The sequence below is a fragment of the Conexibacter sp. CPCC 205762 genome, assembly GCF_030646155.1.
Lineage (GTDB): Bacteria > Actinomycetota > Thermoleophilia > Solirubrobacterales > Solirubrobacteraceae > Conexibacter.
In genome coordinates, this window is record NZ_JAUTDN010000002.1 from 280,299 (window position 1) to 361,588 (window position 81,290).

Annotated in this window: 63 protein-coding genes, 2 tRNA genes and 1 other RNA gene (1 of these 66 only partly in view); 41 read left to right on the forward strand and 25 right to left on the reverse strand. The window is 71.3% G+C overall.

The window, feature by feature from the left end; all coding sequences use genetic code 11:
- The 8 genes from Q7L73_RS03465 to Q7L73_RS03500 form a co-directional block, all read left to right on the forward strand.
- On the forward strand, nt 1–217 hold the final stretch of the coding sequence (locus Q7L73_RS03465; protein WP_304686344.1) for a transketolase family protein. The gene continues 710 nt to the left of window position 1, outside the view; only the last 217 of its 927 coding nucleotides appear in the window; the start codon falls outside the window, past its left edge; its stop codon occupies nt 215–217.
- Between the two features lie 17 nt (nt 218–234).
- Entirely contained in the window at nt 235–951 is a 717-nt protein-coding gene (locus Q7L73_RS03470; protein ID WP_304686350.1) for a glycosyltransferase, read from the forward strand.
- Entirely contained in the window at nt 948–2,156 is a 1,209-nt protein-coding gene (locus Q7L73_RS03475; RefSeq protein WP_304686354.1) for a DUF4915 domain-containing protein, read from the forward strand. Before Q7L73_RS03470 ends, Q7L73_RS03475 begins: the two co-directional genes overlap by 4 nt.
- Nucleotides 2,153–3,115, forward strand: a complete 963-nt coding sequence (locus Q7L73_RS03480) for a sulfotransferase (protein ID WP_304686359.1) — start codon at nt 2,153–2,155, stop codon at nt 3,113–3,115. Before Q7L73_RS03475 ends, Q7L73_RS03480 begins: the two co-directional genes overlap by 4 nt.
- Entirely contained in the window at nt 3,091–4,026 is a 936-nt protein-coding gene (locus tag Q7L73_RS03485) for an NAD(P)-dependent oxidoreductase (RefSeq protein WP_304686364.1), read from the forward strand. Before Q7L73_RS03480 ends, Q7L73_RS03485 begins: the two co-directional genes overlap by 25 nt.
- 25 nt (nt 4,027–4,051) lie before the next feature.
- Nucleotides 4,052–5,095, forward strand: a complete 1,044-nt coding sequence (locus Q7L73_RS03490; protein ID WP_304686371.1) for a hypothetical protein — start codon at nt 4,052–4,054, stop codon at nt 5,093–5,095.
- A gap of 55 nt (nt 5,096–5,150) precedes the next feature.
- Nucleotides 5,151–7,727 carry a hypothetical protein gene (locus tag Q7L73_RS03495; RefSeq protein WP_304686378.1) on the forward strand — a complete coding sequence of 859 codons (2,577 nt, stop codon included), beginning with the start codon at nt 5,151–5,153 and terminating at the stop codon, nt 7,725–7,727.
- Nucleotides 7,728–7,978: 251 nt separating this feature from the next.
- On the forward strand, nt 7,979–8,821 hold the full coding sequence (locus Q7L73_RS03500; protein WP_304686381.1) for a hypothetical protein: 843 nt from the start codon (nt 7,979–7,981) through the stop codon (nt 8,819–8,821).
- Between the two features lie 82 nt (nt 8,822–8,903).
- Here Q7L73_RS03500 and Q7L73_RS03505 read toward each other — a convergent pair whose 3' ends face one another.
- Nucleotides 8,904–9,674 (reverse strand): hypothetical protein, encoded by a 771-nt coding sequence (locus tag Q7L73_RS03505; RefSeq protein WP_304686389.1) that lies wholly within the window; start codon nt 9,672–9,674, stop codon nt 8,904–8,906.
- 2,181 nt (nt 9,675–11,855) lie between these two features.
- Here Q7L73_RS03505 and Q7L73_RS03510 point away from each other — a divergent pair.
- The 7 genes from Q7L73_RS03510 to Q7L73_RS03540 all read left to right on the forward strand — a co-directional run bounded on the left by Q7L73_RS03510 (nt 11,856) and on the right by Q7L73_RS03540 (nt 22,536).
- Complete coding sequence (locus Q7L73_RS03510; RefSeq protein ID WP_304715480.1) at nt 11,856–14,027, forward strand: hypothetical protein; 2,172 nt, start codon at nt 11,856–11,858, stop codon at nt 14,025–14,027.
- Nucleotides 14,020–16,836 (forward strand): hypothetical protein, encoded by a 2,817-nt coding sequence (locus Q7L73_RS03515; RefSeq protein WP_304686400.1) that lies wholly within the window; start codon nt 14,020–14,022, stop codon nt 16,834–16,836. The genes Q7L73_RS03510 and Q7L73_RS03515 overlap by 8 nt, the downstream gene beginning before the upstream one ends.
- Before the next feature lie 183 nt (nt 16,837–17,019).
- Nucleotides 17,020–18,234 carry an ROK family transcriptional regulator gene (locus tag Q7L73_RS03520; protein ID WP_304686405.1) on the forward strand — a complete coding sequence of 405 codons (1,215 nt, stop codon included), beginning with the start codon at nt 17,020–17,022 and terminating at the stop codon, nt 18,232–18,234.
- A 26-nt stretch (nt 18,235–18,260) separates the two neighbouring features.
- Complete coding sequence (locus Q7L73_RS03525; RefSeq protein WP_304686408.1) at nt 18,261–19,400, forward strand: sugar ABC transporter substrate-binding protein; 1,140 nt, start codon at nt 18,261–18,263, stop codon at nt 19,398–19,400.
- A 30-nt stretch (nt 19,401–19,430) separates the two neighbouring features.
- Complete coding sequence (locus Q7L73_RS03530; RefSeq protein WP_370552345.1) at nt 19,431–20,273, forward strand: ATP-binding cassette domain-containing protein; 843 nt, start codon at nt 19,431–19,433, stop codon at nt 20,271–20,273.
- A complete protein-coding gene (locus Q7L73_RS03535; RefSeq protein ID WP_304686421.1) occupies nt 20,270–21,502 on the forward strand; it encodes a sugar ABC transporter permease in 1,233 nt (410 codons plus the stop codon). The genes Q7L73_RS03530 and Q7L73_RS03535 overlap by 4 nt, the downstream gene beginning before the upstream one ends.
- Before the next feature lie 80 nt (nt 21,503–21,582).
- A complete protein-coding gene (locus Q7L73_RS03540) occupies nt 21,583–22,536 on the forward strand; it encodes a homocysteine S-methyltransferase family protein (RefSeq protein WP_304686437.1) in 954 nt (317 codons plus the stop codon).
- Between the two features lie 17 nt (nt 22,537–22,553).
- Here the strand turns inward: Q7L73_RS03540 and Q7L73_RS03545 are convergent, their stop codons facing one another.
- Together Q7L73_RS03545 and Q7L73_RS03550 are read right to left on the reverse strand one after the other, a co-directional pair.
- Entirely contained in the window at nt 22,554–23,591 is a 1,038-nt protein-coding gene (locus tag Q7L73_RS03545; protein WP_304686445.1) for a hypothetical protein, read from the reverse strand.
- Entirely contained in the window at nt 23,591–24,607 is a 1,017-nt protein-coding gene (locus Q7L73_RS03550) for a hypothetical protein (RefSeq protein ID WP_304686452.1), read from the reverse strand. Before Q7L73_RS03550 ends, Q7L73_RS03545 begins: the two co-directional genes overlap by 1 nt.
- 118 nt (nt 24,608–24,725) lie before the next feature.
- On the opposite strand from Q7L73_RS03550, the gene Q7L73_RS03555 reads away from it, so the two are divergent.
- Together Q7L73_RS03555 and Q7L73_RS03560 are read left to right on the forward strand one after the other, a co-directional pair.
- Entirely contained in the window at nt 24,726–25,412 is a 687-nt protein-coding gene (locus Q7L73_RS03555) for a hemolysin III family protein (protein ID WP_304686456.1), read from the forward strand.
- 41 nt (nt 25,413–25,453) lie between these two features.
- Nucleotides 25,454–26,482 (forward strand): hypothetical protein, encoded by a 1,029-nt coding sequence (locus Q7L73_RS03560; RefSeq protein ID WP_304686464.1) that lies wholly within the window; start codon nt 25,454–25,456, stop codon nt 26,480–26,482.
- A gap of 49 nt (nt 26,483–26,531) precedes the next feature.
- Here the strand turns inward: Q7L73_RS03560 and Q7L73_RS03565 are convergent, their stop codons facing one another.
- Together Q7L73_RS03565 and Q7L73_RS03570 are read right to left on the reverse strand one after the other, a co-directional pair.
- Nucleotides 26,532–27,131, reverse strand: coding sequence for a hypothetical protein (locus tag Q7L73_RS03565; protein ID WP_304686471.1), 600 nt, complete (start codon nt 27,129–27,131; stop codon nt 26,532–26,534).
- A gap of 118 nt (nt 27,132–27,249) precedes the next feature.
- On the reverse strand, nt 27,250–30,192 hold the full coding sequence (locus tag Q7L73_RS03570) for an AAA family ATPase (protein ID WP_304686475.1): 2,943 nt from the start codon (nt 30,190–30,192) through the stop codon (nt 27,250–27,252).
- A gap of 133 nt (nt 30,193–30,325) precedes the next feature.
- On the opposite strand from Q7L73_RS03570, the gene Q7L73_RS03575 reads away from it, so the two are divergent.
- Both Q7L73_RS03575 and Q7L73_RS03580 read left to right on the forward strand, forming a co-directional pair.
- The gene (locus Q7L73_RS03575) at nt 30,326–31,267 is read left to right on the forward strand and encodes a glucosyl-3-phosphoglycerate synthase (RefSeq protein WP_304686481.1); all 942 of its coding nucleotides are present in this window, start codon (nt 30,326–30,328) and stop codon (nt 31,265–31,267) included.
- A 166-nt stretch (nt 31,268–31,433) separates the two neighbouring features.
- Nucleotides 31,434–32,657: a hypothetical protein gene (locus Q7L73_RS03580; RefSeq protein ID WP_304686485.1), complete on the forward strand. Its 1,224-nt coding sequence runs from the start codon at nt 31,434–31,436 to the stop codon at nt 32,655–32,657.
- An 11-nt stretch (nt 32,658–32,668) separates the two neighbouring features.
- Here the strand turns inward: Q7L73_RS03580 and Q7L73_RS03585 are convergent, their stop codons facing one another.
- Nucleotides 32,669–33,652: a glycosyltransferase gene (locus Q7L73_RS03585; protein WP_304686493.1), complete on the reverse strand. Its 984-nt coding sequence runs from the start codon at nt 33,650–33,652 to the stop codon at nt 32,669–32,671.
- 255 nt (nt 33,653–33,907) lie between these two features.
- On the opposite strand from Q7L73_RS03585, the gene Q7L73_RS03590 reads away from it, so the two are divergent.
- Nucleotides 33,908–35,719 (forward strand): EAL domain-containing protein, encoded by a 1,812-nt coding sequence (locus Q7L73_RS03590; RefSeq protein WP_304686497.1) that lies wholly within the window; start codon nt 33,908–33,910, stop codon nt 35,717–35,719.
- A 2-nt stretch (nt 35,720–35,721) separates the two neighbouring features.
- Here Q7L73_RS03590 and Q7L73_RS03595 read toward each other — a convergent pair whose 3' ends face one another.
- From Q7L73_RS03595 to Q7L73_RS03605, 3 genes are read right to left on the reverse strand one after another with little or no spacing between them, the layout of a single operon-like run.
- Nucleotides 35,722–37,794: a penicillin-binding transpeptidase domain-containing protein gene (locus Q7L73_RS03595; RefSeq protein ID WP_304686505.1), complete on the reverse strand. Its 2,073-nt coding sequence runs from the start codon at nt 37,792–37,794 to the stop codon at nt 35,722–35,724.
- Nucleotides 37,795–37,813: 19 nt separating this feature from the next.
- Entirely contained in the window at nt 37,814–38,500 is a 687-nt protein-coding gene (locus tag Q7L73_RS03600; protein ID WP_304686511.1) for a YceH family protein, read from the reverse strand.
- A 10-nt stretch (nt 38,501–38,510) separates the two neighbouring features.
- Nucleotides 38,511–38,636, reverse strand: a complete 126-nt coding sequence (locus tag Q7L73_RS03605) for a DUF480 domain-containing protein (protein ID WP_304686516.1) — start codon at nt 38,634–38,636, stop codon at nt 38,511–38,513.
- Between the two features lie 73 nt (nt 38,637–38,709).
- Between Q7L73_RS03605 and Q7L73_RS03610 the strand changes: the two genes are divergently transcribed.
- The 3 genes from Q7L73_RS03610 (at nt 38,710) to Q7L73_RS03620 (ending at nt 40,394) form a co-directional block, all read left to right on the forward strand.
- A complete protein-coding gene (locus Q7L73_RS03610) occupies nt 38,710–39,024 on the forward strand; it encodes a hypothetical protein (protein WP_304686523.1) in 315 nt (104 codons plus the stop codon).
- A gap of 9 nt (nt 39,025–39,033) precedes the next feature.
- Entirely contained in the window at nt 39,034–40,233 is a 1,200-nt protein-coding gene (locus tag Q7L73_RS03615) for an aminopeptidase (RefSeq protein WP_304686529.1), read from the forward strand.
- A 72-nt stretch (nt 40,234–40,305) separates the two neighbouring features.
- Nucleotides 40,306–40,394 (forward strand) — tRNA-Ser (locus Q7L73_RS03620).
- A gap of 323 nt (nt 40,395–40,717) precedes the next feature.
- Here the strand turns inward: Q7L73_RS03620 and Q7L73_RS03625 are convergent.
- Both Q7L73_RS03625 and Q7L73_RS03630 read right to left on the reverse strand, forming a co-directional pair.
- Nucleotides 40,718–40,945 carry a hypothetical protein gene (locus Q7L73_RS03625; protein WP_304686535.1) on the reverse strand — a complete coding sequence of 76 codons (228 nt, stop codon included), beginning with the start codon at nt 40,943–40,945 and terminating at the stop codon, nt 40,718–40,720.
- Between the two features lie 64 nt (nt 40,946–41,009).
- Complete coding sequence (locus tag Q7L73_RS03630; RefSeq protein WP_304686548.1) at nt 41,010–41,687, reverse strand: sterol desaturase family protein; 678 nt, start codon at nt 41,685–41,687, stop codon at nt 41,010–41,012.
- A gap of 206 nt (nt 41,688–41,893) precedes the next feature.
- Between Q7L73_RS03630 and Q7L73_RS03635 the strand changes: the two genes are divergently transcribed.
- Nucleotides 41,894–42,721, forward strand: coding sequence for a hypothetical protein (locus Q7L73_RS03635; protein ID WP_304686554.1), 828 nt, complete (start codon nt 41,894–41,896; stop codon nt 42,719–42,721).
- Nucleotides 42,722–43,001: 280 nt separating this feature from the next.
- Here the strand turns inward: Q7L73_RS03635 and Q7L73_RS03640 are convergent, their stop codons facing one another.
- Nucleotides 43,002–44,210, reverse strand: coding sequence for a hypothetical protein (locus Q7L73_RS03640; RefSeq protein WP_304686559.1), 1,209 nt, complete (start codon nt 44,208–44,210; stop codon nt 43,002–43,004).
- A 139-nt stretch (nt 44,211–44,349) separates the two neighbouring features.
- Nucleotides 44,350–44,421: transfer RNA gene (locus Q7L73_RS03645), tRNA-Val, on the reverse strand.
- A 110-nt stretch (nt 44,422–44,531) separates the two neighbouring features.
- Between Q7L73_RS03645 and Q7L73_RS03650 the strand changes: the two genes are divergently transcribed.
- The 11 genes from Q7L73_RS03650 (at nt 44,532) to Q7L73_RS03700 (ending at nt 56,563) form a co-directional block, all read left to right on the forward strand.
- The gene (locus tag Q7L73_RS03650; protein WP_304686562.1) at nt 44,532–45,782 is read left to right on the forward strand and encodes a nucleotide sugar dehydrogenase; all 1,251 of its coding nucleotides are present in this window, start codon (nt 44,532–44,534) and stop codon (nt 45,780–45,782) included.
- Nucleotides 45,779–46,711: an NAD-dependent epimerase/dehydratase family protein gene (locus tag Q7L73_RS03655; protein WP_304686563.1), complete on the forward strand. Its 933-nt coding sequence runs from the start codon at nt 45,779–45,781 to the stop codon at nt 46,709–46,711. Before Q7L73_RS03650 ends, Q7L73_RS03655 begins: the two co-directional genes overlap by 4 nt.
- 78 nt (nt 46,712–46,789) lie before the next feature.
- Nucleotides 46,790–47,055: signal recognition particle sRNA large type (gene ffs, locus Q7L73_RS03660), an RNA gene on the forward strand.
- Nucleotides 47,056–47,111: 56 nt separating this feature from the next.
- Nucleotides 47,112–48,206: a GNAT family N-acetyltransferase gene (locus Q7L73_RS03665; RefSeq protein WP_304686564.1), complete on the forward strand. Its 1,095-nt coding sequence runs from the start codon at nt 47,112–47,114 to the stop codon at nt 48,204–48,206.
- Nucleotides 48,207–48,221: 15 nt separating this feature from the next.
- A complete protein-coding gene (locus Q7L73_RS03670; protein WP_304686565.1) occupies nt 48,222–49,415 on the forward strand; it encodes a glycosyltransferase in 1,194 nt (397 codons plus the stop codon).
- A complete protein-coding gene (locus Q7L73_RS03675; protein ID WP_304686566.1) occupies nt 49,412–50,179 on the forward strand; it encodes a polysaccharide deacetylase family protein in 768 nt (255 codons plus the stop codon). The genes Q7L73_RS03670 and Q7L73_RS03675 overlap by 4 nt, the downstream gene beginning before the upstream one ends.
- Before the next feature lie 34 nt (nt 50,180–50,213).
- Nucleotides 50,214–51,398, forward strand: a complete 1,185-nt coding sequence (locus Q7L73_RS03680) for a glycosyltransferase family 4 protein (RefSeq protein ID WP_304686567.1) — start codon at nt 50,214–50,216, stop codon at nt 51,396–51,398.
- Nucleotides 51,399–51,436: 38 nt separating this feature from the next.
- The gene (locus Q7L73_RS03685) at nt 51,437–52,993 is read left to right on the forward strand and encodes a division plane positioning ATPase MipZ (RefSeq protein WP_304686568.1); all 1,557 of its coding nucleotides are present in this window, start codon (nt 51,437–51,439) and stop codon (nt 52,991–52,993) included.
- Nucleotides 52,994–52,995: 2 nt separating this feature from the next.
- Nucleotides 52,996–54,396: an O-antigen ligase gene (locus tag Q7L73_RS03690; RefSeq protein ID WP_304686569.1), complete on the forward strand. Its 1,401-nt coding sequence runs from the start codon at nt 52,996–52,998 to the stop codon at nt 54,394–54,396.
- Nucleotides 54,393–55,418, forward strand: a complete 1,026-nt coding sequence (locus tag Q7L73_RS03695; RefSeq protein ID WP_304686570.1) for a glycosyltransferase — start codon at nt 54,393–54,395, stop codon at nt 55,416–55,418. The genes Q7L73_RS03690 and Q7L73_RS03695 overlap by 4 nt, the downstream gene beginning before the upstream one ends.
- On the forward strand, nt 55,415–56,563 hold the full coding sequence (locus Q7L73_RS03700; protein WP_304686571.1) for a glycosyltransferase: 1,149 nt from the start codon (nt 55,415–55,417) through the stop codon (nt 56,561–56,563). Before Q7L73_RS03695 ends, Q7L73_RS03700 begins: the two co-directional genes overlap by 4 nt.
- A gap of 14 nt (nt 56,564–56,577) precedes the next feature.
- Here the strand turns inward: Q7L73_RS03700 and Q7L73_RS03705 are convergent, their stop codons facing one another.
- A complete protein-coding gene (locus tag Q7L73_RS03705) occupies nt 56,578–58,326 on the reverse strand; it encodes a hypothetical protein (RefSeq protein WP_304715482.1) in 1,749 nt (582 codons plus the stop codon).
- 241 nt (nt 58,327–58,567) lie between these two features.
- Nucleotides 58,568–59,743, reverse strand: coding sequence for a hypothetical protein (locus Q7L73_RS03710; protein ID WP_304686573.1), 1,176 nt, complete (start codon nt 59,741–59,743; stop codon nt 58,568–58,570).
- Between the two features lie 115 nt (nt 59,744–59,858).
- On the opposite strand from Q7L73_RS03710, the gene Q7L73_RS03715 reads away from it, so the two are divergent.
- The 4 genes from Q7L73_RS03715 (at nt 59,859) to Q7L73_RS03730 (ending at nt 65,981) form a co-directional block, all read left to right on the forward strand.
- On the forward strand, nt 59,859–60,764 hold the full coding sequence (locus tag Q7L73_RS03715) for an FkbM family methyltransferase (protein WP_304686574.1): 906 nt from the start codon (nt 59,859–59,861) through the stop codon (nt 60,762–60,764).
- Nucleotides 60,764–61,798 carry a polysaccharide deacetylase family protein gene (locus tag Q7L73_RS03720; RefSeq protein WP_304686575.1) on the forward strand — a complete coding sequence of 345 codons (1,035 nt, stop codon included), beginning with the start codon at nt 60,764–60,766 and terminating at the stop codon, nt 61,796–61,798. Before Q7L73_RS03715 ends, Q7L73_RS03720 begins: the two co-directional genes overlap by 1 nt.
- A gap of 72 nt (nt 61,799–61,870) precedes the next feature.
- On the forward strand, nt 61,871–63,910 hold the full coding sequence (locus tag Q7L73_RS03725) for a polysaccharide deacetylase family protein (protein ID WP_304686576.1): 2,040 nt from the start codon (nt 61,871–61,873) through the stop codon (nt 63,908–63,910).
- A 7-nt stretch (nt 63,911–63,917) separates the two neighbouring features.
- Complete coding sequence (locus Q7L73_RS03730) at nt 63,918–65,981, forward strand: Ig-like domain-containing protein (protein ID WP_304686577.1); 2,064 nt, start codon at nt 63,918–63,920, stop codon at nt 65,979–65,981.
- On the opposite strand, the gene Q7L73_RS03735 is transcribed toward Q7L73_RS03730, so the two are convergent.
- Complete coding sequence (locus Q7L73_RS03735) at nt 65,968–67,110, reverse strand: glycosyltransferase family 4 protein (RefSeq protein WP_304686578.1); 1,143 nt, start codon at nt 67,108–67,110, stop codon at nt 65,968–65,970. The genes Q7L73_RS03730 and Q7L73_RS03735 overlap by 14 nt on opposite strands.
- Before the next feature lie 85 nt (nt 67,111–67,195).
- On the opposite strand from Q7L73_RS03735, the gene Q7L73_RS03740 reads away from it, so the two are divergent.
- On the forward strand, nt 67,196–68,647 hold the full coding sequence (locus Q7L73_RS03740) for a lipopolysaccharide biosynthesis protein (RefSeq protein WP_304686579.1): 1,452 nt from the start codon (nt 67,196–67,198) through the stop codon (nt 68,645–68,647).
- A gap of 24 nt (nt 68,648–68,671) precedes the next feature.
- Here Q7L73_RS03740 and Q7L73_RS03745 read toward each other — a convergent pair whose 3' ends face one another.
- The 9 genes from Q7L73_RS03745 to Q7L73_RS03785 all read right to left on the reverse strand — a co-directional run bounded on the left by Q7L73_RS03745 (nt 68,672) and on the right by Q7L73_RS03785 (nt 79,956).
- On the reverse strand, nt 68,672–69,748 hold the full coding sequence (locus tag Q7L73_RS03745) for a hypothetical protein (RefSeq protein ID WP_304686580.1): 1,077 nt from the start codon (nt 69,746–69,748) through the stop codon (nt 68,672–68,674).
- The gene (locus Q7L73_RS03750; protein WP_304686581.1) at nt 69,748–70,836 is read right to left on the reverse strand and encodes a GNAT family N-acetyltransferase; all 1,089 of its coding nucleotides are present in this window, start codon (nt 70,834–70,836) and stop codon (nt 69,748–69,750) included. The genes Q7L73_RS03745 and Q7L73_RS03750 overlap by 1 nt, the downstream gene beginning before the upstream one ends.
- The gene (locus Q7L73_RS03755; RefSeq protein WP_304686582.1) at nt 70,833–72,410 is read right to left on the reverse strand and encodes a class I adenylate-forming enzyme family protein; all 1,578 of its coding nucleotides are present in this window, start codon (nt 72,408–72,410) and stop codon (nt 70,833–70,835) included. The genes Q7L73_RS03750 and Q7L73_RS03755 overlap by 4 nt, the downstream gene beginning before the upstream one ends.
- Nucleotides 72,407–72,673 carry an acyl carrier protein gene (locus Q7L73_RS03760; protein ID WP_304686583.1) on the reverse strand — a complete coding sequence of 89 codons (267 nt, stop codon included), beginning with the start codon at nt 72,671–72,673 and terminating at the stop codon, nt 72,407–72,409. Before Q7L73_RS03760 ends, Q7L73_RS03755 begins: the two co-directional genes overlap by 4 nt.
- 24 nt (nt 72,674–72,697) lie before the next feature.
- Nucleotides 72,698–74,656, reverse strand: coding sequence for an asparagine synthase (glutamine-hydrolyzing) (gene asnB / locus Q7L73_RS03765; RefSeq protein ID WP_304686584.1), 1,959 nt, complete (start codon nt 74,654–74,656; stop codon nt 72,698–72,700).
- Between the two features lies 1 nt (nt 74,657).
- A complete protein-coding gene (gene nadE, locus Q7L73_RS03770; RefSeq protein ID WP_304686585.1) occupies nt 74,658–75,638 on the reverse strand; it encodes an NAD(+) synthase in 981 nt (326 codons plus the stop codon).
- Entirely contained in the window at nt 75,638–77,122 is a 1,485-nt protein-coding gene (locus Q7L73_RS03775) for a sugar transferase (protein WP_304686586.1), read from the reverse strand. Before Q7L73_RS03775 ends, nadE begins: the two co-directional genes overlap by 1 nt.
- Nucleotides 77,123–77,331: 209 nt before the next feature.
- Entirely contained in the window at nt 77,332–77,655 is a 324-nt protein-coding gene (locus Q7L73_RS03780; RefSeq protein WP_304686587.1) for a hypothetical protein, read from the reverse strand.
- A gap of 171 nt (nt 77,656–77,826) precedes the next feature.
- Nucleotides 77,827–79,956 (reverse strand): tetratricopeptide repeat protein, encoded by a 2,130-nt coding sequence (locus tag Q7L73_RS03785; protein WP_304686588.1) that lies wholly within the window; start codon nt 79,954–79,956, stop codon nt 77,827–77,829.
- Nucleotides 79,957–80,020: 64 nt separating this feature from the next.
- On the opposite strand from Q7L73_RS03785, the gene dnaX reads away from it, so the two are divergent.
- Nucleotides 80,021–81,290 (forward strand): DNA polymerase III subunit gamma/tau (dnaX, locus tag Q7L73_RS03790; RefSeq protein ID WP_304715484.1); only part of this gene is annotated, 1,270 nt, incomplete at its 3' end.

Consider the following 81,290-nt stretch of genomic DNA (forward strand, 5'->3'; position numbering starts at 1 on the left):
CAGCGTCGAGGCGCACTACGTCGCCGGCGGCGTCGGCTCGTTCGCCGCGGAGACGATCGCGGAGCGGCGGCTCGCCTGCCGGCTGGTGCGCGCGGGGCTGCGGGAGACGCCGGTCGGCGAGACCGGCAGCCGCGACCATCTCTACGCCCGTCACGGCCTCATGCCCGAGCAGCTCGCAGCAGCAGCGCTGCAGCAGTTCGAGCTCGCGGGTCGCTGAGCCGGAGACGAGCTGGGATGTCCGCCGCAGTCGATCGCTCGATCGAGATCTCGGTCGTGATGCCGGTCCACAACCAGGCCGATCACATCCTCCCGGTGCTGGCCGGGCACATCGAGGCGCTGACCAACCTCGGCCGCCGCTTCGAGCTGGTGCTGGTCCCGAACGCCTGCCGTGACGAGACGCGCGAGCTCTGCCGCGCGCTCGCGGCCGACGACCAGCGCGTCCGCGTCGTCGAGCTCGACGCCGGCGGCTGGGGCCGCGCGGTGCGCGCGGGGCTTCACGCCTCGGAGGGCGAGCTGCTCTGTTACACGAACAGCGCCCGCACGACGCCGGAGATGCTCGTGCTGATGCTCGCCTACGCGATCGCCTATCCGCGCGTTGCGCTGAAGGCGAACCGCAAGATACGCGACAGCTGGTGCCGCCGGCTCGGATCGGTGCTCTACAACCTCGAGTGCCGCGCGCTGTTCCATCTGCCGACCTGGGACGTCAACGGGACGCCGAAGGTCTTCCCGCGCGCGTTCGAGCGGCTGCTGCAATTGGAGCGCGACGACGACCTGATCGACGTCGAGCTGCTGTGGCGCTGCCGCGAGCAGGGCTACCCGCTGCTGGAGGTGCCGATCGCGCAGACGTTCCGCCACGGCGGCAAATCGACGACGCGCTACGGCTCGGCGATGCGGATGTATGTCGGCGCCTACCGGATGCGCGCCGCGTCGCGGGCGGGGGCGCGACCGTGACGATCTCGCCGCCCGCGGCCGAGCTCGCCTCGCTGTGGAGCCGTCATCACGCCCGCTGGCGCGACGGGGCGCAGGTCGCGTCGCAGTGGAGCGAGGCTGCCGAGACCGATCCGAAGCTGCTGCGGTCGAGGACGAGCGGGCCGTGGTGGGAGCTGCTCGACCAGCTCGGGATCACGCTGCTGGTCACGCGCGAGTACGAGCACCTCGCGATGGCGTTGAGCGTCGACGACGGACAGCCCGCCGCGTCGTTTATGCGGCTCCCACATCCGTCGGGTCTGGTCGCCGACCGCGAGCGCGGGGTCGTCCACGTCGCCAGCACGCGCAACCCCAACCAGCTGTTCACGTTCGCGCCCGTCGAGCGGACGCTCGCGCGCGCCGACATGCCGCCGCCGGCGCTGGAGCGGCGCCCGCTGGTGCCGGTCGGGACCCGCTTTTACCCGGGCGCGCTGTACATGCACGACCTGGCGCTGATCGGCGGCGAGCTGCACGCCAACGCGGTCGGGCAGAACGCGGTCGTGCGGCTGGGCGAGCACGGCGCGACACGCGTCTGGTGGCCGCGCGCGGTCGAGGACGAGGACGGCGTGCCCGACTGCTCGCTCAACTACCTGCAGGTCAACTCGATTGCGGCCGGGGAGACGCTCGCAAGCTCCTGCTTCAGCGCCTCCTCGGCGCACGTCTCGGCGCGCCGGCCGGGGCACCGCAACTACCCCGTCGACGGCCGCGGCGTGATCTTCGACGGCGCCACCCGTGAGCCGCTCGCGAGCGGGCTGACGCGGCCGCACTCGGCGCGCTTCGATGCCGGTGAGCTGTGGGTCGACAACAGCGGCTACGGCGAGGTCGGGCCGGTCGCCGGCGGCGCCTTCGAGCCGCGCGCCCGCCTCGGCTCGTGGACCCGCGGGCTCGTCTTCTGCGGCGACGTCGCCTTCGTCGGCGTCTCGCGCGTGATCCCGCGCTACCGCCAGTACGCGCCCGGGCTGGAGGTCGAGCGCAGCGTCTGCGGCGTCGTCGCGCTGCAGCGCGACAGCGGCGCCGAGCTGGCGCGGCTGACGTGGCCGTACGGCAACCAGATCTTCGCGCTCGACTGGCTCCCACGCATGACCTCGGGCGGCTTCCCGTTCGCTGCCGGCCGTCGCGTGTCGTCCGACTCCAAGCACCTCTTTTACAGCTTCCTGCCATCAACTCACGAGGAGTTCCAGCACACATGAGTGACGAGTTCCGCCTGCTGATGCTCGGCGCGATGTACGAGAACGGCGGCAACACGACGCACCGGCTGCTCGACGGCCATCCGCAGCTGCACGTCTACCCGTTCGAGTCCCAGCTCGGCACGCGGCTCGTCGAGGACCAGCTCGGCTCGGTCTTCCCGCTGAAGTACCGCTGGCCGACGTTCGACCTCGCGGCGACGCCCGAGCAGGACTACCGGGCGATCGTCGACGAGGAGGGGAAGGTGCGCGCCCGCACGCCGCACGTCAGCAAGTTCCGCGGTTATCCCTTCGACCTCGACGACGACGATCGAATGGCGCGCTACGCCGAGATCGTGCGCGCGAGCGGGCGCTCGCGCGGCGGCAACGTGATGGCGTTCTTCGAGTCGACCTTCGCCGCCTGGAAGGACTGCAGACGCAGCGGTCGTGAATCGGTCTACGTCGGCTACAGCCCGATCCTCGTCGTCGACGCCGACAAGGTGCTCGACGATCTGCCGCAGGCGCACTTCCTGCACGTCGTGCGCAACCCCTGGTCGGCCTACGCGGACACGAAGAAGCGACCGGTGCCGCTGTCGCTCGACGGCTACATGCTCGGTTGGACGCTCAACCAGCACTACGCGCTGCTGCACGCCGAGCGCTACCCGGAGCGGATGCACGTGCTGCGCACCGAGGACATCATGGCCGACCCGGAGAGAACGCTCGGCGACCTCTGCGAGCGGATCGGGCTGGAGCGTTCGCCGACGCTGGCGCAGCCGAGCTGGAACGGCGGCGGGCTCGACCAGGTCTATCCGTGGGGGACGATCCGCACGCCGACGCCGGAGGCGAACCTGGCGACCGCGCTCGAGCTGTCGCCGGAAGAGCGCGCGGATGTGCGCGAGCACGCTTGGCAGTACCTGGAGGTGTTCGGCTACGACGCCTTCCTCGACCAGCTGGAGGAGCGGTGGCCACGCGCCGTGTCCTCGTGACGGGGGCGGCGGGCTTCGTCGGCGCGGTGCTGGCGCGCCGGCTGCTCGCCGACGGTCACCGCGTGACGCTCGCCGTCCGCCCTGGCGGCGACCACTGGCGCCTGCAGGGTCTCGATGGCGACGCCGAGCTGATCGCGCTCGACCTGCGCGACGCGGCCGCTGTCACGCAGGAGGTCGCGGCGGTACGGCCCGACTGGGTCTTCTCGCTCGCAGCCCACGGCGCCTACTCGTGGCAGTCGGACCTCGCCACGATGGCCGACGTCAACATCAAGGGGACCGCGAACCTGGTCGCCGCGGCGGTCGACGCCGGCGCCGTCGTCGTCCACGCCGGCTCGTCGTCCGAGTACGGCTACGTCGACCACGCGCCGCGCGAGCACGAGCTGCCGCATCCCAACAGCGCGTACGCGGTGACGAAGTGCGCCGCGACGCTTCACTGCGGCTGGGTTGCGCGCGAGCGCGACGCCGGCGTCACGGTGCTGCGACTCTACTCCGCCTACGGGCCGTGGGAGGAGCCGAGACGACTCATGCCGACGCTGCTGGCCGCCTGTGCGCGCGGCGAGCTGCCGCCGCTGACCGACCCGACGACCGCGCGCGACTTCGTCTACGTCGAGGACGTCGCCGACGCCTTCGTGCGCGCGGCCTCGCGCGCGCGGCCGGGAGAGGGCGCGGTCTACAACGTCGGCAGCGGCGTGCAGACCTCGCTCGGCGAGCTGGTCGGCGTCGCGCGCGAGCTGTTCGACGTCGCCGCCACCCCCGCCTGGGGCGGCTACGGCAGCCGCAGCTGGGACACCTCGACGTGGGTCTCCGATCCCTCACTCGCGCGCGAGCGGCTTGGCTGGTCGGCGTCGACGTCGCTGAGAGAGGGGTTGCGGCGGATGGCGGAGGCGGATCGCGCCGGTGCAGCCACGTGAAGGCTTCAAGACGGGGAGGAACACCATGCGCATCGCCTCGATCATCCGCCCGGAGTCGGGCAACGCCAACTACCGCGCCCGCTTCCCGCTCGTCGCGTTGCAGTCGCGCGGCCATGAGCATCAGCTGTTCGACGCCCATCGCCTGCCGCACTTGAACGAGTTCGCGCGCTTCGACGTCGTCCACTTCTGCCGACTGTGGGAGGAGCCGTTCCAGCTGCTCGCGCGAGCGCTGCGCGACGCGGGCGTCGGCGTGACCTGGGACTGCGACGACTACCTCCCGGCGATACCGAAGGAGACGTCGAGCTACAGAATCGTGGGGGGACCGCGAGCGCTGCAGGTCGCCAGAGACATGCAGGTGATGATGGATCTGGCGCACATCGTGACAACCCCGAGCCCCGGCCTGTTGGAGCGGTTCGCCGACAGCGCCGACGACGTCCGCCTGATCGAGAACTACATCGCCCCGCCGATGGTGAGAACGAGGCGGCCGCAGCGCTTCAACGACTATCTGCACGTCGGCTGGGTCGCCGGCAACGAGCATCGCGCCGATGTCGAGCCGCTGCGCTTGAGAGCGCTGGTCGAGCGGCTGCTGGAGTTCTATCCCCGCGTCGAGTTCGTCTCGCTCGGCCTCGGACTCGGGATCAGACACGCGCGCTACGTCCACCTGCCCGGGACCGACGTGCTGGAGCTGACGAGATTCACCGGTCAGCTCGACATCGCGATCGCGCCACTGGACGACACCGAGTTCAACCAGGGACGCTCGAACGTGAAGGTGAAGGAGTACGCCGCCGGCGGCGCCGCGTGGCTCGCCTCGGACGTCGCGCCCTATCGCGGGCTCGGTACGGCGGAGGGCGGGAAGGTGATCGCCAACGATCGCTGGGAGCGAGAGATCACCGCGCTGATCGGCGACACCGCCCGCCGCAGAGCGCTTGCTGCGAACGCCTTCACGTGGGGCGCCCGCCAGAACATCATGCTCCACCTGCACGAGTGGGAGGAGGCGTTCGGCGACGCCGTTGCGCGAGGGGCTGCAGGTGACGGCAACACGGCTTCCCGACTCGAACGGTCGGTCTGAGCCGACGAGAACTTCATGGCGTGCGGATAACACCGAAAAGGAGCGGCTCGAGAGCATGACCACGATTCAGGGACCTGCCACTGCGCATGCTAACCCGCCGCGGCGGACGCGTGCTCGCATCGTCGCCGACGCGCCCGTGATCCGCTACTTCGTCGCGCATCCTGACCTGTCAGCCGCTCTGCTGATCGCGCTGCTTGTCATCGTCTATCTGTGGCCGGTGCTGATCGGCGAGAAGATCTTGTCGCCGATAGGTCTGATGTACGGCTTCACCCCATGGCAATCGTATGCACCATCAGATCTCGGCAACTACTACAACCCGCTCCTGAGCGACATTCCGATGGCCGTATACCCGTGGCGGTGGTACGCCCGTCAGGCGCTCCACGATGGGACCCTGCCGCTTTGGAACACCCAGATCTTCGGTGGGATCCCATTCTTCTCCAACCCGCAGAACGGGCTGTTCACGCCGTTCAACTGGCTGCTGTGGACGCTGCCGCTCAACTACGCGCTTGGACTCTCCGCAGCACTTAAGCTGTGGGCTGGTGGGTTTGGAACGTACTTGCTCGCACGTCAGCTGAGACTCGGGTTCCTTCCGGGGTTGCTCGGCGGCGTCGCATTCGCCTTCTGCGCGTTCAACATCACCTGGCTGACCCACGAGACCTTGCCCGCCGTCGCAGTGTTGCTGCCGTGGATGCTCTGGCTCATCGAGCGGATCTATGCGAGCGGGCGGTTGAGCACGACGCTCTGGCTCGCCGTCGCGACTGCTGTTGGGCTCGGCGGAGGCCATCCTGGCATGCAGGTTCACCTCATGGCGATCGCAGGGCTCTACGCGATCGTTCGCATCTGGCTGGTGCCTGACCTCGAGCGCGGGACGCGGCTGCGTCGGCTGGTGTTCGTAGGAGGCGGGCTCTTGCTCGGAGCGATGCTGATGGCGGTGATGCTGATCCCAGAGACGCTCTCGAGCAACGGAACCATCGGCACGAAGGCACGGGCTGGAGGCAATGGGACGTTGCCCGGCACGGTGATGCCGTTCGACGCAATCAAGACGACGGTCTTCCCCGACTGGTGGGGTCGGCCCAGCAGAGTTGAACTCGGCGGGTCGGCAACCAGCGCAGGCGGTGTCGTCAACTACAACGAGCGGACCTTCTACGGTGGTGTCGTCGCGCTCCTGTTCGCACTGGTTGCGTTGGTCTCTCGCAGGAACTGGCGTGCCAAAGGGGCGTTCGTGCTGCTCGCGTTCATCGGGCTGGCAGTCCCGCTGCACCTGCCTGTCCTGTGGGACTTCGTCACCAACGTGCCGCCGTTCGACCTCGTCCAGAACCAGCGCATGCATTTTGTCTACGCGTTCGCTGTCGCGATCTTGGCCGCGTTTGGACTTCACGAGCTGACCGCTCGGCCGGCGGACGAGCGCTGGCGGCTCGCGGTTCCCGGTGTCGCGCTGCTGTTCGGCTTCATCGCGATGTTCACGATCGGAGCGAACGGCTCGGAGTTCAGAGACCTCTGGAAGCATTTCGCGACCGGCACCGACTTCGCGGTCAGAGAGGTCCTTGCACTCACGAGCGTCACGTGGTTCCTGCTGCTCTCACTCGGCGTTGGCATCGCGCTGCTGCTCGCGATCCGCCGGCCGCGCTGGCGCTATGGGATCGCGGTTGCCGTTGTGCTGCTCGCGGCGATCGACGCGCTGCACTTTGCCAACGGCTATCAGCCGATGGCGAGTGCCGACAAGGCGATCCCTCCGACTACGCCGGCAATCGACTACCTGAAGCGGCACGCGCGAGAAGGTCGGATAGTGGGACTCGGCGGGGCCTTGCCACAGGATTGGACGATGACCTACGGACTTTCCGATGTCCGCGGATACGATCCCCCAAATCCAACGCAACGTTTCTACGACCTTTGGCTGATCGCCAACCCAGGACAGATCGATTGGACTCCGTTCGGGGTCGGGAATCTGGAGCCTGAAGGGCTCCAGGTGCTGAGCATGCTCGGGACGCGCTACCTGATTGCCGATCCGGGGCTCAGATTGGACAGAAGCGTCAGAAGAGACCCGGTGCTCGGTGCCTTGAGCGTCGTCTACGCTGGCAGTGATGCAACGATCCTTTCGAACGTCGGTGCTGTCCCTCGAGCACGAGTAGCTTCAAGGGTCGACATCGCTGAGGACCAGGAGACAGTTCGCAACCTGATCGCTCGCCCTGACTTTTCACCCACAGCGACGGCGTTGATCGAGCGCGGGAAAGACGACGCAACCGCTCTCGCTGGAAAGCCACCTGTACACGGGACTGTCGCGATCACCGATGAGCGGAACAGCAGCGTGGCGCTGGATGTGCGGCTGGACCGCAGAGGGCTCGTAGTCCTCAATGACAATCTCACTGAGGGATGGACTGTGAAGGTCGACGGTGTGTCGGCGGAACCAATCCAAGTTGACAACCTGATGCGCGGTGTCGTCGTCGAGGAGGGACACCACAAGATTGTCTGGAGTTACGCGATGCCGGGACTGAAGACCAGTGCGGTCATTACGTTGATAAGTCTGTGCTTGATCACGGGAGGGTTCGCGGCAACCATGGGGCGCCAGCGGCGAGCGACGTCTTCACTCCACGATCGCTTCGCGGGTGGCGAGGCCGCGAGCAGGGAGGAGTGAGCGTGCGCCTTCCATGGCGAAGCGGGCAAGAAGCCCAGCCGGCGAACGGGCGACGTCTGAAGATCGCCTACTACGCCGATCCGACGATACCCAATGGCTGGTATCGCGCAGTCGGGCCAATGACTGCTCTGAGACGTCGCGGCCACGACGTCCGCCAGATCGCACCCTCCATGGAGCTTCGAACTCTCCGACTTGATCGGCTTCGAGGGTGCGACGCGGTTCTTGTTCACCGGCAGCACGATGATGTCGCCATGCGCGTCGTCGAGTACGTCTCGCAAACGGGCCTTCCAATGGTCTTTGACAACGACGACGACTTCGGTGCATTGCCGCCGGGAAGTGCAGGAGCGCGCAATTATGGAGGTTTGCGAGGCAAACGCCGCTTGGAGGCGATCCGCGCGATGGCGCTCGCGGCGGACGTCGTGACGGCCCCGAGCCGCGCTCTTGTGGAGAGATTTGAGGCGTACGGGGTTCACCGTGCGGCGCTGCTTGAGAATTACGTCGCCGACGAAACGGTCTTCCTTCGCCGTGGTCAGCGCCCGGGGCAGCTGGTGATTGGTTGGATCGCGGGCAAGGAGCATCATCTCGACGCCGATGCGCTGCCGATCGCCCCGACGCTCGAGCGGATCCTCAGAGTGCACGAGCATGTCGAACTGCGGACGATCGGCTTGAGATTGCCGATCAAACATGACCGGTACCTACATGTCGACGGAATTCCGTTTGCCCGACTTCCGGCTGCGCTGGCGGGATGGGACCTCGGCATGGCTCCGTTGGCGGACATACCGTTCAGCCGTGCTCGCTCCAACATCAAGCTGAAGGAATACGCGATCCTGGGGATCCCGTGGCTCGCATCGTCTGTCGGCGAGTACGTCGGCCTCGGCGCACGCGAAGGCGGACGGATGGTCGCGGATGGCGATTGGTTCGAAGCGCTGAATTGGCTGATCACCCACGATGCGCACCGACGTCGGTTGGCGCGCAGAGCGGCGAAGTGGGGCGCCGGACAGACCATCAATCAACACGCCTATCGGTGGGAGAAGCTGTTACACGAGCTTGTCGGGGCACGCACTGCAGATCCAGTCGATGTTACGCTGGCATGATCGGAGGTGCCACCAGCAAAGCTGGGTGGCACCTCCGAACCGACTGCTGAAGCTGGACGACGTCCAGCAAAATGTCGGAGACCTAGAGGCCGCCGATAGCGACGTTGTTGTCGACGACGATCTCGTTGTTACCGCTAGCAGAGGGAAGCTTCAGCTTCAGGTTCACAATCGAGTTGATCAGGCCAAGGCCGATGCCGCAGCCAGATGCACCCGGAATCGAGAACGAGTTGTCAACATTGCGCCCACCGTTGACAAGGACGTAGTTCGGGTTGGTGAAGTCGAACGTTCCTGGTCTCCCGGAGATCGGTCTGTTCGGCGCCGGCGGGCTGGTCGTGCCGACGATCAGATCGAGATTGACCGGCGACGAAGTCGAACCGATGGAGCAGCCCGGTCCGATGATGGGATTCGTCAGTGCGAGCTTGACGGGAACTCTCACCTCGAAAGTGCCAGGGTTAATTTGAATTCTCGAGGGAATCCCGGCGAGCTGCGCGGTCGCTGTGACGGCGTTGCCGGGGATCGGGAAGTCGATGCCGAGGAGTCCTCCCGGGACTTGGATCGGCTTGGCGAAGATCCCGGTGGAGCCGGTCGGCGGCACAAAGCGGAAGCCAGACGGCTGGGTTCCGTCTATTGCAAGCGTGCCGCGAATACCGAACGACGAACCGATCGGAACTCTGAAGCCCTTGATCGTCATGCTGCCGTCGAACGACGCGATATCGATACAGGCGAAGACGTTCGGGGTGGATCTGATGCAGCCGGAGAAGTCCGGGAACGCCGCCGAAGCGCTACCGCCGACAACGGTAGACGCGAGGCAGCTTCCAACTGCGAGCGCGACGAGACGACTACGCATCCTCATGGATGTTCTCTCCTCTCACTTCGGCCACCACGGCCGAAGATATGGACAAGACGAGCGCGCACCGCACATCCCCCAACAGTGCGAGTGGACCAGCAGCGGTAGAACTGATCGCAGCGGAACACGACGGCACCTGGAGTAGGTGCGACGAGCGCCGTGCGAAACACTAGAAAGAAGTAGTAGTGCTTGTCAAGTGCGAGCGGGTTTGCGTGAGGTTCTGGACGCTACCGCGGACGCCTAGCGGTACTGCCTCCAGCATCGAAATGTCTCGTAGTGGACTTCGTATTGAGAGCAGAGAGTTCTATGTCACGCTTCGCTCATCACGCATGTATCGCCATTGCGGGGTCGGTGTTGTTGCTGGTTGGCTGTTTGCAACGCTCGCATCAACACGAGGTCTACTGTCGCAGCCGCTGTAGGCGATTCATTACTCGTTATATGCGGCGGGACCGGCGGGTGTAGTGAAACCGGCGTTTGCAGGCAGGTGAATGTCAATATGAGATTGAGTTCTACCGGGACGGCTACTGTCCCGTTGGGAGTGCTGGCCGTATGGCGCGCAAGCGCGACGTGCGCGTGCTGCATCGAACTGACCGGCCAGGCAATCCTGGCGGATGTCTTGCGGTGATGACGGGTCGTCAGGGGGTCTCACGGCTCTGGCGGACTCAGAACGGCTAAGACATGAATATGCCGGCGCGGGCGCGACTGCGGTGCAATAGCATCGCTGTTGCATTCTTATAAACAGAGTGATATAATAAACAAAACCGGTGCAATGTCGGGGAAAGGGGGAATCGAGCACCGGTCTGATCGGGTATCAACATTCTCTAGGAGGAAAGCATTCCATGTCACGCATGGTGCGTAACACATGTATCGCGATTGCCGGGTTGGTGCTGTTGCTGCTTGGTTCAAGCAGCGCGTTCGCAGCAACGCTCAGTATTAACACGACGGCGACGACTGCGGCGAGCACGGGGGATACGTCGCTCTTTATAAATAGAGCGGACGGTACTCGTGGAACGACCGTTTGCAGACAATTCAATATTGCTGCAAGAATAAGCTCCAGCGGAGCGGTTACGATCCCGCTCGGAAGCGTTGCATTCAATACTTGTACGACGAACGGAATCTCGACAACGATCACTCAAACGTCGGCCTGGACGGGCGTGATTACCGCACTACTAGCGAGTGGCAGAATAACCGGTGTGCTACTCAGAATTACTGTTCCGACGAGTGGTATTACCTTTGCGGTCCCGGGTGTGTGCACGTTTACACTCGGCGGTACGGCGTCGGGTCTAACGACCGTCACCTCGACAGCCCCGCCGACACTAGTCTCGGTGAGCAGCTTGTCGTTCGACGGAGTTACGGCGGGCGGGCTAGACGTGCTAGGTCTTACAATTAACACCGCGTCGACGAGCCCAAATTGCGGAGCGATCGGCATCTCCGCTGGCTTGAGAGGCGGTTTCGTTGGGACGTTCAGATTCACGCCTGCTGTCACTGGAACACTAGTTTAGTCCGGTGCCTGACGCCGGTGCTGGGCCACTGGCCTAATACGTTAATCTAGGCCCATAGTCGTGAGCGGGGGCGCTGCTGAGTGGCCTCCGCTCGCGATTGCTCGGCGACGAGACAGGAGGATTTGGTGTGCCCCCGTCTGTCGGTCGGTGATAGGAGGCCATCGATGCCATCGTCGCGGGATGCATTTCTGAACATCTGTCAGCGTTGACTGGCGATCGAAGCTTGGATGGCCTCGCTCTGCTTCGACGTCGGAGGGACTGTCGCGACGCTGTCACATCGGCAACGCAACTCGTCGATGGTCCGTAAGAGAGTGACACCGCCTTTGTTCCCTGGCGGCGCGTTCGAGCTTGGCATCTGCCGGTCATGCTCCGACAGTCTCGACCAGCACCGCGTAAATACTAGAGAAGCAACAACTGCTGAAGAATCCGTAGTAGGACTAGCCGGGACGTGCGGCGATGGGGAAAGCAGTCAGAGGCAGGCGGCATCCGGTAGAGGGCGCGCCTCCGGAGACGGCCAGTGGTTGACATCGCAAACGCACCTGTTTATAGTGCGGATGTGGTGTAGAGAAGAGGTGGGTTGGTGGACCGGAAGTTTGGTTGCCCCCTGGGTGTAGAGGTTGAGAGGGAGAGAGAGTTGTCGCTACTGTCTAACGACCGCTGGCGCCGACGGCGTCGTGCGGTTGCGGTGTTCGTCGCCGCTGGAATGGTGTTAACGGTCGCAGCCGCGCCGGCGCTTGCCGACTCCTCGGTATGGCGATATGAGATGGTGAGTCCTCTTGCGAAGAACGGAGTGGGAGTTTTCGCGAGCCACTCGCCGAACTACGGCATTGGCGGCATTTCGAACGGCGGGTTCCAGCTCACGCCGGACGGGAATGCGCTCCTGTTCACCGCTGCTGGCGCTCTCCCCGGTGCGGAGGGGGGGCCGGCGTTTACTCGCTATGTCGGACGGCGAATGTCCAGCGACTGGGACATAACGTCAGTTGATCCACCGACGAAGACTGACACCACCTTCTTGCGGACTCAAATGACGTTCGCACTGTCGGACGATGGAGTGCGTGCGGTCGTCTTCAGCAACGAAGCCCTTGCGCCGGGGGCAGTTGACGCAGGGCAAAACGTGTACATTCGCGACCTGGTTTCTGGTTCTTATGAGCTGGTTGGGACAGGGCTGGGAAACTGGAGCGACATCGGAGCTGACATCAGCCTGGCCGCAGTGACACACGACCTGGGAAGCCTCTTCTTTAGTTCTTCGTCCGAATGGCGTGCGAGCAGTGGTTTGGGCGAGATGACTGTGCAGCCTGCCGGCGAGCCCCATCCAATCAACGCGCATCTGACGAGCACGCTCGTCCCTACTGTCACACCGGACGGGAGTGCGAAGCTGTTGACTCCGAACGACAGCTTCGGAACGTATGCATCGGGAATCTATTTGGTGAGAGACGGAGCGACACCCGTACAAGTGACTGCGTCGCAGCGAGCTGGGGACGATCCGGCGCAGCGGCAGCCGGCCTACTTCATCGGTGCGAGCGGCGATCTGTCGACGGTGTTCTTCTTCAGTCCAGTGCCGCTGACGGACGATTCCGACACTGGTGATCCCGGTGCCCCAGATGACACGCTTTACCGTTACGACGCAAGAACCGGGAGACTTACAGATCTCCTCGCGAACGTGAGACCGGGCGAACGCGTGTTGTCAGCAGTGCTCGGACGGGTCTCAGCCGACGGATCGACGCTCTTCTTCCAGGCACAAGGGGCCTTTGCTCCCGGAGCGCCTGCTGGAACCAGAAACCTCTATGTCGTGCGAGACGGCGAACTCCGCTTCGTCGCCGATCTTGGCAACGCAACGGATCTCAATCCCGGATCGAATCAGATCAGCCCCGATGGTCGGTACTTCACGCTTCAGGCATCGGCCAACCTCACGGCGTACGACAGCTCCGGCCCCGGGTGTGCCACGGCGTCGAACCCGCTCTGTTCGCAAATCTTCGTCTACGACACCGTGGAAAGAACCATGTCGTGTGCGTCATGCGACCCTGACGGCTCACCACCAAAGGGCTACGCGCTTTTCCGCCCGAGCCAGGTTCCAGGCCTGCGCCACCTGTCGAACGTGCTCACGGACGACGGCAAGGTGGCATTCGAATCGTCTGACGCACTCGTACCGGCTGATGTCAACGGCCGCCGCGACGTGTACACGTGGCAAGCCGGAAGATTGGAGCTCATCAGCACCGGTCGTGGCGACTCAGACACGCTGTTCGAGGACATGAGCGCCGACGGCTCGACGATCGCGCTCGCGACGCGCCAGCAACTGGTCGGGCGTGACACCGATCAGCTCGTTGACGCTTATGTCGCACGAATCGGAGGTGGCCTTCCCTCGCAGGGTGCGTCGGCTCCTCGGCCGCCGGTTTGTAGAGGCGCAGACTGCCAGGGATTTCCGACAGCACCACCGACCTTGGTGAGATCCGGATCGGAGGATCTGAGCGGGACCGGGCAAGCGTCGGGCGGTACACAACCGAAGCCATCGTCGATCGCTATAGGGTCGAAGACGATGAGAGGTGGCAGTGCGACGGTGAGGGTGGCGCTCTCTGGGGCCGGGGTGCTCGAGGTGAGTGGAAGGGGCGTTGCGACCGCGAGCGTACGAGCTGCAGGGCGGGGTGTCGTTGCGGTACGTCTCGCGCTCAGATCGGCGGCTCGGCGAACCCTCCGCAGTACAGGAAGATTGAGCGTCAGGCTCGACCTTCGCTTTACGCCTCGAACCGGAAAGAAATCGCATGCCACAACCCGCCTGAATTTCAGAAGCACACAAAGGAGAAGGGGCCACGGTAGGACGCAGGCGAACGCCGGCAGTCGAGGAACCGCTAGCCATGGGTGAGGAAGAGATGGATCGCAAACGTCACAACTACAGCGAGCGAGGCAGCGGCTGTCTCGGCTCGTGGCCCTTGGATCGGTTTGGGATGGTCGCCGTCGTTGTCCTGATGTTTGTCGTTGTCATGGGAGCATTGAACGCCCGCCCGCCGTCGGCGGATGCGGCGCTCAGAATCAGATCGTTCGGCGGCGCGGCCACGTCTGCCGACGGGAGACGGTTAACACAAGCGGGCGCCCACCCAGACGTTACAACGACAATCGAGTTTGAGACGAGACAGACAGAGATCTTCCCTGGTTTCGAGACGCCGCAAGCGACGGAGTCAGCTAAGAGCATCCTTATCGATCTTCCGCCAGGCCTCGTTGGTGCACCGGCGTTGTTCGACCAGTGCAGTGAGGAGCAGCTGACCGGTGGCGTTCAGGCTATCTCCACGATCTGTCCGGTTGGCTCGCAAGTTGGAGTACTCACGCCATCTGGCATCTATGGCTCGATGGGTGCGTTCCCCCTTTACAACATGGAGCCGCCGACGGGACGACCGGGTATGTTCGCGGCGAACATCATAGGAGCGGTCGTCAAGATCATTCCTGGGGTGCGTGCCGACGGCGGATATCGCATCGCCGCTGACGTTGGCGATACATCGCAAGGACTCAATCTCTCAGCCGTCACCGTCACGCTCTGGGGTGTTCCGGCGGATCCGTCGCATGACGCTGAGCGGACCGGAACGTTGCCGCCGCAGTCGGCCCGCGTGCCGCTGATGACGAACCCCACACGATGCACTGGTGCGGCCGTCGTGACGAGAATGCGGGCGGATTCTTGGGAGACACCAGGAGTTTTCGACACGGCCAGCTTCGACAGGGACTTCGACGGCGAGCCGACAATCGTCACCGGCTGCGACAAGCTTGCCTTCGACCCGCTGATGACAGCCCAGCCTTCCGCGCGCAAGAGTCGCGCGCCGACGGGTCTCGACGTCACGCTCGAGGTACCGCAGAGTCAGAACCCCGATGGATTCGCAACGGCGCATTTGAAGAGCGCGGAGCTGACACTGCCCGACGGGATGCGCGTCAATCCAGCCCAGGCGGGCGGACTGGGAGCTTGCACTTCGGACGAGATCGCACTCGGTAGCGATAACGATTCGACGTGTCCCGAGAACTCGAAGATAGGCTCGATATCGCTGCATACGCCGCTGATCGAGGACACGCTCACGGGCGATGTCTTCCTCGCGAAGCAGAGAGACAACAAGTTTGGATCGCTGATCGCGCTGTACATCGTGGCGCGAGGACCAGGCCTGCTCGTCAAGTTGCCCGGCAACGTGACGCTCGACCCCGTCACAGGGCGGGTGCACGTTTTGTTCGATGACAACCCGGAGATCCCGTTCGACACGCTCAAGGTCAGTCTCAACACCGGTCCGCGAGCGCCGCTGTCGCTGCCGAAGACATGTGGGACGGCGACGACCACAGCGGTCCTGACGCCTTGGAGCGGGACTGCGCCCGTCACATTGACGTCTTCGTTCCAGGTCTCGTATGACGGCAATGGTGCGCCTTGCCCCGCCGAGCCTTTTGCTCCGACATTCAACGCGGGAATGGCCAATCCGGTCGGCGGAGCGGATTCGGTCTTCACGCTCGGAGTCGCGCGCACTGATCAAGACGCGGAGCTGGGTGGCGTATCGGTCAACATGCCGAGAGGCCTGCTGGCGCGGATCGCCAGCGTCAGCCTCTGCAGCGACGGCCAGGCGGCTGCCGGCACGTGCGGTGACGACTCGAAGATCGGCAACGTCACGACGGCTGCGGGCGCGGGCTCCAACCCGTTCTCGCTGCCGGGCCGGGTGTACATCACCGGCCCGTACAAGGGAGCGCCGTTCGGGCTCTCGATCGTCGTGCCGGCGGTCGCCGGTCCGTTCGACCTCGGCACCGTGGTCGTGCGGGCGGCGATCTTCGTCGATCGCACCACGGCGGAGCTGAGAATCGTCTCCGATCCGCTGCCGTCGATCCTCGAGGGCATTCCGCTGCAGATCCGTCTCGTCGAGGTGAAGGTCGACCGGCCCGGCTTCACGTTCAACCCGACCAACTGCTCGGCGTCGAGAGTCGGCGGGCAGATCAGCTCCCTTCAGGGCGCGATCGCGAACGTCGCCAGCCGCTTCCAGGTCGGCAACTGCTCGGCGCTTCCCTTCACGCCGAAGATGACGCTGAAGGTCGGCGCCAAGGGCAAGCTGACGGCCGGGAGACGGACGCCGCTCGACGTCACGATCCAGATGTCGAGAGCGCAGGCGAACCAGAGATCGGTGCAGGTGACGCTGCCGCTCGCGATCAACGCCCGGCTTGACGTCGTCAACAAGAGAAGAGCCTGCACGCTCGAGCAGTTCAGAGCGGACAGATGCCCGATGTCCGTCGGCAACGCCTCGGTGGTGACGCCGCTGCTCCGCGACCCGCTCAAGGGTCCGGCGTACTTCGTCTACACGCCGGCGCGGAGACTGCCGGATCTCGTCATCCGTCTCAGAGGGCAGGTCGACTTCGACCTCGTCGGCAAGGTCACGCTCGACGGCCTGAAGCTGCGGACGACCTTCGACACGGTGCCGGACGTGCCGTTCTCGAAGTTCCGGCTGACGCTCGCCTCGGGCGACAGAAACGGTCCGGTCGGGCTGACGAGAAACGCCTGTCTGCCGGCGACGAGAAGAGCGCTGAAGGCGGACGTGGCGTTCATCGCGCAGAACGGCAAGAGACTGTCGCAGTCGAAGACGATCAGCGTCAGCGGCTGTGGCAAGGCAACCGCCAGAGGCAGAAGCAGAAGAAGCAGCAGATCGAGAAGAGCGGCGAAGAAGTAGAAGCCGCTCGGCTGTCATCGACGTAGGACCGCACGGGGCGGCATCGCGAGATGCCGTCCCGTCGTCGTTCAGGCGGGGCCTCAAACCTCGCTTGTCCGCTCTCCGGCAGAACTATGTGTGTGTTTCGTGAAGGTTCTGCCTGAGTCTTGACATACCGCCTGGGAGTCAGGTTAGATCGCTCTCATGAGGAGAGAGCCCAGCGGATCGCTGGCGTCGTTGCGCGACCGCAATCGCAGGCTGGTCGTCGACGAGCTGCGGCGTGCCGGACTGATCAGCCGTGCCGAGCTGGCGCGGCGCACCGGCCTCTCCCGCTCGACCGTCTCGACGCTGATCGCCGACATGCAGGCGCAGGGCCTCGTCGCCGAGCGCGAGGTCGACGGCGCCGGGCCGCAGGGCGGTCGGCCGCCGGTCCTGCTCAGCCTCGAGCGGGCCGCCGGGGTCGCGCTCGGGATCGACTTCGGCAAGCGCCACGTGCGTGTGATCGTCTCCGACCTCGCGCACACCGTGCTCGCCGATCTCGAGCGGCCGATGGAGACCGAGCAGTCGGCCCAAGAGGGCTTCGACGCCGCGGTCGAGCTGGCCGGTCAGGCGCTCGCCGAGGCTGGCGTCGCACAAACCGACATCATCGGCGCGGGCATGGGCGTGCCGGGGCCGATCGACGTCGCGACCGGCGAGGTCGGCTCTTCGGCGATCCTGCCCGGCTGGGTCGGGGTCCGTCCCGAGGAGGTCGTCGCGCGTCAGCTGGGGATCCCGGTCAAGGCCGAGAACGACGCCAACCTCGGCGCGCTCGCCGAGCTGACCTGGGGCGCCGGCCGCGGCAGCGACGACTTCGTCTACATCAAGGTCTCCAGCGGCATCGGCGGCGGGCTCGTGCTCGGCGGCCAGCTCTACACCGGCTCCGGCGGCATCGCCGGCGAGCTGGGCCACTCGATGGTCGACGAGCACGGCCCGGTCTGCCGCTGCGGCAACCGCGGCTGCCTGGAGACGATCGCCTCGACCCGCCAGATCGTCGACCTGCTGCGTCCCGCGCGCGGCGCCGACATCACGATCGAACAGGTCATCGCGCACGCGCGCGAGGGCGACCGCGCCTCACGCCGTGTCATAGGCGACGCCGCGCGGGCGATCGGCGTGGTCATCGCACAGGTTTGCAATGTCTTGAATCCGGCCAAGGTCGTCGTCGGCGGCGACCTCAGCGCCGCCGGCGACGTGCTCCTCGACCCCTTGCGCGACGAGGTGACCCGCCACGCGGTCCCAGCGGCCGGAGGCAACGTCGAGATCGTTCCCGGGGTGCTGGGGCGCCGCGCCGAGGTGCTCGGCGCGGCGGCCCTGGTGTTGCGGGACGTCGACGGCTTCGCGCTTCATCCCCCCAAGGACGTACAGCAGAAGCAAGTCGGGTAATCCCACCCACAGGAGGAGTCAGACGCATGGACAAGAGGTACGTTCGCATCCTCGCCGTCGCGGCCTCCGCCGCGATCAGCATGGGGACGCTCGCCGCCTGCGGCAGCGATGACGACAGCAACACGACGAGCACCGCCAGCGGTGGGGCGGCGTCGACCACCGGCGGTGGCGGCAGCACGAGCGGCAAGATCGCGCTGCTCCTGCCGGAGAACAAGACGGCTCGTTACGAGTCGCAGGATCGTCCGCTGTTCGAGGCGCAGATCAGAAGACTCTGCCCCGACTGCGAGGTCATCTACTCCAACGCGGAGCAGGACGCCTCCCAGCAGCAGCAGCAGGCCGAGGCCGCGATCACCAACGGCGCGAGAGTGCTCGTGCTCGACCCGGTCGACGGCAGAGCCGCCGCCGCGATCGCGACCCGCGCCAAGCAGTCGAACATCGGCGTGATCGCCTACGACCGCGCGATCGAGAACGCCGACGTCGACTACTACATCTCGTTCGACAACGCGAGAGTCGGCGAGCTGCAGGCGCAGGCGCTCGTCGACAAGCTCAGAAGAGACGGCAGAACCGGCGACATCGTGATGATCAACGGCGCGCCGACCGATCCCAACGCCGCCCTCTTCAAGAGAGGCGCCCACAGCGTCTTCGACACCGCCGAGGGGATCAGAATCGGCAAGGAGTACGACACGCCGGACTGGTCGCCGGACAGAGCGCAGACGGAGATGGAGCAGGCGATCACCGCGCTCGGCAGAAACAACTTCGTCGGCGTCTACGCCGCCAACGACGGCACCGCCGGCGGCGCGATCGCAGCAATGAGATCGAACGGCATCGACCCGGCGACCCGCCCGACGACCGGCCAGGACGCCGAGCTCGCCGGCATCCAGCGGATCGTCGCCGGACAGCAGTACATGACGATCTACAAGGCGATCAAGCCGGAGGCCGAGGACGCCGCCCAGCTCGCCGTCGACCTGCTCAACGGCAGAGACAGCTCGATCGTCAACCAGAGAGTCAACAACGGCATGAAGGACGTGCCGTCGGTGATCCTCGACCCGGTCCCCGTGACCGCCGAGAACATCAGAGACACCGTGGTCAGAGACGGCTTCTGGACCGTCCAGCAGATCTGCACGTCGGCCTACGCGTCGGCCTGCAGAAGACTCGGCCTGCAGTAACGACGAGGAGAGAGACGCAGCGATGAATGGATGCCTGACATGACAGCAACCGCCACATCGACACCCCTGCTCGAGCTGCGAGGCGTCAGCAAGAGCTTCGGAGCGGTGCAGGCGCTCTCCGGCGTGGACTTCGACGTCCACGCGGGTGAGGTCGTCGGCCTCGTCGGCGACAACGGCGCCGGCAAGTCGACGCTCGTGAAAGTCATGTCGGGCATCCACGTGCCCGACGGCGGCGCCTACCTGTTCGAAGGGCAGGAGCGCCACGTCTCGGGCCCGAACGATCCTGCCGGCTTCGGCGTCGCGACCGTCTACCAGGACCTCGCCCTGTGCGACAACCTCGACGTCGTCGCCAACCTCTTCATCGGCCGGGAGATCGTCTCCAGAGGCCCCGCCGGGCTCGTCCGCGAGCTCGACGAGCCGGAGATGGAGAAGCGCTCGGCCGACCTGCTGAAGACGTTCTCGATCAACATCCCGTCGGTCCGCTCCGAGGTCGGCACGATGTCCGGCGGCCAGCGGCAGTCGATCGCGATCGCCCGCGCGCTCGTCGGCGACGCGAAGGTCGTGCTGCTGGACGAGCCGACCGCCGCGCTCGGCGTCGCGCAGACGGCGCAGGTGCTGGCGCTCGTCAGACGCCTGCGCGAGAGAGGCCTCGGCGTCGTGATCATCTCCCACAACCTCGCCGACGTGTTCGAGGTCTGCGACCGCGTCTTCGTGATGCGGCTCGGCAGACGCTCCGGCGTCTACGACGTCGCCGACACGACGCCGGAGGAGATCGTCGGCGCGATCACCGGCGGCCAGGGAACCGTCAGAACGCGCGCCGCCGAGGCTGCGCGCGGGGCGGACGCCGCCGCCAGCCAGGAGGGATCCGCATGAGCGCCACCGCCACCACCGACACCGCGCCGACGCCTGCGGGCGGCGACGCTCCCGCCGGGAACGGCAGCCGCTTCGGCTTCATGCAGAGATTCACCCAGGGCGAGCTCGGCTCGGTCCAGGTGATCCTCGCGCTGATCGTGATCTGGACCGTCTTCACGATCGCCAACGACCGCTTCCTGACGTCGACCAACCTCGTCAACCTGGCGCTGCAGATCGCCGGCATCGGCCTCATCTCGGTCGGCATCGTGCTGGTCCTGCTGCTCGGCGAGATCGACCTCTCGGTCGGCATCGTCTCCGGCCTCTGCTCGGCGATCATGGCCGTGCTCAACGTCCAGCACGGCTGGAACCCGTACCTGGCGATCGCCGCCGCGCTCGTCGCCGGCTGCGCGATCGGGATCTTCCAGGGGACCGTCGTGACCGCCTTCGGGATCCCCTCGTTCGTCGTCACGCTCGCCGGCCTGATCGGCTGGCAGGGCGTCCAGCTGTGGGTCCTCGGCGACACCGGCACGGTCAACCTGACCGACCCGAAGATCGTCGGCCTCGCCGGCACCTTCTACAGAGGCGCGACCGCCTGGATCCTCGGCGCGATCGTCGTCGGCCTGTTCGCGCTCGCCTGTCTCAACGCCCGCCGGCGGCGGGTCAGAGCCGGCGTTCCGGCCGCCTCGCCGGCGCTCGTCGCCGCGCGTGTGATCGGCGTCGCGATCGTCGTCTTCGGCGTCATCTACGTGCTGACGCAGGACCGCGGCGTCCCGCTCGCGATCCTGATCCTCGTCGGCTTCTGCGTGCTGTTCGACTACATCGTCCGGCGCACGAAGTTCGGCCGCTACGTGCTCGCGCTCGGCGGCAACGAGGAGGCGGCGCGGCGCGCCGGCATCCGCATCAAGCAGATCCGCGTGCTGGTCTTCATGATCGCCGGGCTGATGGCGGCCTGCGGCGGCATCGTGCTCGCCTCGCGCCTGCTCGCGGTCAACCAGGGCTCCGGCGGCAGCGACCTGCTGCTGCTCGCGATCGCCGGCCCGGTGATCGCCGGCACCTCGCTGTTCGGCGGCCGCGGCACGGTCTGGTCCGCCCTCCTCGGCGCGCTCGTGATCGGCTCGATCTCGAACGGCATGGACCTGCTCGCGTTCCCCTCCTCGACCAAGAACATGGTCACCGGCGCGGTCCTGCTCGCGGCGGTCGTCGTCGACGCGCTCGCGCGGCAGCGACGGAGAGCGGCCGGGCGGTTGTGACACGCAATTGACAGTGAAGCGTGGCGAGATACACCACAGAACGGGTGGTGTTTCTCCCACGCTTCTGAGATCCTGGCCTGGTGTTCAGAGCGTTGCTCGAATCTGGCGCACCGATCCTCGCTGACGCGGCGATCGAGACGCGCATCATGTTCGAGACGAGCCTCAAGCTCGATCCTCATCTCCAGGTCGCCGCGCTGCTCGAGAAGCCGCGCGGGCGACAAGCGCTGCGCGACGTCTACTCGACCTATCTCGACGTCGCGTGGGCGCACGGTCTGCCGCTGGTGACCGGCACGCCGACGTTCCGCGCCAGCGCTCGCTACGTCGAGCGCGCCGGCGCCGGCGGCGCAGACACCGTCCGGCGGTTGAACGCCGAGGCGGTCGCCTTCCTCAACGAGATCCGCGACGACGGCGAGCACGAGCCGGTCTTCATCGCCGGGGTCGTCGGCCCGTATGGCGACGCCTACACGCCCGGCGACTGCCTCGGTCACCTCGACGGTGCCGACTACCACCTCGAGCAGGTGAGAGCGCTGACGGAGGCCGGCGTCGACCTGCTCCACGGGCCGACTTTCCCGTCCGTAGACGAGGCGCACGGCGTCGCGATCGCGATGGCGACGACGAAGCTGCCGTACGCGATCGGCTTCACGCTCGACCACCGTGGCCGCGTGCTCGACGGGACGCGCCTGCGCGACGCGATCTCGCGCATCGACGGCTCGGTCGCGCGCGAGCCCGCCTGGTACGCGGTCACCTGCGTCCATCCGCATGTCGCCCACATCGCGCTCGACGAGCTGGCCTCGACCGGGCCGCGCGAGCTGGCGCGGCTGAAGGAGTTCAAGGCCAACGGCTCGCGCCTCTCGGCGGTCGCGCTGGCCCAGCTCGACCACCCCGAGAGCGACTCGCCCGACGACTTCGGCGAAGCGCTCGACAGACTCGGGCGCGAGTTCGACCTGCAGATCCTCGGCGGCTGCTGCGGCACCGACTCGACCCACCTCGCCGCCCTCGCCCGCCGGTTGGAGGCGCGGCGGGTGGAGGACTGAGCGGGGCGTCGGGCGCATCACCCGACGGCGCCGGCGCGGCTCCTGCGGCGGCGCAGCGCCTCTTCACAGACGCTCTCCCACAAGCGGGCGTTGCCGTCGATCGACTGCGTCGCCGCCCACGCGCTCGCTCTCGCGCTCAGCACGGCGCGCTCCGCGGGGTCGGTGAAGAGCCGTTCGAGCGCGTCGTACCAGCCGTAGTCCGGGATCAGCTGGCCGCCTTCCGTCTCACCCATCTCCTTGTAGGGGCCGACCGGGGAGGCGAGCCACGGCAGGCCGACGGCGGCGTACTCCTTCAGCTTGACGTCGGAACGGGCGCGGTTGAAGGGGATGTCGGAGAGCGGCGCGAGCCCGATGTCCCAGCGCGCGCAGAGGTCGGGCAGTCTCGCTATCTCCACCCACTCGTAGTGGCGGTAGCGCTCGGCTGGCAGCGGCAGTGCGACACCGGCGCTCTCGACGCGCACGTTCGGGTGGGCGGCCAGCAGTCTTCTGAGCGCCTTCACGACCGGGACCTTCTTCGCGTCGACTCTGTGCTCACCGCCCGCCACCCAGCCGATCGTGACCTCGTCGCGCGTTTGTGGCACGCGGGGCGGGCGGACTGCGCCGCTAGACAGGTAGTTGGGAATCACGACCACACGTCTGACGCCCAGTCTCTGGTACTTGCGCGCCAGCTGTGTCGTGGTTGTCGTCACGACGTCCGCGAGGCGCGCGAGCTGCGCGGTTCTCTGCACCAGCTCCGCGACGCGGCTCTGGCCGATCGCCTTGAAGGTCGCGCTGTCGCGCGGGAGGTTGGCGAGGTCGTCGTCGGTGTCCCACACGAACGCCGCCCCGCGCGCGATCTCGCGTCTGATCGCGCGGACGTTGTTGAACAGCATCCGGTAGCCGAGTATCACGTCGGCGCGCGCCAGCTCCGGCGGGTCGTCGAGCTCGCGCGGCAGGCCACGGCCCGCCGCGGCGCAGACGGCCGTGCGGTGCCCGAGCTCGGCAAGGCCCTCGATCGGCACGAAGGAACGGTAGTGACGGCAGACGGAGTGTTCGCCGACGGAGACGATCTCCATCAGGCGGCGCTCCTGCTCGTGCGACGGCGGACCGCCTCCAGGCAGACGTCCTCCCAGATCTGCGCCTGGTGGTCGATCGTCTGCGTCACCGCCCAGGCGTGCGCGTTCGCGCTGAGCTGCTGGCGGGCGTCGACATCGGTCACGAGTCGATCGAGCGCTTCGAACCACTCGTAGTCGCGGACCAGCCGGCCGCCATGCTCCTCGCCCTTGTCGCGGTACGGCCCGACCGGGGAGGCGAGCCACGGCAGCGCGACGGTGCCGTACTCCTTCAGCTTCACGTCCGAGCGCGCTCTGTTGAACGGGATGTCCGCGAGCGGCGCGATACCGATGTCCCAGGTCGCGAGCAGGTTGGGCAGCTGCTTGATGTCGACCCATCTGCGGAAGCGGTAGCGGTCCGCTGGAAGCGCCAGCGGGACGCCGGCGCTCTCGACGCGGACGTGCGGGTGGACGGTGAGCAGTCTTCTGAGCGCTCTGACGATGGGCACGCGCTTCACGTCGGCCTTGTGCTCGTGCGCCGCCAGCCAGCCGATCGTGACCGACTCGGTCCCGAATCTTCGTATGACCTGATGCACAGAGCCGCTGGCGAGGAAGTTCGGCACCACGACGACGTGTTTGGCGCCGAGCCCGCGGTACTTTGCGGCCAGCTGCGGCGAGGTGGTCGTGACGATGTCTGCGAAGCGGGCGATCCGCGCCAATCTCTGTACGACGTCGGCGACACCTCTGGCTCCCATCCCCTTGAACAGAGGGCCCTCGTGGGGAAGGTTTGCCATGTCGTCGTCGGTGTCCCAGATAAACGCTGCGCCGCTGGCGACGGCCCGTCTGACGCTCGCCTCGTTGTTGAACATCATCCGGTACCCGAGGACGACGTCGGCGCCGAGGAGCTGTGCGGGGTTGTCCGCCGACCGCGGGCAGCCCGGACCGGCAGAGTCGCAGATGGTTATCTCGTGGCCGCGCAGGATCAGCGCCTGCATGGGGACCATCGAGCGGTAGTGGCGGCACACAGAGGGCTCGCCCACGGAGACGATTCGCATGACCGATTATACTTGATTGAAGAGCGTCGCGTGACCGGCCGCTCGTGCGGCCTCGGACACCTGCCGGCCGCCGATCGCGCGCTGGTGGGTACCATTGGCCAGGATGCGCGACGACCTGATCGAGACGGTCCGCGGAGAGATCGCGGAGCTGGCGGCCAAACGGCCGAAGCTGCGCGGGGTCTCGCACCAGTGGGCCGCGGTCGCGGCGGTCGTCGCCGGCGCGCTGCTGGTGTGGAGCGCGCCGGGCGGACGGGCGACGACGGTCGCGGTCGTCTACGCGGTCTCGCTCGTCGGGCTGTTCGCCGTCAGCGCGGTGTATCACCGCATCACCTGGCGGCCGAACGTTCGCCGCTGGATGCGCCGGCTGGACCACTCGATGATCTACGTCTTCATGGCCGGCAGCGCGACGCCGGTCGCGCTGCTCGTCGTCGGCGGCACTCTCGGCACCGTTCTGCTCTGCATCGCCTGGGGCGGTGCGGCGCTCGGCGTCGCGCTCAACCTCGCCTGGATCGACGCGCCGAGAATGCTGAAGGCGATGGGCTACGTCGCGCTCGGCTGGGTCGGCATCATCGCGCTGCCGAAGATCGTCTCCGTGCTCGGTCTCGTGCCGACGCTGCTGTTCCTCGTCGGCGGGCTCTTCTACACCGTCGGCGCGATCATCTACGCCAAGCGCCGGCCCGACCCGGTGCCGAGAATCTTCGGCTATCACGAGGTCTTCCACGCACTCGTGATTCTCGCCGCCGCCGCGCACTTCGTCGCGGTCGCCGGTTTCGTCGTGCCGCGCGGCTGATCTTCCCCGCGGCGCGGCTCGCGTCGGATACGGTCCTCCGCATGAGGATCGGGGGAGCCTTCGAATGGAAGACGAACGTCTTCTACCGCGCGGTCGGGCCGCTGGAAGCGCTGGGGCGCCGCGGCCACGAGATACGGATCGCGCACACCGACCAGGACGCTGACGTCGGCGCGTTCCACCCGCGGCTGCTCAGTGGCTGCGACGTCATCCACGGCTACCGCCTGCTCGACGCGGCGCAGGTGAGAGCGGTGCGACGACAGCTCGCGGGCGGGACGGCGTTCGTCTGGGACACCGACGACGACCTCGCCAATCTGCCGGTCGAGAGCCCCGACTACCGCGTCAACGGCGGCCGCAACGCCCGTCGGATCTTCGCTGCGACGGTCGAGATCGCGCGCCTCGCCGACGTCGTCACGACCTCGACCGAGGCGCTTGCGGAGCGTTACCGGGCCGAGGGGGTCGAACGGATCGAGGTGCTCGGCAATTACCTGCCGCCGGCCTCGTTCGGCACCCGCCGCGCCGACCACGACGGCGTTGTCGTCGGCTGGCTGGCCGGGCTCGAGCACGGCTCTGAGCTGCCGCGGATCCCGATCGCGGATGCGCTGCGCCGGATGCTCGAAGAACGGCCCGACGTGCGCGTCGAGAGCATCGGACTCGACCTGAGACTCGGCCACGAGCGCTACACGCGCTACCCGAAGGTCGAGTTCGTCGACCTCCAGCGGCACATGGCGCGGTGGGACGTCGGGATCGCGCCGCTCTCCGGCATCCCCTTCAACCGCACGCGCTCCGACGTCAAGCTGAAGGAGTACGCCAGCGTCGGGCTGCCGTGGCTGGCCTCGCCGGTCGGTCCGTACGTCGGGCTCGGGGAGGACGAGGGCGGCCGGCTCGTCGGCGACGACGGCTGGTACGAGGCGCTGAACGCGCTCGTCGCCAGCAGCCGCGACCGGCGCAAGCTCGGCAAGCGCGCCGCGAAGTGGGCGAAGGGCCAGTCGATCGACCGCCACGTCGGGCGATGGGAGGCGGTGCTCGCCGAGGCCGTCGAGCGGCGGGCGCGACGAGGGGCGCTCGTCTGACGCGACGGCGCCCCTCGGTAGTGCTTCAGCTAACTGCGCTGCGTGCTGCTCACGGCCCTATGACGATCGGCGGGTTGAGGTTGTACTGGCCCGGGCCCTTGGTCAGGATTAGGCCTGCCGGGCAGGTGTCGCCCGCGGCCGGCGTCGCGACGAAGGTGCTCGGTAGTAGCTGAGCGGTCGGGTTGCCGTTCTGGATTAGGATCCCGATCGAGCCGGTGAATAGGCAGAAGAAGTTGTTCGCCGGGTCGACGATTCTGAAGCGGACGTTTAGGAACGTGAATAGCGCTCCCGTCGGGTTCGGTAGGTTTAGCACGGCCGTGAGGGCTATCGTCCACGGCCCGGCCGACGACGTTAGCGGGCCGACTAGCGGCTGGATCGTCACGCCCGGCTCGTTGCAGGTGACCTGCGCACCGAAGATGCCGCCGATCGCTCTTAGCGCGGTCGTTAGCGGTATCTGCGGGACTAGGATCTGGCCCTGGAGCCGCCAGATGCAGGTGTAGGTTCTGCCGGTCGACTGCACGACCAGCGTCTGTAGGGTGATCCCGTTGGCGTTTATCGGGCCGACTGGATTTATCGTCACCGCCGAGGCGGAGACCGCGCTGAGCGCAACCGTCAGCGCAGCGAGAGCGCCGAGCAGCAGCGCTCGCATGCTGGTGGACATCGTTCATTTTCCCCTTTGCGTGCCGGCGCCCCGGTAGGCGCCGACGGTCGCTTGAACACGATGCCGTCGACGGCGGCGCGAGCCTACCAGACCATAAATAAGTGTGCTAGGCGTCGAGGCCGAGCCGGTGGGCGACCGCGGCCGCCTGCGTGCGCGAGCGCACATCGAGCTTCGCGAGGATCCGCGAGACGTGGACGCTCGCCGTCTTCTCGGCCATGAACAGCTCGCCGCCGATCTCGCGGTTGGTCGCGCCCGCGGCGACGAGCGCGAGCACCTGGCGCTCGCGCGGGGTCAGGCCGAAGGGATCGTCGCCGCTGATCTCGGCGTCGACGACCGTGGCGGCGGGAAGGGCCTCGGGGTCGAGCGTCAGCCGCGCGCGTGCGGCCAGCGTCTCGACCTCGCCGTGCAGCCACGCCGCGCCGAGCCGCCGCGTGATCTCGCAGGCCGCCCGCACCGCCGCTGTCGCGCGCTCGCGCTCGCCCGCCAGCGCCGCCGCCTCGGCCTCGCGCCAGCGCGCGTAGGCGACCGCGTACGGCCGCTCCAGCGACGCCCACTCCTCCGCGGCCAGCTCCCACAGACCGGGATCGTCCTCACCACGGGCGCGCGCCTCCTCGGCGCGCGCAGTCGTCAGCTCCGCCACCAGCGGTGCCCGCTCTATCTCGGCGCCGGCCTCGACCCGCGCCAGCAGCAGCTCGCAGCGCAGCCGCGCCTCGCGCTCGCCGTCGCGGTCGTCGCGGTCACGCGCGCGCTGGGCGGCGTCGGCCTCGATCCGGATCCCGACCGCCGAGACGCCCGACACCTGCGTGATGTCGTCGGAGCAGAACTCGATCCGGTCGAGCGCCTGGTCGACGGCGGCGCGCGCGCCCGCAAGATCGCCCTCGCGCCGCGCCAGCTCGCCGCGCAGCGCGCCGAGCGGCCCGAGCAGCTGCGGCTCGGTCGAGTCGCGCGCGAGCCGCTCGGTCGCGTCCAGCTCGTCGCGCGCGAGCTGATGCTCGCCGCGGCCGAGCGCCAACTCCGCTCGCCGCAGGTGCTTGTGCATCAGCGTCGTGCCGGAGTGGCGGCGGCCGACGCCGTCGAGATAGCCGGCGGCCTGCTCCCAGTCGCCGATCGCGAACGCGTAGGCGGCCGAGTCGAGCGACAGCCAGTCCATCTGCCGCCCGAGCCCGATCAGCTCCTTGCGGCCGCAGTCGGCGGTCTCCAGCGCCTCGCGCGAGCGGCCGGTCGCGTGCAGGATGTCGGCGAGGTTGCCGTGCGAGGTGCCGAGCTCGTCGAGCAGGCCGTGGGCGCGGGCGGTCGCGAGCGCCTCGCGCAGTCTCGCCTCGCCGTCGTCCGCGTAGCCGAGCCCGACGAGCGAGATCCCGAGCGCGTTCCCGAGCCGGCTGGCGACGGCGTGGTCGCCCATCTCCTGCGCCAGCGCCAGCGCGCCCGAGCCCAGCTCGATCGCCTCGCGGTAGCGCGACTGCAGCATCCGCACGCGCGCCTTCGCGGCCAGCAGCGCGACCCGCTCCGGCGTCCGCTCGCCCGGCTCCAGCAGCGCCAGCGCGCGGTCGATCGTCGCGACCGCCTCGTCGGGCCGGTTGAGGTGCCACTGCGGCCGCTGCAGCCGCTCCAGCAGCGAGGCCGCCAGCCGCGGCTGCTGCTGCTCGTCGATGAGCGACAGCGCCTTGCGCAGCAGCGCCTCCTGACGCTGGAAGTCGCCCTCGCAGTCGGCCGCGTGCTGGGCCGCCCGGCGCAGCAGGTCGATCTGGTCGACCCCCTCCGGCCGCTGCTGCTCGGGCACCTGCTCCCAGAACTCCAGCGCCCGCTCCAGCAGTGTCGCCGCCTCGCCGATCGCGTTGACGCGCTCGGCGGCGTCGGCGGCGCGGACGGTCGCCGCCAGCGCCGCGGCGTGGTCGCCGGTGTGGTGCCAGTGATGGGCGACCTGCGCGGCGAGGTGGGCGTCCGGCACCTGCTGGCCGGCGATCCGCTCCTCCAACGCGCGCGCGAGCGTGCGGTGCAGCTCGGTCCGCTCGCCCGGCAGCAGATCGTCGAGCAGCACCTCGCGCAGCAGCGCGTGGCGGAAGCGGTAGCGGTCGTCGGAGTCGGCGACGACGATCGCGCTCGCGACCGCCTCGCGCAGCGCGTCGCGCAGGGCGCGCGCGTCGAGCGTGCTCGTCGCCGACAGCAGCTCGTGGTCCATCGCGCTGGCGACCAGCAGCCGCAGCAGCTCCTGCGCGTCAGGCGAGAGCCGCTCGATCCGCAGCATCAGCGCGTCGCGCAGCGTCGGCGGCAGCGTGCCGCGGCCGTCGAGCCCGGCGGCGAGGATCTCCTCGGTGAAGAGCGGGTTGCCCTCGCTGCGCACGTGGACGCGGTCGACCAGGCCGTTGTCGGGCGGCGAGCCGAGGATCTCCGCCAGCTGCTCGCCCAGCTCCGCGCGCGTGAACGGCTCCAGCTGCAGGCGCCGGGTCGCGGGGTCGCGCTCCAGCTCGGCCAACAGCGGCCGCAGCGGATGGCGGCGATGCAGCTCGTCGGAGCGGTACGTCGCGACGACCGCCATCCGCTCGGTGCAGAGCGTGCGCGCGAGGAAGGTGAGGAAGCCGCGCGTCGAGCGGTCGGCCCAGTGCAGGTCCTCGATCATGAGCAGCACCGGCGTCTCCTCGCCGAGCCGGTCCAGCAGCTCCAGCAGCGCCTCGAACAGGCGCCCCTGGACGGAGACGCCGTCGTCGTCGCTGCCGGGGCCGAGCGTCGGCAGGATCGACGCCAGCTCGGCGCGGAGCGGCGCCGGGAGGGCGTCGACGGCCGGGTCGCCGTCGCGCACGAGCGGGCGCAGCGCGCCGACCAGCGGGGCGTAGGCGAGCTCGCTCTCGCCGAGGTCGACGCAGTCGCCGCTCAGCACGCGCACGCCGTCGGCGCGGGCGCGGCGCGCCAGCTCGCTGAGCAGGCGCGACTTGCCGACGCCCGACTCGCCGGCGACGAACGCCAGCGACGGGCGCGCGTCGACCGCGTCGCGTACGACCGCCTCCAGCTGCGCCAGCTCGGCCGAGCGGCCGACCAGGCGGCTGCTGGTCATCCGTGTCGTCGTCGCCGCAGCCATCACCGTTCATGGTGGCAGGCGTGCGGGCGGCCGTCAGCGGGTAGCGGCAACGCGATGACCGATGTCTGCCTGCTGACCGCCGCCGCAGCCCGCTAACGTGGCCTCGCGCGTGACCGAACCGACCCGCGAGACGACCGTGCGCGACTGGCTCGCGCGGCGCAGCTACCGTGCCGAGGACTTCCCGCTCGCGCGCCTGCGCGAGCTGCGCGCGGGCGCTGGCGGGCGCGTGAGCGTCGTGCTGCCGACGCGTGAGGTCGCGACGACGATCGGGCCGATTCTCGAGCGGCTCGTGCCGCTGCGCGAGGCAGGGGTCGTCGACGAGCTGGTCGTCGTCGACGCCGCCTCCTCCGACGGCACCGCCGAGGTCGCCGCGGCTGGCGGCGCGCGCGTCGTGCAGGAGTCGTCGCTGCTGCCCGAGCACGGCCCGGCACGCGGCAAGGGCGACGCGCTCTGGCGCTCGCTGGCGGCGACCGACGGCGAGCTCGTCGTCTTCCTCGACTCCGACACCGAGGGCTTCGACGACCGCTTCCTGCGCGGCCTGCTCGGCCCGCTGCTGGCGGAGCCGCAGGTGGCGTTCGTGAAGGGCGCCTTCAGACGGCCGTTCAAGCTCGGCGACACGACCGTGCCCGACGGCGGCGGCCGCGTCACCGAGCTGGTCGCGCGGCCGCTGCTGAACCTCCACGCGCCGCAGCTGGCCGGCTTCGTGCAGCCGCTCGCGGGCGAGTTCGCCGGCCGCCGCACGCTGCTGGAGCAGCTCTCCTTCCCGGTCGGCTACGGCGTCGAGATCGCGACGCTGATCGACGCCTGCCGCCTCGCCGGCCTCGACGCGCTCGCGCAGGTCGACCTGGGCGAGCGCCAGAATCGTCACCAGCCGCTGCGCGCTCTGAGCGCGATGGCCTACGCCGTGATGGTCGCCGCAGAGCGCCGCTTCGGCCGCCCCGAGCTCGACCCCGGCGCGCTGCTGCTGCCGCTCGACGGCGACGTCGAGCCGCGGCAGGTGCCGGTGCAGGAGCGCCCGCCGCTGGCGTCGCTGCGGCGCGAGGCGGCCTGAGCGCGGAGGCGCCAGCAGCGCCTCCAGCGCCCGAGACCATTCATCCCGAAATCTGCACCATCCGTCCAGCCGGAACCGCGACGCGCGCGTAGTCGCCAGGTCGGCGTGTCAGTTGAGGTCCGTCGCCGGACTTGGAACCGTATTTCAGGGGCATACGGTCTCCCGCATGGGCTCGATCGGATTCGCGAAAGTCGTCAAGGGCGCGATGGCCGGGGCGCTGGTCGTCGCGGCGATCGGGGCCGGCGGCGGCTCGTCCGCGACCGCGGACGACGACGGCACCGGCGCCGCGCTCAGCTGGCTGTCGGCGCAGCAGGACGCGACGACGGGGCTCGTGCGCTCGTTCGAGATCCCCGCCGACGATCCCGACAGAGGGCTGGCGCCGCTCTCCTTCACCTACGACGACGCGCTCGCGGTCGTCGCCTTCACGGCGGCGGGGGAGACGAGACGGGCCGCGCGCGTGCTCGACGGCCTCAGCGACCTGCAGACGGCCGACGGCTCGCTGCCGTTCTCCTACGACACGTCGGCCAGCGTCGTCGCCTCGGACATGCGCCGCAGCGGCACGCTCGCGTGGGCGGGCTACGCCGCCGTGCGCTACGAGCAGGTGACCGGCGACGACAGCTACCGCGACCTCGCGACCGGGATCGCCGACTACCTGAAGACGCTGCAGGTCGCGACCTGGAACGGCTATCCGGCCAACGACCAGCGCTACGGCAGCGTGCTCGGCGGGCCCGACGTCAGCTGGGCGTCGACCGAGCACAACATCGACGCCTACTTCTTCCTGCGCGACCTCAGCCGGCTGCCCGGCGAGTCGGCCTACCGGCCGCTCGCGAACATGGTCGGCGACAGCCTCTGGGGGCACCACTGGGACGGCTGGCGCAGACGCTTCTTCCAGGGCGTCACGACCGGCTGGCCGGACCCAACGCGCGCGCTCGACCTGTCGTCGTGGGGCGGCCTCTTCTGGCTCGCGCACGACCGCCCGGACCTCGCCGCGCAGGCGCGCGCCTCGCTCGACGACTTCCGCGTCGAGGGCGCGACGGTGACGAGAACGACCGACCCCGACAGATACAACACCGCCTACGCGGCGCCCGGCCCGTTCGCCGGCTACAAGCCCTACCTGCCCGACCCGGGCGTCGAGGCGGCGCCGAACGTCGTCTGGAGCGAGGGCAGCTGGGGCGCGCTGCTGCTGCGCAAGCGGCTCGGCGAGGACGTCTCCGCCGACGTCGACTCGCTGCGGGCGCTGCAGGCAGCCGACCCGGACGGCGGCTACCTGCAGGTGACGCAGGGCTACCGCCCGGCGCCGTTCGAGTACCACGCCTGGCCTGCCGCCGCGGGCACCGCCTGGGCCGTGATCGTGCTGCACGACGACGGCGGCTTCTGGGCGGCCGACTGACGCACAGCCGCTCAGGCAGCGACCGCGGCGCCCGCCAGTTCGTGGGCACGCACAATCGCGTGCTCCCAGCTGGTGACGTTCGCCTCGCGGTTGGCCATCTGGCTCTGCGCCCATTTGTTGCCGCTGGCGGCGAGCTTCTGACGCTCGCGGCGGTCGGCGATCAGACGGTCGAGCGCGTCCGCCCAGCCGTCGTCGGGCACCAGCAGCCCGCCCTCGGTCGCGCCCAGGTCGCGATACGGACCAGTCGCCGAGGCGAGCCAGGCCGCGCCGCAGCTGGCGTACTCCTTCAGCTTCACGGTCGAGCGGGCGCGGTTGAACGGCGTGTCGGCGAGCGGCGCTATGCCGATGTCGAAGCGCGCGAGCCGGGCCGGCAGTCTGTCGAACGGGAGGTGCATCGTGTTGCGGTAGCGGTCGGATCGCAGCTTGAGGTGGATGCCGACGCTCTCGACGTGCAGCGCGGGGTGGCGCTCGAGCGCGGCTGCGAGCAGGTCGGCGATGCCGAGCGCCTCGAGGTCGTCGCGATGTTCCTTCGACGCCACCCAACCGACGCGCACCTCGCCGGCGGCGGTCTCGGGCCGGTGGCTGAACCAGGCCGGCAGGAAGTTGTCGACGACCAGCGCCTCGCGCGCGCCGCCCGCGCGATATGTCTCCGCGAGCAGCTGGCTCGGCGTCGTCACCACGTGCGCAAGCGACAGCATCTCGCGCACGCCGGCGACCTCGCTTTGCGAGCGCAGCGCGCCGCGTCTGCGGTCATCGCCGGAGGCCATGTCGTCGTCGTTGTCCCAGACGATCGCGACGCCGTGCTCGCGCAGCTGTCTGACGAGGCCGCGCAGCTCTCTGTTCGCGAAGCGGTAGATGTGCGCGACGTCGAAGTCGGCGAGCTCGCCGAAGCTGAGTGAACCGGTCTCGACGTGGACGAAGTGCCCGCGCTCACGCAGGTGCTGCAGCGGCAGCGAGCGGTAGTTGCCGTTGACCTGCTCCGGATGCGCGATCACCGCGATCCGCAGCGCGCGTGTGGCGCGTGGGCGTCCGCCGTGGGAACGACGCCCGATCGAACCTATCCGCATGATTCCCCCGAATCCCCAGCGACCGCGACGCGACGCGCGATCGGTTGAAATGCCGTCGTTCGATCCTCCCACACGCGTACGTCCCGATGGGGGTTTTGTTCGTGTCAGGCACCCTGACAGCGCTTGTGAAGATCCTGTGAACGGAGTTCAAGCCGGCAGGCGCGATTCCCGATCCTTCCGCATGTGATCGCGCTGCTGGCGCTAGCGACCGTCGCGCTGGCGGCCCTCATCGGTGGTGTCGTCGCGACGCGTCTCGCGGGCGGCCGGGTCGCACGCAGATACGAGTCGGCGCTCGCGGTCGCGCGGCATGAGGCCGAGCACGACGGGCTCACCGGGACGCTCACGCGCTCCGCCTTCGCGCGTGAGCTGACGGCGCGGATCGGGCGCGCCGACAGCGCGCACCCGCTGGCGCTGCTGGCGATCGACGTCGACGGCTTCGGCCAGATCAACAAGCAGCGCGGCCACGCCGTCGGCGACCAGCTGCTCGTCCACCTCGCGCGCACGACGGCGCGCGTCGTCCGCCACGAGGACGTGATCGGCCGTCTCGGCGGCGACGAGTTCGCCGTGCTCGTGCGCGGCGAGGAGCCGGGGCGCGTCGCCGGCCGGATCCTCGACGCGCTGCGCGAGACGGTGCCGGGCGGCGACCGCCTCGACGTCTCGATCGGGATCGCCAGCGCGCCCGCCGACGGTGCCGACGACGCCGCCCTGCTGCGCGCCGCCGACGTCGCGATGCGCGCCGCCAAGCGCGCCGGCAAGGGCCGCTTCGTCGCCTACGCCGGCGAGACGCTCGCCGACCGCGACGAGGCCGACGCGCGCGCCGCGCTCGCGGAGGCGATCGGCAGCGGCGGCATAGCGATGGCGGTGCAGCCGGTGATCGACCTGCGCAGCGCGGCGATCCACGCCTACGAGGCGCTCGCCCGCTTCACGCTGCCGGGCGGCCTCTCGACCGGCGAGGCGTTCGCGCTCGCCGAGCGCGTCGGGATGCGCGAGCAGCTCGACCTCGCATGCCTCGAGCAGGCGCTCGCGCTGCTGCCGGAACGCCCGCGCGGCACCCGCCTCGCGATCAACGTCGCCGGCGCGCTGCTGTCGCAGCCGCGCGCGCTCGGGCTGCTCGCCGCGCTGCCCGACGAGCAGGCGCGCGACGTCGTGCTGGAGATCACCGAGGACGCGCTCGTGCGCGACTACGCGGCGCTGCGGCAGGCGGTCAGGCCGCTGCTGCAGCGCGGCATGCGGATCGCCGTCGACGACATGGGCGCCGGCTACGCCGGGCTGCGGCACGCGATCGACCTCCATCCCGCCTACCTGAAGCTCGACCGTGCGCTCGTCCACGGCGTCGACCGCGACCCCAAGCGCGCCGCGCTCGTCGACGCGCTGCTGCGCTACGCCGAGCACGCCGGCTCCCACCTCGTCGCCGAAGGGGTCGAGACCGACGGCGAGCTGGCCGCGCTGCGCCGCCTCGGCGTCCCCTTCGCGCAGGGCTATCTGCTCGCCCGCCCGGCGCAGCCGTGGCCACCGCTGGCGATCGCGCTGCAGCCGGCCGGTGATGCCGGCGCCGCCGCAGGCGACCCGGGCGCCGCGCTCGCGCCCGAGCGCGAGGTCGCGACCGTGTGCACGCGCCTGACGGCCGAGCAGGCGCATGCCCGCTTCGCCGCCGAGCCGCAGCTCGACGCGCTCGTCGTGCTCGACGACGACCGTCGCGTGCTCGGCCTCGTCACGCGCCACCGGCTGCTGACGAGGCTCGGGCACCGCTTCGGCTTCGCGCTCTACGGCCAGCGGCCGCTGCTGAGCGTCGCCGATCGCCAGTGCCTCGCGCTGAGCGAGGCGACGCCGTGGCGCGAGCTGGCGGCGCGCGCGATGGCGCGCGGCCAGGACACCCGCCACGACCCGATCCTGCTGCTCGGCCCCGACGGCCGCTACTCCCGTCAGCTGACGATCCGCGCGCTGCTGACGAGCGCCGCCGACGGCGTCGACGGCGGCGAGGCGATCGTCGCCTAGCGCTAGCCGCTGCTCGTGTCGGTGGAGGTCGCCTGGCTGGCCGCCAGCGACTCCGGCGTCACGCCGGCGTCGAGCGCCTCGAAGAAGTCGTTGGCGATCGGGGCGGCGACCTCGCCGCCGGCGACGCCGTCCTCGACCAGCACTGCCACCGCCACGTCGTCGCGGTAGGCGACGAACCAGGCGTGCGTTCTGGGCGGGTCGTCGGTGCCGTACTCGGCCGTGCCGCTCTTGCCGTGCGCCTCGCCCGACAGGCCCGCCAGCGCGGTGCCGGTGCCGGAGGTGACGACCTCGCGGGTGAGGTCGCGGAGCTGGTCGGTGACCGCGGCCGTCAGCGGGGTGCCGTCATTCGGATCCCGCCCGCCCTCGTCGGCGAGCAGCCGCGGCTGGCGCCAGCTGCCGTCGGCGACGGTCGCGATCACGCCGGCCATGCCGAGCGGACTGGCGAGGTTGCGGTCCTGGCCGATCATCGCCGCCGCGGTCGCGGCGAGGTCTCTCGGCTCCGGCACCTGGCCGCCGAAGGCCGGCACCGGCAGGTCGAATCTCGCGCCGAGGCCGAAGCGTCTGCCGGCCTCCGGCAGCGCGCCCGCCGGGAGTCTTCTGGCGAGCCCCACGAAGGCGGTGTTGCACGACTGCGCGAACGCGCTGGAGAACGGCTCCGAGCCGCCTCCGCCGCCCTCGAAGTTCTTGAACGAGCGGCCGCCGACGTCGATCGTCGTCGGGCACGCGACGGTCGTGTCGGGTCTCACGACGCCGCCTTCCAGCAGCGCGTCGGTCGTGACGATCTTGAACGTCGAGCCGGGCGGGTACTGGCCGTCGAGCGCGCGGTCGAACGAGTCGTCCAGCGGCCGGTTGCCGACCGCGAGGATGTCGCCGCTGGACGGCTGCAGCGCGACCAGCGCCGCTCTCGACTCGGGATCGAGGCTGTCGAGCGCCTGCTCGGCGGCGGCCTGCACGTCGGCGTCGAGCGTCGTTCTCACGTCCGTCGCTCTCGTCCCGCTCGCGCGCTGCAGCGTCTTCGTCGGCGAGCCGTCGCCGGCGCGCACGACGATCGCCCGCGCGGGCGTGCCGGCCAGCTCTCTCTCCAGCGCCGCCTCCAGCCCCCATTGGCCGCCGGCGTCGCCGATCGCGTAGGTCGGCCCGAGTCTTCTCAGCTGGGCGGCCGACAGCTCGCGCACGTCGCCGAGCAGCGCCCGCGCGAAGCCGCGCGTCGGCGCCAGCTGGGCGGTCGCGTCGAGCGTTCTCTCGCCGGGGATCGCGACCAGCTCCGACTCCAGCGACGCGTAGTCCTCCGGTCGCAGCGAGATCGCCTCGACGAACTGCTGTCTGCCGCCGTTCTCGATCGCTCGCTGGAACGGTCTCGGATCGATGTCGACGACGTCGGCGATCGCCTGCGCGGTCGCGGCCGGGTCGTCGATCTCGCCGGCGACGACGCCGACGCGCTTGACCGGCCGCTCCTCCGCGAGCGCGTAGCCGTTGCGGTCGAGCAATCTGCCGCGCGGCTGCTGCGCGCGCGTCGTGCCGAGCCGCTGGCCGCGCTTGAGCGCCGGGTGGACGACCGTCGGCGCCCAGCGCACGACCCAGCCGGCGTCGCCGCCCTGGTCGCGCAGGCCGACTCTCGTCGTGTAGCTGAAGCTGCCGATCGCCGGCACCTGCCAGGTCATGCGGACTCTCGCGCTGGCACGGTCGCCGTCCTCGCTGACGTCGCCGACGCGCTCGGCTCTCAGTCTCGCGCCGTCGAGCCCGGCGCGGTTCGCTCTCAGCGCGGCGGCGGCGTTGGCCGGCGCGTCGGTCGCGCTCGCGGCGGTCGCGTCGGCGCCTCTGCTCCAGTCGCCGAGGAAGCTGTCGAGCTGCTCGGAGGGCGACTCCTTGCCGGGACCGATCACGAGGATCGCGGTCAGCGTGAGGATCACGACGACGCCGAGGCCGAGCGCCGACAGCGCGATCACGCGCGCTCGCGGCGAGGTCGGCGGCTGGCGTCTGGTCGTGCCGGGGCGGGGGCGCGCGTGGGCGCGCGGCTGGCTGTGCGGCAGACTGCTGCGGCTGCTGCGGGGTCTTCTGGAACTGCGGTCGGCCACGCAGGGAGGCTACTGGGCGTCAGGCGCCGAGCGCCTCCCGCAGCTCCGCCAGCTCGCGCTCCAGCGCCTCGAGCTTGCGCTCCAGCTCGTCGATCCGCGCGCTCGTGGCCGGATCCGGACCGGCCGGGGCCGGCGGCGGAGCGGGCGCGGGAGCGAGCGCAGCCGGGTGGGCGGGCGCGGCCGCGTACGAGGGCGCCGGACCGGTCGCGACCGTCTGCGGCTCCTCGCCGCCGAGCAGCTGCTGGTAGCGCTCCTCCTTCTGCCCCGGACGGCGCTCCAGCCGCGCGACGCGGTCTCTGCCGATCAGCGACTCGAGCGTCGCGTGGACGGCGGCGAGGTCGTCGAAACGGTGCAGCCGCTCGACCCGCTGCTTCAGCTCGCCGGGCGTCTGCGGGCCGCGCAGCATCAGCACGGCGAGGATCGCGATCTCGTCCCGGCCGAGCCCGAGCGCCTCGTCGAGCAGGTGGCGGTACTTGGCCGCACGGCTGCCGTGGCCGCTCGTGAGGCGGGTCCAGCCGCGGCGGTAGAGGTGCTGGAGCGCGTCGCGGATCGCGTTCTCGTCGTAGTCGACGACGGGGTCGCGATTGGTCGACTGGTTGCAGGCGAGGCGCAGCGCGTTGAGCGAGAGGGGATAGGCGTCCGGCGTGGTCCGCTGCTTCTCGATGAGGCAGCCGAGCACGCGGATCTCGACGGCATCCGGATCCATGCGCGGGAGACTACGGCAGCGCGGGCGGGCGCACGAGGCGCCGCGCGTTGAGCGAGAGGGGATAGGCGTCCGGCGTGGTCCGCTGCTTCTCGATGAGGCAGCCGAGCACGCGGATCTCGACGGCATCCGGATCCATGCGCGGGAGACTACGGCAGCGCGGGCGGGCGCACGAGGCGCCGCGCGGCCCGGATCGGTAGCGTTCCCTCCCGATGTCTCGCCGTCTGCTCCCACTCGCGCTGCTCGCCGCGCTCGTCGTCGCCGGCTGCGACTCGGTCGAGAAGGCCGACATCACGCCGGAGCAGCGCGCCGCGCGCGTGCAGCTGATCAGAGCCGCCGACAACTTCGACGACCAGGATCTCGCGCGCCTCTGCAGAGGCCTCTATCCGTCGGACTTCCTCACGAAGCCGGGCGACTACCCGGACGAGAAGAAGGACCACAGAGCGCCGTCGGCCGCCGACAGAGACAGACTGGCCGGCCTCGTCGCCAGAGCCGGCTGCGACGTCCCCGCGCCGATGAACAAGTAGGCGGCTGCGATGTCCGACGCCACGACGCTGCAGCGCCTCGCCGACCTGCTCGTCGGCTTCGGCGCCAACGTCCAGCCGGGCCAGATCGTCGCGGTCAGCTCCGAGCTCGGCAAGGAGCCGCTGACGCGGGCCGTCGCCGCCAGCGCGTACAGACACGGCGCGACCTTCGTCGAGGTCAGCTACTCCGACATCCACGTCCGCCGCGCGCGGATCGAGTACGGCTCCGACGAGGCGCTGGAGACGGTGCCGCCGTGGCTCGGCGAGCGGATTCTCAGACTCGGCGACGCGCGCGCCGCCCGGATCGCGCTGACCGGCCCGGTCGAGCCGGGCCTGCTGGAGGACCTCGACCCGGCGCGCGTCGGCAGGGACAAGTCGCAGGCGCTGCGCGAGGCCGGCAAGGTCGTCAACGAGCGCACGACCAACTGGACGATCGGTCCCTGCCCGACGCAGGCCTGGGCCTCGCTCGTCCACCCCGAGCTGGAGCCGGAGGCGGCGCTCGCGAAGCTGTGGGAGGAGATCGTCCACGTCTGTCGCCTCGACACCGACGACCCGGTCGCGGCCTGGAGAGAGCGGATGGCGACGCTCGTCGGCGTCAGCGGCCGGCTGACGACGGCCGGCTTCGACGCGATCCACTTCGAGGGGCCGGGCACCGACCTGACGATCGGCCTGCTGCCGAGCAGCAGATGGATCTGCGCGGCCTTCGAGACCGCTGACGGGATCCCGCACGCGCCCAACCTGCCGTCGGAGGAGGTCTTCACGACCCCAGACCCGCTGCGCGCCGACGGCGTCGTCCGCTCGACCAAGCCGCTGCTGATCGGCGGCGCGACGATCAGGGGCCTGACGGTCCGCTTCGAGGGCGGCCGCGCGGTCGCGATCGACGCCGAGCAGGGCGCCGAGACGCTGCGCGAGATGACCTCCCACGACGACGGCGGCGCCCGCCTCGGCGAGCTGGCGCTGGTCGACGGCGAGGGCCGCATCGGGCCGCTCGGGACGGTCTTCTACGACACGCTGCTGGACGAGAACGCCGCCAGCCACATCGCGCTCGGCCGCGGCTTCGACTTCGCCGTCGGCGAGGACGACGTCGAGCGCGTCAACGACAGCCTGATCCACATCGACTTCATGATCGGCGGCGACGACGTCGACGTGACCGGCATCACCGCCGCCGGCGAGCGCGTCCCCGTGCTCCGCGGCGGCGCCTGGCAGCTCTAGCCGCACCTGCCCCACCCGACGACGCCGTCGGCGCCCGCCCTGTACCCTTCCTGCTCGCCGTACCACTTGCCTGGAGAGGTGCCGGAGCGGCTGAACGGGCACGACTGGAAATCGTGTGACCGGGGTAACTCGGTCCGAGGGTTCGAATCCCTCTCTCTCCGCTTAATTCCCGCAGGACGTCGCCGATCGCGGCGTCCTCGATTGCGAGCAGCAGTGCATCGCGGTGACACCTGAACGAGCCGCTGGCGTCCCGGCTCCGCAAGGGGAGTTGGAACCGGGACGCCGCAGCGCGGCTGTCGTCGTACCCAGCGGGTGTCCGTCGTGGGGGAGACGACGGCGTGGCGTTCGCAATCGGCCCGCCGGTGCCGGGCTCGACGACGTGGTCGACGCTACCCGACTTCCGGAGCGTCGCCAATGGCGATGGCGCGGGCGGTGGCACTGACGACGTCGGCACAACACGCCTGTGGGAGGTGAGCCGGCGGGATCAGCGCACGATGCGGCGCTGGAGGGCGCGTTCGATCCGCTCGACGCGGACCCTCAGCTCCTCCAGCTCACGGTCCTGGCGCTCGACCTGAGGCAGTCTCGCGCTCTGCGCCAGCCGGGCGATCGTCGCCTCGCGGATGTACTGCGCGGTGGCGATGCCGTCCCGCTCGCAGACCTCCTTCAGCTGGGCCCATGTCTCGCCCGAGAAGCGAACCGTGGTCGTGTGCACCCGTCCACGGTAGACAGGGAATCGCCTGCTGTGGGCGGCGATATCGCCTGTCGTACGACGAGCGCTATCGCTCTGTTGTATTCCGCCGCGTCGCTGAGGTGGCGGTGCCGAAAATGTTGTCCCAGAAGGGCGCGCTGACGCCGTAGCCCTTGTCGTGCTCCTTGAAGTGGTGGCGCATGTGCGCCTCGTGGAGCTTGCTCAGCAGCCACCCCTGCGGCTTGCGCCCACCGGGCAGGTGGTGGAGGTAGTAGTGCGTCAGGTCGTAGAAGAGGTAGCCGCCCCAGAAGCCGGCCGACGCGGCGTAGGCGGCCGGGGTGCCGAGCACGAGCAGGAAGAGCGCGAAGAAGAGCGCCGCCAGCGGCACGCTGACCGAGGGCGGCATCACGAGCCGCAGCGGATCGTTGGGATGGTCGTGATGGACGCCGTGGATGATCCAGTGCAGCCGTGCACCGATGCCCTGGTCGGGCTCGAAGTGGAAGACGATGCGGTGCAGCCAGTACTCCGTCAGCGTCCAGAAGAGGTAGCCGCCGAGCACGAGCAGCGGGATCTTCCAGAACGCGAGCTGGCCGAACGAGAGCACGAGCGCGATCGCGATCGCGGGGCCGAAGATGAACGCCGGCACGCTCCAGTGGACCCGCGACAGTCTGTCGAGCAGGTTCGACTCGAACATGCGCGGCGACGCCTTCAGGACCTCGGACCGTCTGAGGCCGGTGAGCTCTTCGCGGCGCGGATAGCTCGCCATCGTCGATCACGCTCCTTTCGTCGCTCGTTGGGGGCAGCGCGTGAGGGCGCCCTAACGATACTCCTCGCGCCGCCGCAGAACGGCCGCGTGGAACTTACGCACGGTAAGCCGACCCTATCGGAATCGGCTCTCCGCTTCGCTCAGGGCGGCACATGCCGCCGACCAACTTCTCACACGGGCCGGCGGGCAGCGGTTACGCTTGAGACATGTCTGTTTTCAAGACCGCTGGGGTGACCGTGGCGACGGCGCTCGCGTTCGCGGCCTGCCTGCTGGCCCCGACGCTCGCCGGCGCGAGAACGTCGGCCGCGCTCAGCGGCGCGGTCACGCCCGCGATCACCGGCTTCCCGACCACGCCGCAGAACGTCAGCCTGACGCTGGAGGGCCGCGTGGTCGGCGACGACATCGACGGCGCCTACCCGGCGACGACGAGAAGGATCACGCTCTGGTTCACGCACGGCGCGCGCGTCAACGGCAGATGGTTCGCGAGCTGCAGAGCGGCGCGGCTGATCGCGACGAGAGGCTCCCGGAGCGCCTGCCCGAAGGCATCGCGGATCGGCGGCGGCTGGGCCTTCGGGACCGCGATCAGCGTGACGGCCAGACTGCAGATGGAGGTCTACAACGGGCCCGGCGGCAGATCGATGCTGTTCTACTTCCATGCCACCAACCCGGTCGAGATCAGCGAGCTGATCGACGCCAGATTCGAGCAGCTGCGCGGCAACCCGAGATACGGCTTCAAGCTGACGCTGCCGGTCCCGCCCGGCCTGCAGGAGATCTCCGACGGCATGGTCACGTCGCTGAGACAGTTCAAGGCGACCGTCGGCGGCGCGACCGTGAAGGTGAGAGAGCACGGTCGCACCGTCAAGCGCGGCTACATCGAGGCGATGACCTGCCCGCCCGGCGCGCGCGTGATCGTGCGCGGCCTGTTCGAGTTCAACGGCGGCGTGCCGTCGCAGACGGTCGACAGCTACCTCGGCTGCGGTCAGGGGCCGCCGTTCGCGCCCGAGTTCCCGCCCTCGGTCGCCGGCTCGGACTGAGCGGCGGGCCCGCGCGACGGACGAGGCGGGGCCGGCCCCGGAAATCCCGGCCCCGCCGCGTCGCGCGCATCCCTCCGAGAGAACCCGCGACGGACCACACCGCAAGAAGGGCGAAGGGCCGGGTCCCGTTGCCTGGACCCGACCCTTCAGAGGAGGAGATGGACAGGATGATGCGGCAGCGGCGCGGCTCTCACCTTGGCCCGATGGCGAAGGTTCCGGCCGGATCTTTCGCCGTGCCGCGTTCGCGGCCCGCGCGCGTCGCCGGCGCCCGGCCGCGCCACTACGATTGCGCGCAATGGCCCCACGCTCCCCCGCCGCGCCTGTCGCCGGCGCTCGCAGATGGCTGGCCGCCGTGCCCGGCTGGGGCGCGATCGTCGCGATCGTCGCCGCGCTGCTCGCCTTCGTCGCGCTCACCAACCGCTGGATGGGCTTCTTCGCCGGTCTCCGCTACGCCCACGGCGACGACGAGTACGCCTACCTGAAGCTCGCGCACGCCTTCCCCGGCTTCCCCGACGAGCGAATCGCCGACCAGCACGCCCAGCGCTGGGCCGTGCACTGGGTCGTCGGCGGGCTCGCGGACCTGACGGGCGGGTCGGCCGAGGATGTCTACCGCGTCTGTGCCGTCGCGCTCGCCGTCGCGCTGCTGCTGGTCGCCGCGACGGTCCTGCGGCGGATCGGCGCGAGCACCGCGACGACGCTGCTGGCGCTCGCCGTCGTCGCGCTCAACCCGTATGCGCTGCGCTACTACGGCCTCGAGCCGGCCTACCTCGCCGACCTCGTCTTCGACCTCTCGATGGGCCTGCTGCTGCTCGGCATGGCGCTGCGGCGGCTGCCGCTCGTGCTGGCGGCGCTGCTGCTGGCGACGATCGGGCGGCAAACGGTCTTCGCGGTCGCGCCGGTCGTCGCGCTGTGGCTGCTGATCGCGCCGGAGTGGCGCGAGGCGCGCGGTCCGGCGCTGACGGTGCGCGGCGCGCGCCGGCCGCTGCTGCCGGCGATCGCCGCGCTGCTGGTGACGGTCGTCACCTACTACGTCATCACCCGCGTCGCGGCCGGCTTCTCGAAACCCGGCGTGAGCTTCACGAGACTGACGATCCTGGAGGCGGTCGGCGACCTGCCCGGGACCGCCTCCGACCTCGCCAACCACTTCGCCCACACCGCCAACGCGCTGCTGGAGATCGCCGCGCTGCTGGCGGCGACGCTGTGGGTCGCGCGCCGGCGCCTCACGCAGCTGCCGTCGCTGTTCTGGGGCAGCCTCGCCGTCGGAGCGGCGATCGTCGTGCTCGCGGCGCTGCTCAACCCGGACCCGATCTACAACGACTACTCCTCGACGAACGAGCCGCGGCTCGTCTCGCTCGGCCTGGTGCCGCTGGCGGTCGCCTTCGCCAGCGGGCGCGGCTGGCTCGAGCGCGAGACCGCCGCGCGTCCGCTGGCCAGCTCGCCGGCGCTCGTCACGGCGCTGCTCGCGCTGCTCGCGCTCAGCTCGCTCCACCACATCTACACGTCGATCTCGACCGGCTCGAAGGAGGCGACGCTGGCGCTGGAGCTGCTGACGGCGGTCGGCCTGCTGGCGCTGCTGCTGCGCTGGGACGGCAGAACGACGAAGGCCCGCCGGGGCGGGCCTTCGGGGATGGGCGCGGGTGGTTTCGAACCACCGACCTCTCGCGTGTGAAGCGAGCGCTCTCCCACTGAGCTACGCGCCCTCGTCCGAGGGATCGTAGCGGCGCGCGCGATTCGATGCCCGGCCGGCCGCCCGGCCATCCGTCCGGAACCCGGTGTCGAGTCGGTCCGCGATGTCGTACGATTCCGCGCCATGACCGTGGGAATCGTGGGACTCGGCTACGTCGGGCTGCCGCTCGCCGTCGCCTTCGCCGAGGCCGGCGACGACGTGATCGCCGTCGACGTCGACGCGCAGCGCGTCGCGACGATCGCGGCGGGCGTGTCGCTCGTCGAGGACGTGCCGTCGGAGCGGCTGGCGGCGCTCGGAGACGCGATCTCGGCGACGACCGAGTACGCCGCGCTGGTGAGAGCGGACGCGATCCTGATCTGCGTCCCGACGCCGCTGACGGCCAACCGCGAGCCCGACCTCGGGCCGCTGATCGGCGCCGGCGAGGCGCTCGGCCGCGTGCTGCGCGTCGGCCAGCTGGTCGTGCTGGAGTCGACGACCTTCCCGGGCACCACGCGCGACACGCTCGTGCCGCTGCTGGAGGCGCGCTCGGGCCTGAAGGCCGGGCGCGACTTCAACGTCTCCTTCTCGCCCGAGCGGGTCGACCCGGGCCGCACCGACTTCACGCTGCGCACGACGCCGAAGGTCTTCGGCGGTCTCACGCCCGAGTGCACCGCGCGCACGCGCGAGCTGTACGGCCGCGTCTGCGACGAGCTGGTCGAGGTCTCGACGCCCGAGGCGGCGGAGCTGGCGAAGCTGCTGGAGAACATCTTCCGCTCGGTCAACATCGCGCTCGTGAACGAGATGGCGATGCTCGCCGACCGCATGGGGATCGACATCTGGGAGGTCGTCGACGCCGCGGCGACGAAGCCCTACGGCTTCATGAAGTTCCTGCCCGGCCCCGGCATGGGCGGCCACTGCCTGCCGGTCGACCCCTTCTACCTGTCCTGGAAGGCGCGCGAGTACGACTTCCAGACCGAGTTCATCGAGCTGGCCGGCAAGGTCAACCAGAACATGCCGTACCACTGCTTCGAGCGCGTCGAGCGGATCCTCAACGACGCCGGCAAGCCGGTGAAGGGCTCGCGCGTCGCGATCCTCGGCGTCTCCTACAAGGCCGGGATCGGCGACATCCGCGAGTCGCCGGCGCTGAAGCTGATCGAGCTGCTGAACCAGCGCGGCGCCGACCTCGGCTACCACGACCCGCACGTGCCGGAGCTGACCCGCCAGGGGCTCAGATCGCAGCCGCTGGAGCAGCTGCTGGACGGCACCGACGTCGCGGTGATCGTGACCGCGCACCCGAGCGTCGACCACGGCGCCGTCGTCGCGAAGGCGCCGCTCGTGCTCGACCTGCGCGGCGTCACGCGGGCGGAGGCGGCCGAGACCGCGGTCCGTCTGTGAAGGCGCTCGTCACCGGCGGGGCCGGCTTCATCGGCTCCAACGTCGTCGACGGCCTGCTCGCCGCCGGCCACGAGGTCGCCGTCCTCGACGACCTCTCGACCGGCACGCGCGACAACCTGCCGGCGGAGGCGACGCTGCACGAGGCCGACGTCGCCGACGTCGCGGCGGTCGCGGCCGTCTTCGCGGAGGAGCGGCCCGAGGTCGTCTTCCATCTCGCCGCGCACATCGACGTGCGCGTCTCGGTCGAGGATCCGCTGCGCGACTCGGCGATCAACGTCGGCGGCACGATCAACGTGCTGAGAGCCGCGCTCGAGCACGGCGCCCGCCGCGTCGTGCTGTCGTCGACCGGCGGCGCGATCTACGGCGAGACCGAGCTGATCCCGACGCGCGAGGACGCGCCGATCCGCCCGCTCGCTCCCTACGGCCAGTCGAAGTTCTCGGCCGAGGGCTACTGCGCGCTGTTCACGCGCCTGCACGGCCTCTCGACGATCTCGCTGCGCTACGCGAACGTCTACGGCCCGCGCCAGGACCCGCTCGGCGAGGGAGGCGTGGTGGCGATCTTCTGCGGCTGCCTGTCCAGCGGCGCGACGCCGCGGATCTTCGGCGACGGCCTGCAGACGCGCGACTACGTCTTCGTCGGCGACGTCGTGCGCGCGAACCTGCTCGCGGCCGCCTCCGATGCGACCGAGCCGGTCAACATCGGCAGCGGCGTCGAGACGACCGTGCTGCAGCTCGCTGACGAGCTGCGCGCGCTCGGCGATGGCGAGCGGCCGTTCGAGCCGCTGCACGAGCCGGCGCGCGCCGGCGAGGTGCTGCGCAGCGCGCTCGACGCGACGCGCGCCGGCGAGCTGCTCGGCTGGCGCGCCGAGGTCGGCCTCGCCGAGGGCCTGCGCACGACGCTCGCGCACGTCGCCGCCGGCGCCCGCTGAGCCGGCCGGCGGCGCGGGCCTGCGCGGCACCGCCCAGCCGCGCGCCGTGGCGCGCCCGCCGCTATGATCCCCCGCGGACCGTGCTAGGCGGGGCATTAGCGGCGCCCTGAATCTGCAATCCGCTCTAGCAGGGCTGAATTCCCTTCCGAGGGGCGCAGGCTTTCGAGGCAGCGCGTCGTACGGAGGCGTTGATGGTCAGGTCCCGCGCGATGACGGCCCGCGAACCAGGTCAGGTCCGGAAGGAAGCAGCCTTAAACGGTCACCGTCATGCGTTGCGGGAGTGCCTGTCCGGAGTCCACCGGCGGTAGCGAACTCGAGAACCCGCTTCGATGGAGGGTGCACGGTCCATATTTCCTCGCGCCGGGCGCTCGTGCCCGGCGCGCATGCGAACATGCCGGGCGTGGCGCACCCCTCCGCTGTCTCCGGCCGGATCGCCGTGCGCATGCTCGACGGCGTCGCCGCGCGCGACGAGGCGCGGCGGCTGTGGACGGCGCTGGAGGCCGACCTCGGCGGCGCCCCCGCGCTGAGCTGCTCGTGGGCCTGGACCGAGACCTGGCTCGACAGCTTCGGCGCCGCCGTGCCGCACCGCTTCGCCGTCGCGGAGGGCGCGATCGCGCTCGTGACGAGAGCGCCGGCCGCCTTCCCGCGCCCGCGTGCCTGGCATCTCGGCACGGCCGGGGAGCCGGCCGGCGCGAGCGTCTTCGTCGAGCGCAACCGGCTGCTGGCGCGGCCGGAGGCGCGCGCGCCGTTCGCCGCGGCGCTGGTCGCCGAGCTGGAGCGCGAGCGCGGCTGGGACCGGCTGCGGCTCGACGGCCTCCACGCCGACGACGCCGCGCTGCTGCTCGACGCGCTCGGCGGCCCCTCGCCGCGCGTCGCGGTCACGGTCGAGCAGAGCCCCGTCGCCGACCTGCAGGAGGGCGACGACGTGCTGGCGCAGCTGTCCGGCAGCCGCCGCCAGCGGATCCGCCGCTCGCTGAGAGCGTTCGGCGAGCTGAGCACCGAGTGGGCGCAGACGCCGCAGCAGGGGGCGGAGATCCTCGACGAGCTGATCGCGCTGCACCAGCAGCGCTGGACGGCCGCCGGCGAGCCGGGCGCGTTCGCCGACGCGCGCTACGTCGCCTTCCATCGCGCGCTCGTCGCGCGGCTGCTGCCGCGCCAGCAGGTCGCGCTCGTGCGCGTGCGCAGAGCGGCCGACGGCGAGACGGTCGGCTGTCTCTACGGCCTGCGCGACGGCGACCGCCTCTGCTTCTACCAGGGCGGCCTGCGGCAGTACGACGACAACCGCCTGCGCGCCGGCGTCGCCGGCCACATCGCCTTCATGCGCGCCTGCCGCGAGCACGGCCTCGCCAGCTACGACTTCCTCGCGCCGGCGACGCGCTACAAGAGCGAGCTGGCCGCGCGTGAGGAGACGCTGAGCTGGATCGAGGTCAGCCGGCCGGCCGCCTGGCGGCTGCGGCTCTCCGACGCGACCCGCGCCCTCCGCGCGAGGCGCTAGATTCCCGCGCCTTCGATGCGTCTCGCCGTCTACACCGACTACGCCTACCGCCGCCACGACGGCGCCGTCTACGCCGAGCGCGCCTTCGCGCTCTTCCTCGACGCGCTCGCCGAGCGGCTCGACGGCCTCACGCTCGTCGGCCGGCTCGACCCGCGGCCCGGCAGCAGCCGCTACCGCCTGACCGACGCGGTCACGTTCGTGCCGCTGCCGTTCTACGAGACGATCACGCGGCCGCTGTCGGCGGCGCGCGGCGTCGCCGGCTCGCTGCGGACGTTCGCGCGCGCGCTCGACGACGCCGACGCCGCCTGGCTGCTCGGCCCGCACCCGGTCGCGCTGCTGTTCGCGCTCGTCGCGCTCGCGCGTCGCAAGCCGGTGATCCTCGGCGTGCGCCAGGACACGCGCGCCTACCTCGCCACGCGCCATCCCAGCAGACGCTGGGTGCGAGCGATCGGCGAGCTGCTCGACGGCGCCTGGCGGCTGCTCGCCAAGCGCGCCCCGGTCGTCGTCGTCGGGCCCGAGGCGGCCAGCCACTACGCCGCCGCGCCGCGCGTCCTGGAGGTCGCGATCTCGCTCGTGCGCGACGCCGAGATCGCCGGCAGAGCGTCCCGCGAGGACTGGGACGCGCAGACGCTCGACGTGCTCAGCGTCGGCCGCATCGACACCGAGAAGAACCCGCTGCTGCTGGCCGACGTGCTGGCGCTGCTGGTCGCGAGAGACCCGCGCTGGCGGCTGCGGATCTGCGGCGAGGGGCCGCTGCGCGACCAGCTCGAGCAGCGGCTCGCCGAGCTGGGCGTCGCCGGCCACGCCGAGCTGCTCGGCTACCTGCCGCTCGACGGCGGCCTCTTCGACGCCTACCGCGACAGCCACGCGCTGCTGCACGTCTCCTGGACCGAGGGGCTGCCGCAGATCCTCTTCGAGGCGTTCGCCGCCGGCCTGCCGGCGGTCGCGACCGACGTCGGCGGGATCCGCGCCGCCGTCGGCGAGGCGGTCGAGCTGATCGGAGCCGGTGACGCCGAAGCCGCCGCGCGCGCGCTGGAGCGGCTGCGCGACGACGAAGCGCTGCGGGCGCGGCTGGTCGCGGCCGGCAGCGCGCAGGCGCGCGCGCACACGCTGGAGGCCGAGGTCGGGCGGGTGGCGGAGTTCGTCACGGCCGCGGCCGGCGGACGCGGCGCGGGCGCGGGCGCGCGCGGGCGCGAGGGCGCGCGATGAACGAGACGATCTCGCTCTGCTATCACGGCGTCAGCCCGAGCTGGCCCGACGCGATGGCGGTCACACAGCAGCAGCTGCACAGCCAGGTCGCCTGGTTCATGCGGCGCGGCTACCGCCCCGTGACGGTGCGCGAGGCGGCGCGGCCGGGCGGCGGCAAGCGGCTCGCGATCACGTTCGACGACGCGCTCCTGTCGGTCCACGAGCTGGCGCTGCCGGTGCTCGAGCGGCTCGGCGCGATCGCGACCGTCTACGCGCCGTCGGTGCCGATCGCCGAGCAGACGCCGATGGCGTGGCCGGAGGTCGCGCGTCACCTGCAGACCGAGCACGCGCGCGAGCTGGAGCCGATGACGGCCGGGCAGCTGCGCGCGGTCGCCGCGCAGGGCTGGGAGGTCGGCTCGCACACGCGCACCCACCCGTGGCTGCCGAGAGTCGCCGACGACGGCGAGCTGCGGCACGAGCTGGAGGGCTCCAAGCGGGAGCTGGAGGCGCTGCTGGAGCTGGAGCTGGCGACGCTCGCCTATCCCTTCGGCGCACACGACGAGCGCGTCGCCGCCGCGACCGCCGCGGCCGGCTACGAAGCGGCGGTGACGCTGCCGGTGCGGGTGCCGGCGTGGCCGGCGCAGCCCAGCGCGCACGAGCTGATGCGGCTGCCGCGGATCGGCGTCTACCGCGTCGACGAGTGGCGCCGCTTCCGCGTCAAGGTCGCGCGGCCGGTGCGACTCCTGCGCGCCAGCTCGCTCTGGGATCTGGTGAGGCGGGGCTGAAGGTGGGGACGATCCCTGCCGATATGGAGCGCATATGCGCATCGCCGTGATCGAGCCGGTCCCGTTCGGGGGCCTGCTGCACTACGCCACCCAGCTCGCCGACGCGCTCGCCGAGCGCGGCAACCAGGTCGACCTGATCTGTGCGCGCGACAACGAGCTGGCGAGCCGCTCCGGCGCCGCCCGCCGGCGTCCCGTGCTGCCGCCCGGCGCGCCCGCCCACAGCGGCGAGCCGACGCGCGTGGAGGCGACGCTCCGGCGCGCCAGAACGGCCGCGCGGCTGGCACGCACGTGGGGCCGGATCGTGCGCGAGGTGCGCTTCGGCGGCTACGACGCCGTGCTGCTCAACGGCAGCCTCGACCTGTCGCTGACCGCGCTCGGCGCGCTCACCGTCACGAAGCTGAGAGGCAAGACGCCGACGTCGCACGTCTGCCACAACGTGCGCCCGTTCAACCGCTGGGGCGGCAGCGAGCTGTTCGTCGAGGGCGGCACGACGATGAAGCTGCTCGCGCGCGCCTACCCGAGCTTCGACTTCCTCTTCGTCCACGGCGAGAGATCGCGCGCCGAGTACCTCGAGACCTACCCGCCGACGAGACTGGTCGTGATCCCGCACGGCGACGAGCGGATCTTCGAGGACGGCGAGGAGCCGCCGCCGCCCGCGGGCGAGCCGCGCATCCTCTTCTTCGGCGCCTGGCGCAAGATGAAGGGCCTGCCGGTGCTGATGGAGGCGTTCGACGCGCTCTCCAGACGCCGCCCCGACGCGCGCCTGACGATCGCCGGGCCGCCGGTGCCCGAGGAGGGCGAGTCGGCGCGCGTGATCCCGTGGGCCAGCGGCCACGGCGACTCCGTCGAGGTGCGGCCCGACTACGTCCCGCTGGAGCAGGTCCCGGACCTGTTCGGGCGCGCGCGCGTCGTCGTGATGCCGTATCTGGCCGGCTACCAGAGCGGCGTCGTCCACCTCGCGATGACGATGCGCCGCGCCGTCGTCGCCAGCGACGTCGGCGACCTGCCGGCGGCCGTCGCCGACGGCGAGACGGGGATCGTCGTGCCGAAGGGTGACGTGCCGGCGCTCGTCGACGCGCTCGACCGCGTGCTGGGCGATCCCGCGCTCGCCGAGCGGCTCGGCGCCGCCGGTCGCGAGCGGGTCATGAACGGCTCCGGCTGGCCGACCGTCGCCGAGCAGGTCGAGGCCGCGCTGCGTGCGGCGAAGGAGGCGCAATGAGCGAGAAAAGGCCTGCGTATACTGCCCGAAGAACGTTTGTGGCAGCGAGCACACCCTCCCTCACGACGGGTCGCGCCGAAGGCGCTTTCGGGCCCTACTGGCGCGCCGTCCGGCATCACCCGCTGCTGGTCGGCCTCGTGCTGCTCGCGACGATCGCCGCCAGCGTCGTCTGGCTGGAGCGGCGCACGCCCAGCTTCGACTCGACAGCGCAGATCCTCGTCACGCCGACCGCCGGCGACGCCGCGACCGCCGGCCTGCCGATCCTGACCGACTCGGTCGACCCGACGCGCACGCTGCAGACCGCCGCGACGATCCTCGACTCGCCGAAGGCCGCCGTCGTCGCCGCCAGAAACCTGCCCGGCTGGTCCGTCGGCAGACTCCTCAACGCCGTCAGAGTCAGCGCGCAGGGCGACTCCAACGTCGTCGCCGTGACCGCCACCTCCGACAGCGAGGCGTCCGCGATCGCCGCCGCCAACGCCTACGCGCCAGCGACGCTGGAGGTCCGCGGCGACTCGCTCAAGCAGCAGGTCGACGCGCAGGTCGCCGGCCTCAGAGCGCGCCGCGAGGCGCTCGGCGACGCCGATCCGACGACCTCGGCCAACCTCGCCGCCTCGATCGCCGAGCTGGAGACGATCCGCGACGGCCGCGACCCCAACTTCTCGCTGCTGCAGAGCGCGACCGGCGCGCAGGAGACCGGCGCGTCGAAGAAGCTCGTCGTGATCCTCGCGCTGATCGGCGGCGCCGTCATAGGCGTCGGCGCGGCGCTGCTGCTGGAGCAGCTCGACCGCCGCATGCGCGACGAGGACGCGCTCGTCGAGGTCTACCCGCTGCCGGTGCTGACGCGCGTGCCGGTCGTCCGCCGCCGCAAGGGCGAGACGCCGCCGCAGCTGCGCGAGGCGTTCCGCACGCTGCAGGTGCAGCTCGACAACGAGCACGACCGCACGCCGGTCGTGATGTTCACGAGCGCCTCCGTCGGCGACGGCAAGACGACCTCGGCGATCGAGTTCGCCAGCTCGCTCGTCGCCTCCGGCCTGCGCGTCGTGCTGCTCGACCTCGATCTGCGCAAGCCCGACATCGGCGCCCGCATCGGCGTCCGCTCGGACGTCCTCTCGCTCTTCGGCAGCAACGTGCGGCTGACCGACTCGCTCGTCGAGGCGCCCGGCCGGCCCGACCTGCTCGTCTTCAGCGCCCAGCCCAGCGGCGACATCTCGCCGATGCTGGCCGCGCTCTCGCGCCAGCTGCCGGAGCTGCTCGCGCAGGCGCGCGAGATCGCCGACTGCGTCGTCGTCGACACCGCGCCGCTCGGCCGCGTCTCCGACGCGCTGCGCGTCGTCACCGTCGCCGACGACGTGCTGCTGGTCGCCCGTCCCGGCAACACCGACCGCAACGACCTGCAGGTCGCGCGCGAGCTGCTGGAGCACATGGGCGTGACGCCGACCGGGCTCGTCGTCGTCGGCGGCAGCGGCACCTCCTACGGCGGCTACTACGGCTACGCGGGCGACGGCCGCGGCGACAAGCAGCTGCCGACGCTCAGCCCGCCCGCGGACGGCGGGCAGCGCGCCCGCCGCCGCGACGAGGCCGACGCGCTGCCGTAGCAATGCTCGGCCTCGGCGTCCAGCGGCGCCCGCTCGCCGGCTCGCAGGGCCTGGTCGTCGCCGTCGGCGCGGCCGCCTTCGCGCTCGCCGCGATCACCGGCGTGCTGCTCGTGCACCAGCCGAAGCTCGGCCTGCTGGTGATCGGCGCGGTCGTCTTCCTGCCGCTCGCCTTCCTCAACCCGCCGCTGGCGCTGGCGGCGTGGGCGACGTCGGCCTTCATGACGTCGATCCCGGCCTTCGGCCAGGCCTCCAACCGCTCGCTCTACCTGCTGTTCATCGTCTGGTTCGGGATGCTGTTCGCGCGCGACGGCGCGCTGCGGGCGCGGGCGCGGCGGCAGATACCGATGCTCGGCGGGCTGGTGCTGTTCATAGCGTGGGTGCTGCTGTCGCTGCTGTGGGCGCCGTCGCCGGACCTCGTCAAGGACACGGCGATCAACTACGTCCTCTCGGCCGGCGTCTTCCTGCTCGTGACGACCTTCGTGCTGGAGCCCAAGCACGCCCGCTGGATCGCCGGCGCCTACGTCGCCGGCACCGCGCTGTCGGTCCTCTCCGGCGCCGCGACCGGCGGCCTCAGCACGAGCGCGACCGACCTCGACACCTCCAGCAGCGTGCAGGGCCGCCTGCAGGGCGGCGTCAGCGACCCCAACTACCTCGCGGCCGCATGCGTGCCGGCGATCATGCTCGCCGGCGGCCTCGCCGCCAAACGCGGCCAGCCGCTGGTGCGCTTCGCGCTGATCGTCGCGATCGGGATCCTGGCGATCGGCCTCGCCGCGACCGAGTCCCGCGGCGGCCTGATCGCGGCGGCGATCGTCTCGCTCGGCGCGCTGCTGTTCTGGCGCGGCAGACGGCTGACGGTCGCGGTCGTGATCGGCATCGTCGCGCTGGGCGCGGCCGGCTGGTTCGCCGCCTCGCCGTCGTCGTGGCAGCGGGTCACCTCGGCGCAGGACGGCGGCAGCGGCCGGACCGACATCTGGCAGGTCGCCTGGCGCGTCGTCGAGGCGCATCCGCTCGACGGCGCGGGCCTCGGCCAGTTCCCCGTCGTCTCGCAGAACTTCATCCGCGAGCCGGGCGCGCTCAGCCGCGCCGACCTGATCGTCGACAAGCACATCGTCGTCCACAACGCCTACCTGCAGCTGTGGGCCGAGACGGGCGCGATCGGGCTGTTCCTGTTCCTGCTGCTGGTGGTGCGCTCGATCCTCTCCGCCCATCGCGCGGCCGACCGCTTCGAGCGCCTCGGCGACCTCGACACGGCGACGCTCGCGCGCGCGGCGATGCTCGCGCTCGTCGGCGCGCTGACGGCCTCCTTCTTCCTCTCCAACATCGACGACCGGCGCTTGTGGATCCTGATCGCGCTCGGTCCGACGCTGCTGGCGATGACGCGTCCCGAGGAGATGCGGACGTGAGCGCGAATCCCGCAGCGATGCCGACCGTCAGCGTTCTGATCCCGGTCCTCAACGAGGAGAAGCACATCCGCGACACCGTCGCGACGATGCTCGCGCAGGAGCTGCCTGAGGGCCTGACGCTGGAGCTGGTCTTCGCCGACGGCCGCTCAGACGACCGCACGAAGGCGGTGCTGGAGGAGATGGGGCGCGACGATCCGCGGATCGTCGTCGTCGACAACCCGGCGCGCACGACCGCCGCCGGCCTCAACGCCTGCCTGCGCGCCGCGAGCGGCGGCTACGTCGCGCGGATGGACGCGCACGCCTGGTTCCCGGCCCGCTACCTGGCGGCCGGGATCGAGCGGCTGGAGCAGGACGACGACGTCGTCTGGGTCGCCGGCCCGGTCGTGCCGAGAGGCAGCGGCGGGATCCGCGCGTCGGTCGCCTACGCGCTCGGCTCGCGGCTCGGCGTCGGCGGCTCGTCGAAGTGGCGCATGAACGCCGAGGGCAGACCGGCCGAGGAGGTCGAGCTCGACACCGGCGTCTTCGCCGGCGTCTGGCGGCGTGAGACGGTCGACCGCCACGACGGCTGGGACGACGGCTGGCCCGTCAACCAGGACTCGGAGCTGGCGGCGCGCGTGCTGGCCGAGGGCGGCCGGATCGTCTCGCGCGCCGAGATGGCCGCCGAGTATCTCCCGCGCGACAACTTCAGAGCGCTCTGGCGCCAATACTGGCGCCACGGCTTCTACCGCGCCAAGACGGCGACGCGCCACCACGGCACGCTGCGCAAGACCCACTTCCTGCCGCCGGCCGTCGCGCTCTGCCTCGCCGGCGCGCTGCTGGCGCCGACGCGCACGCTGCGGCGGCTGGCGCGGCTCGGCGTCGCCGTCTACGGCGGCGCGCTGGGGCTGCAGGCGCTCGACGCGGCGCGTGAGGTGCCGCTGAAGGTCGCGCTGCCGCTGCCGGCGGTGCTGGCGACGATGCACGTCGCCTGGGGGCTCGGCTTCATCGCCGGCTGGGCGCGCTTCGGCCTCGCGCGGCCGTGAGCGGCGCCGGCGTCGCGCGCGGCGAGCGGCCGCGGATCGTCCACGTGATGGGCTGGGAGTCGAAGCAGTACGGCTCCTTCGAGCGCTTCCTCGTCGCGCTCACGCGCCGCTGCGCCGAGCTGGGGGCGGAGAGCCACCTCGTCTTCCACGAGCCGGTCCGCTCGCAGGCGTTCCTCGCCGACGTCGAGGCGGCGGGGATCCACGTCGTGCCGGAGGCGCGCCAGGTCGGCGACCCGCAGAACGTGCTGCGGCTCGGGCGGGTGCTGCGCGGCGTCGGCGCGACCCACCTGCACGCCCACTTCGGCTACGACTCCTACAACGCCCTCTGGGTCGCGCGGCGGCTCGGCGTCGAGCGCCGCTTCACGACCAAGCACATCGTCCCGGCGACCTCGTGGAAGCAGCTGCCGGGGCCGCGTCATCGCTGGCTCGCGCGCCAGGTCGAGGTCTTCTGGGCCGTCTCGGAGTGGGTCGCCGAGCAGCTGCGCGCGCTCGGCGTGCCGGACGAGAAGCTGGAGGTCGCCCACCTCGGCGTTGACCCCGGCGCCTACGCGCCCGACCCTGTCCTGCGCCGCGCGACGCGCGCCGCGCTCGGCGTCGACGACGCGACGCGGCTGATCCTCTGCGCCTCCCACCTGCGCCCCGGCAAGGGCACCGAGCTGCTGCCGGGGATCGCCGCCCAGCTTGCCGCCGACCCCGGCGGGGTCGTGCTGCTGGCCGCCGGCGACGGCGCGCTGCGCGGGCAGATCGAGGCCGAGGCGGCCGCGCTCGGGCTCGGCGAGGACCGCTTCCGCCTGCTCGGCGTGCGCGAGGACGTGCCGGCGCTGCTCGCCGCCGCCGACCTCTTCCTCTTCCCGACGCAGGCGAACGAGGGGATGGGGCTGGGCGTGCTGGAGGCGATGGCGGCCGGGCTGCCGGTCGCCGGGACGGAGGTCTCCGACATCGCCCGGCTCCCGCGCGACGTCGTCACGCTCGTCCCGCAGGGCGAGCCGGCGGCGCTGGTCGCGGCCTGCCGCAGCGTGCTGGCCGACTCCGACGACGCAGCCCGCCGCGGAGCGGCGGGCCGGGAGCTGGTGATCGATCGCTTCTCGCTCGCGAGCGCGGTCGAGCAGCACGTGGCGCGGTACTTCGCGCCGCCGCCGCGCTGACGCGGCGCGTTCGCTCAGCGCTGCTTGGCGCCGACCTTCTTCGCCGAGACCTTCGTGTTGCCGCCCTTCTTGGCGGGCTTCTTCGCCTTCGCGCCGCCGGCGACCGGGCTCGGCGGAACGGTCACGCGCAGGTACTTGGCCCAGTCGACGCCCGAGGACATGTTGTAGGCGTAGGTGCCGGCCCAGCTGCCGGTGCCGGTCTTGATGCCGACGCTCTGCGAGAAGCTGACGAGCGGGTCGCTGGAGCCGAAGCTGGTGTAGGTCGAGCCCGACTCGAACTGGAATGCGAAGCCGGAGCCGCCGGTGTCGCCGACGTAGCCGCCGTAGGTCGCCAGCGCCGTCAGGATCGTCTTCTTCCAGGCGGGGACCGACAGCGCGTTGATCTGCGTCGCGGTCATGTTGAGCTGGAAGCGGGCGCCCATCGGGGGCGCGCCGGCCTCGTCAGCGGCCGAGCAGCGGGCGCCGCCGTGCGAGGCGGGGAAGACCCAGGCGCCCTGCGAGCTGGACGGGGCGGGGGTCGTGTTGTGGCCGAAGCCGCTCGTGCTGGAGGTGCATCTGACGACGATGAAGAGGGCGTGGTTGATCTTGCCCGCGGCCAGCTCCTGGGCGCGGATGACGCCGGCGAGGTTGCCGAAGTTGGAGGCGGTCGCCTTGCTGTCGATGCCGTCGCCGTCGATTCTCGTGCGGCCGCCGATCGAGAAGGTCAGCGTGCCGCCGCCGGCCGGCTTGTCCTGCACGCGCCAGAAGTCGTACTCCCAGCCGTCGGGCTGCACGACCGTCATGTGGCCGTCGTCGCCGAGGGCCGGCTTGGCCTCGGTCGGGATGCGGATTCTCATGCCTTCGAGGTAGTTCTTCGTGCCGGACGCCTTGAGCGTGTAGATCGGGTCGGTCGGCTGCGCGTAGTAGGTCGGGTGGGCGTAGTCGAGCGTCGAGCCGGAGGAGCCGGCGATGATGTTGCCCGGCAGGCCCCACGAGAGGACCTCGCTGACGATCCCGGCCGAGTTGCTGTGGACGGCGGCGTTGCCGATCGTGCGGTTGAACGGCGAGCTGTCGGCGTAGGGGCGCCAGTTCGCGCCCGGCCAGCTGTTGACGCCGAAGCCGTTCCAGCCCTTCGCCTTGCCGGCAGTAGCGGGGTCGGCGGGGGTGGTCGGGGTCTCGGTCGCCGGCGGCGGGGTGGTGGGCGTCGTGGTGGTCGGCGGCGTCGTCGGGGTGGTGGTGACCGGCGGCGTCGTCGGGGTCGTCGTGACCGGCGGGGTGGTGGGGGTGGTCGTGGTGGGCGGCGTCGTCGGCGTGGTGGTCGTCGGCGGCGTCGTGGGCGTGGTGGTGGTCGGCGGGGTGGTGGGGGTGGTCGTGGTGGGCGGCGTCGTCGGCGTGGTGGTCGTCGGCGGCGTCGTGGGCGTGGTGGTGGTCGGCGGGGTGGTGGGGGTGGTCGTGGTGGGCGGCGTCGTCGGCGTGGTGGTCGTCGGCGGCGTCGTCGGAGTGGTGGTGGTCGGCGGCTTGGGCGGCGTCGCCGGCTTCGACGGCTTGGTCGGGCGGCGGTAGCGCGCGCACTTGGCGCTCGGCTTGCCCTTCTTGACCGCGGCGGCGCACGCAAGCGCCTGCTTCTTCGCGGCCTTCTTCTTTGCAGCGGCCTGCTTGGCGGAGACAGCGCTCTTCCCGGTGCTGGCCGCTCCGGCGGGCACCGTGGTCAGGCTCAGTGCCAGCGCGACGATCGCGCAGAGGCTGAGGAAGACGGAAAACGGCGAACGACGAGCGACGAGCATGACGCGCTGAGCCTCCTTGGCTGTTGTCAGTGCGTGCTCAGACCCCTCCGCCTGGCCGGTGGCCGGTCGGGTGCTGCGAGAGAGGAGGTTGGCGGCTGCGGCGGGGGTGAACACGCCGGAGTCATCGGGACGCCCGGCGCGACTCTCGCCCCCGTGGCCATTTCAGTGGACGTCCGTACGATTCGCAAAGCGCCAGTGCGTGGACGTTTGTTGGACACGTCTCGCAGAAAGCCCTGCAAGATCAGCGTTTCGGCGGGGTCACCACACGCAGCTTGCGGAGCCAGTCGACGTCGCCCGAAACGTCGAACAACCAGCGGTCCCCGCTCTGCCTCACGAACGGATCGCCGGTCGCCTGCTGCCGACGCGCCAGCTGCACGAGCGGGTCGGGCAGACCGAAGGCGGTGTAGGTGAGGCTCGACTCGATCTGCAGCCCGACGCCGGGGCCGCCGGTGTCGCCGACGTAGGCGCCGTAGCGGGCGAGCGCGCGCAGGATCGCGCGCTTCCACGGCGGCACCGGCAGCGCGGCCAGCTCCCGCTCGCTCATCGCCAGCTGCAGCCGCGCGCCCAGCGGCGGCGCCTCGGAGCCGTCGCGGCAGGGCGCGCCGCCGCCGCCGGCCGGATAGACCCAGGCGCTGTCGCCCGCCCCGCGCGACCTCGCGCCGTAGCCGAAGCGGGTGCCCGACGCGGCACAGCGGATCACGAGGAAGAGCGCGTGGTCGATTCTGCCGGCCGCCAGCTCCGGCGCGCGGATGATCCCGGCGAGGTTGCCGAAGTCGGCCGCGGTCGCGCCGCCGTCTATCCCGGAGCCGTCGATGCGCAGGCGCGCGCCGGCGGTGTAGCGCAGCACGCCGCCGCTCTGCGGTCGCGCCTGCCAGAAGTCGTACTCCCAGCCGTCGGGCTGCACGACCGTCATGTGGCCGTCGCCGCCCATCGCGGCGCGCGCCCGTCGCGGGATGCGGATGCGAACGCCGCGCAGCGCGGGATGGCCCCAGCTGGAGGTCGGCCGCAGCGTGAAGACGGGATCGCTTCTGCTCGCCCAGTAGGTCGGGTGGGCGTAGTCGTCGGTCGTGCCGGCGACGCCGCCGACGACCGCGGCCGGCAGGCTCCACGCGAGGATCTGGCGGATGTACTCGCGCGAGCGCGGGTGAACGCGCACGCCGCGCGCGATCGGCTGGTTGAACGGCGAGCTGGCGGCGTAAGGGCGCCAGTCGGCGCCCGGCCAGCGGCCGGCCTTGAAGCCCAGCCAGGAGGAGGCGCTGGCGGTCGGGCCGCTCGTCACGGTCGCCGTCGGCTGCTGCGGCGGCGGCTGGGCGCCGGCGCAGGCGGCGCTGCTGAGCGACAGCGCGAGCGCGCCGCAGGCCAGCAGCGGGCGCAGGCGGCGCGGCACGACGCCGGGGTGTCGGACAGGAGCGGGCATGCGGTCACGGAGCGCGAACGGCTGTGCGCCTGTCGCTCCGAACACGGTAGCCGAGCGGCGGTTGCGCTCCCGCAGCGTTGGCGGGTCGGCGGTGTCGTGCAGTATCGTGCCGCCCATGGCACCGGCTTCCACGCGAACGCTCGGAAGTCGTCTGCTCACCGCGCACGCGTGGGAGGACGTCCGCTCGCGCGCGCCCTATCGCGTCGCGCGCCTGATCGAGGGCGCCGCGATCTGCTCCGACGTCGCCTCGCTGCGGCGCTGGCTGGCGACCAGACCGAGCGGGCCCAGGCAGCTCGTCGAGCTGCGGCTGCGGCCGCTCGGCGGCGAGCGCTTCCGCATCCGCTCCGGCACCGCCGACGTGTGGGCGCTGCCCGACACCTTCCTGCCGGCCGACCACCTGCCGCCGCCGGAGATCGACCCGGCGGGCGTGCGGCTGATCTGGGACCTCGGCGCCAACGTCGGCAGCTCGATGGCCCACCTCGCGACCGTCTGCCAGCAGGCGCGCGTGATCGGCGTCGAGCTGGACGGCGAGAACGCCGAGCTGTGCCGCACCAACATCGCGCCGTGGACGCCGCGCGCCGAGCTGCTCAACGCCGCCGTCTGGATCCACGACGGCGAGGTCCGCTACGCGCGCGACGGCGGCGACGAGCTGTCGTTCCACATCGACGAGGACGCCGATCCGACCGGTGCCGAGGACACCGTGCCGGCGTTCAGCCTCGACACGCTGCTGGCGCAGCACGGCGGCGGCGCGATCGTCGACTACGTGAAGATGGACATCGAGGGCGCCGAGCAGCGCGTCCTGCGCGAGCAGACCGGCTGGGCCCGTCACGTGCGCTCGATCAAGGTCGAGGTGCACGAGCCCTACGGCGTCGAGGACTGCGTCGCGGACCTGCGCAGGCTCGGCTTCCGCGCCTGGCCCGATTCGAAGCACACCGGCAGAACCGGCAAGCCGCCGGTGATCGGCGTGCGTGACGACGCCGTCGCGCCGCCGGCCGCCGCGCCCGCGCCCGCCGGGGCCTGATGGCGTCGCGCTCGGAGCGCGTCGCGGCGCTGCTCGATCGGCCGCCGCTGCGCGGGCTGCTGCGGCGGCTGCCGACCTGGCACGGCGTGCTGGTGCTCAACTACCACCGCGTCGGCGACGCCTCCGCCGAGCCGTGGGACCGCACGCTCTGGAGCGCGACCGCCGAGCGCTTCGACGCGCAGCTGAGACTGCTCGCGCGCGAGGCCGACGTCGTCGGGCCGGCCGACGTGCCGGAGCTGGTCGGCCGCGGGCGCGGCCGGCACGTGCTGCTGACCTTCGACGACGGCTACCGCGACAACCGCGAGATCGCCTTCCCGCTGCTGCGCGCGCACGGCCTGACGGCGACCTTCTTCCTCGCGACCGGCTTCCTCGACGCGCCGCACGCCGCCTGGTGGGACGAGATCGCCTGGATGACGCGGCGCGCGACGGCGGCGGCCGTCCCCGCCGGCGAGTGGCTCGGCGAGCCGGTCGCGCTGCCGCCCGGCGGCGGCGACGCCGACGCGGCCGCGGCGCGGCTGGTGCGCGTCTACAAGGCGCTGCCGGCCGAGCGCGCCGAGGCCTGGCTCGCCTTCCTGGCCGAGGCGACCGGCGCCGGCCGCTGCGGCCCCGACGACGTCGCCGGCACCTGGATGACGTGGGACCACGCGCGCGAGCTGCGCGACGGCGGCATGACGATCGGCGGCCACACCGTCACCCATCCGCTGCTGGCGCGTGTCCCGCTCGAGCGCCAGGCGGAGGAGATCGACGGCTGCGCCGCGCGCCTGCGCGAGCGGCTGCAGGAGCCGATGCGCTGGTTCTCCTACCCGGTCGGCTCGCGGGACGCCTTCAGCGATCAGACGCGGGCGCTGCTCGAGCAGCGCGGCGTCGAGCTGGCCTTCAGCTTCTACGGCGGCTACGCGGGCGGTCGCGCGCTCGACCGCCTCGACGTGCCGCGGGTCCACGTCGGCCCGGCGATGGACGTCCCGCGCCTGCGCGCGACACTGTCACTGCCGCAGCTGTTCGCCAGAGTGGACGAAAAGTTCTCCCCAGGGTGAACTACGAGAAGGTATCCTCACGGTTCGTCACTTTCTCGGTGTGATTCCAGGCACGCCGAATTGGCCGTACGGATGCGACCACACGCGACCCGCAACAGCCCCAGCCGTATCGCGACGCTGCTCGTTGCGCTGATCGCGACGCTGCTCGCCTGCGCGAGCGCGGCGCAGGCGGCGAGAACGGTCGTCACGCTCGGCTTCGACGGCGGCCTCGCCTCGCAGTACGCGCAGCGGTCGGTCGTCTCCGACCACAGAGTCCACGCGACCTACTTCGTCAACACGAACAAGCTCGGCACCAGCGGGCGGATGACGTGGACGCAGCTGAGAGCGCTGGTCGACGCCGGCAACGAGGCCGGCGGCCACACGCTCGACTACAGATCGCTCCCGCCGCTGTCGAGAAGCGACCAGATCAGACAGGTCTGCGACGACCGCACGGCGCTGACGACCGCCGGCTACACCGCGATCAGCTTCGCCTACCCCGGCGGCTCGACCAACTCGGCCGTGCAGAGAGTCGTCTCCGACTGCGGCTACGAGACCGCGCGCACCTACGGCGGGCTCGACTTCCCGCCCGACTGCTGCGAGTACTCGGAGTCGCTGCCGCCGAGAAACGCCTTCGCGGTGCGCGCGATCCAGCCGCGGCTCGACACCGACCTGTCGGACATCACCGACGTGATCGACCGCGCCCAGGACGGCTCCGGCGGCTGGATCGACATCGTCCTGCACGACATCTGCACCAACGACTGCTCCAGCTACGACGACGACGCGATAAGCGCGGCGACGCTCGACGGCCTGCTCGACTGGATCGAGACGCAGCCGGACGTGTCGGTCAAGTCGACGGCGGAGGCGCTCGGCAGAGGCCCGCCGCCGGACACGACCGCGCCGACCGTCTCGCTGACGGCGCCGGCCGACAGAGCGACCGTCAGCGGCACCGTCTCGCTGACCGCGAGCGCGAGCGACGACACCGGCGTCACGAGAGTCGACTTCCTCGTCGGCGGCAACGTCGTCGGCAGCGACACCAGCTCGCCGTACGAGCTGTCGTGGGACTCGACCAGAGCGGGCTCCTCGGCGACGATCACCGCGAAGGCCTACGACGGCGCCGGCAACAACGCGACCGCGACGGCGCACACCGTCACGGTGACGCACTCCGTCCCCGTCACGACGTACGTCACCTTCGGCTTCGACGACGGGCTCGCCTCGCAGTACGCGCAGCGCTCGGTGCTGAGCGACCACGGCGTGCACGCGACCTACTTCCTCAACAGCAACCGCATCGGCACGAGCGGCTACATGAGCTGGAGCGACGTCAGAGCGCTCTCCGACGCCGGCCACGAGATCGGCGGCCACACGCTCGACCACAGAGCGCTGACGTCGCTGTCGGAGCCGGACATGAGAACGCAGGTCTGCGACGACCGCACGGCGATCAACGGCCACGGCTACAGCATCACCGCGTTCGCCTATCCCAACGGCCTCACCAACGCGACCGCCAAGGGCGTCGTCAGAGGCTGCGGCTACACGACCGCGCGCACGACCGGCGGCCTCGACTACGGCGACCCCTGCTGCGTCTTCGCCGAGACGATGGGACCGAGAGACCCGTTCGGCCTGCGCGCGCTGGAGCCGCGCGCGAGCACGACCGCGGCGACCTTCGAGGACGCGATCGACAGAGCCCGCACGACGCGCGGCGGCTGGGTCAACTTCGTCATGCACGACCTCTGCACCGGCAGCTGCACCGGCTTCGACAGCTACGCCGTCAACGTCACGACGCTCGACGCCGTGCTCGACTGGATCGACACGCAGCCGGACATCGCCGTCAAGAACACGGCCGAGGTGCTCGCGCTCGGCGACAGAACGCTGCCGTACCTCGAGCTGACGGCGCCAGCCGACAGAGCGACCGTCAGCCCGGGGCCGGTGACGATCAGCGCCGACGCGATCGACAACGTCTCCGTCGCCTACGTCGAGTTCCTCGTCAACGACGTCGTCGTCGGCAGAGACAGCTCGGACCCCTACAGCGTCACGTGGGACGCCTCGACGAGCACGTCGCCGGCGACGATCGTCGCGCGCGCCTACGACAGAGCCGGCAACGTCGCGCGCTCGGTCAGCCGCACCGTCACGATCAGATAGCCGGTCGATGGTGCAGGTTCGGATCTGGGCCCGGCTGCTGCCGGGGATGGCGCTGGTGTTCCTCGCACTGCTGTGCGCGGCCGGCGACGCGACGGCCGCGCGCACGTACGTCTCGCTGACCTTCGACGACGGCCTGCGGTCGCAGTTCGAGCACCACGACGTGCTCGCCGACCGCGGCGTCGCCGGCACCTACTACGTCAACACCGGCAAGCTCGGCCAGCCCGGCTACATGAGCTGGGAGCAGCTGAGAGCGCTGCAGGCGGCCGGCGACGAGATCGGCGGCCACACGCGCGACCACAGAGCGCTGCCGCCGCTGTCGAGAGACGACAAGCTGACGCAGGTCTGCGACGACCGCGACGCGCTGCTCGCCAACGGCTTCGACGCGCGCAACTTCGCCTACCCGCACGGCGCCTTCGACGCCGCGTCGCGCGCCGTCGTCGCCGGCTGCGGCTACATGACCGGGCGCACGACCGGCGGGCTCGACTTCCCGCCCGACTGCTGCGAGTACTCCGAGTCGCTGAGACCGGCCTCGCCGATGACCGTGCGCGCCGTCGAGCCGCGGCTCGACACGCCGCTGGCGGCCTACAGAGACGTGATCGAGCGGGCGCGCGACACCAGAGGCGGCTGGATCCCGCTCGTCTTCCACGACCTCTGCAGCGGCAGCTGCGCCGGCGCCGACGAGTACGCCGTCCGCACGAACACGCTCGCCGCGCTGCTCGACTGGATCGAGCAGGATCCCGAGCTGCGCGTCCGCACGACCGCGCAGGTGCTCGCGATCGGCGCCGACACGACGCCGCCGGCGGTCGCGCTGACGGCCCCGCAGGACGGCGACAGGGTGCTGACCGGCTCGACCGTCGCGCTCGCCGCCGAGGCGAGCGACGCCGTCGGCGTCGAGCGCGTCGAGTTCCTCGTCGACGGCGAGGTCGTCGCCGCGGACGCGAACGCGCCGTACACGGCCGCGTGGCAGGCGCCCGACGCGGAGGGCGACCACCTCCTGCGCGTGCGCGCGACCGACGAGGCCGGCAACGTCGCGCTGTCGGATCCGCGCACGCTGACGGTCGAGCACGACCACGTCGCGCCGCAGGTGGCGCTCGTCGAGCCCGCGAGCGACCTGACCGTGCGCGACGGCACCGAGCTGATGCTGCTGGCGGAGGCGAGCGACGCCGTCGGCGTCGTGCGGGTCGACTTCTACGCCGGCGACGAGCTGATCGTCAGCGACGCCGAGGCGCCGTACGCGGCCGACTGGACCGCGCCCGAGCAGGAGGGGCCGGTCGCGCTGACCGCGAAGGCCTACGACGCCTTCGGCAACGAGGGCGTCTCGCCGCCGCGCACGGTCACGGTCGAGCATGACCACGTGCTGCCGCAGGTCACGCTGACGAAGCCGGCCGACGGCGCCGAGGTGCTGTTCGGCGGCGAGCTGGAGCTGTGGGCCGACGCCTCCGACGACACGGCCGTCACGCGCGTCGACTTCTACGTCGGCGACAGACTGGTCGGCAGCGACGCCGAGGCGCCGTACGGGGTCGAGTGGCGTGCGCCGGCGGTCGCCGGGCCGCTGCTCGTTGCCGCACGCGCCTACGACGCGCGCGGCAACGAGGCGATCTCGCAGGCGCGCACGGTCGTCGTCAAGGCGCCGCCGCCGGACCCGCCCGATCCTCCGGATCCGCCCGATCCGCCCGATCCGCCGGTGGACGACCCGCCGGTCGTCGTCCCGCCCAAGGTCGAGCCGCCGCGCGTCGACCCGCCGCCGCACGTCGCTCCCCCGCACGTGACCCCGCCGCACGTCCCGCGGGCGGGCCCGGTGCGCCGGCCGCTGGCGCGGATCGTGCGCGCCCGCGCGCGCGCCGACGGCACCGTCGTCGTGCGCGTGTCGCTGCGCGAGGCCGCCTCGGCGCGTCAGCTGCGGCTGCTCGTCGACGGCCGCGTCGTGCGCGTCGTGCGGCGTCCCAGAGCGGCCGTCAGCTTCACCGTCCGGCTGCGCGCCGGCAGCCGCTCGCTGCGCGTCGAGACGCTCGACGGCGACGGCGCCCGCCGTCGCTCGGCCGCGCTGCGGGTGCGCGTCAGCGGCCGCTGAGCGAGCGCTCAGCCAGCACCTCGTCGTACAGCTCGCGCAGGCGGCTCGCCCACGCGGCGGCGGTGAAGTGCGCGTCGAAGCGGGCGCGCGCGGCCGCGCCGAGCCGCGCCCGCTCGTCGCCGTCGGCGAGCAGCCGCTCCAGCAGCGGCGCGAGCGCGTCGGCGCTCGGCGGCGACGGCAGCAGCAGCCCGCTGACGCCGTCCTCGACGATCTCCGGGATCCCGCCGACGGCGGTCGCGATCACCGGCGTGCCCGCCTCGCCGGCCTCCAGCAGCACGGTCGGGAAGGCGTCCTGCAGCGTCGGGTGCAGCAGCACGTCGAGCGCGCCCAGCAGCGCCGGCACGTCGCTGCGGTGGCCGAGCAGCCTGGCGGCGTCGCCGAGCGGCGCGACCAGCTCGCGGATCTGCGGCAGCGCCGGCCCGTCGCCGATCACCAGCACTCTCAGCCGCGGGAAGCGCGGCAGCAGCCGCTGCACCGCTTCGACGAGCACGTCGTGGCCCTTGCCCGGCCGCAGCACCGCGACGATGCCGATCACGAGGTCCTCCGGCGCCAGCCCCAGCTCGGCCCGCAGCGCGGCCGGCGCGCCCGCCGGCGGGTCGGGCGCGATCCCGTTGTGGACGGTGACGACGTGGTCGGGCCGGTCCCAGCCGGCGTCGACGTAGCTGCGACGCGCCGCCTCCGAGACGGTGATCACGCGCGCGGCGGTGCGGCGCCGGACCGCCGCCGTCAGTCTCTCCTTGACGTCCCTGCGGCGGTCGCCGCTGCTGCGCTGGGCCATCAGGTGGATCGTCGACAGCGACGGGATCCCCAGCGAGCGGGCGGCGAGGCCGCCGTGGACGTCGGCGACGCCGAGGTGCGTGTGGACGACGTCGGGGCGGATCCGCGCGAGCTGCGCGCGCGTGCGCCGCAGCGCGGAGGGCTCGACCAGGCGGGCGATCCCGACCAGCTCGGGCTCGACGCCGCGGGCGCGCAGGCGGGCGGCGTTGGGTGAGCCGTCGACCTCCTGCATGTAGCCGACCGTCAGCTCGATGCCGGCGGCCGGCGCGCCGCTGGCCAGATCTGCGAGGAGGCTCTCCGCGCCGCCCCAGGTGAGCGAGTCGATGAGCGCGTGGACGCGGAGGTCTGCCATGGCCGGATCGGGCGGGACTCTACCGGCTGGCAGCGTCGGCTCAGCGCAGGTCATATCGTTCTCCGCTCGTGCCGATACTGGATTCATGAGCGAGCGCGGTCACAGCCTTGCGACGCGCACGCTGCGCGGCATGGCGTGGGCCTACGGGGCCTATGTCGGCGGGCGCATGCTCGTGCTCGTGCAGACCGCGATCCTGGCGCGGCTGCTGACGCCGTCGGACTTCGGCGTCGTCGCGCTCGCGCTGACGTTCATGGTCTTCCTCGACGCCGTCAAGGACCTCGGCCTCGGCCAGGCGCTGATCATCGGCGAGGAGCACGAGGCCGAGGCGCGCGCGCAGACGGCCTTCGGCTGGGGCGTGATCATCGGCCTGACGCTGACGCTGCTGACGGCCGCCGCCGGCCCGCTGGCGGCGAGCTTCTTCCACGAGCCGGAGCTGAAGGCGATGCTGCCGGTGCTGGGCGCGACCTTCCTCGTGCGCTCGCTCGGCGCGACCCACTACGCGCTCGCGCGCAAGCAGCTCGACTACCGCGTGCGGACGTTCAGCGAGATCACCGAGGTCGTCGTGCGCGGCGTCGTCGGGATCGGGCTGGCGCTCGGCGGCGCCGGCGCCTGGAGCCTCGCGATCGGCTTCCTCTGCGGCACCGTCGCCTCGACGCTGACGCTGTGGGCGCTGGTCGACTTCCGCCCGCGCGCGCAGCTGACGCGCGCCCACCTCAAGAGCATGCTCGCCTTCGGCGGCATGCTGACGCTCGTCGACATGGGCGCCGTGCTCGCCTACAACCTCGACTACCTCTTCATCGGCCGCGTGCTCGGCTCGGCCTCGCTCGGCTACTACTCGATCGCGTTCCGGATGCCGGAGCTGATCGTGCTGAACCTCGCCAGCGTCGCCGGCGACGTGCTGTTCCCCGCCTACGCCGCCGTCGACAAGAGACGGCTGCGGGAGGCCTATCTCGTCGCGCTGCGCTACACGGCGATGCTGACGCTGCCGATCGCCGCCGCCCTGATCATCCTCGCGCGGCCGGTGATCCACGTGCTGTTCGGCGACCAGTGGGACTCCTCGGTCGACGTGATGCAGGTGCTGACCGTCTACGCCCTCTGCGCGACGCTCGCGATCCCCTGCGGGACGGTCTTCAAGGTCACCAACCGCGCCTGGATCATGGTCGCGTTCACCGTCCCGGCGCTGGTCGTGCTGGTGATCCTGCTGGCGTTCGTGACCGACGAGGGGATCATGGCGGTCGCGAAGGCGACGACGGCGATCCAGCTGGTCGCGCTGCCGGCGACGGCGCTGATCGCGGCGCGCGTGCTGAAGCTGCCGCTGCTGAGAAGCCTCACGCCGATCGTGCCGTCGCTGTTCGGCGCGCTCGTGATGGCGGCTGCGATGTACCCGATCGAGCACTTCGTCAGCTCGCCGCTGCTGGCGCTGGTCGCGGGCGGGCTCGCCGGCGTCGCCGTCTACCTCGGCATGCTGCTGCTGGTCGCCAGAGACGACCTGCGGCGGCTGCGCGCGATCGCCGCGCCGCGGCTGGCGACGAGCTGAGCAGGGCGGACGCGCGGCGGGCGCTCAGCGCCCGTGCGAGTCCATCCAGACGTTCGTGTCCAGCCGCGTCAGCAGCGCCTGGCCGAGCAGCGTCGCGTCGAGCAGCTCCTGTCTGCGCGCCCGCATTAGCGCCCAGTGGCCGCGCCGCAGGACGCTGCGCTGCTGCGTGATCGCGTCGGTCAGCGGCGCCTCCAGCCGCCCGCGCGCGGCGACCGCGCCGAGCCCGCGGGCATGCGCCAGGAAGGCGTCGAAGACGAGCTCGCTCGCCTCCGGTCTGGCGGCGATCTGCAGCGCTTCGGCGACGCCGTGCGGCTCGACGAGCCCGACGTGCCAGCCGAGCACCTCGCCGTCGCGCGTGACGATCCGCGCCGCCAGCCGCCCGTAGGAGGTCGTCTGCGCCAGCTGCTCCAGCAGCCAGGCGGCGAACGGCTCGTCGTAGGCCGGCCGCAGCCGCGCCCAGCCGCTGACGGCGTCACGCGCGGCGACCAGCGCGGCCGGCGTCAGCGGCGCGTCGGTGACGCCGTCGGGCAGCCCCTCGGTCGGCTCGCCGGCGGCGCGCGCGGCGAGGCCGTCGAGCGGCGCGGCGAGACGGCGGGCGGCCGCCGTCAGCCGCTGCGAGCCGCGCCGGCCGACGACGCGGTCCTGCCAGTAGGAGGCGGGCCGCAGCACGCGCGTCCACTCGAGCGATTCGAGCTGCAGCGCGTGGCCCTTCATCGCGCCCCACAGCTTGCGCGTCGGCAGGTCGGCGCCGTCGGTGTGGGAGGCGTCCTGCGGGCCGCCGAGCAGGCGCGCCGCGAGCAGCGCGGCGACCGCTCTGCCGCGCGCCTCGGGGTCGACGCAGAAGTGGATCGGCATCGCGATCCGCACCGGCTCGTCGTCGAGCAGGAAGCGGCGCGTGCAGCGGCTGAAGAGGCCGACCAGCCTGCCCTCGTCGTCGACGCTGGCCAGCGACGGCAGCTCCGGGTCGCTCCACGGGTCGTCGAACAGGATCGCCTCGAACAGCCGCTCGATCCCGGCCTGGGCGGAGTCGTCGTGGATCGTGCGGCGGAAGAGCGCCGCGGCGGCCGGGACGTCGGCGCGTTCGAGCGGGCGGATCGGCATCAGATCTGCGCCTCCCGGCGTCTCAGCGTTCGCCGCAGCTGCCGCGCGACACGCGGGCCGTGGACCGTGCGCGCGTGGTCGACGCGACCGCGGACCGACGGCGCGAAGGCGCGCAGCCCGATCCGGTCGCGCATCCCGCTGGCCAGATCGCGCTTGTACTTGTCGCCGCCGCCGAGGAACTCGACGCGGCTGAGCCGCTCCTCGAACGCCTGCCGCACGACGTCCTCCAGCAGCAGCACGCCGGGGCCGGCTCTGCGCAGCGACAGGTCGTAGCCCATCTTCACGCCGTAGCGGACGCCATGCGCCTGCAGCACCAGCGTCGCGGCGACGACGCGCTCGCCGGCGCGCAGCTCGGCGAGCCGCAGCCAGCCGCGCGCCGCGGCCCAGCCGGCCAGCTCGCGGTAGTAGCGGGTCGTGTCGGCGCGCTGCGCGATCGCGGTGCCGCGCTCGGCCTTCCAGCCTTGCGCCTCCAGCTCCAGCAGCGTGTCGAGCATCGTTGCGCGGGTGCTCGCGTCGGCGCCGTCGTCGAACGTGACGGAGACCTCGCCATGGTCGCCGAGCCGCCGCCGCAACCGCTCGCGGTCTCTGCGCCGGCGCGGCGGCTGGGCTGCCTGGAACGCCGTCCAGTCGCCGCTCAGCTCCAGGTAGGGCGAGGCTATCTGCAGCTGCTCCTCGACGCGGTAGCCGGCCGTCTGGGCGGCCGCGCGCACGGTCGCGGCGCCGGCCGGGTCGAGGAAGCTCAGCTCGATCCGGTCGGCGCGGGCGCGCGCCAGCGTCGCGGCGAGCGCCGCCGCGGCGGCGGCGTCGCGCGCCAGCAGGCCGGTCTCGACGGTGTGCCAGTCGGCCGCCGAGACGAGCCGGCGGCCCTGTCTGAGCAGCGGCAGCGCGCCGACCAGCTCGCCGTCGCGGCGGACGGTCGCGAGCGTGACCGGGCCGGCACCGAACGCCTGCGCCCACAGCGTGACGAGCCCGGGGTGGAGGAAGGGGGAGGCGGCGCAGGCGTCGTGCAGCCGCTCCCATTCGCCGGTGAGCGGTGCGTCGAGCGCGACGAGGGCGCTCGTCGTGCGTGTGAAGGCCGTGCGGCTCACGCGCTGGCGGCGCTCGCGTCCGCGGTCGCGCTCTCGCTCAGCGCGAGGCGGTCGATCTTCCCGTTCGGCGTCGTCGGCAGGGCGTCTCTGACGACGATCCGCTGCGGGACCATGTAGTCCTCCAGGTGGGCGGCGCAGTGGCGCCGCAGCCGCGCGGGGTCGACGCTCGCGCCCGGCGCGGGCTCGACGTAGGCGACGACGGCGGAGCCGAGCAGCGGGTCCTGCGCGCCGACGACGGCCGCGAGCGCGACGCCCTCGGCCGCGTGCAGGACCTCCTCGACCTCACGCGGGGCGACCTTCTCGCCGCGCGACTTGATGATGTCGTCGGTGCGGCCGACGAAATACAGGTAGCCCTCCTCGTCGGCGCGGAAGAGGTCGCCGGTCGCCAGCACGCGCTCCCACGGCCAGCGCCCGGGGCGCAGCCGCGCGGCGGTCGCCTCGGGCGCGTTCCAGTAGCCCTGCATCACGTGCGCGCCGCGCACCAGCAGCTCGCCGACCTCGCCGGCTGCCACCGGCTCGCCGTCGTCGCCGGCGACCCACACCTCGGTGCCGGGGATCGCGATCCCGACCGAGGTCGGCCGCGCGTCGAGCTGCTCGGGCGGCAGGTAGGAGACGCGCTTGCACTCGGTCAGGCCGTACATCGAGTAGAGCCGCGCGCGCGGGAAGGTCGCGCGGATCGCCCCGATCGCCGTCGCCGACAGCGCCGCCGCGGTGTTCGTCAGGTAGCGCAGGTGCGGCAGCTCGCGCTCGGCGAGGCCGTTGAGGCCGGTCAGCACCTGCCAGACGGTCGGCACGCCGGGCAGGCCGGTGATCCGCTCCCGCTCCAGCAGCTCGACGACCTTGCCGGGGAAGGTGAAGCCGCGCTCCAACACCAGCGTCGCGCCGGCGTGGACGCTCATCAGCAGCTGGTAGAGGCCGTAGTCGAACGACAGCGGCAGCACGCAGAGGATGCGGTCGGCCGGCGTCAGCTCCAGGTACTCGACCAGCGAGCCGGCCGCGAACGTCATGTTGCGGTGCGTCAGCGTGACGCCCTTCGGCGCGCCGGTCGAGCCGGAGGTGTAGATGATCGCGGCGAGGTCGATCTCCAGCGCGCCGTGGGCGGGCGCGCCACCCTGCTCCAGCAGCTGCTCGAAGGCGACGGTCGCGGGGCCGGCGTCGGGCAGCGCGCCGTCTCTGGCGCCGGCGACGATCGCGTGGGCGACCGTCGGGGCGGATTCGCGCGCCGCGCGCACGAGCGCCGCCAGCCGCGCGTCGCAGACGACCGCGACGGCGTCGCAGTTGGCCAGCACGTAGGCGAGCTTGTCGGCCTTGATCGTCGGGTTCAGCGGCGTGAAGGCGGCGCCGGCGCGCAGCACGCCGTAGATCGCGACCGCCGCCTCGGCGCCGTTGGGCAGCACGATCGCGACGCGCTCGCCGCGCGCGACGCCGAGCTGCTGGAGCGCGGCGGCGAAGCGGTCGACCTCGCGGTCGAGCTGCGCGTAGGTCAGCCGGCGATCGCCGACGACGAGCGCCTCGCGCTCGGGATCGCGCTGCGCGACGTCGCGCAGGTCGTCGTCGAGCGCGCGGCGGGTCACGCCGCCCGCTTGGCCTCGATGAAGGCGACGAGCGCGACGATCGAGCCGAAGTTCTCCTCCGTGATCTCGACGTCGTCGACGGTGATGCCGTAGCGCGTCTGCACCTCGTCGACCAGCTCGACGAAGCCGAGCGAGTCGATCACGCCCAGCTCGAGGAACTGGTCGTCGTCCTTGAGGTCGACCTCGGGGTGCATGTACAGGAACGTCTCGGCGATGTAGTCGCGCAGCTCCTGGGCCAGCGGGGCCTGCTGGATGTCTGTCATGTCAGTGCTCTCCGTTGGATGCGATCAGGTCGTCGGTGCGGTGCTCAGGTCGATCGAGACGCGTGGTGCCGCGGTCTCCTCGGGGTAGTCGGCGCTGGCGCAGTAGCGCTCGTGCCACAGCTGCGTCGAGAGTACCCCGACGAGCGCCATCCCCTCCCGGAATCCGGTCGCCTTGCCGGCGCGGCAGCGTCTCAGCAGGCCGCCGACGCGGACCGGGTCGAAGATCCCGACGTCGCGCAGCGCGGCGTCCGACAGCCGCTCCTGCACCCACGCCGGCGCGTGGTCGCCGAAGAACGGCGCCACCTCCGGCGAGCGGTACGGCTGCTTCGTGCGCTGCGCTATCTCGGCCGGCAGCACCGACGCGGCGAGGTCGCGCAGGGCGGCCTTCTCGCGCAGCCCGTCGAGCTTGCGCTCCGGGGCGAGCCGCACCGAGTGGGCGAAGACGCGGTGGTCGAGGAACGGGAAGCGGCCCTCGACGCCGTGCGCCATCGCGACGCGGTCGCCCTGCGCGGCGAGCAGGTACGGCGACATCAGCGTCGTCACCTCGAGGTAGGCGGCGCGCTCCAGCGGGCTCCAGCGCTCGAACGCCTGCGGCAGCGAGTCGCGCAGCCGCTGCTGGGTGTCGTCGGCGGCCAGCGCGGCGGTCGTCTCGGGCGTGTAGAAGGCCTTCACGGCGGCGGTCGCGGCGATCCGCGTCTGGTGCGAGAAGAGCGGGTCGGCGTCGCTGCCGGCCTCGAAGAAGAAGCGCTTCCAGGCGGGTCCGCGGCGGGCCGCGGAGCCCTCGACGTAGGGGTAGATCTCGTCCAGCAGCGCCTCGGCCCGCGCCGGGTCCTGCCGGTGCAGCGTCCGCAGCGCGGTCTCCTTGAAGAGGTCGTAGCCCCAGTACAGCTCGTCTGCCCCCTCGCCGGTCGCGACGACCGTGATCCCCTGCCGGCGCGTCTCCTGCGCCAGCAGCGACAGCGGCACCGGGGCGGTGCGGATCATCGGCGTCTCGGCGTGCCAGACGACGTCGGGGAAGGCGTCGGCGATCTCGCGCGGGCCGACCTCGACGACGTGGTGGCGCGTGCCGAGCGTCTGCGCGACCTGCTCCTGGTAGCCGCGCTCGTCGTAGTGCTGGTCGTGGAAGGCGACCGAGAAGGTCCGCAGCTCGTGGTCGCTGACGCGCTGGGCGAGCGCGGTGATGAGGCTGGAGTCGAGCCCGCCGGAGAGGTAGGTGCCGACCGGCACGTCGGCGCGCAGCCGCAGCCGCACGCTGTCCTCCAGCAGCTCCGCGAGATCCTCGGGCTGCTGGCCGTCCTGCTCGTAGGCCGGCTCCCACCACGTGCGCTGGGCGACGATCTGGCCGTCCTCCCACACCAGCAGGCCGCCGGGCGGCAGCTGCTGGACGCCGGCGAACGGCGAGCGCGGGGCGCGCGGCCCCCAGGTCGTGAAGACGTCGTCGATCCCGCCGAGGTCGGGCGTCGCGGCGACCTCGCCGGAGGCGAACAGCGCCTTCGCCTCCGAGCCGAAGACGATCGTGCCGTCGCCCTGCAGCGCCCAGTGCAGCGGGCGCACGCCGAAGCGGTCGCGCACGAGCGTCAGGCGCCGCTCGCGCGGCTGCCACCAGGCGAAGGCGAACTGGCCGTTGAGGCGGTCGAGCGTCGCCAGCCCGTCGCGCTCCAGCAGCCGCAGCACGACCTCGGTGTCGCTCGTGGTCGTCGTCGCGACGCCGTCGCGGTTCAGCGCGGCGCGCAGCTCCGGGTGGTTGTAGACCTCGCCGTTGTAGACCAGCAGCGAGGAGCGCTCGGCGTCGTGCATCGGCTGCCAGCCGCCCGGTATGTCGAAGATCGCCAGGCGCGTCGAGACGAAGCCCGCGCCGTCGCCGCGGGCGAGGCCGTAGCCGTCAGGCCCGCGGTGGCGGATCGAGCGCGCCATCCGCAGCAGCGCGCCTTCGGCGACCTCGGACCCGCGGTCCGCGCGCACGATGCCGGCAAGACCGCACATCTCAGCCGGCGGCGGTCGGCGGGTCGATGATGATCGGCTCGGCGTGCAGGTACTTCGTCGCCGCACGGCGGCGGTCGATCTCCCAGTAGGCGGCCTCGGCCTGCTGCTCGTCGAGGGCGGTCAGCGCGCCGGCCTCGGCCGCCGCGACGCCGTTGTCGCGGGCCCACACGAGCAGGTCCATGCGATCGTACGGATGGCCGAAGAAGAACTCCTCCTGCGACTGCGGCAGCGAGAAGGTCTCGGTCGTGGGCGCGCGCGAGGCGATCGCCTCGGGCAGCCCGAGCGCCCGCGCCAGCGCGTAGACCTGCGTCTTGTAGAGGCTCGCGATCGGCTTCACGTCGGCGAGGCCGTCGCCGCCCTTGACGAAGAAGCCCTGGTCGTACTCGAGCAGGTTCGGCGTGCCGATCACCGCGTAGCCGAGCCGGTCGGCCCAGGTGTACTCGATCAGCTTGCGCACGCGCTGCTTCATGTTCGTCGCGGCGATCAGCGTGCGGTACGCCTCGGCGCCCATCTTGCGCTGCTCGGTCGTGCCGTCGGGCCGCTCGACGACGAGCGAGAAGACGATGATCGCGCCGGTCGGTGCCGAGCGCACGAGCTTGTGGCGCCAGCTCGGCTCGTAGTCCGGGAAGACCATCCGGATCGCGTCGTCGCGCAGTCTGTAGCAGCCGAGCCCGTCGAGCGCGGCCGTGATCGACTCCTCCGCGGTCGGCGTGCCGAGCGCCTCGGCCAGCTCGAGGCCGAGGTCGGCGGAGGAGCTGCCGATGTCCTTCTCCGGCAGCCGCAGGCAGAGAACCCGTCTGGGGCCGAGCGCGCGCACGCAGAGACCGGCGACGACGCCCGAGTCGACGCCGCCGGAGACGGCGACGACGGCGCCGCGGCGCCCCAGCTCGCGGATCGCGGTTGTGGTCCGTGCGGCGAGCTGCTCGATCGCGGACTCGACGTCGAGCTCGAGCGGACTGGTTCTCTGCTGGGGCTCCGGCATCATTCTCCCGCGTTCGAGGAGCGCGGCAGCACGGCCGGGATCGTCATCAGGACGATCTTCAGGTCGAGCAGCAGGCTCCAGTTCTCGATGTAATAGTTGTCCCACTCGACCCGGTCGGTCAACGAGGTCTGCCCGCGCAGGCCCTGCACCTGCGCCCAGCCGGTCAGACCGGACTTGACCCGGTGCCGGTCGCCGTAGCGGTAGATGTGGGACTCGAAGTTGCGGGCGTAGCTGGTCCGCTCCGGGCGCGGGCCGACGAGCGACATGTCGCCGCGCAGCACGTTGAACAGCTGCGGCAGCTCGTCGAGCGAGGTCTTGCGCAGGAACTCGCCGACGCGCGTGCGGCGGTCGACGCCCTCGACGCCGCCGGGCGCGACGCCGGGCGCCAGCTCGAAGACGACCGTGCTGTCGCTCTCCTCGGCGAGCCGCATCGAGCGGAACTTCAACATGTCGAACTCCTTGCCGTCGAGTCCGACGCGCCGCTGGCGGTACAGCATCGGCCCCGGCGAGCTGAGCCGCACCGCGAGCGCGAGCGCCGCCAGCAGCGGGGCGATCGCGATCACGCCGAGGCCGGCGGCGACACGGTCGAAGCCGTACTTGACGGCGAACTGCCAGCCCTTCGGGTCGACCGTCGCGGCGCGCAGCAGCGGCACGCCGCCGAGGTGCTCGACCTCGACGCGGTTGTTGACCTCCTCGAACAGCCGTGGCACGACGACGACCTCGACGCCCAGCTCGCGGCAGCGCCGGATCAGGTTCAGCATCACGGCGTGGGGGGCGGTCGAGAAGGTCACGACGACCTGCTCGACGTTGTAGCGCTGGACGACCTCCGGCAGGTCCCACGAGGCGCCGAGGACGGGCAGCCCGTCCTGCTCCTTCGTGTTGTTGATCAGCGGGTCCTTGTCGAGGAAGCCGATCGGCCGGAGGCCCAGCTCGGGCCGCGCGATCAGGCGGTTGGCGATCAGGTGGCCGACGCTGCCGGAGCCGACGATCAGCGTGTTGAGGCCGGTCTCGCCGCGCCGCAGCGCGCGCTGGCGGTCGAAGGCGATGCCGAGCCGGCCGGCGCCGAGGAAGACGAGCGCGAAGGTCCACAGCCGCAGCGTCTGGTCGGCCAGCTGCGGCTCGTTGTCGATCAGCGTGTGGGCGAAGGTCAGCACCATCGCGGCGATCGAGGTGGCCGCGAAGATCCGCGCCATCACGTCGAACGGCGACTGGTGCAGGCGCAGGGCGTAGAAGCCGCGCGTCTCGAGGATCACGATCGTCAGCAGCGCGTAGACCGCGCCCCAGACGAAGTCGCCGGTCGTCGCCGACCCGGGCGAGGCGATCACGGCGACCGTGACCGCGAGGATCAGCATCGCGGCGTCGGCGATGCGGTAGGCGCGGACCCGCTTCTGGCGGATCAGTCTGCGCCGCAGCGTCGCATCGACGGCGGTCGCCGACGGTTGGGCGAGCGCGTCGCGAAGCTGTTCGGCGATGGTGGAGGCCACAGTGCTCTGGGGAGCTATTCGGCAGGAGGACGCGGAAGGTTGAGCCATTCCCAGGACTGGCGCGTCGTCGCGCGCGCACGCGTGACCGCGGCAGCTGCAGAACGAGCTGTGGGGAGCGATGCGCCGGTCACGCATCCTCCCCATTCGCTCTCAGCTTCAGGTCCGGCAGAACGCCGCTCCTGGTGTGGTGGTGCTGGTGGTGTCGAGACTCAGCTCAGCGGCCGCGCGAAACGACGCAGACCGACGCCGACGCCGACGAGCGCAATGCCGCCGATCGCCAGGAGACCGAGGTCGAGGCCCGTGAACGGGAGCGTGCTCTCCGAGGTCGTCTGGACCGTCGCAGGAGCCGGGGTCGAAGCGGGCTGACTGCCACCGCCGTTACCGCCGGAGTTGCCGCCCCCGTTCTCAACCGCCCCGAGGATTCCGCCACCGTTTCCACCGTATGCGTCGCCCACGGAGCTGGCCGCGTAAGCGGGCGCAGCAGCAGTGAAGACGACGGCGACAACAGCCATGATCAAGGCCAGTCGCTTCATCGAACCAATCCTTCCCATCCTTGTATTGGCCGGCCGAAGCGCTCGTTGCGCCTCAAACCTACGTATTGCTTGCATTAGTGGCGAATTGCGCCTCAAAGTAGCACGGTTGGTTCTTAGGAACAACCGTGTGGCTTTTGGCTCATACCTGGTCACTACGTGTTTGCGCGTCCGTCAGCCGCTGCCTGTCAGATTCTGAACATCCTGGCGCAGTCTCGTGAACGCCTCGGTATACGAGAGTGGTCTGCTCGTTCCTACGCGTCTCAGTGCCTCATCGACCAAAGGGTCGTCGGGGTTGAGCGCGTGGGCGGCGGCGTAGTCGGCGCGCGCGGCGGTCTCGTCGCCGGCCGCGGCCGCCGCGAGGCCGGCGCCGAAGTGGGCGAACCAGTCGCCGGAGTCGCGCTCGATCGCCTGGCGGAACGCCGCCTCGGCCTGCTGCGGGCGGCCCAGCTCCAGCTCGATCACGCCCTCCGTCAGCGACGCTCTGGCGCTGAGCGGGTTGAGCGACTCGGCGCGGTCGAGCTGGCCGAGCGCCTTGCCGGGGTCCTGGATCCAGTCGGCGGAGGCGGAGGTCGTCTCGCGCTCGGCCGCCCACGGCAGCGCGAGCGCCAGCGCGGCGACGACCGCCGCCAGGGCGGCGGCGCCCGTCAGCGCGAGCACGAGCGGGCGGCGCGCTGCACGATCTCTTGCAGGAACAGAAGTGGGCGCGTCGCCGGTCGGTCCGGCGGCGTCGGCTGGTGCGACGGCGGCTGGTGTGGCGGCGGCTGGTGTGGCGGCGGCGGCCGGCGCGGGTGCGGGGCGCATCAGCGCGGTCGCGAGGCCGGCGAAGGCGAAGGCGGGGCCGCTCAGCGCCGGGAACTCCCAGAACCAGTCGAGCGAGCCGTGGACCAGCCAGACGACCAGCGGCAGCGCCGCGATCGCGGCCGCCGCGCTCGTCTCCAGCGCGACCGTGCGCGGCCGGCGCCCGCGCAGTGCGGCCGCCAGCACGGCCCCGAGGAAGGCGGCGAACAGCAGGAAGCCGACGATCCCCGTGTGCGCAAGCAGCCGCAGCTCGAGGCTGTGGGTCCACTTCGGCTGTTCGCCGCTGCGGCGGTCGAGCAGGTAGAAGCGCGACCAGTTGTCCTGGCCGAGGCCGCCGATCGGGTGGTCGCGGAAGGCCTTCAGCGAGACGCGCCAGAAGTCGGGCCGGTTGGAGCCGACGGCGCCGAAGCGGGAGGCGCCCGGGTCGGTCGTCTGGTAGCCGCTGGAGCGGTCCCAGTAGTCGGCGATCTTCTGGTCGGGGCGGAAGTCGGTCGCGGCCAGGCCGACGCCGACGGCGCCGATCAGCCCGACGATCGCCAGCCCCGCCGCGACGCGGTTGGCGCCGCCGCTCACGCGCGCGGGGACATGCGCGCGACCGTCGAGCAGCGCGAGCACGGTCGCGACGACCAGCACGCCGCCGATCAGCGGCAGCGCGACGTGGAGCGCGTGCGCGGCCGCGTCGATCAGCTCGGCCCGCTGGACGGCCGGGTCGGGCGGGCTGTCGAAGCGCGAGAAGACGTCGAGCAGGGCCGGCAGCGCGAGCGCGGTCCCCGCCAGCGGCGGCAGCGACCACAGCGCCAGCCGCACGCGGCCCGGCACGAGCGCGACCGCCAGCAGCGCCACCATCGGCAGCGTGAACAGCCAGCCGCGGCTCTCGCACAGGACGGCGACGCAGAGCGCGGCGGTCGCGCCGGCCAGCAGCGGCCCGCGCGCCCACCACGGCAGCTCGCGCCGCGATCCGAGCCCGATCGCCGTCAGCGCGCCGATGTTGAAGAGCGCGGCGGCGCCGTTGACGTAGCCGACCGGGGCGGTCAGGCGGCCGTCGGTGAAGATCCCGACGACGTCGGCGGCGTCGTCGAGCCGCAGCAGCGTCACGATCGCCAGCACGCCGATCCCGAGCGCGAACAGCGACAGCGTCAGCTGCGCCGTCCAGAGGCGCCACGGCAGCAGCGCGAACAGCACGAACAGCAGCAGGAACAGCAGCGTGCGGTCGCTGCCCTGGAGCGCGTCGCCGGGCGAGTCGGCCCACAGGATCGACAGGTACGACCAGGCCGTGTAGGCCGCCAGCGCGCCGGCCGCGATCAGCGCCGGGCGCGACAGGCGCATGCGGTCGAAGCCGATCCCGATCGCCGCCGCCACCAGCAGGCCGAGCACGAGCAGCGCCGAGGGCATCCACGTCGTCGGCTGGTAGCCGCCCTCGTGCGCTCCCCAGTAGATCAGCAGCGCGACCACAGGGAGGGCGGGGACGAGGACGATCCCACCCGTTCGCAGGCGCTCTGGCACGGCGCAAGCATACGGGGCGGGGCGGCCTCTCCCGCGCCGTTGCCGTGGGTAGACTCAGACGTCCGTGTCTGCCGGTCCCTCGCTCTATCGCCGCCACCGTCCGCGCTCGTTCGCCGACGTGGTGGGACAGACCCATGTCGTGCGCACGCTGAGAAACGCGGTCGAGCGCGACAAGGTCCATCACGCGTACCTGTTCGTCGGCTCGCGCGGAACCGGCAAGACCTCGATGGCGAAGATCCTCGCCGCCTGCCTCAACTGCGAGAACGGCGGCCCGACGGTGACGCCCTGCGGCGTCTGCCAGTCGTGCGTCTCGATCGCGAACGCCAGCTCGCTCGACGTGATCGAGATGGACGCCGCCTCCAACAACTCGGTCGACGACATCCGCGAGCTGCGCGACAAGGTCGCCTACGCGCCGGTCTCGGGCGGCTACAAGGTCTACATCCTCGACGAGGCGCACATGCTCTCGTCGGCGGCCTGGAACGCCTTCCTGAAGACGCTGGAGGAGCCTCCGCCGCACACGATCTTCGTGCTCGCGACGACCGAGGCCAACAAGGTGCTGCCGACGGTCGTCGACCGCTGCCACCGCTTCGACTTCACGCGCCCGAACGTCGAGGAGATCAGCGGCGTGCTGCGGCGCGCGGCCGACTCCGAGGGGATCGTCGTGCCGGACGCGGCGCTCGCGCTCGTCGCCCGCCACGCGACCGGCTCCTTCCGCGACGCGCTCGGCACGCTCGAGCAGCTGACGACGTACGGCGGCGGCGGGCCCGAGGGGATCACGGTCGAGGACGTGCTGGCGGTGCTCGGCGTGGCCGACGCGGAGGCGCTCTTCGGCGCCGTCGACGCGGTCGCCGCGCACGACGCGCGCGCGGCGCTGCTGGCGGTCGCGCGGCTGGTCGACTCCGGCCGCGACGCCGGCGGCCTGATCCGCGAGCTGGAGCAGCAGGCGCGCGAGCTGCTGGCGGTGCAGGTGCTCGGCGGCGTGCCGACCGAGCTGAGACTGACCCCCGAGCGCGACGATCGGCTGGAGGCGCAGGCCGGCGCGCTCGGCAGACAGGACGTCGTGCGCCTGCTCGACCTGCTGTCGGTCGCGCTCGACGCCGTCGCCAACGGCGCGCAGGCGCGGATCCAGCTGGAGCTGGCGCTGGTGAAGGCGGCCGCCCCCGAGGTCGACCCGTCCACCCGCGCGCTGCTCGCCCGCATCGACCGCCTCGAGGCGCGCCTCGCCGAGGGCGCCGTCGCCGCCCCGCCCCCGGCGAAACTCGCCCCCGCGCCGCAGGCCCCCGCGCCCGCGCCGCAGGCCCCCGCGCCCGCGCCGCAGGCCGCGCCGGCCCCAG

Coding starts and splice junctions, on each gene's coding strand:
- Q7L73_RS03730 (WP_304686577.1), top strand. CDS start 63,918: ATGGTGCAGGTTCGGATCTGGGCCCGGCTGCTGCCGGGGATGGCGCTG.
- Q7L73_RS03610 (WP_304686523.1), top strand. CDS start 38,710: ATGTCTCGCCGTCTGCTCCCACTCGCGCTGCTCGCCGCGCTCGTCGTC.
- Q7L73_RS03635 (WP_304686554.1), top strand. CDS start 41,894: ATGTCTGTTTTCAAGACCGCTGGGGTGACCGTGGCGACGGCGCTCGCG.
- Q7L73_RS03715 (WP_304686574.1), top strand. CDS start 59,859: ATGGCACCGGCTTCCACGCGAACGCTCGGAAGTCGTCTGCTCACCGCG.
- Q7L73_RS03720 (WP_304686575.1), top strand. CDS start 60,764: ATGGCGTCGCGCTCGGAGCGCGTCGCGGCGCTGCTCGATCGGCCGCCG.
- Q7L73_RS03630 (WP_304686548.1), bottom strand. CDS start 41,687: ATGGCGAGCTATCCGCGCCGCGAAGAGCTCACCGGCCTCAGACGGTCC.
- Q7L73_RS03490 (WP_304686371.1), top strand. CDS start 4,052: ATGCGCATCGCCTCGATCATCCGCCCGGAGTCGGGCAACGCCAACTAC.
- nadE (WP_304686585.1), bottom strand. CDS start 75,638: ATGCCGGAGCCCCAGCAGAGAACCAGTCCGCTCGAGCTCGACGTCGAG.
- Q7L73_RS03495 (WP_304686378.1), top strand. CDS start 5,151: ATGACCACGATTCAGGGACCTGCCACTGCGCATGCTAACCCGCCGCGG.
- Q7L73_RS03705 (WP_304715482.1), bottom strand. CDS start 58,326: ATGCTCGTCGCTCGTCGTTCGCCGTTTTCCGTCTTCCTCAGCCTCTGC.
- Q7L73_RS03740 (WP_304686579.1), top strand. CDS start 67,196: ATGAGCGAGCGCGGTCACAGCCTTGCGACGCGCACGCTGCGCGGCATG.
- Q7L73_RS03680 (WP_304686567.1), top strand. CDS start 50,214: ATGCGCATCGCCGTGATCGAGCCGGTCCCGTTCGGGGGCCTGCTGCAC.
- Q7L73_RS03670 (WP_304686565.1), top strand. CDS start 48,222: ATGCGTCTCGCCGTCTACACCGACTACGCCTACCGCCGCCACGACGGC.
- Q7L73_RS03505 (WP_304686389.1), bottom strand. CDS start 9,674: ATGAGGATGCGTAGTCGTCTCGTCGCGCTCGCAGTTGGAAGCTGCCTC.
- Q7L73_RS03760 (WP_304686583.1), bottom strand. CDS start 72,673: ATGACAGACATCCAGCAGGCCCCGCTGGCCCAGGAGCTGCGCGACTAC.
- Q7L73_RS03560 (WP_304686464.1), top strand. CDS start 25,454: ATGAGGATCGGGGGAGCCTTCGAATGGAAGACGAACGTCTTCTACCGC.
- Q7L73_RS03780 (WP_304686587.1), bottom strand. CDS start 77,655: ATGAAGCGACTGGCCTTGATCATGGCTGTTGTCGCCGTCGTCTTCACT.
- Q7L73_RS03525 (WP_304686408.1), top strand. CDS start 18,261: ATGGACAAGAGGTACGTTCGCATCCTCGCCGTCGCGGCCTCCGCCGCG.
- Q7L73_RS03555 (WP_304686456.1), top strand. CDS start 24,726: ATGCGCGACGACCTGATCGAGACGGTCCGCGGAGAGATCGCGGAGCTG.
- Q7L73_RS03690 (WP_304686569.1), top strand. CDS start 52,996: ATGCTCGGCCTCGGCGTCCAGCGGCGCCCGCTCGCCGGCTCGCAGGGC.
- Q7L73_RS03745 (WP_304686580.1), bottom strand. CDS start 69,748: ATGCCGATCCGCCCGCTCGAACGCGCCGACGTCCCGGCCGCCGCGGCG.
- Q7L73_RS03565 (WP_304686471.1), bottom strand. CDS start 27,131: ATGCGAGCGCTGCTGCTCGGCGCTCTCGCTGCGCTGACGGTTGCGCTC.
- asnB (WP_304686584.1), bottom strand. CDS start 74,656: ATGTGCGGTCTTGCCGGCATCGTGCGCGCGGACCGCGGGTCCGAGGTC.
- Q7L73_RS03470 (WP_304686350.1), top strand. CDS start 235: ATGTCCGCCGCAGTCGATCGCTCGATCGAGATCTCGGTCGTGATGCCG.
- Q7L73_RS03500 (WP_304686381.1), top strand. CDS start 7,979: ATGCGCGTCGTCGAGTACGTCTCGCAAACGGGCCTTCCAATGGTCTTT.
- Q7L73_RS03535 (WP_304686421.1), top strand. CDS start 20,270: ATGAGCGCCACCGCCACCACCGACACCGCGCCGACGCCTGCGGGCGGC.
- Q7L73_RS03570 (WP_304686475.1), bottom strand. CDS start 30,192: ATGACCAGCAGCCGCCTGGTCGGCCGCTCGGCCGAGCTGGCGCAGCTG.
- Q7L73_RS03600 (WP_304686511.1), bottom strand. CDS start 38,500: ATGGATCCGGATGCCGTCGAGATCCGCGTGCTCGGCTGCCTCATCGAG.
- Q7L73_RS03580 (WP_304686485.1), top strand. CDS start 31,434: ATGGGCTCGATCGGATTCGCGAAAGTCGTCAAGGGCGCGATGGCCGGG.
- Q7L73_RS03520 (WP_304686405.1), top strand. CDS start 17,020: ATGAGGAGAGAGCCCAGCGGATCGCTGGCGTCGTTGCGCGACCGCAAT.
- Q7L73_RS03480 (WP_304686359.1), top strand. CDS start 2,153: ATGAGTGACGAGTTCCGCCTGCTGATGCTCGGCGCGATGTACGAGAAC.
- Q7L73_RS03735 (WP_304686578.1), bottom strand. CDS start 67,110: ATGGCAGACCTCCGCGTCCACGCGCTCATCGACTCGCTCACCTGGGGC.
- Q7L73_RS03725 (WP_304686576.1), top strand. CDS start 61,871: ATGCGACCACACGCGACCCGCAACAGCCCCAGCCGTATCGCGACGCTG.
- Q7L73_RS03675 (WP_304686566.1), top strand. CDS start 49,412: ATGAACGAGACGATCTCGCTCTGCTATCACGGCGTCAGCCCGAGCTGG.
- Q7L73_RS03615 (WP_304686529.1), top strand. CDS start 39,034: ATGTCCGACGCCACGACGCTGCAGCGCCTCGCCGACCTGCTCGTCGGC.
- Q7L73_RS03605 (WP_304686516.1), bottom strand. CDS start 38,636: ATGGATCCGGATGCCGTCGAGATCCGCGTGCTCGGCTGCCTCATCGAG.
- Q7L73_RS03515 (WP_304686400.1), top strand. CDS start 14,020: ATGGGTGAGGAAGAGATGGATCGCAAACGTCACAACTACAGCGAGCGA.
- Q7L73_RS03710 (WP_304686573.1), bottom strand. CDS start 59,743: ATGCCCGCTCCTGTCCGACACCCCGGCGTCGTGCCGCGCCGCCTGCGC.
- Q7L73_RS03650 (WP_304686562.1), top strand. CDS start 44,532: ATGACCGTGGGAATCGTGGGACTCGGCTACGTCGGGCTGCCGCTCGCC.
- Q7L73_RS03545 (WP_304686445.1), bottom strand. CDS start 23,591: ATGGAGATCGTCTCCGTCGGCGAACACTCCGTCTGCCGTCACTACCGT.
- Q7L73_RS03530 (WP_370552345.1), top strand. CDS start 19,431: ATGCCTGACATGACAGCAACCGCCACATCGACACCCCTGCTCGAGCTG.